The organism is Arthrobacter sp. ok909, from assembly GCF_900104405.1.
GTDB lineage: Bacteria > Actinomycetota > Actinomycetes > Actinomycetales > Micrococcaceae > Arthrobacter > Arthrobacter humicola.
In genome coordinates this window covers 1-113,720 of the sequence record NZ_FNJS01000001.1, presented here as the reverse complement: position 1 = coordinate 113,720, position 113,720 = coordinate 1, and the positions used below count along the sequence as shown (strand labels likewise).

The following is a 113,720-nucleotide window of genomic DNA, read 5'->3' as shown; positions in this document are numbered from 1 at the left end:
CCACGACGACGGGTGCGCCAGCACCGTCATCGTTAAAGGAGGCAACATGTCCGGTTGTGAAACGACCCCGGACGCGGCGCGCCGGGGGTGTGGCCCGCGATGAGTTCTCCCAACGACGCCGTGGCCCAGCCGGTGCAGTTCAACCAGCGGCTCGCCTTGCTGCTGGCGATGGCCATGTTCGTGCTGGTCGTCGACACGTCGATCATGAACGTCTCGATCTCCGCAGTGGTCAAGGACATCAACAGCACGGTCAGCGACCTGCAGGCGGCCATCGCCCTCGAAGCGCTGGTGTCCGCGGCCTTCATCCTGATCGGCGGCAAAGTGGGCGACCTCATCGGACGCAAACGAGCCTACGTCTTGGGTCTGTGCGGTTACGCGGTTGGCGCGGTGGCGATGACGCTGGCCCAGAGCATCACCGCGATCATCATTTTCTGGGCGTTGGTCGGCGGCCTTGGCGCTTCGCTCCTGCTCCCCGCCATGCAGTCGCTCATCCACGGCAACTTCGACGGCGAGGCCCGGAAGCGGGTCTACGCTCTCGTGGGCGCCTCGGCGGCGATCGCTGCCGCCGTCGGACCACTGCTCGGCGGTTTTATCACGACATTTCTCTCCTGGCGAGTCGCCTTCCTGTTGGAAGCGGTGATCATTGCTGTCGTCTTGTCCGGAATTAGGCTCGTCAAAGATGTGCCGTATACGGGACCCCGGGAGGTCGACGTCGTTGGATCGCTCCTTTCCGTCGTCGGTATGGGTGGCGTTGTCCTTGGCATCCTGGTCTGGCAGGAGGGCGGCGAAGCTGTTGGCGCGCTCCTGATCGTCGGTGCGGCCGGACTGGCCGGGCTGTTCTATTGGCTCCTGCGGCGCGAACGGCGCAACAAACCGATGCTGCTGGACCCGGGACTCTTCCGGTCGAAAGCCTTCCGGCTCGGCGCCACGCAGCAAATGCTCCAGCAGATCGCCCTCGGCGGCACCATGATCGTGTTGCCGATCTACCTGCAGATGGTGCTCGAATACAACGCGATGCAGGCCGGTTTGTCCATTGCGCCGCTCTCGCTCAGCATGTTCGGCATAGCAATACTCGCCGGAAAGAAGGCAGGGACGCGGCGCCCGGCAGGCATTATCCGGTGGGGCTTCATTCTCCTCCTGGCAGGGCTGCTCGCAATCCTGCCAGTCGTGCCACGTGCGGACTCCGGCTGGTGGCTCCTGATCCCCCTCATCATTGCCGGTTGCGGACTCGGCCTGCTGGTGTCGCAGCTGAATAATTACACCCTGTCTCCAATCTCGGACGAACGCGTCAGCGAGGCCGCGGGCGTGAATTCAGCGGCCGGATCGTTTGGGCTGTCGTTCGGACTCGCGTTTGCCGGCGCCATCATGCTGGCATCGCTCGCGTCCGTCTTCACGGGCCTGGCGACCTCGAGCACGGTACTCCCGCCCGCGGAGCAGCAACAGGTTGCACAGGCGCTGGAAGAGGACGCTCAGGTCCTCAGCAACACCCAGCTCGCGGGGCTCCTCGTCGGCCAGCCGGCCGAGATCCAGGCCGAAATCATCCGCATCAACACGGAGGCGAGGCCCATCGCCTTGCAGATCGGGCTGCTCATTCCGATCTTCGCCAGTGTCGCGGGCTTCGTCATTTCCTTCCGCATGATGCGGCTTCCCGATCCCAAGCCCTCCGGCACCGGCGAAGGCGCGATCCTGGATTGAGGGTCCCGGCGGCAGCAGAGTTCAGAGCAGTGTGAGGCTGTAGCCGACGATGAGCAGCCCAATAACCAGCGTTGCGATCGCTGCAATCCTGCGGCCGTTGCGCTGCAGCCAATCGTAGAGGGCGGTGAGAGGTACTTGCGCACGCTCCGGGGACTGCAGCCATACCACGACTGGAACGACGACGGCTGACTGGGTCACAACGGCGTAGGCGAGGACGAGCACGCTTCCCTGCAGGGTAGGCAGCTCGCGCACGCCGATCAGGGCGCCGGCCGCGACGGCCAGCAGGAGTGCCTTGGGCCGCAGGTTCATGCCCAGGCCCAGGACGACGAATTCCCAGGCCCGGGCGGAGTGGAACCTCGACTTCATTTTGCCCAGCATGGCGTTGTCCCGATTGCTCTTGCTCGCGAAGAGATATACGGAGTAGCCCAGCAGAATGGCACCGATCACAAAGCCAACCTGGGCCAGCCATTCGTCCTGATTCAGGCGGGGCCTGCCGGGCCATAGTTGTAGCCCGACAGCTGAAAGTCCCACTACCACGACTGATCCTGAGAGGCTGCCGATCAGGAACGGCAGGGCTCCGCGGCGGGGATTTGGGGATAACAGAATCATGATCGTGACGCTTATGGGCACTGTGCTCATCGCTCCCGCGATGGCGAAGAGCACCAGACTGGTGAGGGTGCTCAACATGAGGCTGTCACCTGCCCCGGGGGACACCCTGACGGCACGTCATGCCTTCGGTGCGTTGCCGGCGTCGGTGTCCGGACGGCCTGGACGCGGTCGTCCGCGGCGGGCGCGGATCGCGTCGTCTTCTTGCTTAAGGAGCAGTTCCACGTCTTTCTTGTCGCCCGTCAATGGCCGCCACCATGAGATGGACGGGTCCGAATCGAGCAGGATGGCGCGGGCAAAGAGGGTCAGTGGGACAGCGAGGATGGCGCCGACAGGACCCAGGACCACGGCCCAGAAAAGGACTGAGACAAAGGTCAGGGTCTCGCTGAGCGACACTGCGTTGCCCACGTACTTGGGCTGGACAATGGACTGGATAACGCTGTTGATCCCGCCGTAGATGATGATGATGGCCCAAACGGTCGGCCAGCCACCGGTGAGGAATCCAAAGAACAGTGGCGGGACGATCGCGATGAAGTAGCCAATGTTGGGGATGAAGCTGCAGATGAAAGACAGCAAGCCCCAGAGCAGGGCTCCGGGGACCTGCAGGATGACCAGGACCAGCCAGTTGAACAGGCCCTGGGCGATCCCGAGGACCGTGGTGGCGACCATATAGCGGCGCACGCCGGTTCCGAAACCGATAAAGGAGGAGACCACTGCCGGTCGATGGTAGGTCAAATGGGTCAGGATCGCGGGTACGCGCGAGCCGTCGACCGCCATGAGAATGAGCATCGTCAGGATGATCACGAGGCTGCCCATCAGGCTTGCTATGTTCCCCAGCAGGCCGCCGAGGAACCCGATGATGCGGCCCGGAGTGAACCCGTTCATCACTTCTTGGGCTTGTTCCGGTCCGAAACCTACAGATTCCAGCGTCGCGGCGATGGAAGCGCCCAGCTGGGACACCTGGGGAGCGTATTGCGGCAGCAGCGCCGAGAACTGGGCGAGGGAGGCAATGAGGATTGTGGCGAAAGCGATCAGCAACCCGAAGACGGCGGCAATCGTGGTTCCCGTGGCTATGCCCCGGGAAATTCCCCGAGCCTGCATCCAGCGGCGAATGGGATGAACACACAAAGTGAGCACGAACGCAAAAAATACCGGGGTGACGATTCCCCTCATCGCGCCAAGGCCGAACGCCACCACGGTCGCGCCAGCCAGGAAGAGCAATATCGTGACGGTGCGGGGGAGGGCTGGACGTGGACTGGATTCCGATGGTTCCGGCTCCATGGAGCCCTCCTTGGTTCAGCCTGGGCCTAGTGTAGGCGAGGGGGCGTGATGAGTAGTGAGTTCATTGTGGCTTGCTCCCCGTCAGATAGGGATCCTCCAACTCCGTCAGGCGACGACTTTGCTCTTGATCCGCTCGAACTCCGCTGCGCTGATGGTTCCCGCGTCCATGAGTGCCTTGGCTTTGGCGATCTCCTCACTCGGGCTCGCGGCGGCAGCTTGACGGATATAGGCGTCAGTTTCCGCTTGGCTCTTGCGGGCCTGTGCCATTGACCGCTCCGTCATTCCCTTGCCGCGCGCAACCATGTACACCAGCAGGGCCAGGAAAGGTACAAACGCCAGGAAGAGGATCCAGACGGCCTTCCACCAGCCACTCAATTCGTGGTCACGGAAGAGGTCGCCGATCACCATAAACAGCGCCCACAGGAAAGCAAAGATGGCATAGACGCAGAACAACCACCAGAAGATACTCCAAAAGTTCTCGAAGAAGTTCATTTGGCTTCCCTGCTTTCAATTGGTGCGGCGTTGTCGGGAACGCGGCCGTGGGTGGGGGATATAGACGTGAGCGCAGATAGCACTGCCGGCCGGGCCTAGCATTTGACCTCATTCGTGAGGTCGCTGACGGCGGCCTGCACGTTGGCAGCTTCATCCCGGAGCGAGTTCACGGCCTGATTCAGGGTGGCGCTGTCCGGAACGGCCTTCACTGCGGAGGTAAATTTGTCTTCAGCAGCTTTTACGGCATCCACCCGGTCTTTGGCGACGTCCCCGGCGGCCGTGACCAGATCGTCGAAGGTTTTCACGACCTCGTCCCGCGCCGACCGGATTTGGTCCAGCGTGGCGCCTCGCTTGAGCGTGTCCTTGAAATTCGTCAGGGCTGTGGAGTAGGCCGTGGAGGCAGCGCACACCGGTGAAACGGTTGGCGTCGGGCTAGAGCTGGGGCTGGTGGTGCTGCAGCCGGCGAGCAAGCCGAGGGCTGCCGCGAGGGCGATGATTCGCGCGGCGACTGATTGTGGTCTCGACATTGGAGGCCCCTCTCTCCGTAGGTTCCACTCTCCATAGGCTCGCGCCTGGCAGCGCAAGCACTGGCAGGTATCACCAGTGTTGGCTCCGGGCCACTCGGGCGCCTCACCCGCCGGGGGTGATCCTGGGGCCGCCTGCGCCGTCGGAACTTCCCCACCTACGGAGGTCCCGGCTGGCGTGTTGCAAAGAGCCCTCCGCTTGTGGCGGCAGAGCCTGCGACGCTGAATCACCCCAGGGTGATGATGTGCCGGCCGTGGTCCCGTGATGGACTGCTGTCCACACCAGAGGGAGGATGCCATGTGCCGTTGGCTAGCGTATTCGGGGTCACCAGTGAGGCTTGAGGAGCTTTTGTACAAACCCGCCAACTCGCTCGTGATGCAGAGCAAACACGCACGCATGGGCGTTGAAACCACCAACGGGGACGGCTTCGGCGTCGGCTGGTACGGCTCGGAACCGTATCCCGGATTGTTCCACAGCACAGAGCCGGCCTGGCACGACCGCAATCTCCGCGAACTGTCCGCCCAGGCATCAGCAGGCCGCGTCTTCGCGCACATCCGCGCCTCCACCGGCTCGGCAGTCCAGCAGACGAACTGCCACCCATTCCGCCACGGCCGCTGGCTGTGGATGCACAACGGGCTTCTCACCAACTTCCCGGCCGTGAAGCGAGACCTCGCCATGGCCGTCGAGCCCCCGCTCTTTCCGCAGATCGAAGGAGCCACGGACTCCGAGCTGTTCTTCTTCCTGGCGCTCACCTTCGGCCTCGAGAAGGACCCGCCTTCGGCCGTCGCTGCCGCGGTGGGGCTCATTGAAGACGTCGGCCGGCGCCACGGCATAGAGCACCCGATTCAGATGACGGTGGCAACCACCGACGGCGACACCACGTGGGCGTTCCGCTACTCGAGCGAAGGCCGGTCCCGGTCGCTGTTCCACAGCACCGACGTCTCGATGCTCCGCTCCCAGTACCCGGACAACCCCATGCTCCACGCCCTCTCCGACGACACGCGCTTGGTGGTCTCCGAGCCCTTGGGGGACCTGGTCGGAGCGTGGCGGGAAGTCCCGGAGTCAACGTGCGTCGTGGTCTACGGCGGCGGGGAAGACCTGCTCCCGTTCTCGCCCGCCGCCGTCTGAGTCGGCTCCCTGCCTCCGCCCGGATCAGCAAGCGGTTGGCCCGGCAGACCGGGCACCTTGTGACCGAAATCTACTCACGCGCACCTTCTGGCCGCGCACCCTCCCCAGACGTCAGTCCTCGGGGGAGTCAGTCTTCCTGGGGATGGGTAGGGTGGGATTCAACTTTTCCGGGGGACCGCCCGCAGTCACCGTTTCACCGGCGGGTCCGGGTCCGGGTGCGGGCTCGGCACCGGAGCTAATGGGTCCGGCGCCTGATTCGCTGACGGGCTTGGGGGCGGGCGCGGCTCCGGCACCGAAGCTGATGGAGCCGGCACCCGTTCCGACAACGGCTTCGGCGGCCGGAGCAACTGCGGGGCGGCACAGCAGCTCAACCAGGAGAACGGCCAGGACGGCAAATACCGCGGTCCAGATGGCGACAGCCGCCGTCGGGTCCTGCCAGAAGATCAGCACCAGCACCGCTATTCCGATGATGACCGAGTCCAGGATCCGCCGGTAATGAGCCAGCCAGAGCTGCCAAGGCCTGACCTGACCGGCTCCGACTTTCCCGTTGATGTAGTCTCCCGCGGTTGCCAGACCGTGCCGGACAAACTCCGCGGGCCGCGAGTGGCCGGTCAGGAAGGCTGCCAATGCAATCAGGAGCCCCACGGCGAAGACCAAACGAACACTGGTCCGCAGAGGCACCAGGAGTGTCTCAACCAGGCTTTGAGCCGCCGCCGGGGAGACGGTGTCCGGCGGGATTGAGTTCAGCAGGATGGTCCGCCCGATAACAAGTCCCAGCGCCAGCAATGCCATGGCCACTGCAACGGCCAAACCGACGCCGCTGGTAGTGCTGCGCCTCCGGCCGCGCGGGGCCACCGCTATTGCACCTACGGCGCTGATGACCGTCAGCCACGCCAGTATGGGGGCCGTCTGATCCAGCGTCCTGATCGCCGTGGTGGCCCGGACCAGTTCAGGCGACTGGAACAGTGCGATCTGCGCGTCAACCTCCGGTATCCGCTCGGCGATGCCGACCCCCTGCTGGACCAGGAGTGTCTTGACGCGGGCAATGATCTCCTTGGTGGAAATCGTCACCGTCCCGCTCTGGTCAATGCTGACGGTGCCGCCTGTGTTCCCCGTGGCCAGGTTCACCAGACTCTGATGCGCCACCCGGTTCACCTGGATCCAAAGATCCTGAAACTGCGGAGTGGCCACGAACTTGGAGACGGCGGTATGGATGAGGTTCTTGGTCTGCTCCGCAATCACCGGGGCCAGCCCGGTGACCACCGCAGCCACACGCGGCGCCGTCTTGCTGAGTTCGTTCAGGGCGTCCCGGGTGATGGCCTCGATGTCCACCGCGTCGGTGATCTGTTGGGTCACCTTGTCGGCGATCTCTGCCTGGATCGCGGGGTCCGAGGCTAACGGTGCCACGGTGGCCACATAGTGATCGGTGTCAAGGACTTCGCTGCGCAGGTAGAGAGCCGGCACCGCGCCGATGGCGAACACGGCAGTCAGGACCACCAGTACTATAGCCACGATCCGTCGGGCCAGCCCAGGATGCGTTCGGGAAGGCCTGGGGGGAGCAGCCCTGGCGTCGTCCCGCTCGCGCTGCAACCGGGCGACCTCCGCCCGGAGCCGCAGTATTTCTTCCTGTTCCGGGCTGCTGGGGCTCGGGGACTGATCGTGGAGGGACATGACGGGCTCCGCCTCTGTATCAACTCGTCGCGCCGGCCCGTTGTCACAGCCGGCCACGGTTGGGCACTCGTGACAATTTTGATTGTCCACTCCGCGCGCTGGCCCAACCCCACCCACACGGGGTGATCTGTCACTGCGCACGAAGGTTGGCCGCCTTTGGTTGCCGGGCTGTCGGTACATCGTCATGGTGACCGGCGAACCGGAACCAGGCGTAGCCACAACGCGACGGCGCCGGCTGCATCAGATCCCGCGCGTTTGTCCCGCAGAATGTCAGCCCAACGACCCGGCATCATCCCTTCCGGGTGATGACGCCGGCGAAACTAAGTCAGCGGCCCAGGCGCCGGCCGGCCGCGAAGAAGGCGACTTTCGCGATTAATAGCAGAGCGCCCAGATCAGCAATCATTTGCACCGACACCACCGCCCGCGCCAGTTCAGTCTTCGGAGTAATGTCGCCGAACCCGACGGTGGCAAACGTGGAAGTGGTGAAGTACAGGGCGTCAGTTCTGTTGAGGGGTTCGCTAAAGGACAAAGGGTCAGTTGTCGACATGGACGTGTAAAGCAAGGCGAAGAGGCACAAGAACATCAGAACGGATTCGACCACTGCCACGGCCGCCCGGACCTGGGGGATATGCGCCGTGAGGATCATCCGCAATTGGAGGATCAGCGTCGCCAAAAAGACCACCACGATGGCAGCCAGCCGAATCCACGCGGCCGCGGGATTATCGTCGTTGAAGCCGCTGATAGGAAAAACGAAGTAGAGCGCGAGGACCACTACCGTAAATGCGACCAGACGCGCTACCGCGAAAATAATGACCTTCCTCCGACTGGCCTTATCGAGGTCGTGGAGGAAAACCGGGTCCGTCTGGCCGCCGTGCTTCGACGCCATGACTGATGATACCCCCGCCCGCACAATACGTGCCGGGCCGCATTTGGGCGGTGTTGATCGGTCTAAAGCCGCGCCCCGGGGAAACCCACAAGGGGTCTTTGCGCCCTGTTGGGGCCCATTTGGGCGCGCCTAGCATGTGAAACGTGGGAGACATGCAAAATGCGGGATGGGTGCCTGGCCCGCAGTTCAAGATCCGGCCGCCTCTGCGCGGTCTCGGAGCGTTGGAGCGTCCACGTCTGGAAAACGCGTTGTCCGCGGCCGCCGATTCTCACCGCCTGACTCTCGTCGCAGCCCCAGCCGGCTATGGCAAGTCGACGTTCCTGGGCGACTGGGTCCGCAAATGCGGTCTGCCGTGCGCCTGGCTGTCGCTCGACCGGTTCGATACCCAGCCCGCACGCCTGTTTCACGGCGTCGTCGGAGCGATTCAATCGGCGGCCGGCAAGATGCCGTTGCCTGGCAACGATGCCCTGCTGGCTCTTGACCTGGGCCAGGCCCATGACCGGACCGCCTCCTACGATCTTCTCCTCGGAGCTCTCGAGCACCTCACTGAGCCGATCGTCCTGGTGATCGACGACGTCCACTTGGCCGGCCCGGGGCTGGCGAACGGAATTGTCGGGGTTCTTGCCGCGTCGGCACCGCCCTCATTGCGGCTGGTCCTCTCAGGGCGGGGCCATACCGCCATCCAGCTGGAAAGGTTCCGTTATGGAGAGGGCCTCGGTGAGCTGCGCGCCGCCGAACTCGCCTTCACACGGGAGGAAGTTGCCCAGTTTGCGTGTTCCCTCGGACAAGATGCGCCGTTTGACGCCGGATCGCTCTGGAAAGCGACTGCCGGCTGGCCGGTCGCCGTCCACGCCAGCCTTGTCTCTTTGGCGCAGTCCCGCAATGTGGCGCTCAGCCCGCCGGCCGCCACGCCCACGCACATACCCCTCGCCGATTATGTCGCGGAAGAGATCCTCGACCAGCTTGAAGCGCCCCTGGCTGAATTCATCCTGAGGGCCACCACGTGCGACTGGTTGGACCGACGCCTCGCCGTCGAACTCTACGGCCGTCCCCATGGCGGCGTTCTGCTTGAAGAATGCCTCCGCAACGGTCTCTTCATCGAGGAGCATGATTACCCCGGCGGCGAATCGGCGTACCGCTGGCACGCCCTCTTCGCGGCGCAGTGCCGCCGACTACTGGAGCGGCGGGACCCCCTCCTTGCCGAGCGCCTGCACCGCGTGGCGGCGCGGCACTACCAGGATGCCGACGTCGTCGAGTGCGTGGCCCAGGCGCTGCAAGGGCGAGCACCCCGGCAGGCGGTCATGTCGCTCGGCGCGCATTGGCTCGACTTCGTGCTGGGAAATGACGCCCAAACCCTCGAACGGCTATGCCGTGACCTCCCGACTCCGTGGAGCGAGGATCCCGAAATCCTGATGATCAGATCGGTCTGCCGTGCCCTATCCGGCGACGCCACCGCCGCCTCTGAGCTCGCCGAACGGGCACTGTCCAGGACCTACGTCCTGGATGCAATTCGCCGACGGCGGCTGGACAGTTGCCGTGCCCTTTTCGAGCCGTTGCCCGACGGCGGACGACCGGATTTGCGCGCCACGCTGGCGGATGGTGGCCGGCCGGCCAAAGACATTTCGGACGGTGGACGTTCGGCCGCCGGCCCGACGGGACTCTTCTTACTGGCCCAGGCCGAGTTCCGGCTGCACCGCAGCGGCGAATTCGCTATCGCATTGCTCCAATCGGCCGGAGGCGCCGGCAGCGCGGAGCAGCTCGACGCGATAGAAATCGGGGCCCAGACGGACCTCGCGTTGGCGTTCGCAGCAGCCGGCGACCTGATGAGCGCCGAGAAACTAGCGACGACGGCACTAGGGCGGGCAGACGCTCTGGGCTGGAGTTCGCACGAACGGATAGCGCCGGCGTGGCTGGCACGCGGCATCGCGTGCTATTGGAATGATGAGCTGAAAGCTGCGCGGACTTGTCTTGTGAAAGCCCAGCGACTGGGCAGCGAGCTCCACCCGTCCGGACGGCTCGGTGCCATCTATCGGGTTCTGGTTGAGTGTGCCACCGGCGATCTGACGCGACTTGCCGACTCCAGCGCGGCGCTGGAGTCCTTTCACAGCCGTGGACTATACGCCGTGTCGTGGAACGCCCTGTACTCCGTCGCCGTGGCGAAGGTTGCCGAATCCAAGGGCGACCTCGCCGGTGCATTGGAAATGGTTCAACCCCTGGGCGCCGGAGGGCACGGGGCATTGGCTGACACGTTGCTGGCGGAATTGCTGCGTCGCGGAACGGAATTCACCGCAGCCCAAAACTGTGCAGAGTCATTGTCGAATCGCCGTGGGAACGCATACATCGACACGCGCCTGAGCTTGACCGAGGCGCTCCTGGCCCACAGGACGGGTGATACCGCGGCCGCACACGAGCGGCTTGAACATGCAGTCCGCCGGGCAGAGCCCGAATCAGTCCTGCGGCCCTTCGCTGAGCGGCGGGAGGAACTCGCCGATCTGCTCGTGCAACACGCTGTCTGGGGTACGGCCCATGAGTCCTTCATTGCAGCGCTGATGGCACGCGACGCACAGGGCGAGACGCGCCTTCGGACACAGTCGTACTGGAACCTGACCGAGCGCGAACGCGAAGTTCTTGCCTATATGCGTTCCATCATGACCGCCGCTGAAATTGCCGAGGCGCTGTACATTTCGGTCAACACGGTCAAGACCCACGAACGGTCCATCTACCGCAAACTCGGGGCCGGAAGCCGGCGTGATGCGTTGAAGACGGCCGCCAAGCGCGGCATCGTCTGAATCCCAGGGCCGGCGGTCCGGTCGTCAGGAATTTCACCCGGGCTGGATGAGGCTGCGGGTTGGGTGAGGGTTTGACACTTGTTGTAGCTGTCAGAAAATGTCGGGCCGAAGCTGGAGCGCAGTTCGCGTATCGGGCTGACGTCACTGAATAGTCCGCCGTCACTGGAAGCCATCCATAGGGAAGGTAGGGAAGCCGCATGAGTTTCTGGGAACACTTTTGGGACATTTTCTGGTGGTTCTTCACTGCTTTGGTCTTTTTTGCCTACCTGTTCGCGCTATTTGCGGTGATCGGCGATATTTTCCGGGACCAGAAGTTGAGCGGCTGGTGGAAAGCGGTCTGGATTTTCTTTTTGATCTTCTTCCCGTTCCTGTCCCTGCTGGTGTATTTGGCGGCGCGCGGTGAGGGGATGGCCCTGCGGTCCTTGGAACGGGCCCGCAAAGACCAGGCGGAGGCCAATGAGTACATCCGGCAGGCGGCTGCGGCGAGTCCGTCCGACGAAATCGCCAAGGCGAAAGTTCTCCTTGATGCCGGAACCATCACTGCCGCCGAATTCGAGCAGATCAAGAGGAAAGTAGTTCTCTGACGAGACGGGTCAGAGGGCTCTAGGCGCCGTTAACCGGCGGTGAAAGTCTGGAATCATGACAAATGTGGACCCCTTTGTGATTGTGGTCGGGTTTGACGGCTCGAAACAATCGCACGCCGCCCTGGAATGGGCCATTGAAGAGTGCCGGTTCCGTGATGCGGAACTGCGCGTAGTGACGGTCTGGAATAAAGCACCGATGTCTTGGTACCCGGCACTGCTGGAAACAGCGGCAGGGGAAATCGTGGCCGAGGAATCTCCGCAGCAGCAGGCTGAGGCGATCAGCGCGGCGGCCGCGCAGGCCGCGGACGCCGTAAACGTGGTGACGCGGACCGTCCAGAACGACTCCGCCGCGTCGGCGATACTGGCGGCGGCGCAGGAAGCCGATCTTGTGGTGATTGGCGCCCGCGGCCACGGTGGTTTCGCGGGCCTGCACATCGGTTCGGTCTCCTCCCAGGTGGCGAACCACTGCCCGTGCACGGTCCTGGTCGTTCGTCCGAAAGCCGCTGCACAGGCCCGTTGACCGGCGAGGAAAGGCCGCGCCGGGGGTGCCCCGCGCTGCTTGATGCTAGGGCATGACCTTGTAGAGGTCGACGACAGTCTCTTCGGGCGGCGAGGCGAAGCCGCCCTCAATGCCCGCCTGCATCCGGGGCATGAGGATCGTGTCCCTGAATTTCTCCCAGCTCTCCTTCGATTCATGGACTGCCATGATTGTCCAGCCGCCCGCGGACGAGCCGCCGGCGTGGAAGATCTGACCGTCCGGCAGGAGCCCCGCCCCGGGGTGGACGGCGGCAATCGACGCCTCGTACTGCTCCTTGGTGCCTCCCGGGAAAAAGTGCACGACTCCGTAGGGTGAGGTTTCCATAGCTACTCCTAGGCTGGTGGGTGGGACTCGATAAGGCCAGTCGTAGACTTCGCCACCAGGCATGTCAAGGGATCCTTCAAAGCATCGGACGTCTCGCGGTGTAGTCGAACCGTTTGAAGACGGCACTGCCTCCAGTGACCGATATTCCGATCACACGCCCGGTGAAACCTCCGGCGACCTCGCTGGACAAGTACCGGCCATCCAGCCGGGCAAGTGTGCTCGACTGTCCACCCTGCCGGAAGCCGAGGGAGACTTCATCGGGACCGGTGTTCTTTCCCGGTTGCCCGGCACCAGGCGCGTCGGTGCAGGAAATCTCCAGCTGCAGGGAACCCGCGGACGGATCCCATGCCGCGATTCCCATCTCATGATGCACTGGTCCGATCCGCGCCACCGCGCGTATATGGCGCTGACCGGCCTCGACGGCATACCAGTGGGAATCGTCCACTCTGAGCACGAGTCTCACCATCGCCTCCGCAGAGGCCCGGCAGCACATTGGCCGCCGGCTGCTGTTTGTTCATTTCCTCAACACTGAGGGACATCGCTTCCTTCTTTCCTGTCAGTGGACCGCGGTCTGTCCACAACAGTGCCTCGGATTCCCTGATGGAACGACATCCAATTCCAATGGATGAAACACTTCCGATGTCGTCCGCCGCACGGTGGACCTCCGGGGAGTGATTTGGGATGGTTCGACGCCGGATTTAAGGCGGTTTTGTGTCCGGCTGAGGCTGTCCGGTCCTGTGGCCTAAGCGTCGGCGGGGTTCCCGGATACGGTCATAAGTCCCTGTTTCAGGGTCTGTCCCCGCCGATAGGGTGGCGTGAGGCGCATGGCGGTCCGTAATGCGAGCCGGTGCGCCTCCAGCCAAGAAACCGGGGGGTACGTTGTCCAACGATCTAGCCATGGCCGGGTTTTCCGGCGACGCGGGCCGCGCAGCGCTGACGGAGCCGTCAGGAGGGAATGACGCCGTCGTCCCGTCCCGGGACCGGGTGATCCCGCCAGCATCGCAGGTGGCCACCTGTGTGGCCTACTGCCGTGACCAATGGCCGCCACTCTAGGGGCATTCTGCCGGCCCTGCGCCGGAGGCCGCGCGGCGCGGTTGGCTCCTGTTTACCTAGGATTTACGTACCCGACCTTGTGAGCGTTCCAAGGCTGCAGCGAGACTTTTAACACGGGCTGACGGTACCTGTTCAGCCAGAAAGACCAAACCAGCGGGCAGCAGCGAAGCTTTCCCATCCGCCCTGTGGCAACGATGTCCGGAAGGGGAGCCCGCCAATCGGGAGGATCATCATGGCAGGCACATTTGAACTATTTGTTGACGTCGATGCCTGCTTTAGGTTCCGGCTCAGAGGCCCGGACGGGGCAGTGCTCGCCGTCTCCACGGCCTTTGTGGACAAGCCCGCCGCCGTCGCCGGCATCACCGCCGTGCGGGAATACGCCGGCATGGGGCTGATCAGTGACTTGTGCCCGTCCGGGGCGCCCGACGTTCCGGCAGCACCGCGGCCCAGGCCGGCCTCCACCACGGTGCCGGGTGTGGACCGGCGGGTGCACGACAACGACCTCCGTATCCGGGCCAGAGCCCTCCGACGTCCGGCTCACGGGGGCGCGATCGGCGTCGTCTGACGCGGACGCCCGGAACAGCCGGGGGCCCCGGCGGACTGCGTGAGCGCAGGAGTCTGCCGCTACGGGGCCATTCCGGCGTGGACCGGAACAAACTCGATCTTGTTCGCGGGGCGCACTGTCCTCTTCGGTGCGCGCGAGTATCCCTTGGCGTCCAAGTGGTTCTGGGCGCGGTAGACGGCCAGGGCTTCGTCATAGATGCCGTTGAGCCGGCGCCCGGAGTAGGCCTGCTCGGAGCCGTCATTGAACGTGATGCTGATGAGCGCCGTTTCGGGGAAATGCCGGTTCATGCGGATGAAGCCCTCAGCGTCCTGCTTGAGATTGATCATGTGGTGCCCACTTTCGCGTTCGAGATGTTCCAGTCTCGCGTGTTCGCGCTGCCTAATCCAACCAGGTGCCGCCCATCGTCCCTTGAGGGCGCCTGTCCGTTGCAAGGGGGCGCACCCAGGCGGATACGTGCCTACTCGATGACATAGGCGTTCACAGCTTGCTCCAGCACGGGGCTGTAGAGGTCCCAGGAAGCAGCGGGTGCAGCAGCCACCACAACACTGCTTCCCCGGGATCCTGCAACGAGGCATGCTATTTCCCGGTACCTGTGCCCGCCAACACGTGTGACATACGTGTCCTCCACGCATGACCCGATGCCGCCCCGGAACGGCATTCCGGGACGGTACGAGACCCGGTCCGCGGAAGCGGCGTTCTCGCCTGTGAGATGGGCAAGGCGAAACTCGGGCCAGTTGGACTGTGACTCTTCGCCCTGTTGTGGCGTGGCGTTGAGATAGATCCTGAGCTCACCGCTAGGCCCGGTGACCGTCGCCGATACGCTGCCGGGGTCGCCCGGCGTCGGTGTTGCATCGGGTGGGATGGACAGGACTGCGGTTGTGTCCGGGAGTTCCAGGGACTGCCACCCTGCCGGTGCCGGTCCGGCGCGGAACCAGGCGAACGGCGTTGTGCCGGACGGAGATGCAGCCGGCATCCCGTTGCCAGGCGGGGAACTGCAACCGCTGGCGGCCATCACCGCCGTCGCCCCCAGCAGCCCGGCAAGGAACCGCATCCATGGGCGGCGGGGGCGAAGCGGATCCTTGGTGCTACCTATTGCCGTCACCGTCGTCCGGTCCTCCGTTGTTATCGGCATCATGGTCGTTCCCGCCGGGTGTCCGGGCGGGCGGCGGAACCATGGGCCGCGGGGCCGGGACCGCTGGCGGAACGACGCGTCGCGGCACGGTTGCGGGCGGCCGGACCGCCGGGGCCGGGAGTACTGGGGCTGGCGGCGGGACCACTGGCGGGGGGACCACCGGGGCCGGGGCGGCCGGTGCAACGGCCTGAGGTGGAGCGGGATCAACGCTTGCAGGGTCCCTGGGCAGTGGTGGTGCACTCCCCGTCGCAGGCACTGGCGTGACCGTGGCGGGAGCGGGGGCGGGTGCCGGCGATGCCGTGTGTCCGGCGAAGCAGGCGCCGAGCAACAGGGTCATGCCCAGCGCAGCGGCGGCATACGCCGGGCGGGAAAAGTTCATGGTGCACTCCTGGGGGAAGGCCGGCCGTGTTCAGCCGGGCTGTCCCTAGAACGGGCCCGACGGCCCGGGGGTTCAACGCGGCCCGGGTATTCAGGCAAAAACGGGACCGGGTGAACCGTAAGCGCTCCGGCGTCGTAGTACATGCCAGGAGGCCGAAATGTCCGATCAGGAGGCCGAGCTGCTGCGTTCGCTGCACGAGGCGTACGGCCCGGCGCTGTGGCGATTCGTCATGCGAATGACCAGCGACAGCACGCTGGCCGACGACGTCGTGCAGGAGACGCTGATCCGCGCCTGGCAACACCCGGCGATCCTGCAACGCCCGGAGGCGGCGGTGCGGGCGTGGCTCTACACGGTTGCCCGCAATCTAGTCATCGATGACCGGCGCAGCGCCCGCAGACGCCACGAAACCCGAACCGATCAACTTCCGGACGTTCCAGAAGCGGACAGGGTCGACAGGATCCTGGATGGATGGCTCGTGGCGGATGCCCTGGCCGGGCTGTCCGCCGAGCACCGGGCCGTCATCATCCACTCCTACTACCGACGCGAGACAACAGCCGAAATCGCGCAAAGCCTCCAACTGGCGGAGGGAACCGTGAAATCGCGGTTGCATTATGCCTTAAAGGCGTTGCGGCTGGCGCTGCAGGAGGGAGGCGTGACTCAATGAACCACAGTGGCACTGATGAGTACCGTAGCTGGGATGCCGCGTATGTGCTGGGATCCTTGGTGCCCTCGGAGCGTCATGAGTTCGAGGAACACCTGTCCGGTTGCGCCGGATGCCGGGCCGCCGTGGCCGAACTCGCCGGACTGCCCTCGCTTCTGGCCGCTCTGTCACCCGAAGAGGCACAAGCCCTCGGGCAGACCGACAGCGAAAAGCCGGCTCAGGGGTTCCTCCCCGCGCTGGCGAAAAGGACGCAGCAAGGGCGCCGGCGCGCGCGACTTGCCGTTGCCGGACTGGTGCTGGGCGCGGCTGCCGCGTCGGGGGTGGTCACCGTGGCGGTTACCACCCCGGCGCCGCCGGCAGTGCAAACGCAGGCGGCATCGGCAACAGCCCTCAACTTCACCCCCGTAGCCGAGAGCACGCTCGTTGCGAAGGGAACCCTCACGGGACAGCCGTGGGGAACGCGGATCGACTGGGAGTGCACGTACACGCCTTCCCCGGCGGACGTCGCCTCGCAGGCGGGACCCGTCGGTCCCCGCGCCCGGGAAGAGTATGGCTTGGTGGTTGTCGACGCCAGGGGCGTCATCACGCAGGTGGCCACCTGGACGGCAACGCCAGGGATGCCGGCCACGCCGACGGCTACCACCGCTGTCCGGGTCGCCGACATCCGCCGCGTCGAAATCCGCGCCGTCCCCAGCGGGCTGCCACTCCTCAGCGCGAGCTTGTGACTCCGGGGCAGGACGGGCCGGATGACGGAAAGGACTCCCGCACGCGGATGCAGGTGGCGGGAGGATCAGCCGGCGCGGGCGGGGCTGAATAGCGGAGACAATGGAGGCGTGACTTCCGCGACCCCGCCACTGGACCCGGCCCGCTCCACCGGCCTCTTTGACCTCGGCGTCATCGGGGCGGGCCTGACCTTTGCCGAATCGCTGGCGGATCTCGCCACGGCGCTCCACGGCGGGCGTGGAGGGGCCTCCGCCGTGGTGCAGGCCCCTCCAGGCACGGGCAAGACGACGCTGGTCCCGCCGCTGCTCGCCAACATCGCGGCCGACGGGAAAAGCGGCCGGGGCGGGCGTCCTAGGATTGTCGTCACCCAGCCGCGCCGCGTCGCCGTCCGTTCGGCCGCACGGCGCCTGGCCTCCCTCGACGGCACACGGCTCGGTGACCGTGTGGGCTACACCGTCCGCGGCGAACGCCAGACCGGTCCCGGAACGGTCATCGAGTTCGTCACCCCGGGCATTCTGCTGCGCCGCCTCCTCGCTGACGCCGGGCTTGAGGGCATCGATGCCGTGATCCTCGACGAGGTCCACGAACGCGGGCTGGAGACGGACCTCCTCGTCGGCATGCTCGCTGAAGTCCGCCAATTGCGCGGCGACCTCACGCTCGTCGCCATGTCGGCGACCCTTGACGCGCCCCGTTTCGCGGCACTGATCGGTGACGCGGAGACGGGAAACGACGACGGCGGTCCGGCCCCGGTGGTGGACTGCCCCTCCGCGTTGTTCCCTCTCGACGTCCAATGGGCCCCCGCGGCGGCGCCGCGGCTGGACGAACGGGGCGTGACCCGGGCTTTCCTGGACCACGTGGCCGACGCGGCAGCGGCGGGGCACGCCGCCGCGCTGGCTGCCGGACGGGACATTGATGCCTTGGTGTTCGTCCCGGGCGCGTGGGAGGTCTCCTACATTGCTGCCCGGCTGAGGGGCCGGGGCCGTACCGAGGTCCTGGAACTCCACGGCCAGGCCGCCCCGGCGGAGCAGGACCGGGCCGTCTCCGGCCGCGAGCCCGGCGGGACCGCCCGGATCATCGTTTCCACGGCACTCGCCGAGTCCTCTCTCACGGTCCCGGGCGTCCGGCTGGTCATCGACTCCGGGCTGTCGCGCGAGCCCCGGCGTGATTCCAGCCGCGGGATGTCCGGCCTCGTGACGGTGTCCTGCTCCCGGGCGTCCGCGGAACAGCGCGCCGGCCGTGCCGCACGTCAGGGACCGGGCACCGTGATCCGTTGTTACGACCAGAAAGCCTTTGGCGCCGCACCGTCCCACCAGACTCCGGAGATTGCGGCAGCAGACCTGACCGGTGCCGCCCTGCTCCTGGCATGTTGGGGAGCCCCGGGCGGCCTTGGACTGGCCCTGCCGGACGCGCCGCCCCGGGCGGCGATGGACGAGGCCGTTGAAGTACTGTGGGAACTCGGCGCCGTGACGCCGGACGGCCACGCAACCGAGCTGGGCAAGCTCCTGGCCCGGGTCCCCACGGACCCCCGGCTGGCCCGTGCCCTGCTGGACGGCGCCGCGACGGTGGGCCACCGTACCGCGGCCGAGGCCGTGGCCCTGGTCTCGGGGGACCAGCGCGCCCCGGGCGCAGACCTCACGCGGCTTGTGGCCGCGCTGCGGTCCGGAAGGGACCCCGGCTCCCGGCGCTGGGCGGAGGACGTCCGGCGGATGGAGGGGATCGCGCACCAGGAGGCATCCGGCGTCGGGCCTGCCGTGACGGTGGGCGCCGCGGAGGCGATCGGCTTCGTCGTCGCGCTGGCTTTCCCGGACCGTGTGGCGCGCCGCGTTCCGGGCGACGGGCCGGAGCGCTACCTGCTCACGTCCGGAACCCGGGCCGGGTTGCCGGCCGGCAGCCCACTGTCCGGGCATGAGTGGCTGGGCGTGGCCGAAGTATCGCGCGCACAGGGGCGGGATGCCGCCGGCACCGGCGCCGTCATCCGCTCTGCGGCGCCGCTGACGGCGGACACCGCGGAGGCCGCCGCCCGCCACCTCGTGAGCGAAACGGTGGAGGCGCGCTTTAGCCAGGGCAGGGTCTCGGCCCGCCGGGAACGCCGTCTGGGCGCGATCATGCTCTCATCCACGCCGATCCGGGCTTCTGCGGCGGAAGGCCGCGCGGCCGTGGCCCGTGCCCTGGCAAGCGAGGGGCTGGCGACCATCGGATGGTCGACGGCGGCAGAGGCGCTGCGCCGCCGTCTTGCCCTCCTCCACCGGGAGCTGGGCGGGCGCTGGCCGGACGTTTCCGAACCGGCGCTGCTGGCCCGGCTGGACGAGTGGCTGGCCCCGGAACTCCAGGCTTTGGCCGGCGGGGCATCCACCGGCGGGATCGACCTCGCCGGACCGCTGAGCAGGCTGCTGCCGTGGCCCGAGGCGGCCCGGCTGGGTGAACTGGTGCCGGAGTCCCTGGCGGTCCCCAGCGGATCCCGGATCCGGATCGACTACCCGGACGCGGGCGACACCACGGGCCGGCCTGTCGTCGCCGTCAAGCTGCAGGAGTGCTTTGGCTGGGCTGAGACGCCACGGCTGGCATACGGGCGCGTGCCGGTGCTGTTCCATTTGCTCTCCCCGGCCCGGCGGCCACTGGCCGTGACGGACGACCTCGCATCGTTCTGGAACGGACCCTACGCCCAGGTCCGGGCGGAAATGCGCGGCCGCTATCCCAAGCATCCCTGGCCCGAAGACCCGTGGACGGCGCCCGCGACAGCGCGGACCAAGCCCCGAAACTGACGCCTGGGCTGACACAGGAGCCGGGACCCGGCGGCGCGCCGCGGCCCCTCACCCCGCGGCCCCTGGCCCCGCCCGGCACTCGCGCGGCAGGGGGCAACAGGGGCATGATGAAGGAGGACGACGCCGGCGGACTGCCAGGCACGCGGGACGCCGCTCAAGTGGTCAATAAAGTGATCCCGGCAAGCGATGAAGAGTGATGGCCATGCATTTCGCGTTCGTCTCCATTCCCGCCCACGGACACGTGAACCCGACCCTGCCGCTGGTGGCGGAGCTTGTCCGCCGAGGGCACCGGGTCACGTACTTCACGTCGCCCGACTTCGAACAGCGGATCCGCAACGCCGGCGCGGACTTCCACGCTTCCGGCGGCAGCTGGCTGGCATCCTTTCCTGCACTGGGGCCCGGGCAGCGCGCGCAGGCACACCTGATGCTGCCCATCATGAACCGTGTGTTCGAGGACCTCCGGTCCAGCTTCCCCGCCCTGGTGGACCGCCTCAGGCAGGACCCGCCGGACGCCGTCTGCTTCGACGCGATGACGCTCAGCGGCAGCATGGCGGCAGAAAAGATCGGGGCCCCGGCCATTGCCCTCATGCCCACTTACGCCACGAACGAGCACTTCTCGCTGCGATCGCTGATGCCGGCGCCGCCCCCGGGAGGCGCCGATGAGATGGCGAAAGTGGCGATGGCCATGGGCCGGCTGGTGGCGGAGTTCGCGGCCGAGCAGGGCGTGCGGACGCCGCGGATGTTCGACGGTCCGCCAGCGCCGTTCAACATCGTGTTCCTGCCCCGCGAGTTCCAGCCCATGGGCGAGACCTTCGATGATCGATTCCGGTTTGTCGGACCCAGCATCGGCGACCGGGACAATGACGGCGACTGGGTCCGCGAGGGAACCGGTCCGTTGCTGTTCATTTCGCTGGGGACCACCCCGCTGAACCGCCGGCCCGACTTCTTCCGGATGTGCGTGGACGCCTTCGGCGGCACCGACTGGGACGTCGCCATGGCCATCGGGGAACAGACCAGCCCGGCCGAGCTCGGGACCGTTCCGCCCAACGTCCGGATCCGGCCGTTCTTCCCGCAAGTGCAGGTGCTCCGCGAGGCTGAGGTCTTCATCACCCACGCCGGCATGAATTCGACCATGGAGGCGCTGTACTTTGCCGTCCCCATGCTGGCCGTGCCGCAGCAACCGGAACAGGCAGCCACCGCCCGCCGGCTTGAAGAACTGGGTCTGGGCCGGCGACTGGCGGCGGAGGACGTCACGCGGGAGGCGCTCCGCGACGGGGTCGACGCGCTCCATGCCGATGCGCAGATCCGGCGGAACCTGGCCGCCATGAGCGAAATCGTCCGCAGCGCGGGAGGTGCCGCGGCCGCCGCCGACGCCATCGAAGCGCACGTGCGGCACGGAGCGGGCCGGTTCGGGACCGTCGGTTAGGGCAGCGGGAGCACGGGATTACCGCCGTGCACCGTGCCGTGCGTCTTGAGGAACCCAGCCACCGCAGCCGCCAGCGACGCCCCCGCCTCGTCGGCGCTGCGCTTCGCCCCGGCAACGGCAAACGAGTGATCGCCACCCTCGCACCACTGCACGGTGGCGGACGGGCCGAGCCTCGCTGCCACGGCCTCCAGCAGTTCCGGGGTGGCGAACGTGTCGCGCGTCCCCTGCAGGAAAAGCATAGGCAGAGTCAGCCCGTACAGGTGCTCGTCGCGGATTTTCTCCGGCTTCCCGGGCGGGTGCAGCGGATAGCCCAAATACACCAAACCCGCCGCGGGCATGCCTTCCGCCACCGCCATGGAGGCCATCCGGCCGCCGAACGACTTTCCGGCGGCCCACAGCGGCCTGTCGCCGGAGCGGGACGCGGCGGCGTCCATGGCCGCCCGCCAGGCCGCGATTGCCGTCGGCGGCCGGTCCGGGAACTTCTTGCCGGCCTCGCGGTAGGGGAAGTTGAACCGCAGGGTGGCGACGCCCAGTGGGTTCAAGGCACGGGTGAAGCCCACCAGGAAAGGGTGGTCCATTCCCGCCCCGGCACCGTGGGCAACAACGAGGGTTGCGAAAGCGCCGTCGGGGTCTGCGAAGACGCCCGAGACGGCGGCATCGCCGACGTCGATGGTAATCGGGGACTCTGGGGTGCTCATGCGTCCATCATGCCGGGTTCGCTCTTCAATTGCCCACGTCACGGGGGTACGTTGTCCCCATGGCCAGGGAAGAAGCCCACCTTACTGTCAGCGGTCCGCACGGCGACCGGGAGATGAGGGTGTCGAGCCCGGGCAGGGTGCTCTGGCCCGGGCCGGGACTCACCAAACTGGACCTGGCCCGCTACCTGGTCGACGTCGGGGATGCGTTCCTGGCGGCTAACGGCGGCCGGCCGGTGACGCTCCAACGGTTCAAGGACACGGTGGACGGCGAACAGTTCTTCTCCAAGAACCCGCCCAAAGGCGCCCCGGACTTTGTCCGTTCGGTCGACGTCGTCTATCCCAGCGGGCGTTCGCATCCCCAACTGGTCATCGACGAAGTCGCCGCCGCTGTATGGGCGGTGCAGATGAATACGGTCGTGTTCCACCCCTGGGCCTCCCGGGCGGACAATCCGGACAATCCGGACGAGCTCCGGATCGATCTCGACCCGCAGCCCGGTACCGGGTTCGCCGAGGCTGTGCCGGTCGCACAGGAGCTGCGGCGCGTGCTGGCCGAGGCCGGACTTGACGCGTTTATCAAGACCTCGGGAAGCCGGGGGATCCACGTCTTTGCCCCGATCGAACCCACCCGGGAGTTCCTGGACGTGCGCCATGCTGTTATCGGGGCAGCGCGCGAACTTGAGCGGCGCATGCCGGAGCAGGTCACCACCGCGTGGTGGAAGGAAGAACGCGGCGCCCGCATCTTCGTGGACTTCAACCAGGCCAACCGCGACCGCACCATGGCTGGAGCTTATAGTCCGCGGGCCCTCCCGCAGGCGACGGTGTCATGTCCGATCCGCTGGGAGGAGCTCGACGGCGTTGACCCGAAAACCCTCACCATCGCTACCGTGCCGGAACGGCTCAAGATTGCCGGTGATCCGTGGGCCGACATGCATTCGAGCGCGGGCGCCGTCGACCTCCTCCTGGAGTGGTGGGAGCGTGACCTCGCGGCAGGGCTGGGCGAACTGCCGTTCCCGCCGGACTTTCCGAAGATGCCCGGGGAGCCGCCACGGGTGCAGCCCAGCCGGGCGCGTACTAAGGGCTGACGTGGGGGCGGTTCTATGGATTGGTTTCTCTCAGCGCGACCGCGTTGACTCCGGAATCGGGGCCGCCGCCGCCGCCATCCCATCCGGTCCGGCCGCCGTAGCGAATTACCGGCATGAGCAAGTCGGAGAAGAAGAACCTGCGGTATTGCGACTACTACTGCTTCATGTCGCTGAAGGATTTCGCGGCATGGGTCGAGTCCGACGACGACCAGGACCCCGCCATGTCCTACTCCATGCCGCCTACCACGTGAGGTCCTGCGCCTTGATCTCGTAGTGACCGTCATGCTCGGTAAATGTGGCCCGGTACCCGCGCTTGACCCCGTTGACCACCATCTGGCAGTCCGTATGCGTGTTCACCTTGATGTCCGGGAAGTTCCTGCATTCCACCGCAGAGATCGTCACCCCGGGATCCTTGGGCTTGGCGCGGGCCTTGATCCTCTCCGCCAGGATCTTGCCGCTGGTCTGGGGATCGAAGATCACCACCGTCGGCGGGGGAGTAGCCGTGACTGTGGTCGTTGGTCCCGGTGCGGCCGCAGGGGCGGCGCAGCCTGCCAGTAGAAGCACCCCGCCCATGGATGCCGCACACGCCGTTCTGAGATGCTTCATCGCCGACCATTTCCATCCGACGCACGTACACAGGCACGTTCATGGAGCTACCCGAGACCCGGGCCGCCACAAAGCACACGATGCCTTGCCCTGCTTGGGGAATCCTTGGGCTGGCCGCCGGGAGAAGCGCCCGTCAGGCCACGGCGCTAACCGCGGGAGCGGACAGTCCGAAGAATGCCACGGATCGAAACGCCGACGGCGCACACCAGCGGAGCCAGCGCTACGAGCGCCACCACGGTGTTGGGCCGGAACATCATGCGGCCGGAGGGACCCTTGGCATAAACGCCCAGCGGGAGCACAAAACCCCCACCGCCTCCGCCACTGCCGCCGCTCCCGGGTTGGCCGTCTTCCGGGGCGCTGCCACCGCCGAAGCCGAACGACACCACTGCGACGGGGATGAGCTCTTCCCCGGCGACAGTCACGGCGGGGCCGTACGCCCTGGACACTCCCACATTCTTGAACGCGTCCACGAGGGACGAAAAAGACTCAGACATAGGACACACGATAGGCAACGACCGGTTGGAGCGCCAGAGCCGCGGCCCCGCCACCTGAGGCGGGACGCAATGCGGCGGGAAGTAATGGTTCCCTAACTCTGGTTCCGGGCCGTGGCTTGCCCTTAGATTGGAGCAGGCGGGGGCACTGCCCAACCGTGGACAACGAGGCACCGGAATCGAGGCACTGGACATGACAAAATCCACCACTGCGGCATCACGGCTGGCCGACGCACTGGCAATCGTCCTTGGCACCGACGGGATTCCCCTAAGGCTGCGGGCCTGGGACGGCACGGAGGCGGGCCCGGAGGACGCTCCGCTCGTTGTCTTCCGCTCCCGGCGGGCACTGCGCCGGATGCTCTGGTCACCCGGGCAGCTCGGACTCAGCCGCGCCTACGTGGCCGGCGAAATCGACGCACCCGGTGATATCTTCGCAGCCTTCGCGGCCCTCAGTTCGGCCGGGAAATTTGCCGAGCCAGGACCGTTCCGGCCGCCGACTCCCCGCGAAGTTTACGCGCTGCTCAGGACTGCCGTCCGGCTCGGCGCACTGGGACCGAACCCGGCGCCGCCCCCGGAGGAAGCCCGCGTGGGCCGGCACGGCCGGCGTCATTCCAAGGGCCGTGACGCCGCGGCCATCTCCCACCATTACGACGTCGGGAACGACTTCTACGCCCTCGTCCTGGGCCCGTCCATGGCCTACTCCTGTGCGGTCTGGGAATCGGAGGAGACCGGGCTCGACGCAGCCCAGGCCGCCAAACTCGACCTGGTCTGCCGCAAGTTGGGTCTCAAGCCCGGCATGCGAGTGCTGGATGTGGGGTGCGGCTGGGGCAGCTTCGCGCTGCACGCGGCGCAACGCTATGGAGTCGACGTCGTCGGGGTGACGCTCTCGGTCGAACAGGCAGCCCTGGCCCGCAAACGGGCGGCGGACGCCGGCCTGACTGACCGGGTGGACATCCGTGTCCAGGACTACCGCGACGTCGACGACGGTCCGTACGACGCGATCAGCTCCATCGGCATGTCGGAGCACGTAGGACGCGAGCAGATCGGGCACTACGCTTCCCGGCTGCAGGATCTGCTCCGTCCGGGAGGCAGACTGCTCAACCACGCGATCTCCTGGAACGCCGGAGCGACCGCGCCGGACCCCGACTCCTTCATTCCCCGCTATGTCTTCCCGGACGGCGAGATGCTCAGCCTCACCGACATGGTCGCGGCACTTGAAACCGCGGGCCTGGAAGTCCTGGACGTCGAGGCCCTGCGGCGGCACTACGCCCTGACGCTCCGGGCCTGGGTGCGGAACCTCGAGGAGCACTGGGATGAGGCAGTCCGTCTCGCAGGCGTGGGACGCGCGCGGGTGTGGCGGCTGTACATGGCCGCGAGTGCCCTCGGCTTCGAGGCGGGCATCACGGGCGTGAACCAGGTCCTGGTCCAGCGCCCGGGCGGCGAGGAACCGCCGTTGCGCCGCACGGCGTGGATCTGAGGCCACGTCGCGGCGAACTCACGAGGCGGCGCAGCGACGACGCCTGGCCACAGCCCGGCCACGGCCGGGACGCGGCGGCGTCCCGCTGGCTGACCCGCAGCCCATGCGAGGCTAGGCTGACATCATGAGCAATACCGAAGTGGCGCCCCAGGAAATTCTCTGCGCAACGGACGCGAACTGCGCCGGCGTCGAACTGCTGGTTCCGCGGCAGGTCCCGCTGGGCGGCCCGCGTGCCATGGACGTCCGGCGCACTCTTCCACAGCGCCAGCGGAGCCTCATCGGTGCCTGGTGCTTCCTGGACCACTACGGTCCGGACCGGGTAGGTGACTCCGGCGGCATGAAAGTCCCGCGCCACCCGCACACCGGGCTGCAGACCGTCAGCTGGTTGTTTACCGGGGAGATTGAACACCGGGACTCTGCCGGCTTCCACGCAGCCGTGCGGCCGGGTGAAGTGAACCTCATGACCGCCGGCCGCGGCATCAGCCACTCTGAATTTTCCACCCCGGCCACAACCGTCCTGCACGGCGCGCAGCTGTGGGTGGCGCTCCCGGACTCGGCCCGCCACATGGCCCCCACGTTCGAGCACTATCGCCCTGAACCCGTCAGCGGAACTGGCTGGACCCTTCGTGTCTTTTTGGGGGTGCTCGGCGGGTCTGTCTCGCCCGTCACCACTCACACGCCCCTCCTCGGTGCGGAGCTCGTCCTCGAAGCGGGTGCGGAACTGACCCTCGACACGGATGCCAGCTTTGAACACGGCCTGCTGCTGGACGCGGGCAGCCTCAGCTTGGACGGACACCCCGTCCCTAAAGACAACCTCGCATACCTGCCGGTCGGTCACGGGTCCCTGACGCTGACAGCGGGCAGCGACGGAGCCCGCGTCCTCCTGATCGGCGGGGCGCCGCTGGGCGAAAAGATTGTCATGTGGTGGAACTTCGTCGGGCGGAGCCACGAAGAGATTGTCGCCTACAGGGCCCAGTGGCAGGCCGAGATCGGTGCCGAGACCGCTGCGGAGGACAACGCTCAAACCGACACCGGAGACGGGGCCGGTAGGGACGGCGGCCCGGCCGGTGCCGGGTCCGCCGAGGGAGGCGCGGAGTTGCGGTTCGGTTCATTCCCGCCGGGAGAGCCGGCGCCGCTCCCGGCCCCGGCCCTGCCGAATGCCCGCATCCGGCCGCGAGGCTGACTCGTGCTCGCCGGCAAGACCAACAGCAGGCCCAACGAAGGAGACCATAGTGACCGCGATCATCGTGAGGAACAACGCCGAGCGCAGCCGCTTCGAAATACTCGACGCCGGCGCCGTGATCGGCCAGGCGGCGTATGTGGACGACGTCGGAGCGGATCAGCGCATTTTCTATCACACGGTGATCAGCGAAGAATACGGTGGCCGGGGACTGGCCGGGACGCTGGCCGCGCAGGCACTCGACGAGACCGTCGCCGCGGGCCTCCTGATCGTTCCGGTGTGTCCGTTCATCAAGAAGTACCTTGGAAAGCACCCCGGCTATTCGGCCAACGTGCTGGCCCCCACTCCGTCGCATCTGGAATTCCTGAGCGCCGCGCTCGCCCAGCGCGTCCGGCAGTGACCCCGGCGAACGTCACGGTGCCCGGCGCTCACGTATGCGCGAGGAACCGCTCCACCCGCCGGTCGGGGATGAGCCAGAGTGCGGCGACCGCCGCGTAGGTGGCGATCCCCAGGATCGGGTTCACAAAGGTCAGGGCCATCCCCGCGATGTACAGGGCCGGGGAACCCTTGCCCTTCCAGTCCCGCCCCATGGCCTCCTCCAGCGCGCCGCCCCGGCCCTGCTGACGGATCAGGGCCAGCTTCAGGATGTAGTACGCAATCGCCGCGAGCAGCAGGTTCAGCCCGTAAACCAGGACGGGCACCTGGGCCAGGCCCGCGTCATTGATCCAGCGCGTGGTGAAAGGGAAGAGGGACAGCCAGAACAGCAGGTGCAGGTTGGCCCAGAGAACTCCACCGTTGATCCTGCCGGCCAGATGCAGCATGTGGTGGTGGTTGTTCCAGTAGATTCCGACATACACGAAGCTCAGCACATAGCTAAGAAACGTAGGAAGCTCGTGGAGCAGGGCCGGCCACGTAGGTTCGGCGGGGACGTGCAGCTCCAGGACCATGATGGTGATCACGATGGCAAGCACGCCGTCGCTGAAGGCCTCCAGTCGGTTCTTGTTCACGGGGCCGCCTTCGATCGGGGCATCGTGGCCGATGCAGCGAGGGACTGCCGACGTCGTGACCTCTGTTTCGCAGGCACCGGGACCGCGCGTCCGCATTTCTGGCAGGAGTCTACCGGGAACCGGCCGGCGTCGGCCACGCTCCGCGACCAGGCCACCCAGCGCTGAGCCACGGCGCCTGCGGCGTGTCCCTAGCCCTCGGGTTCTTCCGCGAGTTCGGCTTCGAGCTCGGCCTCGGCCATTTCAAGGGCGAAGCCCAGCGCACTGGCGAGGTTGCCGGAGGCCGCCACAATGCGGGGCGTCCCGACGATGGGGGCGACGGCAATCAGGACGCCCTGGACGTCTTCCAGGGTGATGCCGACTTCCATAGCGGTACCGGCATTGAGCAGATACGAGGCAGCCGGAGCGTCGACTGCCGCGAGGGCCGCGATCCGGGCCAGCATCAACTCCCGTGGATCGAGTGTGGAGCGTTCGAGCGATACGGCGGTGATATCGGCGAGGGTGCTGAGGACGGGGGTTTCTTCTTCGGCCATGGTGATGCCTCCATCTGGTTGCAGTGGTTGAGTGCCGATTGGCGCGACCAGTGCGGGTCGCTGCGACTCGATATCAACCTAACGCGCGACATTGGGGGAGGACATCACCCGCAGGGCATGAGGCGGTCAGCAGCCCTCGGCACCGGAACAGATGCGGCTGCGCGTGCTCCGCGTGATCGTTCAGCAGCGCGTTGACGAGGGACCGAATCGGGGCCAGAATCGCATTAGCTTGAGCCAAGGCGCGTTTGCGCGCTCAGGAGGGACTTACCCCGGCAACCAGTGCCGGTGGCGGTTCCTGACGTTAAAGGGAGGTCGCCGATCATGGCCGAGACCAAAGTCAAGCACCGGAGCGTCGAGGAACGTGCTGCCAAGGGCAACGGATACCGAAAGGACACCCCGGTCTCCAGCCACACTGGCTGGGTTCCCGTGCCAGACCGTCCGGATCCGGTCGCGCTTCTCGAGGAACAGAACCTCACCCGCGAACAGGACCTCGTGCCGGTGCGACACGGCCGGATGCTGACCTCACCGTTCACGTTTTACCGGGGCGCGGCCAAGATCATGGCCGCCGACCTGAAGGACACGCCGCGGGCAGGCCTGATCACCCAGCTGTGCGGGGACGCCCACCTGTCCAACTTTGGCGTGTTCGCCTCGCCGGAGCGGACCCTGCTATTTGACCTCAACGACTTCGACGAGACCCTTCCGGGGCCGTTTGAGTACGACGTCAAGCGGATGTCCGCAAGTTTCACGATCGCGGCGCGGAACAACGCCTTCACCAAGGAACAAACCCGCGATGTGACTCTCACCGCCGTTCGGGCCTACCGCGAAGCGATGGCCCAGTTTGCGCAAATGGGTACTCTGGACATCTGGTACGCCCGTTTGTCCGAGGAACAGCTGCTGGAAACCATCCAGATGGCCGCGGCGACCCAAAAGGGTAAGGCCCTCAAGAAGGCCGCCCAAGGTATGGAAAAGACGGCTCGTGCGAACGTCGCAAAGGCACACACCCGGGATAGCCTGCAGGCACTCTCCAAGCTCGGCGAGCTCGTCGATGGGAGGTACCGGATCGTCAGTCAGCCACCGATCGTCATTCCCGCCCGGGAACTGGGCGGTTCATTCGATCTGTCGGCCGATGAGCTCCAGCAGGTGATCCGTGACCAGCTGCGGTCCTACCGGGCCTCGTTGCAGGACGACCGGCGACACCTGCTGGAGCGCTTTGAGATCATCGACGTCGCCCGCAAGGTGGTGGGCGTCGGCAGCGTTGGCACCCGGGCGTTCATAGCCTTGCTCCAAGGCCGCGACCAACAGGATCCGCTGTTCCTGCAGGTCAAAGAAGCCACACGATCAGTGCTCGAGGACCATTTGCCCAAGAGCAAGTTCAAGCAGCCCGGCGAGCGCGTGGTGCAGGGGCAGCGGATGATGCAGGCCGCGAGCGACATCTTCCTGGGATGGACCAAGGGCGCACAGGAAAACCGGTACCTGTACTGGCGCCAGCTGCGCGACATGAAGGGCTCAGCCGTCGTGGAGGGGATGAAGCCGCTCGGCATGACGCTCTATGCCAACGTGTGCGGCTGGACGCTGGCACGGGCACACGCCCGCTCAGGTGATCCGATCGCCATCGCCGCTTATCTGGGCAACAGCGACAAGTTCGACGTCTCAATCACCGACTTCTCCGAGCGTTACGCCGACCAGAACGACCAGGACTACCAGGCCTTCGCTGATGCTGTGCGTTCCGGCCGTTTGGAATCAATCGAGGGCCTCTGAGCCAACGGGAGAAATCGCGGGACGGCAAGTAAATGCTCCCCGGAAGGCGGCGCCGTGAGTGAACGACTCGCAGGACAACAGATGTCTCTCTGGGTCGCCACAGCCGGTGCCACCAGCTATCCGTCCCTGAACACGGATCTGGATGCCGACGTGGCGGTGGTCGGGGCAGGGATTGCCGGCCTGACCGCGGCGCTGGTCCTCAAACGGGCCGGGTACACCGTCGCCGTCCTCGAGGCCGCGCGCATCGGCACGGGAGTCACAGGGCACACCACCGGCAAGGTCACCTCACTGCACCGCCTGGCCTACACCGAGCTCACAGACCGGCACGGCCCGGATGTCGCGCGCGCCTATGGGCAGGCCAACCAGGCCGCGATCGAGTACATCGCGCGGGTCGTGGCGGAGGAAGGCATCGACTGCGATTTCCGCAGGGTGTCCAACTACACCTACGCGGAGTCCGACGACGCCCTCACCCGCGTCCGCGACGAAGCCGAACTGGCAGCCCGGCTGGGCCTTCCTTCGGTCTTCACCCCCGAGGTGCCGCTGCCGTTCGCTGTCCGGGGCGGGGTCCGGTTCGATCACCAGGCGCAGCTTCACGCGGTGAAGTACCTTCAAGGCCTCGCCCGCGCCGTCGAGGGAGGCGGGAGCCACGTCTTCGAGGACTCGCGCGTCACGTCGCTGCGCGATGGTGCGCCGGGCGTCGTCGAGACCGCGCGGGGCACAGTCCGGGCGCGGGAGGTCATCGTTGCCACCAACGTTCCGATCGGCGACGCCGGACTGTTTGCCGGTCGCTGCTACCTGCACCGGTCCTACGTCGTTGCCGCCGCGGCGGCGCCGGAGCGTCTGGATGGGACCTTCATCAGCGTCGACGAGCCGATGCGCTCTATCCTGGCGATCGACGTCGGCGGCGCGTCTTTCGTCCTTACCGGCGGCGAGGGGCACCGTGCCGCCGAGCCTGGCGACACCCCCACCCGGTACCGCCGCCTGGAAGCATTCTCCCGTGATCGCCTCGGCACCGGAGACGTCAGTTTTCGATGGTCCACGCAGGACTCCATGCCGGTCGACGGATTGCCCTACGTAGGGCGCATGTACCCGGCGGCCGGACACCTTCATGTGATCACGGGGCTGCGCAAATGGGGCCTGACCAACGGCACCGCCGGCGCACTGATCCTGGCAGACACACTCTCCCGCCGTCACAACCCCTGGGCGGCGGTGTTCGATAGCAACCGGAGGGCTCCGGCCAGTACCCCAAGGGGCGCCGGACCGGCTGGCGGGGCAGGAGTTCCGCCGGCGGGCCCCGCGAAACCGGAACCCAGGGAACAGGCCGGCGTCGCCGGTCTGCGCCCGGGCGAAGGCATCGTTGTCGACGTCGACGGCGCGGCGACTGCTGTCTATGCCGCCGAATCCGGAAAGCTCCACGCCGTCTCAGCCATCTGCACGCACCTGGGCTGCACCGTGGAGTTCAACGCGGAGGACACGACGTGGGACTGTCCTTGCCACGGCTCCCGGTTTGCGACCGACGGCACCGTCATCCAGGGGCCGGCGACCGAGAACCTCGCGGCGCGGCCTTCACCATCCCGTCCGGCTGGACCCGTTCCCGGCTGATTCTGCGGCTGTCCGGCCCGGCAGCCGTTCAGCGGCCGCGGCAGGGTTTGCGCGGGCAGTATCCGCGCGGCGGAGCCGTTCAAGCCCGACGACGTCCCTACCGAACGAATACACCAGCAGCCCGAGTGCCGCGCCCAGCGCCACGCTGCCCAGCCACGCAGGGACGCCGGGCAGCAGGGCGAACAGCAGCGCCGCGGGCTGGGTGGCCCCGATCACCTTGCGAAGGGTGCTGGACGGCAGCGGGATCTTCAGGGACGGCCGGAACCATCCTGCGGCAAGGAATACGTAGTACATCAGGCCGATGCCCAACGGCCACGGGCCAAACGATCCCGCCGCCGCGCACGACAACACCAGAACCAGCGTGGCGTCGGTATCCGAATCCAGCCGCGCGCCCTCGGCAGTCGCGGACCCTGTCAGGCGGGCCACCCGTCCGTCCGCGGCATCAAGCAGGAACGCTGCCGTTCCCAGCACGACGATCAGTCCGTGCGCCCCGGGTCCTCTGAACAGGTCCCATGCCGTCACCGCGGCACAGCAGGCCACGACGGCGGCCCGGCCGAGGGTGACCCGGTCCGCGGGGGTCGAAAACCGCGGCACGCGGCGCAGGACGGAGCCGGCGGCCCGTAGGATCACCGCGGCACCGGCCATCAGCGCCAGCCACCAGAAAGCAGGCTCAGTCGCGAGCACGGTGCCAAGCCAGATCCCCGCGGCCAGATAGGCTGCGACGGCAGCTCCGGCATCGGCCACGGCCCGGCGGGCGCTGGTGCCTGCTGACTCCCGCGCGTGGCGAGATGTTGTTCCCTCGCGCGTCGTGCCCTTGTGTGCCGCGTCGTGTTCACATGTTTTCAGCCTGAACCACCCCGCTCACATGCTAGCAATTGTGGGGGCGGCTCTCTGGCTGCCCCGCTCGGGCGGCATCCGGTGCCCGCGCCCGGCGCCGCTGTGTCGACCCCTGAACGTCCGGCTGCCTACTCCCGCGCTGCTCAGGCAGAGGACCGGGCAGGCCGCCGGGGCGTCCGGCGCCCGGCCCGGGCGAAGCCGACGGCAGCCAGGACGGCTCCGGCGCCTTCGGCCACCGCACTCACCGTCTTCTCAAAGAACCAGACGGGATCGTACATTGCCGGGAAGGGACCAAAGGCGGGAATGTCCACGTAGCGGTACAGGACCACGGCGATGAAGGCACTGAGCGAAACGACGAACGCGACGGCGTAGGCGGCCCGGCTGCCGCGCAGCAGCACGAACAGCCCGGCCAGCACGGCCGCGGCCGATTCGAGGAGGAAGAGGTTGCCCTGACCGATCCCCGCGGGGTTTCCCGCCTGGTAGCCCGGTGCCAGATGGATGTGGACACCGGCGTCGATGAACAGGGCGACGGCCGTGAGGATGCGCAGCGTCATGCCGGTTCGGTGCACGCCGACAGACTGCCCGGGATGGCTTTGGGCGCTCATTTGACGATCAACACCCCGTGCATGCCTGGATGGAAGGTGCAGTGATAGGGGTACGATCCGGGCTTCGTCGGCGCGGTGAACGTAGCCGTGCCGCCGCCGCCTTTGACCTCCGTATCGAACGCTGCGCCCTCGTCGGCCGTGACAGTGTGCGCAGCGGTATCCATATTGGTTACTGCGACCGTCGCGCCGGGCGCCACGGTGAGCGGGTCGCCGAAGGCGAAGTCTTTGATCGTGATGGTGCCCGCGGCGGTGGCCGCCGTCGGACTGGCCCCAGGGCTGGAGCCGGATGCCGGCGCCGAGGTCGGTGCCGGCATGCCACCTCCGCCCGCGCACCCGCCGGTTCCGATCAGGATCAGAACCACCCACAGTGACGACAGCTTCCGGCCAGCCTTCATGGCGCACCACCCCGAACGGATTATGGGAAATGAGCGAATCTACGTACTCACTCATTGTGCGCCTACCGGTTAGGAATGGAACCTGCCCTCATGGAACGTGCCCGGAGAGAAGCTGTCCAATCGCCGCCGGAACACTGGCGCCGCCGCCCGGGGCATGCTGCCCAGGGCCCGGCCGCCGGGATAGCGTAGGGACTGCATGCATTCCAACCGCCGCAGGAGGCACGATCGCGTGAAGCGTAAGAAGTCCGGGCCGGTATCGCTGACGGTGCTCATTGCCTTTGCCACGAACATACTTGTTGCGGCAGCGAAGACCGCGGCCGCGCTCATCTCGGGTTCAGCGTCCATGACCGCCGAGGCCGCCCACTCCTGGGCCGACACAGGCAACCAGGTCTTCCTCCTCATCGCGGAACGGAAGGCCGCGAGGACGAGGGACAAATCACACCCCATGGGCTACGGCCGCGAGGCCTACGTGTGGTCCATGATTGCCGCTTTCGGCCTGTTTACGGCCGGGGCCGTCGTGTCGGTGATGCACGGCATCCAGCAGCTCCTCACGCCGGAGCCGGCCGGCGACTACGCGATCGCCTATTTTGTCCTCGCGATCGCCTTTGTCTTCGAGGGCGTGTCCTTCACTCAGGCGTTCCGGCAGAGCCGGAAGGCGGCGCGCGAGCTGGACCGGAGCACCTTGGAACAGGTCCTGAAGAGTTCCGATCCCACCTTGCGTGCCGTCTTTGCCGAGGACTCGGCCGCGCTGGTTGGCCTCATCATCGCCTTCGCCGGGATGTTCCTGCATCAGGTTACCGGGTCCTCCGTGCCCGATGCCGTGGGGTCCATTCTGGTGGGGATCCTGCTGGCGGCAGTCGCCGTCGTGCTCATCGACCGCAACCGGCGCTTCCTCGTGGGCCAGGCAGTGACCAGCGATATTGAGGACAGCATGGCCCGGCGGCTCCTCGAACACCCTGAGATCGAGCGCATCACCTACCTGCACCTCGAGTTCGTTGGCCCGCGCAAGCTCTACGTTGTGGCGGCAGTGGACATGCAGGGGGACCAGCGGGAACACGATGTAGCCGTGGCCCTGCGCCGGGTTGAACGCGAACTCGAGGACCACGAAACAGTTGAGGAAGCGGTTCTGACACTCGCAACCGCGGACGAACCCTCGCTGGTTTTTCCTGCCGGTTAAGACCGGTTAAGGACAAGGCTGCGCTAGAAATCTTCCGCAGACGCTGCCGTACCGGCCGGTGGCTGCAGACGCGACCCCGAGCTCAGCAGCGCCTCAAGCACAGGCGACGGGCTGGGACTGGCCAGGAGGAAGCCTTGTCCCATGTCGCAGCCGAGCGAGCGCAGGAGACCGAGCTGCCCGGTGTCTTCGATTCCTTCGGCGATGACGGCCAGGTTCAGCTTCCGGGCCACTTCCAGGATGCCCTCAAGCATCGCCGCAGCCGGAGCGTCCCCGGGCAGCCTGGAGAGGAATGAACGGTCGATCTTGAGGATGTCCGCCGGCAGCACCGCCAGAGTGCTCAGCGACGAGAACCCGGTTCCAAAGTCGTCGATGGCGATGCGCACGCCGAAGCTCTTGAGCCGGTTGAGGGCGCCCACCCCGCCATCGGCGCTCGTGGCCAGGGCGGATTCGGTGACCTCGAGGATGACCTTGTCCGCCTGGGCCGCGGGCTGGGACAGGATCCGCTCGAGGGCCGCGAGATTCCTGTCGCTGGACAACTGAAGCGTGGAGAGGTTCACCGAGACCCAGATGTCTGCGGGAGTGCCCGGGGAGCGGCGCCAGCCGGCGACATGCCGGGTGGCTGTGTCGAGCACCCAGCAGCCGATGGGGCCGATCTCGCCGGTTTCCTCCGCCAGGGGGATAAAGTCCGCAGGGGACAACCGGCCGAGGGTCGGGTGTTCCCAGCGGACCAGGGCCTCCACACCGACAATCCCGCCGGTCCGGAGATCAACCACCGGCTGGTAGTCGAGGCGCAACTGCCCGGCCAGCACGGCCGTGGCGAGATCGGACCGGAGGGCGGCGCGGTACGTCATTTCGTCGTAGCCCCGGGCATCGAAGAGCTGGTAGCGGCCCTTGCCGCCATGCTTGGCCATGTACATGGCGAAGTCTGCCTGCCGCATCAGCTCGGCCGGATCCGCTGTTGCGGCGGTACGCTGCGCGGCTCCCATGCTGACCGTTACCTTGAGCCTGACCTCATCGATCGAGAACGGCTCCCGCAGCGCATCCTGGATCCGTCCGGCGACGTCGTCCGTGGCCGTGCCGGCGTCGTCCAGGACGACGATCGCGAATTCATCGCCGCCCAGCCGGGCGACGAGGTCATGACCGCGGACACAGCCGCGCAGCCGTTGGGCCAGCTGAATGAGCAGCGCGTCGCCGCCTTCGTGCCCGAGTGAGTCGTTGACATCTTTGAAGTCATCGACGTCGATGATCAACAGGCCCTCGTGCCGGCCCCCATGCCCGGTGCGTGCATTGTCGGTGTGAACGTTCCGGGCGTCCGCATTTTTGGAGTCCGCATTCTTCACGTCCGGGCTAAACGCGGCAGCGAGGCGTTCGGCGACGACCGCCCGGTTGGCCAGCCCCGTGAGGGGATCATGCGTGGCCCGGAAAGTCAGTTCCAGGTGGCTGTCGTGCACCGTGGCGGCCATGGAATTGAAGGCCTCGGCCAACTGGCCCAGCTCGTCATTGCGGACAACGCTGATCCTGTGGCTGTAGTCGCCGGCCTGCAGCTTCAGGACCCCCCGGTACAGCCCCTCGATGGGGCGCATCAGGTATTTGGTCATCCGGCGGCGGAAGTAGAACACGCCGACGGCGGCCAGTGCGAAGAGAGCCGTGCGGCCGGCCACCACCATCTGCTGGAGCTGGGCGCCGTAGGCGACGCCGTCGTCGAGCGCGTCCAGGGAGGCGCGACGGATGTCGGCCAGCAGCGCGCGCGCCGTGGCCCCGGAGGCGGCGAATGCCGGGACCTCAGCTACGTGGTTGCCGTGCAGGACGGCTACCTGGCTGCCCCAGAGACCGTGCGCCGACAGTCCCTCTTGCCACGAAGCGCGGGCCTCGCGGACTGTGGACCGCATGCCGTGTTCGTCCGGCAGCATCACCGAGGCCGCATCGAACCGGGCGGAGATGTCCTCTTGCTGCTGCAGGAAAGCCGAGGTTTCGACGGGCGCCGAGGACAACAGCTGCAGGCCGGCTTGTTCGTGGGCGTCAAGATCGGCCCGCAACTCGGCGATCGCTTCGGACTCGACGCGGTGCTGGGCGGCGGCCCGCTGGATCTGATCCGTGACAACATGCACACCCACCACGGTTGCCGCGGCCCCGGCGAGCAGGGCCAGCAACATCAGCATGAACGCCCGGGACCACTCGCGCTTCAGGCTCCCGGGGCGGGCAGGCCTACGGCGGCGCGTTCGACGGCCGGCGCCTCCCGTGGCGGGCTCGGCAGCGCCGCCGGAAGGCCCCGGCGTGGTGGCGGCGGCGCTCGACGGCGACGCAAGAGCCGGGTCCGCCAACTTGCTGTTGGAGTAACTCATGGGGGTCAGCCTCCGGCCACGTGCCGGCACTCGCCGCATCGTCAATCAGGAGCGTAGCCGAACGCGCCCCGAATGGTCATGTCCGGCAGCTTCCTGACACTAATGTGAAGCGTGTGACAGAAGTGCAGTCGGAGGGGACCGCCACGGTCATCCGCAGTCCTGCGGGGGTTAGCTGAGGCAGTCCGCGCAGTACGCGTGCCCGTCCTTCTCCTTGGCGAGCTGGGACCGGTGCCGGACGAGGAAACAGGAATAGCAGGTGAACTCATCCTCTTTCTGCGGGATGACCGTGACGGTCAGCTCCTCGCCGGACAAATCCGCACCTGGGAGCTCTACGCCCTCGGAGGTATCGGCCTCGTCGAGCTCGCGGACGACGCTCCGTGCATCGGGCGCGTTCGCCGAACGGAGGGCCTCGAGGGAAGCGTTACGAGATTCCGCAACGTCGGAGCGTACTTCGTCATAATCGGTTGCCACCTGGTGGTACTCATTTCCGTTGCTGGGTGTTTGATCCGGAGCCTCTGACGGATCTCCGGGATTGAACGGTACAGCATTACACCGGGTGAATGCTGGGGACAGGGGGAGTCGCGGCAGTGACGCTCGTGACACCCGGCGGAAGCAGCCTGCCCCGCCACCCTCCCACTTCGTTCGCTACTGGTCACACTGGCGTCATGTGCCGTTCATTTGCGTCGCCTAGCCTGAACCCTTAGGGACCATTCAGCATGGGCACTATCCGCTTCATCCGCCGGGAGGGATTCACCATGGCCGACATCGCTGCAGTGCTGGGACGGCTCACGCCGGACGAACTCGACGAATTGCGGTCCCTCGGTCCCAACGGGCACCTGACCCGACGCCTTACCGATGCCCTCGATCGCGCGGCAGGCGGTCCCGGGGCCGGGCGCGGCTACTACGTCCCCAACGGGAGCGTCAGTACCACCGGAGGCCCGCACGTGATTCTGCGCAGCGACGTGTCAGGTTGGCTGTTCGGGCCGGCCCAGCCGGCTTAGCCGGCTTAGCCGGCATCGGCTCGTATCGCGCGCTGCCCGGGCCGCGCACCGGGACACGCAGGATTGTCCACCCGGACCTGCCCGCGAAGGTCCATACTTCTCTCAAAGAGAGGGGTCCTGGATTGCGGATTCTGATGGTTGAGGATGAGCGCGCACTTGCGGAAACGGTCCGCCGCGGGCTGAAGAACGAAGGGTTCGTCGTCGATGTCGCCCATGACGGCGTCTCCGGACTCCTGGCAGCGCTCGAGAATCCGTACGATGCGATCCTCCTGGACCTCATGTTGCCGCGGATGAACGGCTATGACGTCCTCAAAGAACTCCGGCAGCGCAAAGTCTGGGCTCCCGTCCTGATGCTCACGGCCAAGGATGGCGAATACGACCAGACCGATGCCTTTGACCTGGGAGCGGACGACTATCTCACGAAGCCATTCAGCTTCCTGGTGCTCGTGGCCCGGATCAGGGCGCTGATCCGGCGCGGAGCACCCGCCCGGCCCGTCGTCATGACGGTCGGCACGCTGACGCTGGATCCCGTTAACCGCAGCGTCCGCCGAGGGGAAACCGTCATCAGCCTCACGGCCAGGGAGTACGGGCTTCTCCAGTACCTGATGCGCCGGCACGGCCAGATCGTCTCCAAGGTGGAGATCCTGCAAAACGTCTGGGACCCGGCGTTCGAGGGCGCGGACAACGTTGTAGAGGTCTACGTCAGCTACCTCCGGCGCAAGATCGATGCCCCCTTCGGTCTCCACACACTGGCCACCGTGCGCGGCATGGGCTACCTGCTCAAAGCCGACCCGATCCCTGAATCGTCTCCTGCCGTCCGGAGTCGCGGAGACTGAGGTCTGACTCCCCGGCAGGGTCCGCGCTGGGAAGGGCAATCTCAAAACGGCAGAGCCCCGGCGGTGCGTCGGCGGGACGGATGGTCCCGTGATGGGCGGCCACAATTTCCGCCGCGATGGCCAACCCCAGTCCGCTGCCGCCGCCGTCCCGGGATCGGCTGCCGTCGAGCCGGACAAAGCGTTCGAAGATCCGGTCCCGGTCAGCCTCCGGAATGGGGTCGCCGTCGTTCTCTACCGTGATGACGGCCCGGTCTCCGTTGGTGTGCAGGTCCACGGCGATCCGGGACAGGGCATGGCGATCGGCGTTGTCCAGGACGTTCCGCAGCACCTGGGCCAGCCGGCGGCCGTCGCCGCGGATCCGTGCCGGGACGAGGTCCACTGAAACCTGGTGGCGGCTGGTCGATCGCAGCCGGCGGATCTCCTGGTCCACGACGTCGTCAAGGTCCACGTCCTTTTGTTCCACTTTCAGGCCGCCGTCATTTGCCTTGGCCAGCGTCAGCAGGTCCTCCACGAGGAAGCTCATGCGGTTCGTCTCCTCAGCGAGGACATCCTTCATGTGCAGCCACATCGCCCCGGTGGGGTCCGCCGCCGCGATCTCGATTCCCGCTTGGAGTGTTGCCAACGGGCTGCGCAGTTCGTGGCTGGCGTCCGAGACAAACCGGCGCTGTTCAGTGTCCGAAGCTTCCAGCCGGTCCAGCATCGTGTTCATGGTCATTGCCAGGGCCCGGACTTCATCGTTGGTCGGCGGCACATCGACGCGCCCGTCCAGCCGCCCTGCATTGATGCGCGCCACCTGGCCCCGGATCCGTTCCACCTGGCGAAGGGAGCGCCCCACCAGCAGCCACACGGACGCTGCCACGGTGAGTAGCAGGACCGGCGTGGCTCCCAGCATGAACCACGCCACCGTCGAGATCGTGTCCGCCTGAATCTGCGACGCCTGGGCCACGACCACCGCGTACTTCTCGGAACCGGAGCCCGCACCGACGGTGACGATATGGTAGTTGTCGTTGTCGTCAACGCGGGGCAGGCCCGAGACGTCCTGGATCATGATCTGGCCCGGGCCGGGCCGCTGGGCAGACAGCGGGATGCTGGCGACCACGGGATCCGAGGCGGCCACGACAAACCCTGCAGCGTCAAGCAACTGGACGAACTGGCCGGCATGCGAGGTGCCCGCGATGTAGGCCCTGGCGTCCTCGATGTCTTGATCCGCCATTTCGGCGATCACGTCCTGCGCCTTCTGCCGTGCTGTAGCTTCGGTGGCCCGGCTCAGGGATGTATGTAGCAGCACCAGCAGGACCAGGCCGCCGAGCAACAGTGCCAAGGCCACAACGCCGACGGCGGCCGCCGTCGAACGCTTCCGCACGCCCCAGCGCGTCGCGCCCCAACGGCTCGCGCCCGGTCCCGGGGTGCCGCGCGCGGCCTGCTTGCTTGGTGCCATGGTCCAAGAATGCGGCACCGTGCGGCTCCGGACAACCAGGGGGACCAGCAATCGGGCCACATTGCCGCGCAGGGCGCCGCTCTCAGTCTCTTCTCAGCGTGATAGGGGACAGTGAGATTAGGACCCGGGACGCCGCCCCCGCCACAGATTGACGCGGGTCGCCGGCCACCTCCATAGATTCCGGCCGCATGCTCTCCTCAACCAGCGTGCGGCCGGCCAAGTTCCTTTTTTCCAAGAGCCGCCACCGGCGGCCGGCCGGACCGGTCGCACCCCCGAAGCGATGTGTGGCGGGCGCGGACCTCACGGCCTGGGAGCCACGCGGAGCCAGACGAATTGCCGGGGGTCCAGGACGATTCCGGTGCCGAGGCGCACCCTGGCGCCGGTCAGAACGTCGACGGCGTCCCCGGTGAAGCCGGACAGCGTCACCGCTGACACCTCCTGCGGGCCGTCGCTGAAGTTGGCCAGTACCAGAATCAGTGTGCCGGCTCCGGGGCGCTGGTACCCCAGGACGCCCGGATTGTTCGTGGCGAACCCGATCAGCCGGGTGCCGGCGAGTTCCGGCGTCGCGGACCGCACGGAAACCATCCGGCGCAGCCCCGCGTAGACCGCCCCGGCCGGAGTCTCCGGGTCCGCGCGCTGCGCGTAGTCCGCAGCCGGGTAGTGCGGCCGGTGCACCCACCGGCTGTCCGTTCCATGTCCTGCCTCAAGGTCATACTGGTAGTCATTGAGCTGCCCGACCTCGTCGCCGAGATAGAGCAGCGGGATGCCGCCGGTGCTGAAGGCTACCGAATGGGCCAGCAGGATGCGGTCTACCGCAGCTACTGTTCCGTCCTCCAGTCCGCACAGGGACGCCGTCGTGCCGGAAATCCGGCAGTCGCCGGTGCGCGGGTTGTCCTGGAACGGCACACCGCGGGCGAAGCTTCCGGGAAAGCGGTTGACGTAGAAGGCATTGAGGAAGCGCCGGTGGTCGAAGCCGTTGATGCCGAGTTCGGCTGCGTCTTCATCTGCGAACGTCCAGCCGATGTCGTCGTGGCTGCGGACGTAATTCACCCAGGACGTGCCGGCCGGCAGGTTGTGCCGCCGGTCCAGGGCCTGCGAAAGCAGCGACACGTCGCGGGTGGCCAAGGACTCCCAGATCAGCGCCATCTGGAGGGGATTGTAGGAGAGTTGGCACTCGGCGGGGTCGATGTACCGTGCCACCTCATCGGGGTGGACGATCGCCTCGGATTTGAACAGCAATGACGGTGCGGCCAGCCGGCACACGGCATTAAACGCCTGAAGCAGCGTGTGGGCTTCCGGCAGGTTCTCGCAGGGCGTGCCGAGCTGTTTCCAAATGAACGCGACGGCGTCCATCCGGAGAATGTCCACGCCCTGGTTTGCCAGGAAGAGCATCTCGCCGGCCATGGCCCGGAAGACGGCCGGGTTGGCGTAGTTCAGATCCCATTGGAACGTGTGGAAAGTGGCCCAGACCCAGCGCCCGTCCGGCATTTCAATGAAGGATCCAGGGTGGTCGTCCGGGAAGATTTCGCGCACGTTCTGCTCAAAGGCGTCCGGCATTGTCCGGTCCGGGTAGATCCAGTAGAAGTCGCTGTACCCCGCCTCGCCCTCGGCCGCTTTCCGTGCCCATTCGTGTTCGTCGGAGGTGTGGTTGAAGATGAAATCGACCACCACGCTGATGCCGTTGGCCCGCAGCTCGGCGGCGAGGTCGCGCAGCTGCTGCATGGTGCCCAGCCTGGGGTTGACCTCCCGGTAACTGGAGACGGCGTAGCCGCCGTCGGAATGCGGTTCGGGGGCCAGAAAAAGCGGCATGAGGTGCAGATAGGTGAGGCCGAGTTCCTTGAAGTACGGGATCCGGGCGCGAACGCCCTCCAGGTCCTCGGCGTACCGGTCGACGTAGCAGACGCCGCCGAGCATGGTGTTGGCCTGGAACCAGCCGCTGTTGTGCTCCCGTTCAGCGTCGAGGGCTTTGAGATCGGCCGGCCTTCCGGCCCACGACCGGGCGGACTGCAGCACGAGCTCCGTGAGCTGGTCCAGCCAATCGGGCCGTGCGCCGTAGAGATCCTGGAAGATCCGGAGCAGTACCGGGAAATGGCGGTCGAAGCGTTCTTCGAAGACGGCCCGGTCCGGGTCCTCCCAGGCGACTCCCGGGTCCGAGGCCAGGACGCCGAGCACATGCTGGCGCGCCTCGTGATCCACAACGGCCGGTTCAACCATGGAGGGTCTCCTTCGACGAACTGCGGCCCTCGGCGGCGCCACGACATCTCACATCCTTGCAGACAGACGGACCGGTGCCCAAGCACAAGGGCCGTGTTTCGGCACGCTCGTACGACCCCTCCGGAGGTGGCCGCCGCCGGAGGGGTCGATAGGCTGGCCAGATGACCGAGCCCGCCGCACTCCTGCCGACATTGCTGTGCGTCGGGCTCCTGATGGTGGTCACTGTCGGGCTGCTGGCGGCCGTCCGGATCCCGCACAGCGCGGCGCCGGCGCTGGCCATCGTCCGTGGAGCCGCGCAGCTGGCCGTCATCAGCCTGATACTCGGTGGAATCATCACCAGTCCCGTGTGGGTCGGCGCTGCGCTTCTCGTGATGTTTACGGTGGCAGCGGTGACCGCCGCACGACGCCTCGGCTGGTCCTGGAGCCGGCTGGGGGTGGTTGGCGGGGCGATGGCCGCGGGCATCCTGGTGACCCTGGCAATCGATTTCGGCACGGGCGCGATCGCCTTCACGCCCCGGTATGCCCTGGCCATCGGAGGGATCGTGATCGGCAACGCGATGACGATTGCCACACTGGCGGGCCGGCATTTCGCCGACGCGGTGAACGAGCGCTGGGATGAAGTCGAAGCCTGGCTGGCGTTGGGCGCGACGCGGCGCCAATCGACGCTGGAACTGGCCCGGCGTGCGGTCTATTCGGCACTCATCCCATCGACCGACCAGACGAAGACGACCGGCCTGGTCACCCTCCCGGGGGCTTTCGTCGGCGCGATCTTCGGGGGACTGTCACCCTTGGAAGCGGGCCGCTTCCAGATCGTCGTGCTCGCCTCGATCATGGCCGCAGGATCCATTACCGCCGTCGCCCTTATCCATGTCCTTGCGCCGGTGAGGGTGCGCCCCGCCCGGCCCCGCTAAAGCATGTCCCGCTAAAGCCCGCGCAGGGGCGTCGTGGTTAGGCCGGCACCCGGATGACCAGCGGATCCATGGCCTGGCCGTCGGCGTACTGGCCGTCGAACAGTTCCGAACCCGACTGGGATATGGCGACGTCGACGCGCTCCCAGACCAGAAATCCGTCCATGTTCCGGGGCGCAGCGGTGCGCAGGGTACCGACATCGGTGCGCTCGTGCCCACCGCCGTCGCCGGTGCTGATGGACAGGATTCCGTGCCCGGCGGCGAACTCGACCCAGGGATCCAGCAGGCGGACAAACATCATTCCGTGGTGGCCGGCGACGCGGACGTCGCCGCGGAACCGCAGCACACCCGTGCCGCTGGCGGGATCGTACTCGGCGCCGTCCGGGGCGAAACAGAACTCCCCGGACGCGGTCACGGTGGCGCCGTCCGCCGCGGAAACGGCTCCATCCGGGAGCCCCGAAATGTAATCCATAAAGCTGCGCTTGATGCCCCAGGTCAGACCCGGCAAGGGCAGCGGAGCGGGGGAAGCGGACGCTGGTATCACGTAGGTTCTCCTGGGCTGTCGGGCGGATCTACGTCCGAGCCTAGCCGTGGATCCGCGCCCGGCTGAACTGTTGCACCGCTGTCGGGCCCGGATTCGTCGCATTTCTCTGACGGCGTAGCCACCTCAGGACTACTCCCCGGGCCGCGGTGGTTGACTTGGATGAGTACCGGCGAGCAGGAGGTGCACAATGGCCGCAGCCGTGAGCAGGGTGCCCGGACCTGAAGCGTCCGGACCTGAAGCGTCCGGGGACCCGCTGGATTCTTACTCCGCAACGGTCATCCGCGTCGCCGCGACCGTCACGCCCCTTGTCGCAGCGCTCGAAATGACCGGCGCCGGGCGCGCCGGCAGGCGCACGGGCGGCGCCGGTTCTGCCGTCCTGTTCACCGCGGACGGGTACCTTCTCACCAACGCCCATGTGGTGGGCGGCGCCGCGTCCGGACACGCGGTTTTTGCCGACGGCACGAGCACCGCCGTCGAGGTGGTGGGTGCCGACCCGCTGTCCGATCTCGCCGTGGTCCACGGCCGGGCGCCCACGGCGGCGCCGGCCGACATGGGCGACGCCGAATCGCTCCGGGTCGGGCAGCTCGTGATCGCCGTGGGCAATCCGCTCGGGCTTTCGGGGTCGGTCACGGCCGGGGTGGTCAGCGGGCTTGGTCGGTCCATCCCCGTCTGGTCCGGACGGAACCGGCGCGTCATCGAGGACGTCATCCAGACCGATGCGGCCCTCAACCCCGGCAGCTCCGGAGGGGCGCTGGCGGACGCCTGCGGGCGGATCGTCGGAATCAACACAGCCGTCGCCGGAGTAGGCCTGGGCCTGGCTGTTCCCATCAACGCCACGTCCCGCCGGATCATCGCGTCGCTGCTCAAGGACGGCCGAGTCCGCCGGGCCTATCTTGGCCTGGTGAACACGCCGGTCCAGCTGCAGCCAAGCGCCGTCGTCCGGACAGGCCGCAGGCAGGGTTTGCTCGTGGTGGAAGTCCTTCCAGGCTCGCCCGCCGAACGCGCCGGACTCCGGGCCGGCGACATCCTCCTGAAGGTCGGGAGCGTGCCTGTGTCCAACGCTGAGAGCCTCCAGAAACTGCTCTTTTCCGAGGCAATCGGCGAGCCGCTGGATCTTGCGGTACTTCGCGACGGCACGGAGCTGCGTGTGGTCGCCGTACCCGCCGAGATGACCGAGAACCAATAGGAAAAAATCCGGCCCTGACCGGGTGGCATTTCACGACGGAATGACCCGGCTCGAGCCGAAATTCTGCCGCCCTGAGGCGTCCCGCGAACTACTTATATGCGTTCGATGGTGGCCCGCGGAATTACTTGTTTTGCGCCGGAAACACCTGCCTGCCGTTGCGAGGCCTTACTTGGCGGTACTGATGCCTGTACGCGTCTTTCTTTGGCCGAAAGATCGGGTAGCGGCATGCCTTGTTGCGCCCAGTCAGGCGTGTCACGGTGACATTGGAAAGCCGGAGGGAACAGAGTCTCAGTACGGCCTGGTCTCGATGTTGATCCGGCTCTTCGCAGACGATTGAGTTCGTTTTATCTGGGGAAATCGGAGAGCATCGTGGAAAGCCTAACGGGACCAACACCCTCCATTTCGGTCCGATTGTTCGGATCATTCGAAGTACACCGTGACGGCGTAGCCCTCACGGCCGCCGACATGGGGGGCTGCAAACCCCGCCACATACTGGAAATCCTCCTGCTGAACCTCGGAACGCCCGTGTCTAAGACCCGCCTGATCGATCTTCTCTGGGGTGCGGCAGCAAGCGACGGTTCCGTGGCCACACTCGAGAGCTACATCAGCGGCATACGGCGTGCCATCCAGCCCGGCCAGACCAAGACCGGTCCGCTCCGCACCGCCAACAGCGGCTACGTCCTGGATCCCACCCTGGTGGATCTGGACCTGTTCCGGTTCCGTGGACTGGTCCGCGACGCCGGCGAGCTGCCTCCTGACGAGGCGTATCCGCTGCTGCTCGAGGCCCTCGACATTTGTGCCGAGCCGCTGCTGGGGTTCGAACTCGCCTCCGATTGGGCAGAGGAGGCGCGCAGCCGCCATGCGGCAGAAAAAGTCGCCCTGCAGATCTTTGCCGCAGAAACGGCCGCCTCGCTGGGCAAGCCGGACGACGCCGTCAACCTGGTCCAGGCTGCCATCCGTGCCGAGCCGCTCAACGAACGGGCCTGGACGGTGCTGGTGACGGCCTATGAACAGGCCGGCCTGCCTGCCGAAGGACTCGCGGCGTACGACCGCTGCCGCCGCCTCTTCGACCGCGACCTCGGCTGCGCGCCGGGCCCTGCGTTGCAGGAGGCTCACCTGAGGCTGCTGCGGCAGCGCGCCGAAAGCAACTCCGAACTCTCCGAGGTACTGGCGGCCCTGCTTTTTCTGGGGGAGCGGCTGAACGGGCCCAAGGGCCGGCAACTGCCGCCGGCGGAGTCGCGGCGCATGCATGAGAACGCCGGGCGGGTGCTCGATTCCTTTCTCCAGCGCGTCCGGGCAGCTGTCTAACTCCTTGACGTGGGACGCCCCGGGCGGCCCTGACGCGCCATATTTTGGGCACCCGCGGCCGCCGCAACCGGGGCCGGACGTTAGCTTGGTCACGTGGCCGTGATTCTCGAGAAATCCGGCCATGCCGGGCGTCATACTGGGAAGGTCCCTGGCGGGCAGTCCGACCGCCGGGTGTGAGGAGGGCCCATGGAAACCTTGAAGAACGTCGTCACGAACGAGTACTTCCCCGCTGCCGCCGTGCTGTCCGGGGTCATCCTGTTTTGGGTCCTTGGCCTTTTCGGCGGACTGTCCCTCCTGAGTACCCGCCAGTCGCCGGTGACCACCCTGACGTGGCTGCTGTTCGTCTACGCCGCAGCGGTGCTGTCGCCCCTCGCGGGACTCGTCGCCGCCGTCGATCTCGTCCGCCGTTGGCTGCGGAACCGGCAGGCGCGCGAGGCTGAATCCGCCTAGCCGGCACTGCCCGGCAACACAGCCCCGACCGTACAGCGTTAGACCTGCGCCGCTCCCTACTCGAAGCGGGAAGCGTCGCCCATTCCGTGGCGGACGACTTCGGCGACACCACTTGAGAAGTCGATCACCGTGGTCGGCTCGGCACCACAGTCGCCGGAATCGATCACGGCGTCTACTACGTGCTCCAGCCGCTCCTTGATTTCCCACCCCTGCGTCAGCGGCTCGTCCTCATCCGGAAGCAGCAGCGTGCTGGACAGCAGCGGCTCGCCGAGCTCGGCCAGCAGTGCCTGGACCACGGGATGGTCGGGGATACGCACGCCGACTGTCTTCTTCTTCGGATGCAACAGGCGTTTGGGGACCTCCCGGGTGGCGGGGAGGATGAACGTGTAGCTGCCGGGCGTGACGGCCTTGATGCTGCGGAAGACGTCGTTGTCGATCTGGACAAACTGGCCCAACTGCGCGAAGTCCTTGCAGACCAAGGTGAAGTGGTGTTTGTTATCGAGGTGGCGGATGTTCCTGATCCGGTCCAGGGCTTCCCGGTTACCCAGTTGGGCCCCCAGTGCATAGCAGGAGTCGGTGGGGTAGGCGATCAGGCCGCCGGAGCGGAGGATTTCCACCGCCTGGCTGATGGAGCGCGCCTGGGGGTTGTCGGGGTGCACATCGAAGTATCTCGCCATGGGACGAGCTTACGCCCGACCGGCGTCCAGCCGTCCACGGAACGGTCCGATACGCGCGCCCCGGCAGCCCCCCCGCCGCCGTGAAGTTTCGGTTTCCGCATCGATTTCGGGCGCCCGCTGCGTGGATCCGCGTAGCGGCTGCCCCTTGTCGTAGCGGAAACCGGCACGCTCGTCCTTGTTGCACACCCTGACCTGGAAAGCTCGCGCATCACCGCGCACCTCACCAGAGCCATCATGGACATGGAGCACGTGACGGCCATGATCTTTCCGCCGCATACCCGGACCGCCGGATCGATGCTGCCCGCGAGCAGGACCTGCTGCGCGGGCACGACACCATCGTCTGGCAATTCCCCTAGCACTGGTACTCCGTGCCCGGGGTTCTGAAGGAGTGGATGGACCAGGTGCTCACGTACGGCTTCGCCTACGGTGCAGGAGGCGACGCCCTCCACGGAAAGCGGCTCCAACTGGTGCTTTCGACCGGCGGCCCGGAAGCGTCCTACGCTCCGGCAGGGCACAACCGCTTCACGATGGATGGGCTCCTGCGCCCCCTTGACGCCACTGCGCACCTGTGCGGACTGGACATGGCCCAGCCGCTTATCCTGCACTCAGCGCCCCGCGTGGATGCCGATGAGCTTCAGCGGCACGCTGACCGGTGCCGCGAACTGCTGGCTCCGGCGGCGGCAGCCATCGGCCGCTGACCAGCCACAGGGCCCAAGCCAGGCAGCGGCCCGGTGCGGGGCGCCCCTCAGGCGGCCAGGGCGACGAACATGAGAGCAAGCGCGGCGGCCCCCACGACCTCGACGGCCGTGTCGGCGAGGTCCCGAAATCCGGCGGAACGAGCACCCCGCAAACTATGGCCGAAGAAGGCCGCTGGCCCGGTATCGTCGCTGGAGCCGGGCCAGAGCTGGAGGAGGAGCCGGAGGGTCCACATCGCAGTGGCCAGCCCAAAAACGATGGCGGGCCCAAAAGCCACAGCCGGCACCGGGGAAGGCTGCATGCTCCAACCGTCGAGCGGTGCCGTCAGCGGCCCGACCGCCACAGCACCGTGGTGTGCCGGGGCCACGGGAACCGGTACCGGCGGACGCGGTCCGGACTGACGGACGGTCCCGAGGCCGCCGGCGGCCAGCATGAAGGCCATCGCGGCCATGGCCGCAGCATCGTAGAGGGACTTCGCCCGGCCTCGGACCGGCGGGCCGTCCCGGGGGTGCGTCCGGTATGAGACGGCCTGCACAACGAACCACCAGGAGCCCAGAACAAACAGGAGAACCTGCGGCAGGAGGGGCCACTGCGCGCGCGGCAGCAACATCAGCGCCATCGCCGCCATCATGAGGGAATGCAGCGCCAGCCCGACGCGCCCTGCCGCTCCGGAAGCGACCACGGCCCGGCAGGCCGAGTACAGCGTTGCCGCCAGCAGCAGCGCCGCTATTGTCCAGCGCACGGCGTCGTCCGCAATCACGGCGGCACGGTCACAACTGCTCGTCGTGATGAATCCGTTCGCCGAGATGCCGCAATGGCTCCCCGCTGCCGTTCCACTGCAGGGCGATGAACTCCGCGGCAATGGACACAGCCGTTTCCTCGGGCGTGCGGGCGCCCAGATCAAGGCCCACCGGGCTGTGGAGCCTGGATAGCTCGTCGTCGCCCAGTCCCGCCTCCCACAGCCGTGCCATCCTGTCCTCATGAGTGCGGCGGGAGCCCATGGCGCCGATAAAGGCCACGGGGCTGCCGCGCAGGGCCACCTCAAGGACGGGGATGTCGAACTTCGGGTCGTGGGTGAGGACGCAGAGCACGGTCCTGGCATCCAGCAGGCCTTGGGCGAACTGGTCGCTCAGATACCGGTGCGGCCACGCATTGACCACCTCGGCGGCGTCGGGGAATCTCGCGGGCGTGGCAAAGACCGGCCGGGCATCACACACCGTCACCCGGTAGCCCAGGAAGGCGCCCAGGCGGGCCAGCGCGGCGGCGAAGTCGATCGCGCCAAAGACGATCATGCGGGGCGGTGGAGCATAGCTGGCGAAGAACACACGCATACCGGTGTCCAGCCGTTCGCCGTCGACGCCGTAGTTTAGGATGCCTGTCCGCCCGGCGGCGAGGAGGCCCTGGGTGTCGTCGCCCACGGCGTGGTTGGTCCGTTCCGAGCCCAGATCACCTTCACACCCTTCCGGCCGGACGATCAGGTGCCGTCCCACCCGCGTGGCATCGGGGTGTTCGATGACCGTGGCGACCCCTACCCGTCGCCCGGCGGCGATGTCCTGCGCGACGTCGTTAAGTTCGGGGAATCGTTGCCGGGAAACAGGTTCGACGAAGATGTCGATGATCCCGCCGCAGGTCAGGCCCACCGCGTAGGCATCGTCGTCGCTGATCCCGTAGCGCACCAGGGCAGGCTCGCCGTCGTCCTTGACCTGGCCGGCCAGTTCGTAGACGGCCCTCTCGACGCAGCCGCCAGAGACGGAGCCCACGGCGTCGCCGCCGGCCGTCACCAGCATCGCCGCCCCCGGGAGCCTGGGTGCTGACTTGAAAGTGCTTACGACGGTGGCCAGGCCTGAGGTGGCGCCGCTCTGCCAGTCAGGCAACATGGCCGCCAGGACATCGCGCATCGGCGCTCCTCAGAGCCTGCCGCACAGGCGGAGCATGCGGAACGCAGACCGCCGGCCGGCCCAGTACGCAATGCACGCCACCACGGCGACGACGCCGAGGACCGTCGCCGGGTTGGACAGCTGATCTGCCGCGATGCCTTTAGCGAGGCTCAGGGCGTCCAGGCTGCCGGCCGGCGCGGCACCGGCGGGGGCGCCTGCCATGGCTGGCGCCGTCGCCGTTGGAGCAGCCGTCGTTGGAGTGGCCGCCGTCGTGCCTGCATCGGGAGCAGAAACCGCAGCCGACGCCGGGACCGGCTCGGGGACGGCCTGCGCGGCGGGCGACGGGGCCGCGGCAGATGACGCCTCCGGGCCTTGTTCCAGGACAGGGGGCGCCCCCTCGGCCAGCATCGCCTGCAGGTTGTTCGCGAAGAGGGCCATCATCTGCTCCGTGACGCTGCCGATCACGCCCTTGCCCATGGCGGCGGCCTTGCCGGACAGCGCCAGGTCCGCGCTGACGGACCCCCGTGTGGCGTCGCCTTCTTCGGTCAGGCTCAGGGTCACGGTCGCCTCGGCGGTGCCCTGTCCGCGGGTCTCCTGAGCCTTGCCGCCGAGCACGGCGCGGTGTTCGGCCGCGTTGCGTTCGATGACGTTCAGCAGGCCCTTGTATTGCATTGAGACCGGGCCGAGCTTCACGCTCATGCCCACCTGGTAGGCGTCGTCGGAGAGCTTGTTCAGGATTCTGGCCCCGGGAAGGCACCCGGCCACCCGTTCAAAGTCCATCAGCGTGTCCCACACCGTGTCGATCGGGGCGACCACCGAGAATGTGCTGTCTATCTGCATGAGTTCCCTCTTCCCTTGAGTGATGCCTGGCCGTCGCCGCGGATTGCGGCCGCCACCTCTGCCAACGCCGTGTAGCTGTGTCCGCTGACGAATTCGTCGCAATACGGCAGGGCCGCCGCCATTCCGCCCACCAGCGGCTGGTATTGCGGCGCGGCCTTGCGTGGATTGACCCAGATGATCCGGTACGCCAGGCGCCGCAGTCGCGCCATCTGGGCTGCGACCTGTTCGGGGTCCTCCTGCGCCCAGCCGTCCGAGAAGATCACCACCACCGCGCCACGGGCCAGGCCGCGGCGGCCGTGCTCGTCGACGAAGTGCCGGATGCTGTCGGCGATCCGGGTTCCGCCGGCCCAGTCCGGGGCGGCCGTGGCGGCCCGGGCCAAGGCCTCGTCCGGATCGCGGAGCGCCAGTTGCCGGGTCAAGCGTGTCAGCCGGGTGGAAAACACGAAGGCCTCGGCGCCGGCACCTGCCACGGCTCCCTGCAGCAGCGAGACGAAGATCCGCGCATACGGTTCCATGGAACCGGAGACATCGCACAGCATCACCAGCTTGCGGCGCTGCGGCCGGCGCCGGGCATACAACAGGCGGGTGGTGTCAGTGCCCGAGCGCCGGGCCGCACGGACCGTGGCGCGGACATCCAGCCGGGCGCTGCTGTGAGCGGACTTCCGGGCGCGGCGGCTCAGGCGCGTCGGGGTGGCGAGCAGCAGCCGGGACGCCAGCCGCCTGATCTCCACGACTTCCTCCTCGGTCAGCTGAGCGAAGGACGCTTTGTGCAGCCGCTCCTCGGGGGAGGCCATAGCCAGCACGGCCTCCCGCTCCGGGGCATTGCCGTCTTCGCTGGCGTCCGGTCCCGCGGAGGCAATTGCCGGCGCCGGGCGCGGGGGAGCAGGCGCGTAGCCGGGCGCACGGTCCTCGGCCGGAGACGGGCGGGTGCGGGTCTCCTCAGGGGCCCCGGCTGGGGCTGCAGCCGGAGCCACGGCGCGGGCGGGATGCTCGGAGGGGTCAAAGCCGCCGCGGAACACCGCGGAAAAGACGGCGTCGAAGACCGGCAGCTGCTCGCGGGCTGACACCAGCACCACCCGGGACGCCCAATACAGCTTTTCTGCGTCGCCGGGAGGGATCAGGCGGAGTGCCTCGGCCAGCCGGACTGCCCGGTCCGGTGAGCACGAGAGCCCGGCCCGGCGCAGGGCTGTGACGAAGGCCGCCGACAGGGCCGCCGCTTCTACCGTGGGGGGCACAGCGCGCATGTCCTGCGGGGTCCCGGCCGTCAAGGCGCTCACCCGCCCGTGCCGGCCACGAGCCAGTCGGACCCCCGGGCACCGACCAGTTCGAGGTCATCACGGTTCTTGACGATCGAGCCGAGGGTCTGTTCCGCCGTCGTGGCGTCGATGCGATCAATGCCGAGCACTGCCAGGGCCGAGACCCAGTCGATCGCCTCGGAAATGCCGGGCGGCTTGGCCAGGTCCAGGGTGCGGAGCCGGGTAATGACGGCGGCAGCCTGGAGGGCCAGGGGGCCGCTGCTGGCCGGCACCCTGCGGCGGACGATCTCCGCGATCCGCTCCGGACCGGGGTAGTCGATCCAGTGGTAGAGGCAGCGCCGGGTCAGGGCGTCGTGAAGGTCCCGCGTCCGGTTGGAGGTGAGGATCACGATCGGCGGATGGGTGGCCCGGATGGTGCCCAGCTCCGGGATGGTGACGGCGGCCTCGGCGAGCAGTTCGAACGTGAAGGCTTCGAACTCGGCGTCGGCGCGGTCGATTTCGTCCAGTAACAGCACAGCGGGGCGCGGACCGGGGTGCTCGATCGCCTGCAGGAGCGGGCGCCGCAGCAGGTACTCCGGGGCGAAGAGGTCTGTTTCGGTGACGGAGGCGTCCCGGACCTCGGCCAGGCGGATGCCCAGCAGTTGGCGCTGGTGGTTCCATTCATAGAGGGCCTCACCGGCGTCGATTCCCTCGTAGCACTGCAGCCGGTACAGCGGGGTGTCGAGGAGCTCGGCGAGCGCTTTTGCCGCCTCCGTCTTCCCGACCCCGGCCTCCCCTTCGAGGAGGATGGGCTGTGGCAGGCGGACCGCCAGGAACAGGGCGGTCGCCAGCCCGACGTCGGCCAGGTAGTTGTTGCGGTCCAGGGCTGCCATCAGGGATGGGACGTCCGGGACCCGGCGCTGCACGTCTTCCTCCGCGCCGGCCCGCGCCGCCGCCGTCATACAGTCTCCCGCAGCCGGCCAAGGAGGCGCCCGTAGTCTTCCTCGGTGTCCACGTCCGAAGGGGCGGGGCCGGGCGTGCGGACCTCGACGACGTCGGCCGCCCGCTGTTCGAGGAGCTTCCAGACCGCTTTGTCCCCGTGGAGGGCGGCCAGGTCCGGAAGCAGGCGACGGGCAAATGCCATCGGGTGGCCCACGCCGTCGTCGTAGCGGCAGACCGCGATCCCGGCAGGAGCGGCAGGGATGGCAGCGGCGGCGGGGCCGGCAGGGCCGGAACCCGCCTGCCGGAGGGCGCCGAGTACGGCCCGGACACTGGCGGCCCGGACGCCGGGCTGGTCACCGAGCAGCAGGACCACGGCATCGATCTCCGGGTGCACGGCGGCGAGGGCGGTGGCGACCGAGGACGCGCACCCTTCGCCGAAGTCCGGGTTGAGCACCACCTCGCAGCCGCTCGTGTCCACGGTGCGCTGCACATCTTCCGCCGCGCCGCCCAGGGCCAGGACCGTCTGGCTGAAGGCGCAGGCCCGGGCGGTCGCCAGGACGGCATCGAGCAGGACGCCCGTGCCGTAGGGAAGGAGCTGCTTGGGCCTGCCGAGGCGCCGCGAGGCTCCCGCGGCCAGGATGATGCCGGCGGTCCTGGGCTCGAGGCTTGCCGCGGCCCGCGGCTCAGGTTGCGGGGGCAAGTCAGGTTGCGAGGGCATAGCGCTCCGGATCTTTGCGGAAGGCCGCCCGGCAGCCGGGGGAGCAGAAGTACACGGTGACCCCGTTGTAGTCCAGGTGCAGGGACGATTCGACGGCCTGGACGGTCATACCGCAGACCGGATCAACGGCGCTCGCAGGCGCCGACCCGGTGGGCGCCGGTTCCGTGGGCATCGCCGGGACCCCGGTCTGCCTCGCGGCGTCAGCCATGGACACCGCGGCGTGCCGGGCCTTGGACCGCTCCCCGAGCAGCTGGGCAAGAATGGACAGCCCGATCTCCCCGGGCGTCCGGGCGCCGAGCTGCAGCCCGGCGGGTGTGAACACCCGGGCACGTTGGGCGTCGTCGACGTCGAGGGATTCCAGCACCGCGGCCCCACGGGTCCCGCTGGCCACCAGGGCTACATAGGGGACGCCGGCGCGCAGGGCGGCCTCCAGGGCCCCTTCCTCCGCCTTTCCGTGCGAGGCGACAATCAATGCCGCGTCATCCCCGCGGGGGTCTGCGGAATCGCCGTCCGTGAGTTCGACGTCGAGGCCGACGCCGGAGCCGAGCGTCGCGAGGGCCTGCGCCACCGGCCCCGTGCCCACCACCAGGACCCGGGGCGCCGGAATGCGCGGCTGGAGGAAGATCTCGATCGCGCCGCCGCTGAGGCACGGATTGGAGACCTCGACGGCGCCCTCCTCCGCCGTGCGCGACGGCTCACCGGGCAGCACCCGCAGCAGGAGCGGTTCCTGGGAGGCCAGAACCTGCAGGCTGTACTCGCGCACCGACGCCTCGACGCAGTTCCCGCCCACGAAGCCCTGGATTTCGCCCGTGGGCAGCACGAGGGCCGTGTCCCCGGCATGGGCACTCGTGGGGTGCTGGGCGCGGACCACCAGGGCGTGGACGAACGGCTCGCGGCGGCCGGCGAGTTCTTCCGCCCTGGCGGCCAGGGACTCTGCGGTGGCGGGCATCAGATCGGCGGCCTTGCCCGGCCCTGCATGGCAGCCCAGACTCGGGCCGGCGTGCAGGGCATGTCCATGTGCGTGACGCCGTAGGGCGCGAGCGCGTCCACGACGGCGTTGACGATCGCCGGCGGCGAGCCGACGGTGGCAGACTCGCCGATGCCCTTCGCGCCGATCGGGTGATGCGGTGAGGGGGTGACGGTGAAACCGGTCTCCCAGTCCGGCACTTCCATCGCCGTGGGGATCAGGTAGTCCATGAACGACCCGCCCAGGCAGTTGCCGTCGGCGTCGAACTCGATGATCTCCATCAGGGCCATGCCCACGCCGTCGGTCAGTCCGCCGTGGACCTGGCCTTCGATGATCATCGGGTTGATCCGGGTGCCGCAGTCATCAACCGCGATGAAGCGCCGCACCTTAACGTGCCCGGTGCCGGAGTCGACGTCGACGACGCAGATGTAGGCCCCGAATGGGAAGGTCAGGTTGGGCGGGTCGTAGGTGACTTCGGCGTCGAGGTTGCCGTCCACGCCCTCGGGCAGGGCCACGGTGCCGTGGGCGCCCATGGCGATCTCGGCGATCGTCTTGCCAACGCTGGGGTCGCCCTTGACGAACCACCGGCCCTTCTCCCATTCGAGGTCCTCGGGGCGGGTCTCCAGCATGGCCCCGGCGATCAGCTTTGCCTTCTCGCGCACCTTCCGGGCCACAAGGGCGACGGCGGCGCCGCTGACCGGCGTCGAACGGCTGCCGTAGGTGCCGAGGCCGAACGGGGTCTGGTCGGTGTCCCCGTGCACGACGTCGATGTCCTCCGGGGGGATCCCGAGTTCCTCGGCCACGATCTGGGCGAAGGTGGTCTCGTGGCCCTGGCCCTGGCTTTGCACCGAGAGCCTGACCACGGCCTTGCCGGTGGGGTGGACGCGGAGCTCGGCGCCGTCGGCCATGCCGAGTCCCACAATGTCGAAGTGCTTGCGGGGGCCCGCTCCCACGACTTCGGTGAAGAAGGAGACGCCGATGCCCATGAGTTCCCCGCGCTCGCGCTTTGTGGCCTGCTCGCGCCGGAGGTCCTCGTACCCGGCGAGTTGCATCGAGAGCCGCATGGCGGCCTCGTAGTTGCCCGAGTCGTACACCCAGCCGGTCTTGTTGGCGTAGGGGAACTGCTCCGGCTTGATGAAGTTCTTCAGCCGCAGCTCCGCCGGATCCATGTCCAGTTTGCGGGCCAGGATGTCCACCATCCGCTCCACCAGGTACACGGCCTCGGTGACGCGGAACGAGCAGGCGTAGGCGACTCCGCCGGGCGCCTTGTTGGTGTAGACGCCGGTGACGGAGCAGTGGGCGGCCTTGAGGTCGTAACTGCCGGTGAAGATGGAGAAAAAGCCGGCCGGGGTCTTGGTGGGCTGGGCGGTGGCGTTGAACGCGCCGTGGTCTGCCAGCACGTGGGTGCGCAGGCCGAGGATCTTGCCGTCCTTGGTCGCCGCGATCTCGCCCTGCATGATGTAGTCCCGGGCAAACGAGGTCGACATCAGGTTCTCGGAGCGGTCCTCCACCCATTTGACCGGGCGGCCGGAGACGATCGAGCCGACGACGGCGAGGATGTAGCCGGGATAGATCCCGACCTTGTTGCCGAAGCCGCCGCCGATATCGGGGGAGACGATCCGGATCTTGTGCTCGGGGATGCCGGCGACGATCGCGAACAGGGTGCGGTGCGCGTGCGGGGCCTGGGTGGTCTCGTAGAGCGTCAGCTTGCCGCTGACGGCGTCGAAATCGGCGACGGCGCCGCATGTCTCCATCGGTGCGGGGTGAACCCGCGGGTAGACCATCTCCTGGCTCACCACGACGTCGGCGCTGGCGAACACCGCGTCGGTTTCGGCTTTGTCGCCCATCTCCCAGTCGAAGATCCGGTTGTCCGTCCGGCCCTCGATCTCGTCGCGGATCACCGGCGCGTCCGGGTCCAGCGCCCTGCGGGCGTCCACCAGCGGGGGAAGGACGTCGTATTCGACCTCGATCAGTTCGAGCGCATCCCGGGCTGCGTACCGGTCCTCGGCCACGACGAACGCGACCTCCTGCCCCTGGAACCGGACTTTGTCGGTGACCAGGACAGCCTGGACATCCGCGGAGAGCGTCGGCGCCCACGCGAGGTTCAGGCCCAGGAGGTCTTTGCCCGTGATGACGGCCACCACCTTCGGATGCGCCAGGGCATTGGTGGTGTCGATGGACACGAGCCGGGCGTGCGCCACCGGAGCCCGCAGGATGGCGCCGTGCAGCATTCCCGGCAGCACAATGTCGTCCACGTAGTGGCCCTTGCCGCGCACAAAGCGCGGGTCTTCTTTGCGCTGGATGCGCCCGTAGCCGATCGGACGGTCCTGGTCGCCGGCGGCCGGATTTGACGGCCGGTTATGGATGACGGTCATGCCTTCACCTCTGTGGCTGTGTTTGCTGTCTCTGCCGCGACATCCGGGACGGCGGTGTCGGTGCCGTCGAGGACATCGCCGGCGGCCGGTGCGTTCTCCGGGGCTGTGCCGGCCGGATGGGCGGCTGCCCACTGGACCGAGCGCACGATCGTCGCGTAGCCCGTACACCGGCAGATCTGCCCGGAAATGGCCTGCCGGATCTCGGTGTCGTCGGGGTGCGGATTCTTATCAAGGAGTGCCCGGGCCGTCAGCATCATCCCCGGGGTGCAGAAGCCGCACTGCAGCCCGTGCTCCTCCATGAAGCCTTGCTGCACGGGGTCCAGGGTGCCGCCGGCGGCCAGCCCCTCGACGGTGCGGATGTCGTGGCCCGCGGCCATGGCGGCGAGGACGGTGCAGGACTTCACGGGCTGCCCGTCCATCAGGACCACGCAGGTCCCGCAGTTGCTGGTGTCGCAGCCCCAATGTGTACCCGTGAGGCCCAGCACCTCGCGGATGTAGTGGACCAGCAGCACGCGGGGCTCAATCTCGCTCGTGACGTCGCTGCCGTTAACGGTCATGCTGATCTGCATCGGTTTCAGCCTTCCTGCATCTGGGCGGCGCGGGCACAGGCCAGCCGCAGTACCCGCCGGGTGAGCTCATCGGCGAGATGCCGTTTGTAATCGACCGGGCCGCGCTGGTCCGCTACGGGATCGCACGCTGCGGCGGCCAGCCGGCCGGCCTCGGCGAACAAGTCCTCGTCGGGACGCTTGCCGCGGAGCACGGCCGCGGCCTCGTCCACCGTATGGTCAAGGCCCAGCGCAGTGAGTCCGACGGCGGCATCATCGACGGTCCCGTCCGCGGCGAGGACGACGGCCGCGCCGGCGGCACCGACGGCCCAGTCGCCCACCCGGCGCTCGACCTTCTCGTAAGCGCTGCCCGAGCGGGGGCGGATGGGGAACCTGAGTTCGCAGAGCAGTTCATCCTGCCCGACCGCTGTCTGGTACGGCCCGCGGTGGAAGTCCGGCATGGACAGGATGCGCTCGCCGCCCGGCCCGCGGATCACTGCCTCGGCGCCCAGGACGTCACACACGGTGGAGAGGTCCTCGGCAGGGTCGGCCTGGCAAAGCGAACCGCCGATGGTGCCACGGTTGCGCACCACGGGGTCGGCAATCACCAACTCGGCGTCCAGGACAATGGGGAACAGTGCCGCGACCTCGTCCGATTCCAGCAAGGTGGTGTGTCGGGTCATGGCCCCGACCCTCAGGGTGTTGCCGTCACGGAGGATGAAGTCCAGCTCGTAGAGGTCATTGATGTCGATCAGCCATTCGGGCCGGGAGAGGCGAAGCTTCATCATCGGCAAGAGGCTATGGCCGCCGGCCACTACCCGGGATTCGGGACCATAGCGGGCGAGAAGTTCCAGGGCGTTGTCCACGGTGGTGGCGCGCACGTAGTCAAATGGAGCCGGAATCTGCATAGTCCCTACCTCACTCCGAACCGCCGGCGGCGTGGGGCAGTGATTGCCTTGCGCCGGATTGAGGTCAGTCTTGCCCCGGCCTAAGTGGGATGTCAATATCGTCATAAGCGAAAGGTTATGAAGCCGTGGCGATGACATTGGGACAGTTGCGCACGTTCGCCCTCGTGGCCAAGCTGGGCTCTCTGCACGCGGCCGCGGCCCGCCTCGGAGTCAGCGAACCGGCCGTGTCGGCGGCGCTCGCCGCGCTCAGGCAGGACCTTGACGACCCTCTGTTCGTACGCGCCCACGGCGGCATTGCGCTGACGCCCGGCGGCCGCGCGCTCGCTGAATACGCCCAGGACATCGTCGGGCTGGCTGACAAGGCCCGATGGGAAGTTGCGCATGCCCAGACCGAGACCGGACGCCTGAAGATCGTGGCCACGGCGCCGTTCGCGGAGCACGCTGCCGGGCGCCTCCTGGACCTGTTCACCCGGCGGGTCCCGGGAGCCTCCGTCGATGTGGTCGTGGAGCAGGCGGAAGATGTGACATCGCTGATGCTGGAACGCGTCTACGACATCGCCCTGGGAATCAAGCCCCCTGTCCGCAACGGGGCTGCCCACAACAGCGCTGAGTCCAAGGATGCTGCCGACGTCGGGCTCGATTCCGTGCCGTTCTTGCGGTACCAGCGGGTCTTCGTGGTGGCCGCAGGGCATCCCCTCGCATCGCTGCACGGACCCGTACGGCTGAGCGAACTCCTGGGCCGGCCGTGGTTTGCCGGCCCCGCCGGCATCCAAGAGACGAGCGAAGAAGGCCGCTGGCTGGCCGCCCAGGGAGTGGTGCCGGAGATCGTCTGCCTCAGCAGCGAAACGGAGGCCCTTGCCGCCGTGCGGGCGGGTGAGGGAACGATGCTGGCGCTCGGCCATATTGTCCGGGCCGAAATCCGAAGCGGCTCCCTGGTTCGTGTGCCGGTCGCCGGAACGCCGATCTCCGGCCTCTGGTGGGCCAGCACCCTGGACCGGGGCCGGGCCACCACCATGGCACGGACCCTGCAGCGGTTTGCCGGCACTGCCGATGCCACGGCGGCCATGGTGGCTCCCGGCGGCTCGCGCGGGCTGGAACGCCGGGGCCCCAAGTTCCACGTCGCGCTGTGGAGCTGAGGCAGCCGGCGCGGGCGCCGGGCTGTGGTGCCACGCGCTGTGTCGCGTTGCGCAACGCCGGGGCGGGTGCTAACCCTTGAGGGTCAGACGATCCGTTCACCCGCGAGAAGGAGTAGCAATGACGTTGTCCCGAGACGAAGACAGCTCGCTGCGGCATTGGAGCAGCCGGCTCATCCAGGCCCTGCAGATCCTCGACCTTGAAGTCGACCACGAGAAGATCGTTGAGGTCGCGGAAGAATCCCTCAAAGCCGTCGGTCCGCACGCGGATGCCATCAGCGCATTCATGGTGGGCTACGCGGCCGGCACCGCGTCCACCAAGGGCCGGAAGGGCACGCAGGAAGCTGTGCACGCCGCGTCGAACAAAGTCATTGAGCTCTGCGAGCACGGCGAATCCGGCGGTCCGGACGAGGAAGGCTGGGTCAAGCGGGCACAGTAGCAGCGGTCCTGCGCTCGCCCCGGCGCTGGCAGGCGGCAGGCCGCAGGAAGTAGGCAGCTCGCCGGCTGAGGCTGCATCAGGGGACAGGCCGCGTTCCCTCAGGGGGACGCGGCCTGTGCCGTGTTCGGATCCGGCGTGGTGCTGCGTGGGACATGCTCATCGCTCCGGAGGACATGCTCATTGCTGGGGCGCTCGGCTGGGCATGGTGGTGTTATGTCCAGTGGCGCAGGCCGGGGCCGAGCATGTCCGGTGGCGGCGGGGTGGTGCTGCGTGGGACATGCTCATCGCTCCGTGGGACATGCTCATTGCTGGGGCGCACGGGTGGGCATGGTGGTGTTATGTCCAGTGGCGCAGGCCGGGGCTGAGCATGTCCCGCGCCCTGAGCCCCGGCCTGTGGAAGCGTGCGCCTACGGCCGGGCTGCCCCGGCGGAGAGGGGTGGCGCACTGTCCGGCGTCTGGTCCAGGCTTGGTTCGAGCCGGACAATGACCGCCTTCGAGATCGGCGTGTTGCTGCCCTCGGCCGTGTGGTTCAGCGGCACGAGCACGTTGGCCTCGGGGTAGTACGCGGCCGCGCAGCCGCGGGCCGTCGGGTAGGACACAACGCGGAACTTGCGGACCACGCGCTCTTCGCCGTCCTCGTACACGCCGCGGATGTCCACGTACTGTCCGTCCGCCAGGCCGAGCTCGGCGAGGTCGTCCGGGTTCACGAACACGACATGGCGGCCCTTCTTGATGCCCCGGTAGCGGTCGTTGTGCGAGTAGATGGTGGTGTTGAACTGGTCGTGGGAGCGCATGCTCTGCAGGATCAGGGTGCCCGCCGGCCGCTGGACATGCTCGAGGTCGTTGACGGTCAGCACGGCTTTGCCGGTGGGCGTGGGGAACGTGCGCGAGTCGCGGGGGCCGTTGGCGAGAACAAACCCGCCGTCCTGCCGGATCCGCTGGTTGTAGTCCTCGCAGCCGCCCACTACCCGCGAAATGTGATCGCGGATGAGGTCGTAGTTCTTTTCAAAGCCGTCCCAGTCGGCCTTGATCTTGGTGCCGACGAGGAGCTTGCCCAGCCGGCTCAGGATGGCCGGCTCGGACAGCAGCTGATGGGAGACCGGCTCGACGCTTCCCCAAGACGGGTGGACGGCGCAGACGGTGTCCTCCACAGACACGAACTGGGGCCCGGATTCCTGGATGTCAATCTCGGTCCGGCCCATCGTGGGGAGGATCAGCGCCTCGCGGCCGGTCACTGCGTGGGACCGGTTCAACTTGGTCGAGATCTGGACCGTCATCTCCGTGTTTTCCATCGCGGCCTCGGCCGCATTCGTGTCCGAGATCGCCGCCACCAGGTTGCCGCCCAAGGCGACGAAGACCTTGACCTCCCCGGCGCGCATCTGGTTGATGGTCTCGACGGCGTCCGTGCCGTGCTCGCGCGGCGGCTCGAAGTCGAATTCCTTGCCGAGGGCTTCCATGAAGGACTGCGGCATCTGTTCCCAGATCCCCATCGTGCGGTCTCCCTGGACATTGCTGTGTCCACGGATGGGGGACGCACCGGCGCCGGGCTTGCCGATATTGCCGCGGAGCAGCAGGAGGTTAATGATCTCCTTGATGGTGGCAACGCCCTTTTTCTGCTGCGTGATGCCCATGGCCCAGGTGATGATGACTTTCTCGGCCTTGAGGTAGCGGGCGGCCAGCTCATCGATGTCCTCGCTCCGCAGGCCGGTAGCCTCCAGCACAGCGCGCTCATCCAGCCGGCCCAGGTGCTCCTTGAGCTCCTCGAGCCCCTCGCAATGTTCGGCCAGGAAGGCGTGGTCCAGGACAGTCCCGGGTTTCCTGGCCTCGGCGGCGAGCACGCGCTTGGACACGGCTTGCAGCAGCGCCATGTCCCCGCCGATCCGGACCTGCAGGAACTGGTCCGCGATCTGGACGCCGTGGCCGATCACCCCGTTGACCTGCTGCGGGTTCTTGTACCGGCGCAGCCCGGCCTCTGGCAGGGGATTGACGGCCACGATCTCGCCGCCGTTGTGCTTGCAGTTCTCCAGCTCAGTCATCATCCGGGGGTGGTTGGTCCCCGGGTTCTGGCCCATGATGATGATCAGGTCCGCGTTGGCGTAGTCGTCGAAGCTGACGGTCGCCTTGCCGATGCCGATGGTCTGGCCCATGGCCCAGCCCGAGGATTCGTGGCACATATTGGAGCAGTCCGGCAGGTTGTTGGTGCCGTAGCCGCGGACCAGCAGCTGGTAGAGGAAGGCCGCCTCATTCGAGGTGCGGCCGCTCGTGTAGAACGCCGCGCGGTCGGGGGAGTCCAGCCCCTTGAGCTTGTCGGCGACAATCCGGAGCGCTTCGTCCCAGCTGACCGGCTTGTAGTGGTCTTCCCCTGCGGGCTTGTAGACCGGCTCCGTGAGCCGGCCCTGCATGCCGAGCCAGTACTCGGACCGGCTGCGCAGCTCGCTGACCGGGTGCTCCGCCCAGAAACTGGAGGGAATCGTGATTGGGGTCGCCTCCCACGTGACGGCCTTGGCGCCGTTCTCACAGAACTCGAACGCCTTGCGGTGGTGCGGGTCCGGCCACGCGCAGCTCGGACAGTCGAAGCCGTCCTTCTGGTTCATGGCCATAACGGTCTTCCGCGTCCGGTTGAGCCCCATCTGCTCGATGGCCGGCTTCATGGAGTGATACACGCCCGGGACGCCGGCGGCCCAGCTTTTCGGGCCGTTTTCGACAACGAGCTCTGTCTCCGACGGTTCCTCCACCTGAGGAGTCTTGCGAGTCACGTGAACTTCCCTTCTGCAACCGCCGCCCGGATGGGGCGGCGAGCCGATGTGCCTCTATGCACCCTACCGTCAGGCCTATCAGCTTGCCCGGAGGGCCGCAAGCGATCCGCCGTCGACGGCGGTGCCTCAGTTCCGTAGCATGTGCGGTAGGCGCATCCGGCACCGACGGGAACAAAGGAGCAGCCGTGAAACTGATGACAGTGGTGTGGACGGCGGCAGCGACCGCCGCAACGGCGGCGGCCGGCGGGGCCGCGACAGATCCGGCCAGCCCCTGGTACCGGCAGCTGCGCAAACCGGACTGGCAGCCGCCCGCCGTCGCCTTTCCCGTGGTGTGGACCGCACTCTACGCTGACCTCGCCGTGAGTTCCGCCGTCGCCCTGGACAGCCACGACACCACGGACGCCCCCGGCGTTAAGACCAGGCGGCAGGAGATCGCCGCCTACCGGGGCGCCTTGGCCGCCAACCTCGTCCTGAATGCGACGTGGAGCTGGCTCTTCTGGCGTGCCCGCCGGCCGTGGCTCGCGGCGGCGGAGTGCGCCGTCCTCACGGTAAGCAGTGCCGATCTCGTCCGCCGGACCTACCACGTGAACCGCGGCGCCGGAGTGTCCCTGGCCCCCTACGCCCTCTGGTGCGGATTCGCCACCGTCTTGTCGACGGCAATCGCACGGCTCAATCCCGGCGGGGGCAGCCGGGAGCAGTAGTCCGCTGGTTCAGCGGCCGGCCACGAGCGCGCCCCGGATTTCGCGGCGCAGGACCTTGCCGATCAGCGAGCGCGGCAGTTCATCCACCACGACAACCCGGCGCGGCACCTTGTAGGCGGCCAGATTCTCGCGTGCGAAAGCCAGGAGCGCCTCCGGATCGATGCCGGATCCTGCAGCGGGGACGACGGCGGCGACCACGTCTTCGCCGCCGCCGGGGCGGGGCAGGCCCACGACGCACACGTCCAGGACTCCCGGGTATTCGGCGAGGACGTCCTCCACTTCCGTGGGGGAGACATTGAAGCCTCCCGTGATGATCAGCTCCTTGATCCGGTCCCGGACCGTCACGAACCCGTCCTTGTCCACCGAGACAATGTCCCCCGTGCGGAACCAGCCGCCTTCCAGGAGTGATTCCTCGGTCTCCTGCGGACGGTTCCAGTAGCCGGCAAAAACCTGCGGACCCCGGACCAGGAGCTCGCCTTCCTCACCGGGAGCGCGGTCCAGCAGGACGTTCCGCGGGTCCGCCACCCGGATGTCGGTCAGGGGAAACGGGACCCCCACCGTTCCCGGTTTCCGGCTGGGACCGAAGGGGTTGCCCAGCGCGATGGGCGAGGTTTCCGTCAACCCGTAGCCCTCGATCAGGTAGCCGCCGGTTGCCTTCTCCCACGTCTCCACTGTTGCCGCCGGCAGGTTCATCGCCCCCGAGATGGAAAACCGGACGCTGTCCAGCGCAATGCCGCGCTCGGCCGCGGCGGCGGCGATGCGGTCGTAGATCGGCGGCACGGCCGGCAGGAAAGTGGCCGGTGATTTCTTGTAGGCCTTCAGCACAAGGTCAACGTCGAACTTGGGGAACAGCACCAGCTTCGCACCGATGCTCAGGGCAAACGTCATGCATAGCGTGAGCCCATAGGCGTGGAACATCGGCAGCACCGCGTAGATGGTCTCCCGGCCGTCCTTGAGCCCGGGCACCCACGCGCGGCCCTGCGCGGCATTGGCCTGCAGATTGGCATGCGTGAGCATGGCGCCCTTGGGCTGGCCTGTGGTGCCGCTCGTGTACTGGATGACGGCGAGGTCGCCGGCGGCCGGGCGCGGATGCTTCTCCGGCGGCCAGGAGCTCCTTCCACGGCAGCACCGTCCGGTGTGCCGGCGCCGCCGCTTGCCAGGGCGTGCGCTTGCCGGCGGCCAGTGAGGCCCGGGCCGTGCGGGCAGCGGGTACCGGGAGCCGCAGCGCCATCCGCTGGAGCAGCGGCATCGCCGGAATCAGCTCAACGGAGACGATGGTCTGCAGCGCGACGTCGGCGGGCAGCTGCCGTACCTTCTCCACGGCCTTGTCCCAGACCACGGCGACGGTGGCGCCGTGGTCCTCGAACTGATGGCGGAGCTCGCGGTCGGTATACAGGGGATTGTGTTCGACGACGACGGCGCCCAGCCGCAGCGCCGCATGGAACGCGATGATGTGCTGCGGGCAGTTCGGCAGGACCAGCGCCACCCGGTCGCCGGCCCTGACGCCGAGTTTCTTCACGCCCGCGGCCACCCTGCTGATGGCGGCCCCGAGTTCGCGGTAGCTGGTGCGTGCCCCGAAGAACTCCAGCGCCGTTTTCCGTCCGTAACGCCCGACGGAGGAGTCCATGAGGTCGGCCAGGGACCCGGCGGGGAGTTTGAGGTCGACGGGAACACCGGGGCCGTAGTGGCGGGTCCAGGGCGGTCGGGATGCTCGGGCCCCGCGGATCGTCTGCTCATGGTGTGTCCTCGCCACTGGGCTGCGCCGGGTTGCCGGCCGTCGGGCCCGGCAGGACCCGACACGAAATCCTACCGGGCAGTACCGGTCCGGGAGTACCGGACCGGGCGTATCGGACCGCACTGGGCGACAGCCGCGGCGCCCCGGGCCGTGAGGTGACTTTCGGCCCTTGGCACCCGGCAGGCCCGGGCGGAAGCTGGGGCGTACACCGCGAGCGGCAGGTCCGCGCATTTTTGTAGGTCTGTGCAGAGGACAGGTCTGCACAGTGCACAGGTCTGCGCGGTCCACAGATCCACGGGTAGAGGTCCACGGGAGCACCATGAAACACCAGCAGCCGAGCCTGAAGTTCCTTGGTGCCACCGACACCGTCACCGGGTCCCGCTACCTGATCGACGCCGGCGGCCGGCGCGTACTGGTGGACTGCGGGCTCTTCCAGGGCTACAAGCGCAGCCGCGAGCGCAACCGGACGCCCTTCCCGGTGCCGCCGCAGTCCATCGACGCCGTGGTGCTGACCCACGCGCACCTGGACCACACCGGTTACGTCCCGGCCCTGGTCCGGGACGGATTCGGCGGCCCGGTCTACGCCACGGACGGCACCACCGATCTCTGCAAACTCATCCTCCCGGACAGCGGCCACCTGCAGGAGGAAGAGGCCAGGTATGCCTCGCAGCGGGGATCGTCCGCGCACGATCCCGCGATCCCGCTCTACACGGCCGCCGACGCCGTAGCGTCCCTCAACAGCTTCAAAATCCGGGACTTTGACGATCCCCTTGACCTCGGCGGCGGCATGGAGCTCACATTCCTGCCGGCCGGACACATCCTCGGCGCCGCCCAGGTCCGCGTCCGGCTCGGCTCCCAATCCGTGCACTTCACCGGAGACCTGGGCCGCGCCGATGACCCCTTCATGTACCCGCCGCGGCCGCTCGGAGAAACGGGGATCCTGGTGACCGAATCAACCTACGGCAACCGGAAACACTCAACGGAGGATCCGGAGAAGCAACTGGGGGAGATCATCAACCGCGTCGCGAAGCGCGGCGGCGTCATCATGTTCGCCGCGTTCGCCGTCGGCCGGGCCGAAACGCTCATGCTGTACCTGTCCCGGCTCCTGCGCAAGGGCGCGATACCGCGCATCCCGGTGTACCTGAACAGCCCCATGGCCATCGACGCCTCCGAAATGTACCAGCGCCACCCCGAGGAACACCGGCTCAAGCGCGAGGAATACGTGGACATGTACAAGCTGGCCAAGGTCACCCGCACCGTGGACGAGTCCAAGCTCCTGAACCTGCGCGGCGGCCCCATGATCATCATCTCGGCCAGCGGCATGCTGACCGGGGGCCGGATCCTGCACCACGTCGCGGCGTACGGCCCGGACCCGAAAAACGCCGTCATCCTCAGCGGCTACCAGGCCGGCGGCACGCGGGGAGCCACCCTGGCCGCCGGCGAACGGGAGCTGCGCATCTACGGGGAGGACGTCAAGATCCGGGCCGAAGTGATCCAAATGGAAAGCCTGTCCGCGCACGCCGACGCCGACGGCATCATCGCGTGGATGAAAGCGGCAGCGAAGGAGCCCCGCATGACCTACATCACGCACGGCGACCCCGATGCGTCCGATGCCCTGCGCATCAGGATCAAGCGCGAACTTGGCTGGAGGGCCCGGGTACCCGAGCATCTGGAGTCGATCGACATTGAGGATCCGCGATGAATCCGGTTGCCGTCACCCGCACCTCCGTGCTGAAGGAGATCCACGATCTCGCCCGGCCGCTGAAAAGCGATCACGACCTCAATGGCCTCGTGCGGCGGGCCGCCGACTGCCGTTTTGTCGCCATCGGCGAGGCGTCCCACGGCACCCACGAGTTCTACACCTGGCGCGACACCCTCAGCAGGCGTCTCATCGCCGAGGAGGGGTACAACTGGATCGGGGTGGAAGGAGACTGGCCGGACTGCTGGCGCATCAACCGGTGGGTCCGCGGCCAGGACGGCAAGGACCAGGGAGTGCACGCCCTGCTGGCCGGTTTCGAACGTTGGCCCACCTGGATGTGGGCCAACGAGGAAATCGCGGCGTTCCTGGACTGGCTGCGCACCTGGAATTCCGGCCGGCCCCTGGACAAGCGCGTGGGCTTCTACGGCCTGGACGTCTACTCGCTCTGGGATTCGCTGCGCGAAATCATCGGCTGGCTGCAGGAAAACGTCCCGGACGCCGTGCCCGCGGCCATGCGCGCCTGGCAATGCTTCTCGCCGCACCACGAGGACCCGCACCAGTACGCGTGGAGCACGCGGCTGGTTCCGCAGTCCTGCGAGGCCGACGTCGTGGCCCTCCTGACCGAGGTCAGGAACCGGGTCTTCAGCCCCGGTCCCCACGACGAGGACGCCTTCGACGCAGTCCAGAACGCCGAGGTCGCGGCCAACGCCGAGCACTACTACCGCATCATGGTCCGCGGCGACCGGCAGTCCTGGAATGTCCGCGACCACCATATGGCGGACACCATCGACCGTGTCAGCCGGCACCTCGGGCCGGCGTCGAAGGGCCTGATCTGGGAGCACAACACGCATGTCGGGGATGCGCGGGCCACCGACATGGCGCAGGACGGCCTGGTCAACGTCGGGCAGCTGCTGCGGGAACGCCATGCGGGCGAAGGGGTGCTCCTGGTCGGTTTTGCCGGGCACCGGGGTTCCGTGATCGCCGCCGACGCGTGGGGCCGGCCGGAGCGCGTCCTCACGGTGCCGGAAGCACGTCCGGGCAGCCACGAAGACTTCCTGCATCAGGCCCTCGGCGTGCCGTCCGTGCTGGAGTTCGGTGACGACAGGACCGGGCCGTGGCTTTCGACGTGGCTCGGACACCGGGCGATCGGCGTCGTGTACCACCCCGAACGGGAGGCCGGGAACTACGTTCCGACCCGGATGGGGGAGCGCTACGACGCCCTCATCTGGCTCGAACACACCGCGGCACTGCGTCCCGTGCACCATGAGGGGCCGCCCCGCGAACCGGAATTGGAAACGGAGCCCACAGGTTTCTAGTCCGTGTAATCAGGCCCGCTGGCGGGTCCACGTGCAGGTCCGCAGCGCGGCGCGGGGCCTTAAGGCCCTAACCCGGCCCATGACGGGCGCGGGACACTGAAGGTGCCAGCCGGCCGTCGGCACTGCCGCCCGATCATGCACTACAGGCACCACCCAACGCAGATGTTTGGCGGTGCAGCTATCAGGCAGTGCAGGGATCATGCGGTGTACAGGCAATGCGGTGTGTAGCTGCCGGTTCAGATCACGCGATGGAGAAGAGCAGGATTCAGAATGAGCAAAGCAATCGTCGTCGGTATCAACGGGTCTGCGGGCAGCGATGCCGCCTTGACGTGGGCCCTTCAGCGGGCGGCCCGGGACAAGCTTCCGGTCATCGCCCTCCACGCGGTGGATGACCGCTGGTTGTCCCCTGATTTCCAGTACCACGAGCTCATCCGCGAATCGGGGATGGAACTGCTTGAGAAAGCGAAGGCGAGCGCCAGCGAGCAGTCCCCTGGCGTCGAGGTGGACATCCAGCTCCGCCACGGCAGCGGGGGATCGGTGCTGCGGGATATCTCCAAGGAAGCAGCCATGATCGTGGTGGGCGGCCATGAAAAACATCACCTCGACGGCGGCCCGGTGACGGACCGCGCCCTGCAGGTCGTCGCCGCCTCGGACTGTCCGGTGGCCGTCATCCCCGCAAAACCTGGCGCCGGGGCCAAGGGCGTCGTGGTCGGCGTGGACGGTTCCGAGGAGTCGCTGCAAGCCGTGGCAGTCGCTGCCGCGGAAGCTGACCTTGGCGGAGACGAGCTCACCGTGGTCCTCGCGTTCAAGACCCCTGCCCGGTGGGTCGAGAAACAGCTGCCGTCCAGCGGCCTCGCCGAGAGCATGGTCGAAGAGAACCGGATCGTGCTCGCCGAGTCAGTGGCCGGGCTCGGCGATAAATACCCCGACCTTGTGGTCCATCAGCGACTCGAGACGGACACCCAGCCGGCGAAGGCCCTCGTGGACACGGCCGCGGACGCCAGGGTGCTGGTGATCGGAAGCCGCGGCCGCGGCGGGCTCTCCCGCACGGTGCTCGGTTCCACGGCGCACGCTGTCCTGCTGAACGTGCCGTGCCCCACCATCGTCACGCGGGTGCACAAGGTCAAGCACGGGGACTGACGCCCGGCAAGTCCCTGCAACTCGATGAGTACCGGACGGAAAGCCCCCTCTGCGGAGGGGGCTTTCCGCCGCCGCCGACGGATGGGAGGATGTTGCCGTGGACCCCTTCTACAATTTCGTCTCGCACTTTTGGTGGCTCGTCTTTCCCATGAGCGGACTGATGGGCGGGTGGGCCCGGTCCTGGTCCAAAGCCACTGAACGCCGGCATCGGCGCCGGATGGAGCTCTACACCATCAAGAACCAGGCCGCGCAGGCGGAACAGGCCAGCCAGGCCCAGGTTCTGGCCCTCATGAACGCGCACGACGCCGTTAACAGGCGCTGGCTCGATTACGAACTCGACGTCGGGAAGCTGATCGACTACCCGGTCATGACCGATGTCCGGGAGCCGCTCACGGTGGCTTTCCTGCGGGCCAAGCGTGAGGCCGACGGTCTGCGGCCCGCCGCCCCCGGTGACCTGAGGACTGCGGCCCGTTTGGCGGAGTACCGGGCCGCCGTCACCAGTTTCGAGGTCGCCTTCGAGGTCGCGGAACGCGAAGCCAAACGGATCAGGGACAGCAAATTCACCGGTCCGGAACGCCAGCGTCTGGAGACTGCCCGGAAGCTCCTGAGGATCGCCTCGGACGCCGCGGCGACTCCCGCCGAACGGCAGACGGCCTACAGGCGCGCACGCCGCGAACTCGACGGGCTCATCGTGCTGCCGGAGGCCACGCTCGCCGCGCTCGAGGACAAGATTGCTTCAATGCTCGACGCCGGTCCGGCGCCTGAGGCGCGCCGGTCCGCCTGAGCAGCACCGCTGACGGGGCAGTGCTCCCGGTCCACCTCTCTGTGACCAGGATCGCCTCGCTGCCGTGAGGGCCGGCTTCCTGCGGGAAGACCGGAATTTAGGGTCTTCTGGCATGTTTTGCGCTGCCGTCTTTCCCACGTACCATCGATAAGGTTTCAAGCTGCGTTCGTGGCCACTGAGCATTCATCCGGATAGGAATGAGATGATTGTTGGTGGCCATGCGGCACCGGGGAAGTGGAACTGCTGACCGTGGACACTGCAGATTGGGCAACAGGTGGAAATCACCGTAATGGTGGCGCTAGTAATATCGCTGGCGCTGTTCTTCGACTTCACCAACGGATTTCATGACACCGCGAACGCCATGGCTACCCCCATCGCGACCGGTGCCATCAAACCCAAGACAGCAGTCGCCGTGGCGGCGGTGTTGAACCTCGTTGGTGCGTTCCTCTCCACGGAAGTAGCCAAGACCGTTTCCGGCGGCATCATCAAAGAGGGCTCCGACGGGGTCCAGATCACGCCCGACATCATCTTCGCCGGGCTGATGGGCGCCATTCTCTGGAACATGATCACGTGGCTGAAGGGCCTGCCGTCCAGTTCCTCGCACGCCCTCTTCGGCGGCCTGATCGGTGCCGCGATCGCCGGCATCGGCATCCACTCGATCAACTTCGAATCGATCCTGCAGAAGGTCATCCTTCCCGCGGTCTTCGCCCCGATCATCGCAGGCGGTGTGGCCTATCTGTGCACGCGGCTGGCCTACGCGCTGACGTCACGCCATGACCCGGAAACCGGGGACAAGCTGACCCAGAAGCGCGGCGGATTCCGGACCGGCCAGATCTTTACGTCCAGCCTCGTGGCACTGGCCCACGGCACCAATGACGCCCAGAAGACCATGGGCATCATCACCCTCGTCCTGATCTCTGCGGGCGCGCAGCCTGCCGGCTCCGGACCGCAGTGGTGGGTTATCACTGCCTGCGCCCTCGCCATCGCGATCGGCACCTACGCCGGCGGGTGGCGGATCATCCGCACCATGGGCTCGGGCCTCACCGAAGTGAAGCCGGCCCAGGGTTTCTCCGCGGAGACCAGCACCGCATCAGCCATCCTGGCCTCGTCGCACCTGGGCTTTGCCTTGTCCACCACCCAGGTGGCCTCCGGCTCGGTCATCGGCTCGGGGATGGGACGCCGCGGCACCACCGTCCGGTGGGGAACCGCCGGCCGGATTGCCCTCGGCTGGCTCTTCACGCTCCCGGCGGCCGGTATCGTGGGCGCCCTCACGGCTATGCTCGTGCAGACCGGTGTCGTCGGAGTCATCATCGCGGCCGCCGCCGGCACCGCCGCCGTGGCGTATATGTTCGTGCATTCGCGGAAGTCCCATGTGGGCCACCACAACGCCGTCGAGATCGAAGAAATGGGCCAGGCCGTGCAGTTCCGCAAGAAGAAATCTGCCGCCAAGGCGATCAAGAACGGGGATGCCCAGCGATGAAGTGGTTGGAACTGTTCAGCGTGGCAGGTGCCACACTTGTGGCCGCGGTCACAGTCGTGGTCCTCTATTCCCTCGGCGTCCGGCTCACGGCCATCGCGGGGGACGTCCGGAACGCGCCGGCGTCGTGGACCCGCCCGCTCGCTTACACGTGCTTCGTCCTGTGCGGCGCCGCCATCCTCTTTGGGCTGTATCTAATCATTCCCTACTTCCACAAGTAGGACTTCCACAAGTAGGCCGCCGTCCTCACGGGGGCCGCTGCAGCACCCTCTCCGGGCGGCGCGACCCGGGGATGGGAACCCGGCGCCGCATTGGCTAGGCTGGGGCCATGGTGAGCTTCCAGTACTTCGTGGCCTCCTCACTCGACGGCTTCATCGCCACGGATGACGACAACCTGGCGTGGCTGCTGCAGTTTGACGGCTTTGAGGGCGGACAGGACAGCTACGACGCGTTCCTGGCCGACGTCGGCTGCATCGTCATGGGCGGTGAGACCTACGCCTGGCTCCTGGAGCACGAACCGGGCATCTGGCCCTATCCGGACACGCCCTGCTGGGTCTTCACCCACCACGAGCACTCCGCCCCGAAGGGCGCCAACGTGACGTTCGTGCGCGGGGCCGTCCGCGAGTTTGTGGACGACCTCAAGGACGAGGCCGCCGGCCGGAACATCTGGGTGGTCGGCGGGGGAGTCCTCGCCGCGCAATTCGCGGACGCCGGGCTGCTCGACGAACTGATTCTCTCGGTCATTCCCGTGGTGCTGGGAGGCGGCAAGCAGCTGCTGCCCATGACCGGCCCGACGCCGCCGCTGGAGCTCGTCGCGTCCCGCACCATGGGCCGCGGCATCGTGGAACTGCGCTACCGTTTCCCGGGCAGGAGCTAGCAGGGCCCACCCGGCGCGATGGCCGGCCCACCGGCGTGTGCCACCGGCCCGCCTGCCCGGCCCGCCGGCGTCCGGGTGAACTCCTACCCGGCGATATCGCGGATGAGGTTCGTGATCCGGGCCGTGGAGAGCCGGCGGCCGTGCTCGTCCGTCATGACGATCTCGTGGGTCGTGAGGGTCCGGCCGAGGTGGATGGCCGTGCACGTCCCGGTGACGGTGCCCGCGGAGATCGCCCGGTGGTGCGTGGCCCCGACCTCGATCCCGAGCGCCTGCCGGTTCGGTCCCGCGTGCAGGCCGGCCGCGAAAGACCCCAGGGTCTCGGCCAGGACCACGTGGGCCCCGCCGTGCAGGATCCCGGCGACCTGGGTGTTGCCCTCCACCGGCATGGTGGCGACGGTCCGCTCCGGACTCATTTCAAGGAAGTGGATCCCCATCTTCACCACGAGGGCGCCGACGCCATACTGGCCCAGCCAATCGTGCATGTCCTCGGGAACTCCGGCCGCCGCAAGCTCGGCCGCGTAGGGGGCCGGCGTGAAATTGTCCATCATGGGAACTAGGCTGGCACCTGTGAGTGAAACTACCAAACCGGCCCCTTCCCCCGCGACCGCGCCTTCCGCAGACGCCGCCGCAGATGCTGTCACTGCCACGGACGCAGCCGCAGCCGCTGTCCTGGTGGCCGAACCGCCCGTCACCGAAGCCGCAACGCCCGCCAGGAAGGCGCGGCGCGCCGGGACCGAGGTCTCCGCGACCCAGGCACCGGTGGTGCCCCTCACGGACCAGCCCCGGCTTCTGGTCCTCGACGGCCACTCGATGGCCTTCCGCGCTTTCTACGCCCTGCCGGCCGAAAATTTCGCCACCTCCAGCGGCCAGCACACCAACGCCGTCCACGGCTTCACGTCGATGCTGATCAACCTCATCAAGGAACAGAACCCCACGCACGTCGCGGTGGCCTTTGACGTCTCCGACGACACCACGTTCCGCAAGGCCGAGTACGACGGCTACAAGGCCGGGCGCAACGAGACCCCCCGCGAGTTCAGCGGCCAGATCGACCTCATTGAAAAAGTCATGACCGCCTGGGGCATCAAGACCATCAAGATGCCCGGCTTCGAGGCCGACGACATCCTCGCCACTCTCGCCGCCCAGGGCGATGAGGCCGGCTTCGAGGTCCTGCTCGTCTCCGGCGACCGGGACACCTTCCAGCTCATCACCGAGAACGTCTTCGTCCTCTACCCGAAGCAGGGCGTTACCAACATCCCCCGGATGGACGCCGAAGCAATCGAGGCCAAGTACTTCGTCTCGCCGCCGCGCTATTCGGACCTTGCCGCGCTCGTCGGGGAGACCGCGGACAACCTTCCGGGCGTCCCCGGCGTCGGGCCCAAGACCGCCGCGAAGTGGATTAACCAGTACGGCGGCCTCGAGGGCATCCTGGAAAACCTCGACACGATCGGCGGGAAGGTCGGCGACGCCCTCCGCGAGCACGTCGAATCGGTCAAGCGGAACCGCCGGCTCAACCGCCTCCTGACCGACCTCGAGCTCCCTGTGTCCCTCCACGACCTGGAGGAACCGCGCCCGGACCATGACGCGATCGAGGAAATTTTCGACCGCCTCGAATTCAAGACGCTCCGCACCCGGCTCTTCGCCCTCTATGGCAACGAGCCCGTCGAAGGCGAGCCGGACAGCATCGAGGTTCCCGAGTTCTCGACCCTCACCTCCGCGGCGGAGCTGCGGACCTTCTTTGACGCCGGCACGGGGCTCCGGTCCGCCCTCGCCGTCGAATTCGCGCCCGGCAGGATCGTGGACGACGCTGCAGCCCTTGCCGTGGTCCGCAAGGACGCGGCCGCGTACATCGAGCTCACCGGCCTCGACGCCGAGGCCGACGCCGTGCTGACCGGTTGGCTCCGGGATCCCGGCGCCCCGAAAGTCATCCACGGGTTCAAGCCGGCGCTCAAGGCCTTCACCTCCCGCGGGCTCGGCCTCGACGGCGTGGTGGACGACACCGCGATCTCCGGCTACCTCATCCAGCCGGACCGGCGCAGTTACGAACTCGCCGAACTCGCCCAGCACCACCTCAAGATGACGGTATCCACCGAGGCTGCCAAGACCGGTCAGCTGGAACTCGCCTTCGGCGGCGAGGACGACGGCGCCGCGGCCGGCGCGCTGGTCCAGCAGGCCGCCGTCGTGCACGCCCTGAGCCACCACTTCGAAACGGAACTGAAGACGCGCAAGGCCCAGGAGCTGCTGACGAGCCTTGAACTGCCCGTCAGCCGGGTCCTGGCGCAGATGGAGCTCACCGGGATCGCGGTCTCCATGGAGCGCATGGACGAACAGCTCGCCGACCTCGCCAAGGTGATCGACAATGCCCAGGAACAGGCTTTCGCCGCCATTGGCCACGAGGTCAACCTCGGTTCGCCCAAGCAGCTGCAGACGGTGCTGTTTGAGGAGCTCGGCCTGCCCAAGACGAAGAAGATCAAGTCCGGGTACACCACCGATGCCGCGTCGCTCAAGTCGCTGCTGGAGAAGACCGGCCATGAATTCCTCGTGCAGCTGATGGCCCACCGCGAGTCCTCGAAGCTGCGTCAAATGGTGGAAAGCCTCAAGAAGTCCGTGGCCGACGACGGCCGGATCCACACCACGTATGCGCAGAATGTGGCCGCCACCGGCCGTATCTCCTCCAACAACCCGAACCTGCAGAACATCCCGGTCCGGAGCGAGGAGGGCCGGCGCGTCCGCAGCATTTTCGTGGTGACCGAGGGCTATGACTGCCTCCTGTCCGCGGACTACTCGCAGATCGAGATGCGGATCATGGCGCACCTTTCCGGCGATCCCGGCCTCATCCAGGCGTACAAGGAGGGTGAGGACCTGCACCGGTACGTCGGTTCGCACATCTTCCACGTGCCGCCGTCCGAGGTCACCAGCGCCATGCGCTCCAAGGTCAAGGCCATGTCCTACGGCCTGGCCTACGGGCTGACGTCCTTCGGGCTTTCCAAGCAGCTGGAAATCTCCGTGGACGAGGCCCGGACGCTGATGAAGGAATACTTCGAACGCTTCGGCGCCGTCCGGGACTACCTCCGCGGCGTGGTGGACCAGGCCCGGATCGACGGCTACACGGCCACGATCGAGGGCCGCCGCCGCTACCTGCCGGACCTGACCAGCACGGACCGGCAGCTGCGGGAAATCGCCGAGCGGGTGGCATTGAACTCGCCCATCCAGGGGTCCGCGGCGGACATCATCAAGCGAGCCATGCTGGGCGTCTCCGGCGCGCTGGCGGACCAGGGCCTGAAATCGCGGATGCTGCTCCAGGTCCATGATGAACTGGTCCTCGAAGTCGCCAAGGGTGAACGCGAGGCCGTTGAGAAGCTCGTGACCGAGCAAATGGGCTCGGCCGCGGATCTCAACGTTCCGTTGGACGTCCAGATTGGCATCGGGTCCAGCTGGCACGAGGCGGGGCACTAACAGTTCACCGGTTCCGGTAGGGTGACGTTCCGGCCCTGCCGGGACTGCCGGATTTTCAGGATATTCAGGATTCTCAGGGGGAGAAACACGTGGCAGAGAAATACGAGCTCAGGCGGTTCCGCGCGGTCGGGAAGGACTCGGCAGCCTACGCCCAGGGGACTGCATGGTTGCGCGGAGTCGGGATCGGCTTCTACGACGAACCGCGCAAAGACGAGTTTGTGGACAAGATCATGGCCATGTACCAAGTGGATAACCGTGAGATGACCGGCGTGTACCAGCCCGACGGCGTCGCGGCGCACTCGCTGTCGGCCGACGTTCCGGTGGCCACGTTCGCCACCCTGCGCAAGGACCTGAACATCGGCTACGGCCGCCAGCTCGAAGCCCAGCTCGTCACCGCCGTCACGGTGCGCGGGACCCATCGCCGGCAGGGGCTGCTCCGGCGGATGATGACCGAGGACCTCGCCGCGGCCAAGGCGGACGGCGTCGCGCTGGCGGCGCTCACCGCCTCGGAGGCGTCCATCTATGGACGGTTCGGCTACGGGGTGGCCACCTTTGAGCGCAGCATCAAGGTGGACACCGGGCCCCGTTTCCGCCTCCGCCACGAGCCGGTGGGGTCGGTGGAGATCGCCGACCGGAAGGTCCTGCTTGACCTGGCCCCAGAGGTCTTCGCACGGGTCCAACGCGCCATGCCCGGATCCATCTCGCGGCAGGAGGCCTACCGGCTGAGGTCCTCGGGCACGCTCGGCCGCGACGGCAGCGAAGACGAGGCCATCCGCTGTGCCCTGCACTATGACGCCGCGGGCTGCGTGGACGGGTATGTCTCCTATAAGTTCGCCGGGTGGGACGCCAAACCGTACACCATGGAGATTGTGGATCTCGTGGCGGCGACCGACGCCGCTTATCTGGAACTCTGGCAGTTCCTAGGCAGCATCGACCTCGTGGAACGGATCAGCTGGCAGGACGCGCCGGTGGACGACCCGCTGACCTGGGCCCTGGAGGACCCCCGCTGCGTCGAGTCCTCGGACCAGCGCGACATGCTGTGGCTGCGCATCCTGGACCCGCTGCGGGTCCTGGGCGCCCGGCGCTACTCTGCCGACGGGACCCTGGTCCTCGCCGTCCGGGACAGCCTCGGCTTTGCCGCCGGAACCTTCGCCCTGGCAGTCAGCGGCGGGGACGCCACGGTGACGCCCGCTCCGGATGCTGAGCCGGAGTTGTCGCTGGATGTCGCGGACCTCGGGTCCGTCTACCTGGGCGCCGTCTGTCCCGTGACGCTGACGGCCGCCGGCCGGATTACCGAGCACGCGCCCGGGGCAGCCCTGACCGCGAGGATCATGTTCGCCGTCGAACGCACACCTCACTGCCTCACGCACTTCTAGCCTCACTGCCCAAGGCACTTCTTCGCGCGTTCCCGCCGTCGGCGTCGTTCGTGCAGAGGACCCCGCGCGCTTTGACCGGCGTTGACGTAAACGACTAGACTAAACGGGCGTGTACTACGTGCGCGCATCTACAATCCACAAAATCAGGATGACCCGGCATATCACCTGCTGAAATGCCGTGTTCTTCGTCTGCATTCCATAATGCGGGCGCAGCGGTTTGCCTGACCGACTAACTATCCACAACGGAGCCCCTACTACATGACCATCACCTCCACCGAGAAGCCCGGTACCCCCGTAGTCGCGATTAACGACATCGGTACCGCTGAGGACTTCCTCGCAGCTGTCGACGCCACCATCAAGTACTTCAACGACGGAGACCTCGTCGAAGGTACCGTCGTCAAGGTCGACCGCGACGAAGTTCTGCTCGACATCGGTTACAAGACCGAAGGTGTCATTCCCTCCCGCGAGCTTTCCATCAAGCACGACGTTGACCCCGGAGACGTCGTCTCCGTTGGCGATCAGGTCGAAGCCCTGGTGCTCACCAAGGAAGACAAAGAAGGCCGCCTGATCCTCTCCAAGAAGCGTGCTCAGTACGAGCGTGCCTGGGGCGACATCGAGAAGGTCAAGGAAGAAGACGGTGTTGTCACCGGTACCGTCATCGAGGTTGTCAAGGGTGGTCTTATCCTCGACATCGGTCTGCGCGGCTTCCTGCCCGCATCCCTCGTCGAGATGCGCCGCGTGCGCGACCTCGCTCCGTACATCGGTCAGCAGATCGAAGCCAAGATCATCGAGCTGGACAAGAACCGCAACAACGTTGTGCTGTCCCGCCGTGCATGGCTCGAGCAGACCCAGTCCGAGGTCCGCTCCACGTTCCTCAACAAGCTGGAAAAGGGCCAGGTCCGTCCCGGCGTCGTTTCCTCCATCGTCAACTTCGGTGCCTTCGTGGACCTGGGCGGCGTAGACGGCCTGGTTCACGTTTCCGAGCTGTCCTGGAAGCACATCGACCACCCGTCCGAGGTTGTCGAAGTTGGCCAGGAAGTCACCGTCGAGGTTCTCGAGGTCGACCTGGACCGCGAGCGCGTCTCCCTGTCGCTCAAGGCTACGCAGGAAGATCCGTGGCAGACCTTCGCCCGCACCCACGCCCTCGGCCAGGTTGTTCCGGGTAAGGTCACCAAGCTGGTTCCGTTCGGCGCGTTCGTTCGCGTTGAAGACGGCATCGAAGGCCTGGTCCACATCTCCGAGCTCGCCGTGCGTCACGTTGAGCTGGCCGAGCAGGTTGTCTCCGTTGGCGACGAGCTGTTCGTCAAGGTCATCGACATCGACCTCGAGCGCCGCCGCATCTCCCTCTCCCTCAAGCAGGCCAACGAGGGCGTCGACGCCGACAGCACCGAATTCGACCCGGCACTCTACGGCATGGCCGCCGAGTACGACGAAGAAGGCAACTACAAGTACCCGGAGGGCTTCGACCCGGAGTCCAACGAGTGGCTTGAAGGGTACGAGACGCAGCGCGCCGCCTGGGAGCAGCAGTACGCTGACGCCCAGACCCGCTGGGAAGCCCACAAGAAGCAGGTTGCCCAGCACGCTGCCGACGACGCTGCAGCTGCAACGTCCGGCGAGAGCGACTCCGGCACCACCAGCTACTCCTCCGAGCCGGCTGCAACCGAAGCCGGTGCAGGCACGCTTGCCTCGGACGAGGCTCTTGCCGCTCTGCGCGAGAAGCTGACCGGCAACTAATTGTCCCCGGTCCTCAAGGAGTCCGCTCCGTGAGTGCAGGCAGTTTGTAGCTGGACGCCGCACCGTCACGGTGCAGTAGTTATGATGCACAGCAAAGGTGGCCGTCCCCTTGGGGGCGGCCACCTTTGCGTTTCCCGTGGACATGCTCCGCCCCTGCCCGCTCCACGGGACATGCTCATTTTTGGGGCCCGCACTTGGGGACATGCTCATTCTTGGGCGTCACTAGTGGACATATGGGCATTGTGCCCAGCCTTGGCACCGAACGCTGGACATGTCTGGTGGCCAGGACGTGGTGCATTGCCTTGTCGACAGGCAAGTTGCTTCCTAGACAGCTCTACCAAGGGACATGCTCATTCTTGGAGCTCACCTCTCGGGACATGCTCATACTTGGGCGTCACCAGGGGACATATTGGCATTGTGCCCAGTTCTGGCCCCGAACGAGGGACATGTCCAGCGGCGGGGTGCAACATGTTCTGCCCTGCTGGCGAGGAACCGGCGTGTGCCCGAGGTGCGGCAGGCCGTGGAATCCTTGACGGCGCCTCGCCCCTAAGTCCAGACTTTGCAGGTTGAGATTTATGCAGCCAACGACGAGGGGGAGTTCCATGGCTGAGCCATCGGAGGCAGCTGAAGCGCAGGGCTCAGGCGGAAGAGTTGGTCCGTGGCCACGGGGCATCCATGCCATCACGTTGTTTGTCGAAAACCTGGCGACGACTAGGAGTTTCTACGAAGAAGTCTTTCGTCTGCCGCTCATCTTTGAAGACGACGTCTCCGCGGTCTTCAAGTTCGAGAACACTTTGATCAATCTGCTCAACATCTCCGAAGCCCCCGAACTCATACAACCGGCAACCGTCGCAAGCGCAGAGGCCGGCGTCCGCCTGCAGTTCACCATCGAAGTGGACGACGTCGACGCCATGTGCGCCGAGCTGTCCCGCCGCGGCGTGGAACTGCTCAACGGCCCCATGGATCGTCCCTGGGGTATCCGTACCGCCAGCTTCCGCTGCCCCGCCGGACACATCTGGGAAATCGCCCACTAGCCCGGTTCAGGCCGACGAAAATCATCTGTCCGGCGCGGCGCAAGTCCACTCTTGGCTTCGTGGGGCGGGCATGGGGATATTGCGCGCATTGCTCGCGGCCAGCGTGGGACATGTCCAGTGGTGGCCCGGTTGGCCGCGGGAGGGCATGTCCAGTCTCGGGCACGTGGCGCGGGCACGAGGGGATTCCGCGCATTGCTCGCCGCCAGCGTGGGGCATGTCCAGTGGAGGCCGGGTTGGCCGCGGGAGGGCATGTCCAGCCTTGGGCTCGTGGCTTGGGCACGAGGGGATTCCGCGCATTGCTCGCCGCCAGCGTGGGGCATGTCCAGTGGAGGGCAGTGAAGGGTCCTCGTGCGACGGGCCGCAGGGTCAGCGGAGCGCGATCGCGCCCCTGACCGGCACGGTGGCAGTCGCCGAGGCTGCACCAGTGACGAGTTGGGCACCCGCGGACTTCAGTAACGCAATGGCACCCACGTTGCCGGCCGTGGTCTCGGCCACCAGATGACTCGCTCCAGCAGCGGCGGCCCGGTCTTTCACGAGCCGCAGCGCCTCGCGGCCGACACCCCGGCCGCGGAAGCTCCGGCCAAGCCAGATTCCGGTTTCCAGCGCGCCGCCGCCAACAGGAGTGTCTGTCTCAGTGGCATCGCCACCAACAAGACTTCCTGTCTGAGGGGCATCGCCCAGCGAAGCGGCGGGCTGAATGCCGGTTTCACTTGCCCCGCGAGCACCGCCCCCGACAGCGCCACTCCCGCGAGCACCAGCCCCGCCAGCCCCATCCTCCAGCGGCTCCATCGTTCCCACCCCCGGCCCCGGTCCTATACGCGTCAGCCGGACGGAACCGGCGAGTTGCCCGTCGCAGGTGATGGCCCAGCTCTTTTGCTGCGCGGGGCCGTCCAGGCCTGCTGCGGCGGCGTGGTGGAATTCGCGGAACCAGCTGATCCGGTCGGTGTTCCAGGCGGCGGTCTCCCCCAGCGGCGGGGTGACCTCGTCGGCGTCGGCGTCCCGGAGCGCGAGCTCCAGGAGCTGTTCGAGCACGGCCTCGCTGACGTCAAGCAGCTCGACCGCGGGTACCGGCTCAGCTGATGGGGACATCGATCCACTCCGTTTCTCCGGGCAGCAACGCCGCACTGCCGGCTGACATGGCGGCCACCCGGTCCGCGGCGCGGGCCAGCTCCTCCGGATTATCCGGCAGCGCAAGCCTCAGGACAGTAGTCTGCGCCTCGTAACGGGTTTCGGCCATGACAAAGCCCGCGGCGCGCAGGTCGTTCTCGAGCCGACCGGCCCCGGCGTGCCCCACCCGCACCGAGCAGATCCGCAGCCGGCGGCGCCGCACAAGGGTCGCGAGCTCCAGCGACCCGGCCACCGATTCCGAGTACGCGCGCACCAGGCCGCCGGCGCCGAGGAGGATGCCGCCGAAATAGCGCACCACGACGGCGGCGACGTCGCTGAGGTCGGCGACGCCGGGCGCGGTCTCGCGCTTGAGCAGCGCCTCCAGCATCGGGATGCCGGCAGTTCCGGACGGTTCGCCGTCATCGTTGGAACGCTGGACGTCCCGGTCGGGGCCGAGCACGAAGGCGAAGCAGTGGTGCCGCGCGTCGTGGAATTCCTTGCGCAGGCCGGCCAGGACGGAGCGGGCTGCGTCTTCGTCCGCCGTGCGGGCAAGGACGGTGATGAACCGGGACCGCTTGACCTCGATTTCGTGCCGGAACTGGGACCCTGCGGCGAGGGTGGTGTAAATGGAAGTCCTGCTCTCGGGGTAATCCGCCTCATCTTCCACCGGTTCAGTTTAGTCTTGTGGGGTGTTGAAGATCGGGTTGACCGGCGGGATCGCGTCGGGTAAGTCACTGGTTGCGGCGCACCTGCGGGAGCTCGGCGCGGTGCTTGTCGACGCCGATGCGCTGGCCCGCGACGTCGTGGAGCCCGGCACGCCGGGGCTGGCACGGGTGGTCGAGGCGTTCAGCGCCGCCATCCTGACCACCGATGGCCGGCTGGACCGGGCCCGGCTGGGTGCCTTGGTCTTCGGCAATCCGGAACGCCTGGCCGTGCTGAACGGAATCGTCCATCCGCTGGTCCGGGAGCGCGCCGCGGCGATGGTTGCGGCCGCCCCGGCCGGCGCCGTCGTCGTCCAGGACATCCCTCTGCTGGTGGAAACCGGGCAGGGGAAGAACTTCCACCTCGTGGTGGTCGTCGACGCCCCGGACGACGTCCGGGTCCGGCGCATGGCCGAACACCGCAATATGGGCGTCGACGAGGCGCACGCCCGGATGGCCGCGCAGGCAAGCCGTGAGGACCGGTTGGGAGCCGCGGACGTCGTGCTGGACAACTCGGGCACCCCCGAGGAACTGAGGCTCGAGGTTGATGCGCTGTGGGAGGGGCGGCTGGCGCCGTTCGCGCTGAACCTCAAGGAGCAAAAGATTGCGCCGCGGACCGGCGGCCCGGTCCTTGCACCGGCGGATCCGTCCTGGGCGGCGCAGGCAGGCCGGCTCATCAACCGGCTCCGCGCCGCCGTGCCGGAGGACGTGCTGTCCCTGGACCACATCGGCTCCACTGCCGTCCCGGGCCTGGACGCCAAGAACGTGATCGACCTGCAGTTGGGCGTCCGCGACCTCGAGGCCGCAGACAGGATCGCGCCGCTGCTGGCCGAGGCCGGATTCCCGCGCTGGCCCGGCATCATTTCCGACAACCCCAAACCCTCGCACCCCGACCCGGCCGACTGGGGCAAACGACTGCACGGCAACGCCGATCCCGGCCGCGCCGTGAACCTGCACATCCGCGCCGCCGGATCGCCCGGCTGGCGGTACGCCCTGTGCTTCCGTGACTGGCTCCGCGCCGACTCCCGGGCCGGTGCGGACTATGTCGCCGAGAAGATCCGGGTGGCCGGCCTGCACGACGTCGACAAATCCACCGCCGGCTACGCGGCGGACAAGGAAGGCTGGTTCACGGACTACGCCGCGCCCCGGATGGAAGCATGGGTGTCGCGCACCGGCTGGCAGCCGCCGTCGTACGGTGACGACGCCGGTGACGGTACTGCCCAAAGCTGAATCAGGACATCGTGTCGGAGGCCGGCGGTAGATTAGATACATGAGCCTTGCCCAGGAAATCAACCGTGTCGTGGCGCCCTTTGAGGTCATCAGCGACTTCCAGCCCGCGGGCGACCAGCCGGCGGCGATCGCGGAACTCACCGAGCGGATCCGCAACGGCGAGAAGGATGTGGTGCTGCTTGGCGCCACGGGTACCGGTAAGAGCGCGACGACGGCGTGGCTGATTGAGCAGGTCCAGCGCCCCACCCTGGTGATGGTCCAGAACAAGACCCTTGCCGCGCAGCTGGCCAACGAATTCCGCGAACTGCTGCCCAACAACGCGGTCGAATACTTCGTCTCCTACTACGACTACTACCAGCCCGAGGCCTATGTGCCGCAGACGGACACCTTTATCGAGAAGGACTCCTCCGTCAACGAGGAAGTCGAACGTCTGCGCCACTCCGCCACGAACGCCCTGCTGACCCGGCGCGACGTCGTGGTGGTCGCCACGGTGTCCTGCATCTACGGCCTCGGCACCCCGGAAGAGTACATCGCCGGCATGGTGACGCTCCGCAAGGGTGCGGAGATGAACCGCGACGACCTGCTGCGGAAGTTCGTCGCCATGCAGTACACCCGCAATGACATGGACTTCCACCGCGGCACGTTCCGGGTCCGCGGCGACACCGTGGAAATCATCCCCATGTACGAGGAACTGGCGATCCGGATCGAGTTCTTCGGCGACGAGATCGAGAACGTCTACACGCTGCACCCGCTGACCGGCGAGGTGATCCGGGACGAGACCGAGATGTACGTCTTCCCTGCCTCGCACTACGTCGCCGGGCCGGAACGCATGAGCCGGGCCATCACGAAAATCGAGGACGAGCTCGCCGAACGCCTCAAGGTCCTGGAAAGCCAGAACAAGCTCGTCGAGGCCCAGCGGCTGCGGATGCGCACCACCTACGACCTCGAAATGATGCAGCAGATGGGCTTCTGCAACGGCATCGAGAACTACTCCCGGCACATCGACGGCCGCGACGGCGGGACCGCGCCGCACTGCCTCATCGACTACTTCCCGGACGACTTCCTGCTGGTGATCGACGAATCGCACGTCACCGTCCCGCAGATCGGCGCCATGTACGAGGGCGACATGTCCCGCAAGCGGACGCTGGTGGACCACGGCTTCCGGCTGCCGTCGGCGATGGACAACCGGCCGCTGAAATGGGACGAGTTCCTTGAGCGCGTGGGCCAGACCGTCTACCTCTCCGCCACTCCGGGCAAGTACGAGCTCGGCAAGTCCGACGGCTTTGTGCAGCAGATCATCCGGCCCACCGGCCTGATCGATCCCGAGGTGATCGTCAAGCCGACCAAGGGCCAGATCGATGACCTGCTGGGCGAGATCCGCACCCGCACGGCCAAGAACGAACGCGTCCTGGTGACCACGCTGACCAAGCGGATGGCCGAGGACCTCACCGACTACCTCCTGGGCCACGGCGTGAAGGTGGAGTACCTGCACTCCGACGTCGACACCCTGCGCCGCGTCGAGCTTCTGCGGGAACTGCGGATGGGCGTCTTCGACGTCCTCGTGGGCATCAACCTGCTCCGTGAAGGCCTCGACCTCCCGGAGGTCTCGCTGGTCAGCATCCTGGACGCGGACAAGGAAGGCTTCCTCCGCTCGTCCACCTCCCTGATCCAGACCATCGGCCGCGCCGCACGTAACGTGTCCGGCCAGGTGCACATGTACGCGGACCGGATCACGGACTCGATGGCCCATGCGATCGACGAGACCAACCGCCGGCGTGCCATCCAGGTCGCCTACAACACCGAGAAGGGGATCGACCCCCAGCCGCTCCGGAAGAAGATCGCGGACATCACCGACCAGCTGGCCAAGGAAGACGCGGACACCCGCGAACTGCTGGCGGCGGCAGGCAAGAACCGCGGCAAGGGCAAGGGCGCCGCGGTCATCCGGGAGGACGGGCTCGCGGCGGCCCCGGCCGAGGACCTTGTCGGGCTGATCGAACAGCTCACCGAGCAGATGCACGCCGCGGCCGGGGAGCTGCAGTTCGAGCTCGCGGCGCGGCTCCGCGACGAGGTCGGGGACCTGAAGAAGGAACTGCGGCAAATGCAGTCGGCGGGGCACGCCTAGGGTAAACTCGGACGAACGTAGGGGAGTATCCCAAGCGCTACGATCGTCAACACGCACGGCTACGATGCCGTGCCGGGCGTAGCGGGCAGCAAGGCGGCATCACGCGCCGGCGGTCGGAGAGACTTACACCGCTGAGCTGTACCCTACGAAAGGTATTTCCCCGTGCCCGACCTTCCCCTGTGGTTCGAGATCGGCTCGTTTGTCGTCCTGGGCATCATCCTGGCCATTGACCTGCTGATGGTGCTTAAACGCCCGCACGAGCCCTCCATGAAAGAAGCCGGACTGTGGGTCACGTTCTACGTGGCCCTGGCCCTGGTGTTCGCCGGCGCCATGTTCGCCTTCACCGGACCGGAGTTCGGTGGCCAGTTCATCGCCGGCTGGGTGACGGAATACAGCCTCAGCATCGACAACCTGTTCGTGTTCATCATCATCATGGCCCGCTTCTCGGTACCGCGTAAGTACCAGCAGGAAGTGCTCATGGTGGGCATCATCATCGCCCTGATCCTGCGCGGCATTTTCATCATGCTCGGCGCGATCGTGATCGAGCAGTTCAGCTGGGTCTTCTACATCTTCGGCGCCTTCCTGCTCTGGACCGCGTGGAAGCAGGCCCAGGATGAGGGCGAGGACGAGGAAGATAAGGAAAACCCGCTGATCGCCCGGATCCGCCGGGTCCTGCCGATGTCCGAGAAGTTCGACGGCGGCAAGCTCCGCACGGTGGTGGACGGCAAGAAGGTCTTCACCCCCATGCTGATCGTCTTTGTCACCATCGGCATGACGGACCTGCTCTTCGCGGTCGACTCCATCCCGGCGATCTTCGGCCTCACCCAGAGCGCCTTCATCGTCTTCACGGCGAACATCTTCGCCCTCATGGGCCTGCGCCAGCTGTACTTCCTGCTCGGCGGCCTCATGAACCGGCTCATCTACCTCAAGCACGCCTTGTCCGTTATCCTGGCGTTCATCGGCGTCAAGCTGGTCCTGCACGCCATGCACGTCAATGAACTGCCCTTCATCAACGGCGGCCAGCACATCGAATGGGCGCCGGAGATCCCCACCTACGTCTCCCTCGCGGTGATCATCGGCACCATTGTCGTCGCGGTGATCGCGAGCCTGATCAGCTCCAAGGCGTCCAAATCCAAGCTGGACGCCCGGCTCGAAGAGGACGCCCGCAAGAGCCTGAGCGACGTCGAATAGCTCCGGCGCGACCGGTCCGCGGCGCGGGCCTTCGGCTGGCGCCGGCACGTGCCCGACGCGTTATGCTCGGACCGTGAAGACCTTCTACCCTGCGGCACGTGACTCTGCGGCGCTGGACCTGCACCGGGTCCAGCGCCGCACCGTTTCCGTCCTGAGCGTTGCCCAGCTCCTGAGCAGCGTGGGCAGCGGTGCCAGTCTCTCCGTCGGCTCCCTGCTGGCCGTCCAGCTGTCCGGCTCCAACGCCTGGGCCGGCTCCGTCACCACCGCCGTGACGCTGGCCGCCGCCGTCGCGGCCCTGCCCCTCGCCGGCCTGGCCGGCCGCCGGGGCCGCCGGGCGGCACTCGTGACCGGCCAGCTGTCCGCCATGGCCGGCTCCTTGCTCATCATCGCGTCCACGGTGTCCGGAGTGTTCCCGGTGCTGCTGCTGGGAGCCGCGCTGCTGGGCCTGGGGACCGCCGCCAACCTCCAGGCCCGCTTCGCCGCCGTCGACCTCGCCGACGCCGAACACCGCGGACGCTCCCTCGCGATCGTTGTCTGGGCGGTGACGATCGGCGCCGTCGCCGGACCCAACCTCATCCGCCCGGGAGCAGCCGTGGGGGAGGCCCTGGGCCTGCCGGCACTGGCCGGGCCGTTCCTGTTCTCCGCCGCCGGGCTGGCCTTGGCCGCCGTGCTGCTGGTCATCGGCCTGCGCCCGGATCCGCTGCTGCTCGCGGCCCGGCTCAGGGCCGCCGGCGAGCCCCCGGCGGCGAAGGGCACCACGGGGGCCCGACGCCGGCACGGCCTTCGCGCCGGCCTCCGGGCCGTCGGGAAGTCACCGCGGGCACGCCTGGCGCTGTTCGCGATTGTGGCCGCGCACGGCTGCATGGTGGCCGTGATGTCGATGACGCCGCTGCATCTGCAGCTCCTCGCCGAAGGCCCCATGGCCGACATGCCGGCCGGACATGTCCATGCCGCCAGCACGGACGTCCTGGTCCTGATCGGTTTCACGATCTCGCTGCACATCGCGGGCATGTACGCGCTCTCGCCGGTGATGGGCTGGCTCACCGATAAGACCGGCCGCCTCCCCGTGATCATTCTGGGGCACGGGCTCATTCTGCTCGCCGTCTGCGTCGCCGGATTCGGACAGCAGCAACCCGTCCTGGTCACGGCGGGACTGGTGCTGCTCGGCCTGGGCTGGTCGGCGGCCACCATCGCGGCCTCCACGCTCCTCGCCGAAAGCGTCTCCGCCGAGGACCGCGTCCTTGTCCAGGGCGTCTCAGACACCCTCATGGGAGCCGCCGGGGCGCTCGGCGCAGGCTTCTCCGGCCTGGTGATGGCCGGGGTCGGCTACCAGGGACTGAACCTCGCCGCAGCTGCCCTCGCCGCGGGGGTGCTGGCCGTCGCCGTCCCGGCTGCAGCGAGGGGCCGGGCGGCCGCCGCAGCGGCTTAGCGGCCCGGCCCCTTCCCGCACAGCGGCTGATCACACGGCGGATGTCCGCACGGCGGATGCCGGGTCAGTGTGCCCGCTCAGCGGCGGGCGGAGCGGGCCATCCCCAGCAGGCGCCCGAAGATCGCCTCGCCGTCGTCCGCGATGCCGTCGTGGTGGAATTCGTCGGACTCCCACACCTGCAGGCCGCGGACGGCGGCCGCGGTTTCTCGGGAGAACTCGCGGTCCACGTAGATGTCGTCCGTGTACACGGCTGCGGCGACGGGCACGGTGTTGAGGGCCAGCCGCTCCGGATCGTAGAGCGGGCCCCAGTCGTCCTTCTCGGCGAGCAGCCGTGCCACGCCCCGCAGCGGGCGCAGGGCCGGGTCCTGCTCGAAATACCACGGGTAGACCATTTCACCGGTCAGGAGCGGCTCCGCGGCGTCGGGGCGGAACTCGGGGAATTCCGCCAGGACCCGCCAGGCGGCCCAATCGGTGGCCGCGGACTGGCCGTAGATGGATTCGTGCATCAGCGCGTACAGGGGGTTAGAGGCCCGGGACACGAGGCCCCGGACCTGTTCCAGGAACGCGTCCGAGAGGCGGTCGCCGTCGGGTGTGGCCACGAAGGCGTCCTCGAGCAGGTGGTGGAGCGCATCCACCCGGGTGTTGCCTCCCAGGAAGGAACCCACCATCTGGAAGCGCTCCACGGTGAGGCGGCCGCCGTCGGGCAGGAATTCCTCCGTCTCCCGCAGATGCCGGGCGATCCGGGTGACGGCGGCACGGTCCTCGGGGTACCAGCTGAAGTACTCGGCGTTCCGGGCCGCGACGCGCTGAAACGTTGCGCGGTACACGCGGTCCGCGGAGCCGACCAGCGGGGCAAGGCCGCCGGTCACGAGGACCTCGCGCAGCCCCTCGGGCGCGAAGGAGAGGTAGCTGAGGGCGCAGAATCCGCCGTAGCTCTGGCCGTAGACGGTCCAGGGCGGGGCGCCCAGGGCTGACCTGATGGCCTCGGCGTCGGCGACGATGGAGTCGGCGCGGAAGTGCGTCAGGTAGCGGGCCTGCGCCGCGTCGCTGCCGCGCAGGGGCAGCGTGTTGCGGTCGATTGCCGAGGACAGGCCGGTGCCGCGCTGGTCCAGCATGAGGATCCGGAAGTCCCGTGCGGCGGCCTTGCTCCAGCCGCCCAGGGACGGCAGCCGGTTACCGCGCCCGCCGGGGCCGCCCTGCAGGTAGAGCAGCCAGGGAAGGTCGGCCGCCGCTTCCTCGCTGTGCTCGGTGGACACGTATTCGCGGGCGAACACCGTGATGGTCTCGCCGCGTCGTCCGTCCTCGCTGAAGTGGTCCAGGGGTACCTGGAAGTAGTGTTCCGCGGTGCGCATGCCGCGGTAGGTGTGGCGTGCCCGGACGTGGCGCCGGACGCTGGATCCGGACTCGAGGAGTGCGGCTCCCATGAGCCCCGTTACCGGAAGATCAACCACGGGAGGCCTCCTCGCGGACGCCGGCACGGAAATCGTCCAGGTCGGCGCCGTAGCCGCCGAAGGCTTCCAAGGCCGCGCCGGTGAGGCGGAAGGTGGACCATTCGTCCATCGGGGCCGCGCCGAGCTTCTTGTAGAAGTTGATCGAGGGCTCGTTCCAGTCCAGGACGCTCCATTCGACCCGCGCGTACCCGCGGTCGACGGCGGTGGCGGCCAGGTGCTGGAGCAGTGCCTTGCCGTGGCCCTCGCCCCGGGCCTCGGGCCGGACGTAGAGGTCCTCCAGGTAGATCCCGTGGACGCCTTCCCACGTGGAGTAGTTCAGGAACCAGAGGGCGAAACCGCGGACCTCGCCGTCGGCGTTTTCCGCCATGGTGGCGAAGACCCGGGGGTCATCGCCGAACAGGACCCCGGTGAGCATCTCGGGGGTGTTCCGGACGGCGTCCGGTTCCTTCTCGTAGATGGCGAGGTCGTGGATCATCTGCAGGATGGCAGGGACGTCATGCGGGGCGGCAGGCCGGATTACACTCATTGTTCGAGTTTACTCGGGGCATATGCCGGGCGGGTGACGGCCTTCGCGGGTGCCCGTGCCGCATGCCAGACACTGGGCGCAGTCCCGCTAGAGGCGGTTGACGTCCGTGACGCGGACGACGGCGGTCCCGGACTCGTCCGAGGCCGCCAGGTCCACCTCGGCGGAGATGCCCCAGTCGTGGTGGCGGGCCGGGTCATCGAAGATCTGCCGGACCTTCCACACCCGGGGTTCCTCGGTGATGATCAGGAGCCCCGGGCCGCGGGCGTCCGGGCCGGTGCCGATGTCGTTGTGTTCGTCGAAGTAGTCATCGAGCGCATCCTCCCACCGTTCCGCGTCCCAGCCGGAACCGGCGTCGAGCTCGCCCAGGGCCGTGGCGGCTTCATCGGCGAAGAGCTCCACGCGGCGGAACATCTCGTTGCGCACCATCACCCGGAAGGCCCGGACGTTGGAGGTCAGCGACGGCGGCGGGGGCGGTGGAGCGTCATGTGGGGTGGGCGCGGCGCCGGAGGTCAGCTCTTCCCACTCGTCGAGCAGGCTGGAATCAACCTGCCGGACCAGTTCGCCCAGCCAGGCGATGAGATCCTCCAGGTCCTCCCGGAGGGCGTCCTGCGGGACGGTCTGCCGGAGTGCCTTGAAACCGTCGGCGAGGTAGCGCAGCACGATCCCCTCCGAGCGGGCCAGGCCGTAGAACTGTACGAATTCGCCGAAGTTCATGGCGCGCTCGTACATGTCCCGGACCACGGACTTGGGGGCAAGTTCAAAGTCGCCCACCCACGGGGCGGCCTTGCGGTAGACCTCAAACGCCTCGCCGAGGATCTCGGCAAGCGGCTGCGGGTACGTGACTTCCTCGAGCATCGCCATGCGCTGGTCATACTCGATGCCGTCGGCCTTCATCGCCGCAATGGCTTCGCCGCGCGCCTTCTTCTGCTGGGCCGACAGGATCTGGCGCGGCTTCTCCAGGGTCGCCTCGATCACGGACACGACGTCCAGCGCGTACGACGGCGACTCCGGGTCCAGGAGCTCCAGCGCTGCGAGGGCGAAGGGGGACAGCGGCTGGTTGAGGGCGAAGTTGGCCTGCAGGTGGACCGTGAGCCGGACCGCGCGGCCGTCCGGCCCCTGCTCCTGAAGCGGGATGCGCTCCACGACGCCGGCCGCGAGCAGTTCGCGGTAGATGCCCAGGGCCTTCTTCATGAGCCGCAGCTGCGAGGACCGGGTCTCGTGGTTCTCGGTGAGCAGGCGCCGGGCGGCCTGGAACGGGTCGCCGGGACGTTCCATGAGGTTCATCAGCATCGCGTGCGTCACGGTGAAACTGGACGTCAGCGGGTCCGGCACCGACTCCACGAGCCGCTTGTAGGTCGGTTCGCCCCAGGACACAAAGCCTTCGGGGGGCTTCTTCTTGACCACCTGGCGCAGCTTCTTCTGGTCGTCACCGAACTTGGCCGTGGCCTTGGCCATCGCCTTAACGTTTTCGGTCACGTGCTCCGGGGCCTGGACCACCACGGTGCCGGCGGTGTCATAGCCGGCGCGTCCGGCCCGCCCGGCGATCTGGTGGAACTCGCGGGAGTTCAGCAGCCGGGTGCGCACGCCGTCGTACTTGCTCAGCGCCGTGAGCAGCACGGTGCGGATCGGCACGTTGATGCCCACCCCGAGGGTGTCGGTGCCGCAGATGACCTTCAGCAGGCCGGCCTGCGCGAGCTGCTCCACAAGCCGGCGGTATTTGGGCAGCATGCCAGCGTGGTGGACGCCGATCCCGTGCCGGACCAGCCGGTTGAGGGTCTTGCCGAAGCCCGCGGCGAAGCGGAACCCGGCGATGAGCTCGGCGATCTTGTCCTTCTCCTCGCGGGTGCAGACGTTGATGCTCATCAGATTCTGTGCCCGGTCGATCGCCTCGACCTGGCTGAAGTGCACCACGTAGACCGGGACCTGCTTGGTGGCGAGCAGCTCTTCGAGGGTCTCGTGGACCGGAGTCTGTTCGTAGTAGTAGTGCAGCGGAATCGGGCGTTCGGCGGAACTGACGGTCGTCGTCGGGCGGCCGGTCAGTGCGCTGATCCCTTCCTCGAAGCGGCTGACATCGCCGAGCGTCGCCGACATCAGCAGGAACTGCGCCTGGGGCAGCTCCAGCAGCGGCACTTGCCACGCCCAGCCGCGCTGCGGGTCGGAGTAGAAGTGGAACTCGTCCATGATGACGGCGCCGAGTTCGGCCGCCGAACCCTCGCGCAGGGCAATGTTGGCCAGGATTTCGGCGGTGCAGCAGATGATGGGAGCGTCCTGGTTGACGCCGGAGTCACCGGTGATCATGCCGACGTTCTCGGCCCCGAAGATCTCGCAGAGGGCGAAGAACTTCTCGGAGACGAGGGCCTTGATCGGGGCGGTGTAGTAGCTGCGCTGGCCACGGGCCATGGCCTGGAAGTGCGCGGCGATGGCCACGAGGGACTTGCCGGACCCGGTGGGCGTGGCCAGGATGACGTTGGACCCGGCGGCCAGCTCCATGATGGCCTCGTCCTGAGCGGTGTAGAGGGCGAGGCCGCGGGTCTCGGTCCACTCGACAAACCGGGTGTAGAGCTCGTCCGGGTCCAGGGCCGTCCTGCCGGGAACTCGGGCGGCCGGGGCGGGGAGCTGATCAACGAGTTTCATTGCTGTCCAGCTTAGTGCCCGCATGCTGCCGGCGGCACCGGCGGGTTGGTGCGCCCCGCCCGCCGGATGCGTGGCTCCTTGGCTGGCCAACATTGCCGGGGCTACGCTTCGGGTAGGACAACAGCGCCCGGGACTGGAGGTAGCCGTGAAATGGGATCCCGAAAAGTATGTGCAGTTCGGTGATTACAGGGACAGACCATACTTTGACCTCACGGGGCGGATCCACGCCGAAGCCCCGCGGCACGTCGTCGACCTCGGCTGCGGTCCGGGCAACCTGACCGCGACTCTCGCGGACCGGTGGCCGGGGGCCCAGGTGGTGGGCCTGGATTCCTCGCCGGAGATGCTGGCCAAGTCGAGGGACCATGCGGCCGCGGCCGCCAACCTCTCCTATGAACTGGCCGACATCGGGCACTGGCTGCCCTCCGGCGAGACCGACGTGGTGGTCACCAACGCCGCCCTGCAGTGGGTGCCCGGACACCGTGAGTTGTTGCCCGCGTGGCTTGATGCCCTCAAACCGGGGGCCTGGTTCGCGCTACAGGTGCCGGGAAACTTCAATGCCCCCTCCCACACCCTGATGCGGGAACTGGCCGAGTCTCCGGCGTGGGCCGGGCGGCTCGCCGGGGTCCTGCGCCACGACGACGTGGTGGGGGAGGCGGCGGAATACCTCGACATCATGCTCGACGCCGGTTGCGCCGCCGATGCGTGGGAAACCACCTACCTGCAACTGCTCCCGGGCGCCCACCCTGTCCTGGAGTGGGTCCGCGGAACGGGGCTCAGGCCGGTCCTGGCCGCCCTCCCGGCAGACGAGGCCAGGGAGTTTGAGGCCGAGTACTCGGCGCGACTGGACGAGGCGTATCCGGCGGGCCGGCACGGGACCGTCTTCCCGTTCCGGCGCACCTTTGCGGTGGCGCAAAAACGCGGATGAGAGGCTTGTCTGCCGGTTGACACGAGGCACTCCGGAATGGGGCTTAGAATGACGTGGCGGCGTGGGGCGGCGTGGGGGCGGCCGTTAGGCGGATTCCTATTCCGAGCCCTGGGCATGTGATGGAGGTTCGGTGCTAGTAAGCCTGATGGTGCGGCTACTGTCCGCGCATAAGGGGAGCGTGCTGGCCATCGTTGTGCTCCAGCTCGTGCAAACCACCGCCAACCTGCTCCTGCCCACGCTGAACGCCGCGATTATCGACGACGGCATCATCGGCGGGGACACGGGGGAAATCGTCCATCTGGGCGGCTGGATGGCCGGAATCGCCGCCGTGCAGGTGGCCACGGCTATCGCGGCCGGTTACCTGGGCGCCGTCGTCGCCATGGAGCTTGGCGGGCAGCTGCGCGAGGAACTCTTCGCGAAGGTGCAGTCCTTTTCCTCCCAGGAGGTCGGGGTCTTCGGTGCGCCCAGCCTCGTTACCCGGGCCACGAACGACGTCGCCCAGATCCAGAACCTCGCAGTCCTGGTCTTCACCATGCTGATCGCGGCCCCTGCCATCTTCATCGGCGGCATCGCGCTGGCCGTGCACCAGGACGTGGTGCTGTCCTGGATCGTGGTCGCCGTGATCCCGATCCTCACGGTGATCATGACGGTGATCGTGCGCCGCCTGATTCCGCTGTACCGCGAGGGTCAGGGGCTCCTCGACAGGATTGGCCGCGTGCTGCGCGAGCAGATCATCGGTGCCAACGTCATCCGCGGCTTCGTCCGGCAGGACCACGAAATCCGCCGCTTCGACGAAGCCAACAAGGACCTCACCCGGAACAACCTGCGCTCGGCCCTGCTGGTGGCCGGGATGATGCCCATGATCATGCTGGTGGTCAATCTGTCCTCCGTGTGCGTGGTGTGGTTCGGCGGCCACCGGATCGACGCCGGCGAAATGCGGCTCGGTGCCCTCACCGCGTTCATCGCCTACATCCTGCAAATCCTGATCGCCATCATGATGGCGATGTACGTGTTCATGACCGCCCCGCGGGCCGCGGCGTGCGCGGAACGGATCCGCGAGGTGCTGGACACGAAACCGTCCATCGCGGACCCGGCTGCCCCCGCCGGGGCGCATGCCGGCCCTGCCCGGCCCGAAGACGCGGCACAGCCCGAAGACGCGGCACGGCCCGGACATGCCGCACGCCCGGTGAGCTCGTCGCATGCCCGTCATACTGCCCGCCCCGTACACGCCGTCGAGTTCCGCAACGTGTCCTTCGCCTATCCCGGCGCCGAGGAGCCCGTGCTGGACGGCATCACATTCACCGCCGCCCCCGGGACCACGACGGCGATCATCGGCGCGACCGGCAGCGGCAAGACGACCCTCCTGAACCTGATTCCCCGCTTCCTCGACGCGACCGGCGGCGAGATCAGCATCGGGGGACGCAATGTGAGGGCCATGCCGCTGGAGGCCCTGCGCGGCCTCATCGCCATCGTCCCGCAGCACTCCTACCTTTTCTCAGGCACGCTCGCTGAAAACCTTCGCCTCGGTTCGCCGGCCGCCGCCGACCCGGACTTGTGGCAGGCACTCGAGTCCGCCCAGGCAGCCGACTTTGTCCGCGCCCTGCCCCTCGGGCTCGACGCGCCCGTCAGCCAGGGCGGCACCAACTTCTCCGGCGGCGAACGCCAGCGCCTGTGCATCGCCCGGGCACTGCTCAAAGATTCGCCGGTCTACCTGTTCGATGACAGTTTCTCCGCCTTGGACTACGGGACCGATGTCCGGCTCCGCGCGGCGATTGAGCCTCTGCTGGAGCAGGCCACCGTGCTGATCGTGGCCGAACGGGTGGCAACGATCGTGGACGCCGGGCTGATCCTCGTGCTCGAGGACGGCCGTCTCGTCGCGCAGGGCACGCACGCCGAACTCATGGAGTCCTCGCCAAGCTACCGGGAGATCGCCGCGTCCCAGCTCGTGCTGGAGGAAACCCTGTGAGCCGCGGCAGGGCATCAGGCACGGAGTCCGCCGCGCTGTCCGGGGCCAAGGAGCGCTCCAAGTGGCGGGCCGCAGCCCGGCTGCTGGGCCTGTTGCGGCCGCTCAAATGGCGGATGGCCGGTGTCATCGCGGCCACCTGTGCGTTCGTGACGCTCAACGTCGCCGCTCCCAAAGTCCTGGGTGACGCCACCGACGTCGTGGTCGCAGGTTTCCTCGGCGGTGCCCTCGACGAACAGGCGCTGGCCGGGCGGCTCCTGACGGTGTCCGCCCTGTACGTCGGGGCGTCCCTCTTCAGCTGGATCCAGGGCGCCCTGACCGCCACGGCCGTGCAGCGGCTCAGCTACGGACTCCGCGGCTCCGTGGAGCAAAAACTCCATGTGCTGCCGTCGAGCCATTTCGAGGAGCAGCGCCGCGGCGAGGTGCTCAGCAGGGCCACGAACGACGTCGACAACATCTCCCAGGCCCTCAACCAGCTCCTCAACCAGCTGATCATGTCCGTCCTGATGCTCTCCGCCGCACTCGCCATGATGCTCTGGCTCTCGCCGCTGCTGGCGCTGATCGCTGTCCTCTCGGTGCCGGTGTCGACCGTCATCACCGTGTTCGTGGCCAAGCATTCCCAGGCGCACTTCACGGAACAATGGGGCAGTACCGGGGCGCTGCACGCCCAACTCGAAGAATTCTTCACGGGCCATGAAGTGGTCAAAGCCTTCGGCCGGCAGGAGGCGTCGGCGGCGAGCTTCCGGGACTGCAACGACAAACTCACGCGGTCCAGCGCCCGCGCCCAATATCTGTCCGGCATAGTGCAGCCGCTCATGGTGTTCGTCGCCAATCTCAACTACATTGCCGTGGCCGTTGTGGGGGCGCTCCAGGTCACCACCGGGGCCATGACGATCGGCGGCATCCAGGCCTTCATCCAGTTCTCCCGCCTTTTCAGCCAGCCGATGGGCCAGATCGGCGGCATGCTGACCCTCCTGCAGTCCTGCCTCGCTTCCGCGGAGCGTGTTTTTGAGCTGCTTGATGCTCCCGAGATCCCGCCGGACAGCGCCGTGCCGGCCGCTGCGGCCAACGGCGCCGGAACCCCGCTCACGGTACATACCCCGCTCAAGATCCATACCCCGCGCAAGACCAACGGCCGGCACAAGTTCAACGGCCGGCGCAAACCCCGCGACCTGCGGGAAGCCAACGCGCCGCTGACGCCGGGCACGGCCGCGGGCAGCGTCACGTTCGAGCACGTCAGCTTCAGCTACAGCCCCGGCACTCCCGTGGTGAAGGACCTGTCCTTCACGGTGGAACCGGGACAGACCGTGGCAATCGTGGGACACACCGGCGCCGGCAAGACCACTGTGGTGAACCTCCTGATGCGCTTCTACGAACTCGACTCGGGGCGGATCCTGGTGGACTCGACCGACATCGCCACCATCCCGCGGGACGAGCTCCGGTCCGTCTTCGGCACGGTCCTGCAGGATGCGTGGCTGTTCACTGGCAGCATCCGGGAGAACATCGAGTACGGCCGGCCCGGGGCCACCGACGCCGAGATCGTCGCGGCGGCCCGGGCCAGCCATGTGGACCAGTTCGTCAGGGCCCTGCCGGCCGGGTACGCCACCATGCTCGGCAACGACGGCGACTCCCTGAGCCGGGGCCAGCGCCAGCTCGTCTCGATCGCACGGGCGCAGCTCGCCGGCCGCAGCATCCTGGTACTGGATGAGGCGACGAGTTCCGTTGACAGCCGTACCGAGGTGCAGATCCGGCATGCCATGGAGCGGCTTCGCCAAGGTCACACGAGCTTCGTGATCGCGCACCGTTTGTCCACGGTCCGGGACGCTGATCTAATTCTCGTCATGGACCACGGACGGATCGTTGAACACGGCACCCATCAGCAGCTGATGGCGGGGAGCGGGCTCTACAAGGATTTGTACGACGCACAGTTCGCCGGTCGCGAACACGTGCAGGCTGTCGGGGAGCCGGAACAGTGAGCCCCGCGGACACCGCGGGGGAGCGTTTCCCCGGTGCCTGGCGGACCAATCCGGCCAGCTCCGTCCCCCTCTTCGAACAGCTCCGGCTGTACGTCATTGAACGCGCCGATAACGGCACGCTCGCGCCGGGTACCCGGCTGCCGGCCGTGCGGAGCCTCGCCACCGAACTGGGCGTTGCACCCCACACTGTGGCCCGTGCCTACAAGGAACTCGAGGCCGCCGGCGTCGTCGTGACGCGCGGCCGGAACGGCACGGTGGTCTGCGCCCGCGATGCCGCCTGGAGCTCGCTGTCCACCGCCGCGGCGGAGTTCGCGGCGGCCGCCAAAGCGCAGGGCGCGAGCTTCGCCGAGGCCGTGCAGTTGCTGGCCGCCGCCTACGACCGCCGCTAGCACATCCCGGCGGACCCCCCGGGCGAGCAGAATAGTTTTTCGAAGAAGTTTTCGATTAGCATTAGATTCGTGCCTAAAGCTGTAGCTGAAGATCCAGCCGTTGAAGTCCAGTCCGCCGTCGAACCGCTGGCAGCCCCGGAGGCCGTCCCGCCCCGTCCCGAGCTGAAACGCCCGGACATGACGCGCCTCGTCGTCAAGGGCGCACGCGAACACAACCTGCGCAACGTGGACCTGGACCTGCCCCGCGATGCCATGATCGTGTTTACCGGCCTGTCCGGTTCCGGCAAGTCCTCCCTGGCGTTCGACACCATCTTCGCCGAGGGCCAGCGCCGCTACGTCGAGTCGCTCTCCGCCTATGCCCGGCAATTCCTGGGCCAAGTGGACAAGCCCGACGTCGACTTCATCGAGGGCCTCTCGCCGGCCGTGTCGATCGACCAGAAGTCCACGAGCAAGAACCCGCGCTCCACAGTCGGCACCATCACCGAAATCTACGACTACATGCGCCTGCTGTGGGCCCGCGTGGGCCGGCCGCACTGCCCCATCTGCGGCGAACCCGTGGCCAAGCAGACCCCCCAGCAGATCGTTGACCAGCTGCTCGAACTCCCGGACGGCACGCGCTTCCAGGTGCTGGCACCCGTGGTCCGCGGCCGCAAGGGCGAATTCGTCGACCTCTTCAAGGAACTGACCGCCAAGGGCTACTCGCGGGCACGCGTGGACGGCGAGCTCGTCCAGCTGAGCGACCCGCCCAAGCTGGGAAAGCAGTTCAAGCACACCATCGAAGTGGTCGTGGACCGCCTCGTGGTCAAGGAAGGCATCAGCCAGCGCCTCACCGACTCCGTCGAAACCGCGCTCGGCCTGGCGGAGGGCCGCGTCCTGGCCGAATTCGTCGACCTCGACGCCGACGACCCCGAGCGGATCAGGGCGTTCTCCGAACACCTCGCCTGCCCCAACGAACACCCCTTGGCGATCGACGAGATCGAGCCGCGCTCCTTCTCCTTCAACAACCCGTTCGGCGCCTGCAGCGCCTGCAGCGGCATCGGCACCAAGCTGGAAGTCGATGAGGATCTCATCATCCCCAACCCGGAGCTATCGCTTTCGGAGGGCGCCATTGCGCCGTGGTCGCTGGGCACCGCCACCACGGAGTACTGGAACCGGCTGCTGGGCGGCCTCGCCAAGGAGCTCGGCTTCTCCATGACGACGGCGTGGGAAAAGCTCGACGCCGACGTCCGGCAGACCGTGCTGCACGGCAAGGACCACAAGGTCGTGGTGCAGTACCGCAACCGCTTCGGCCGGGAACGCAAGTACAGCACCGGCTTTGAGGGCGTCGTGCAGTACGTCCACCGCAAGCATGGCGAGACCGATTCCGACTCGGCGCGCGACCGCTACGAGGAGTACATGCGCCAGGTCCCGTGCCCGGCCTGTAACGGTGCACGCCTGAACCCCGCATCCCTTTCGGTGCTGATCAACGGCAAGTCCATCGCCGAGGTCGCCGCGCTGCCCATGCGCGACTGCGCGCACTTCCTCGACAACCTCGTCCTCACGGGCCGCGAAGCGCAGATCGCCCACCAGGTCCTCAAGGAAATCCAGGCCCGGCTGACCTTCCTCCTCGACGTCGGACTCGAATACCTGAACCTGGAGCGGCCCTCCGGAACCCTGTCCGGCGGTGAAGCCCAGCGCATCCGGCTGGCCACCCAGATCGGCTCAGGGCTCGTGGGCGTGCTCTACGTCCTCGACGAGCCCTCCATCGGCCTGCACCAGCGGGACAACCGCCGCCTGATCGAAACCCTCACCCGGCTCCGGGACCTGGGCAACACCCTGATCGTGGTGGAGCATGACGAGGACACCATCCACGAAGCCGACTGGGTCGTGGACATCGGACCCGGTGCCGGCGAGCACGGCGGCATGGTGGTCCACTCCGGTTCCTACCAGGACCTGCTGAAGAACACGGAGTCCCTGACCGGCGACTACCTCTCCGGCCGGAAGTCCATCGAGGTGCCGAAGAAGCGGCGCAAATACGACAAGAAGCGCGAGCTCAAGGTCGTTGGCGCCAAGGAAAACAACCTGCTCAACGTGGACGCAGCCTTCCCGCTGGGCCTGTTCACCGCCGTCACCGGCGTCAGCGGCTCCGGCAAGTCCACCCTCGTCAACGAGATCCTCTACAAGGTGCTCGCCAACAAGCTCAACGGTGCCAAGCAAGTGGCCGGCCGGCACAAGGCCGTCCAGGGCCTCGAACACCTGGACAAGGTGGTGCACGTCGACCAGAGCCCCATCGGACGCACCCCGCGCTCGAATCCGGCCACCTACACCGGCGTGTTCGACCACATCCGGAAGCTTTTCGCCGAGACCACCGAGGCGAAGGTCCGCGGCTACCAGCCGGGCCGGTTCTCCTTCAACGTCAAAGGCGGCCGCTGCGAGGCCTGCTCCGGCGACGGCACCCTGAAGATCGAGATGAACTTCCTGCCGGACGTCTACGTCCCGTGCGAGGTCTGCCACGGCGCCCGGTACAACCGCGAAACCCTCGAGGTCCATTACAAGGGCAAGACGATCGCGGACGTGCTGAACATGCCCATCGAGGAAGGCGCCGAGTTCTTCGCAGCGTTCTCCCCGATCGCGCGGCACCTCAACACGCTCGTCGACGTCGGCCTCGGCTACGTCCGGCTGGGCCAGCCCGCCACCACGCTCTCCGGCGGCGAGGCCCAGCGCGTGAAGCTCGCGGCTGAGCTCCAGAAGCGCTCCAACGGCCGCAGCGTCTATGTCCTGGACGAGCCCACCACGGGCCTGCACTTCGAGGACATCCGCAAGCTCCTCATGGTGCTGCAGGGCCTCGTGGAAAAGGGCAACACCGTGATCACGATCGAGCACAACCTCGACGTCATCAAGAGCGCCGACTGGATCGTGGACCTTGGCCCTGACGGCGGCTCGGGCGGCGGCCGGGTAGTGGCCTCCGGCACCCCGGAGCAGGTCGCAAAGTCGAGCGAAAGCCACACGGCGGCGTTCCTCGCCGATCTCCTCGCCTGAGAACGGACCCCGTGCCGTGCGTGCGGACCGGGAGCACCACTGCTGAGCGCTCCCGGTCCGCGGCACGGCCAAGTATTCCCCTGACGTATTCCTGAAGGAGTATGCGAATTTCTGGCATCCGTGCACTCGTGAGAAACTAAGCCGGTGACGCATACAACAGTGCCTGTGATCTTCGACCTCGACGGCACTCTTGTCGATCCGGCCGGGGGAATCACGGGCGGAATCGCCGCGGCCCTCACCGAACTCGGACTGCCCGTTCCAGGACCTGACCGGATGGACGAGATGGTCGGACCCAAACTGAGCCATTCCCTCACGGAAATCGCCGGCGTACCGGCAGCGCTCCTCGCGGACGTCATCCGGATCTATCGCCGGCACTATGCGTCCACCGGCATCGCGCAGAGCCGGCTGTACCCCGGAATCCGCGACCTCCTCGAAGGCTTCGTCGCCGCCGGGCGGCCCATCGCCGTCGCCACCCAGAAGCCGGAGGGTCTGGCCCGCACCGTGCTGGAACACCACGGCATCGCCAGGCTCTTCCACAGCATTCGCGGCTCGGCCGCCGACGAGGCAGGCGCGGCAACGGACTCCGTCCCCGAAGGCAAGGCCGGCATCGTCGCCGCCGCGCTCTCGGACCTGGCTGCCGCCGTCCCGTCGACGGCCGGCCATGCCGTGATGGTGGGCGACCGTGCGCAGGACGTCGCCGGGGCCGCTGCGAACGGACTGGACTGCATCGGCGTAGGCTGGGGTTTTGCGCCCGACGGCGAACTGCACGCGGCCGGCGCCGTCGAGATCGTGCACACCACCACGGCGCTTCACGCAACGATCACCAGACTCTCCGAACGCCCGGGGACCGCAGCCCTGAACGAGGTGCACACCGATGGAAATGTTTGACGTAATCCGCTGGACCACGCGCGGGCTCATATCGTCCACGTGCCGTCCCACGGTCATCGGCCTGGAGAACGTGCCCAAGCAAGGCCCGTTCATCGTGGCCCCCAACCACCTCTCCTTCCTGGACAGCGTGATCGTCCAGGCCCTCATGCCGCGGCCCGTGGCGTTCTTCGCGAAGGCCGAGTACTTCACCACCGGCGGCGTCAAGGGCAAAGCCATGAAGTCCTTCTTCGAGGCTGTGGGCTCCATCCCCGTCGAGCGCGGCGAGCAGGCCGCCAGCGTCCAGGCGCTGAAGACGCTGCTGGACATTCTCGACGCCGGCCGCGGCGTGGGCATCTACCCCGAAGGCACCCGCTCCCGCGACGGCATCCTGTACCGAGGCCGCACCGGCGTCGGCTGGCTCGCCCTCACGACGGGCGCGCCGGTGATCCCGGTAGGCCTGATCGGCACGGAACACCTGCAGCCGGCGGACAGCAAAGCGGTCAAACCGCAGCACTTCACCATGAAGGTGGGCGAGCCGCTGTACTTCGAGAAGACGGGACCGGACCACTCGCTGCCGGCCCGCCGCCAGGCCACCGACCGCATCATGGACGCCATCGCGGAACTGAGCGGCCAGGAACGCTCCACCAGCTACAACCAGAGCAAGTCGGTCGAATAGCGGGAGCAGCCGCGGTTCCCGGACGGGCCGGTGCCGCGGCACCCCCGGAGGCTCAGTAGACTGGAACCGTGGCAGATCCAGCGAGTTACCGACCCCAGACAGGTGAAATTCCGACCAATCCGGGCGTGTACCGCTTCCGCGATCCGCACGGCCGGGTCATCTATGTGGGCAAGGCCAAGAACCTCCGTTCCCGGCTGAATTCCTACTTCGCCAACCCGGCAGGGCTGATGCCCAAGACCTACGCCATGGTGCACACGGCCAGCAGTGTCGAATGGACCGTGGTGGGCAGCGAGCTCGAGTCGCTGCAGCTGGAATACACCTGGATCAAGGAATTCACACCGCGCTTCAACGTGATGTTTCGGGACGACAAAAGCTACCCGTACCTGGCCGTCACGATGGGGGAGAAGTACCCGCGCGTCCAGGTGCTCCGCGGCGACCGGCGCAAGGGCACCCGGTATTTCGGCCCCTACACCGCCGGTGCGATCCGGGACACCATGGACACCCTGCTGCGGGTCTTCCCCGTACGCAGCTGCAGCGCCGGCGTGCTCAAACGCGCCGAAGCCAGCGGCCGGCCGTGCCTGTTGGGCTACATCGACAAATGCTCCGCGCCCTGCGTGGGGCGCATCTCCGCCGAGGACCACCGTGCCCTGGCCGAGGACTTCTGCAGCTTCATGGGCGGGGAAGCCAAGCCCTTCGTGAACCGGCTGGAACGCGAGATGGCCGCGGCGGTCGCCGAGCTCGACTACGAGCGGGCGGCGCGCCTCCGGGACGACATCGTGGCGATGAAGAAAGTCTTCGAACGCAACGCCGTCGTTCTCGCCGAGGGCACGGACGCGGACGTCTTCGCCCTCCACGAAGACGAACTCGAAGCCGCGGTCCAGGTCTTCCACGTCCGCGGCGGCCGGATCCGCGGCCAACGCGGCTGGGTGGTGGAAAAGGTCGAGGACTCCACCACCCCGGAGTTGGTCGAACACCTGCTCCAGCAGGTCTACGGCGAGGAAGCCGGCGTCCAGGGCAGGCTGCCCCGGGAGGTCCTGGTGCCCGCCGAGCCCAGCAACGCCGCCGAACTCGCGCAATGGCTTAGCGGCCTGCGCGGGGCCCGCGTGGACATCCGGGTGCCCCAGCGCGGCGACAAGGCCGCGCTCATGTCCACCGTGCGGGACAACGCCGAGCACGCACTGAAACTGCACAAGTCCCGGCGCGCCGGCGACCTCACCATGCGCTCCCAGGCCCTCCAGGAACTCCAGGAGGCACTCGACCTCCCCGTGGCGCTGCTGCGGATCGAATGCTTCGACATATCCCACGTCCAAGGCACCAACGTTGTCGGCTCCATGGTGGTGGTGGAGGACGGGCTCCCGAAGAAGTCCGACTACCGCAAGTTCGCCGTCACCGGGGCAGCCGCCACGGACGACACCGCCGCCATGCACGACGTCCTGACCCGACGGTTCCGGCACTACCTCGACGAGAAACGCGAGCAGGCAGCCGCCGCGGCGAAACCGGCACACCAGGCCGCGCTGGAAGCGGCAACCGCGGCGGCGGTTGCGGACTCCACGACGCCGGCCCCGCGGAGCAAGTTTGCCTACCCGCCCAACCTCGTCGTCGTCGACGGCGGCAAACCGCAGGTCAACGCCGCCGCCCGGGCGCTGGCCGAACTGGGCATCGAGGACGTGTACGTTGTCGGCCTGGCCAAACGGCTCGAGGAGGTGTGGCTGCCGGACAGCGACTTCCCGGTGATCCTGCCGCGCGCCTCCGCCGGCCTATACCTGCTGCAGCGGATCCGCGACGAGGCCCACCGCTTCGCCATCTCCTTCCACCGGCAAAAGCGCGGCAAGGCCATGACGGTCTCTGCGCTGGACGGCGTACCCGGGCTGGGCGAGTCCAAACGCAAGGCCCTCCTGGCCGAATTCGGTTCCGTCAAGGGGATCAAAGCGGCGACGCAGGAAGAACTCACCGGCGCCAAGGGGATCGGTCCGTCCCTGGCCGCCGCGATCGTCCGGCACTTCACTGCCGACGGCGAGGAAGCCGCCACCGTTCCGGCCATCAACATGACCACCGGCGAAATCCTCGAAACTTAGCTAGCTCCGCCAAACTTAGCTAGGGTAAAGACTTGGGAAACGGCACGGGCGCGGCATCACCGCGGCCGCGCCGCTACCTGACCGCAAACAGCAGACGCACAGGCAGAGATGGGGCTTCACTGATGGCAGACTCGACGGCAGAATCCGGGACGGATGAGGACGGCATGACACCCGTCAAACCCGTCGAGGCGGAACTGCTCGTGGTGACCGGCATGTCCGGAGCCGGCCGGAGCACCGCTTCGGACGCCCTCGAGGACCACGGCTGGTACGTCGTGGAAAACCTCCCGCCGCAGATGCTCGGCACGCTCGCGGAACTGGTGTCGCGCACACCGCACTCGATGTCCAAGCTCGCCGTCGTGATGGATGTCCGGAGCAAGGACCTGTTCGCGGACATGCGCGCTGCGCTCCGCGCCCTCGAGGCCTCCGGGGTGACCTTCCGCGTGCTGTTCCTCGATGCTAACGACGACGTCCTGGTCCGCCGCTTCGAGCAGGGCCGCCGGCCGCACCCGCTTCAGGGCGGCGGCCGGATCCTCGACGGCATCGCCGCCGAGCGGGAGCTTGTCCGTGAGCTGAGGGAGACCGCCGACATCGTCCTGGATACGTCCTCCCTCAACGTGCACGGCCTGGCGACGGCCATCACCGAGCTCTTCAGCGAGACCGGGCCGGTGGCCCTGCGGCTGAACGTCATGAGCTTCGGGTTCAAGTACGGGCTGCCCGTGGACGCCAACTTCGTGGCCGATGCCCGCTTCATCCCCAACCCGCACTGGGTCCCGCAGCTGCGGCCCCACACCGGGCTGGACAAGGACGTCAGCGACTACGTGCTCGAAGCGCAGGGCGTCAGCGACTTCGTGGAGCGCTACGTCCTGGCCCTGGAACCGGTCCTGGACGGATACCGGCGTGAGAACAAGCACTACGCCACGATCGCCGTGGGCTGCACCGGCGGCAAGCACCGCTCCGTCGCGGTGGCCGTCGAGCTCTCACGGAGGCTGGCGCAGTATCCGCGAGTCACCGTGACCACGACGCACCGGGACCTGGGCCGCGAATAATGGCGCTGCTGACCGGCCCGCTGCCCCTCGTCCCGCCCGCCAGCGCGGCATTCGCTGGCCAGCAGGACAAGGGCCCCTCCGTAGTTGCGCTCGGCGGCGGCCACGGACTCTCCGCGTCGCTGTCCGCCCTGCGGCTGCTCACCTCCGAACTCACCGCGATCGTCACCGTCGCGGACGACGGCGGATCCTCCGGCCGGCTCCGTGAAGAGTACGGCGTCCTTCCGCCGGGGGACCTCCGCATGGCCCTGTCCGCGCTGTGCGACGACACCGACTGGGGCCGCACCTGGCGCGACGTCATGCAGCACCGCTTTGCCCCCGGCAAGGGCCGCGGCGGGTCCCTCGACGAGCACGCCATGGGCAACCTCCTGATCGTCACCCTCTGGGAACTCCTGGGCGACACGGTCGCCGGCCTGAAGTGGGCCGGGGCCCTCCTCGGCGCACGCGGCGAAGTCCTGCCGATGTCCAGCATCCCGCTGACCATCGAAGGCCAGGTCCGGGTCACGGCCCCGGACGGCAGCACGGCGCTGCAGACCCTGACCGGCCAGGCCAAGTGTGCCGTCGCGGGGTCCCTCGAGCGCGTCCGGTTGTTGCCGGAGGACGCTCCCGCCTGCATGGAAGCCCTGACCGCGATCGAACTGGCCGACTGGGTGATCCTGGGCCCGGGATCCTGGTACACCTCCGTCCTGCCGCACCTGCTGCTCCCGGAAATGCGCGAGGCCCTCTGCAATACGGCGGCCCGGCGCTGCCTGACAATGAACCTCGCCACCGACACCAAGGAGACCGCCGGCATGACCGCCGCGGACCACCTCCGGGTGCTGCGCGAGTACGCCCCGGAGTTCACGGTCGACGTCGTCCTGGCCGATCCGGCGTCGGTCCAGGACCTGCCCGACTTCGAACAGGCGGCCGGAATGCTCGGTGCCGAGGTGGTCTTGGGTAAAGTGGGGGCGTCTGGTCGCCGTCCGGTCCACGATCCGTTGCGGCTGGCGACGGCGTACCACGATATTTTCGGGAATAGTTAGGAAAGGTGCCATGGCACTGACAGCATCAGTCAAGGAAGAACTTTCCCGTCTGGATATCAAGAAGTCCTCGGTCCGCAAAGCCGAGGTATCGGCCATGCTCCGCTTCGCGGGCGGGCTGCACATCATCTCGGGCCGGATTGTGATCGAGGCCGAGGTCGACCTCGCATCGACCGCCCGGCGGCTGCGTGCCGCCATCGCCGAAGTGTACGGCCACCAGAGCGAGATCATCGTCGTCTCCGGTGGCGGCCTGCGCCGCGGCAGCCGGTACGTGGTGCGCGTGGTCCGCGACGGCGAGGCCCTGGCCCGCCAGACCGGCCTCCTGGACACCCGCGGGCGGCCCGTCAGGGGCCTGCCGTCCGTGGTGGTCAACGGATCGGCCGCGGACGCCGAGGCCGTCTGGCGCGGCGCCTTCCTGGCCCACGGCTCACTCACCGAGCCCGGCCGCTCCTCCTCCATGGAAGTCACCTGCCCCGGCCCCGAGTCGGCCCTGGCCCTCGTCGGCGCCGCCCGCCGCCTCGGCATCCAGGCCAAGGCCCGCGAGGTCAGGGGAGTGGACCGTGTGGTGATCCGCGACGGCGACACGATCGCCGCGCTGCTGACCCGCATGGGAGCCCACGACGCGCTCATGGTCTGGGAGGAACGCCGCATGCGCAAGGAAGTGCGTGCCACCGCCAACCGGCTCGCGAATTTCGATGACGCGAACCTGCGCCGCTCCGCCCAGGCCGCCGTCGCCGCCGGCGCCCGGGTGGACCGCGCCCTGGAAATCCTGGGCGACGACGTTCCGGACCACCTCAAGTACGCCGGGGAGCTGCGGGTCGCGCACAAGCAGGCCAGCCTGGACGAGCTTGGCCGCCTCGCCGATCCTGTCATGACCAAGGACGCCATTGCCGGCCGGATCCGTCGGCTCCTGGCGATGGCCGACAAGCGGGCCCAGGACCTCGGCATCCCGGGCACGGAAGCCAATGTGACGCCGGAAATGCTCGACGACTAGCGTCACTTAGAATCAAGAACAGATTTCCGGATGCCCGGCATCCGGATGCACAATCCGAGAGTTACCGAACCGGACAACCCGTCCACGACATTGGAGGATTTTGTGACCGAGTACGTATTGCCTCAGCTCGACTATGACTACGCAGCGCTGGAGCCGCACATCTCCGCGAAGATCATGGAGCTGCACCACAGCAAGCACCACGCGGCCTACGTGGCCGGCGCCAACAACGCCCTCGCCCAGCTGGCCGAGGCGCGCGAGAAGGGCGACTTCGCCAACATCAACCGCCTCTCCAAGGACCTCGCGTTCCACACCGGCGGCCACATTAACCACTCCGTCTTCTGGAAGAACCTCTCCCCGGACGGCGGCGACAAGCCCGAGGGCGAGCTCGCGGCAGCCATCGACGACGCCTTCGGCTCGTTCGACGCCTTCCGTGCCCAGTTCAGCGCCGCGGCGCTGGGCCTGCAGGGCTCCGGCTGGGGCTTCCTGGCCTACGAGCCGATCGGCGGCAACCTGGTCATCGAGCAGCTCTACGACCAGCAGGGCAACGTCGCACTCGGCACCACTCCGCTGCTGATGCTGGACATGTGGGAGCACGCCTTCTACCTGGACTACGTCAACGTCAAGGCCGACTACGTCAAGGCGTTCTGGAACATCGTGAACTGGGCCGACGTCGCCAAGCGCTTCGACGCCGCCCGCAAGAACGCGACGGGCCTCATCACGCTGTAAGCGTGACAGGACCGACTCCTGCTTGTAACAAAGCTCACATTACGGCCGGTTCGGCCCGAAATGTGGACGGACTGCCCCCGCACTTGCGGGGGCAGTCCCAGTTAAACGTAAGATGGATCACGGAAGGCGGTTAGCCTTCAGCAACGTGGCTGGTCGTCCTCCGATCTGGTAATTATCTCTGCCCAATGGCGTGCGGGATCTGTTAGTTGGCTTGAACGCCTTCTCAACTAGTCGTGCTCGCAAGAGCACCAAGGAGACTGAAAACGTGACGACCCGTATTGGCATCAACGGCTTTGGCCGTATCGGCCGCAACTACTTCCGCGCCGCCCTCGCACAGGGCGCCGACCTTGAGATCGTTGCAGTCAACGACCTCACGAGCCCGGAAGCTCTCGCTCACCTCTTCAAGTACGACTCCGTCGGCGGCCGCCTGGCGGAATCCATCGAGGTCAAGGACGGCAACATCGTCGTCGACGGCAAGACCGTGAAGGTCCTCGCCGAGCGCGATCCCGCCAAGCTGCCCTGGGGCGAGCTCGGCGTTGACATCGTCATCGAGTCCACCGGCTTCTTCACGAAGGCCGCCGACGCGCAGAAGCACATCGACGCCGGCGCCAAGAAGGTCCTGATCTCCGCCCCCGCCTCCGGCGAGGACATCACGATCGTGATGGGCGTCAACGACGGACTGTACGACGACGCTGCGCACCACATCATCTCCAACGCTTCCTGCACCACCAACTGCCTCGGCCCGCTGGCCAAGGTTGTCAACGACGCCTTCGGCATCGAGCGCGGCCTGATGACCACCATCCACGCGTACACCGCCGACCAGAACCTGCAGGACGGCCCGCACAACGACCTCCGCCGCGCCCGCGCCGCCGCCATCAACATGGTCCCCACCTCCACGGGTGCGGCCAAGGCAATCGGCCTCGTCCTGCCGGAGCTCAAGGGCAAGCTGGACGGTTACGCCATCCGCGTCCCGGTCCCCACCGGCTCGGCCACCGACCTGACCGTCACGGTTTCCCGCGAAACCACCGTCGAGGAAGTCAACGCCGCCCTCAAGGCAGCCTCCGAGAGCGAAGAGCTCAAGGGCCTGCTGACCTACACCGACGAGCCCATCGTCTCCTCGGACATCGTCGGCGACCCGGCATCGTCCATCTTCGACTCCGGCCTGACCAAGGTGATCGGCAACCAGGTCAAGGTTGTGTCCTGGTATGACAACGAATGGGGCTACTCCAACCGCCTCGTGGACCTCACGGAGCTCGTCGCGTCCAAGCTGGGCTAGGGTAAGACTCATGACATTCCACACCCTCAACGAACTGATCGCTGATGGTGTCCGCGGGCGGTACGTTCTGGTCAGAAGTGACCTGAACGTACCGCTCGACGGCTCTACAGTGACTGACGACGGCCGCATCAAGGCCTCCCTGCCAGTGCTGGCGAAGCTCACGGACGCCGGTGCCCGCGTGCTGGTCACAGCACACCTGGGCCGCCCCAAGGGCGCCCCCGAAGACAAGTACTCGCTCAAGCCGGCCGCCCTGCGGCTGGCCGAGCTTGCCGGGTTCAAGGTCACCCTTGCCGGCGACACGGTCGGCGAGTCGGCCAAGGAGCTGTCCTCCGCACTCCAGGACGGCGAAGTGCTCGTCCTGGAAAACGTGCGTTTCGACGCCCGGGAGACCTCCAAGGACGACGCCGAACGCGGCGCCTTCGCGGACGAGCTCGTCGCCCTCACCGGCGACAACGGCGCGTTCGTCGATGATGCCTTCGGCGCCGTGCACCGCAAGCACGCCAGCGTGTACGACGTCGCCACCCGGCTGCCGTCCTACCAGGGCGACCTCGTCCGCACGGAGGTCGAGGTGCTGCGCAAGCTCACCACCGACACCCAGCGGCCCTACGTCGTCGTCCTTGGCGGCTCCAAGGTCTCGGACAAGCTCGCCGTGATCGATAACCTCATCGGCAAGGCGGACACGATCCTGGTGGGCGGCGGCATGCTGTTCACCTTCCTCGCGGCCGCGGGCCACAAGGTCGCGGGCAGCCTGCTGGAAGAAGACCAGATCCCGGTCGTGCAGGAATACCTCAAGCGCGCCGCGGACGCCGGGACCGAATTCGTGGTGCCGACCGATGTTGTGGTGGCCAGCAAGTTCGCCGCCGACGCCGAGCACGAGACCGTTGCTGCCGACGCCATCGAGTCCAGCAGCTTCGGCGTGCAGGGCATCGGCCTGGACATCGGACCGGACTCGGCATCGGCCTTCGCGGAACGGATCAAGGGCGCCAGGACGGTGTTCTGGAACGGTCCCATGGGCGTGTTCGAATTCGCGGCCTTCGCCGGCGGTACCCGGGCCATCGCCCAGGCTCTGACCGAGACGGACGCATTCACGGTGGTCGGCGGCGGAGATTCCGCGGCCGCGGTCCGGACCCTCGGCTTCGCTGATGACCAGTTCGGCCACATTTCCACCGGCGGCGGCGCAAGCCTGGAGTACCTTGAAGGCAAGGAACTCCCCGGCCTGAGCGTCCTCGACCGCTAGAAGCACTGACCGCTAAAAGCACCGGCCGCTAAAGCAGCAGCCGCCAGGCAATCCAGCCGGCAGGGTGCCCGTCCGCAAGGGACCGGGCACCCTGCCGGCTGCTCATACCACAAGCACTCTTGGAGATCACGTGACCACGTCAACCAACGGTAAATTCGACCGCAAGCCCTTCATCGCCGGCAACTGGAAGATGAACATGGACCACGTCCAGGGCATCACCCTCCTGCAGAAGCTCGCGTGGACCCTGTCCGACGCCAAGCATGACTACAGCCGCGTGGAGGTTGCCGTCTTCCCGCCGTTCACAGATCTCCGCGGTGTCCAAACCCTCGTCCAGGGCGACGAACTCGACGTCGTCTACGGCGGTCAGGACCTCTCCCAGTTCGACTCCGGCGCCTACACCGGTGACATCTCCGGACAGTTCCTCGCCAAGCTGGGCTGCAGCTACGTCCTGGTCGGCCACAGCGAACGCCGCACCATCCACAACGAGTCCGACGACGTCCTGAACGCCAAGACCAAGGCCGCCTTCCGGCACGGCATCACCCCCGTCCTGTGCGTCGGTGAAGGTCTCGAGATCCGCCAGGCCGGCACCCACGTGGACCACACGCTCGCCCAGCTGCGCGCCGGCGTCGAAGGCCTCACCCCGGAACAGGCCGCCGAACTCGTCGTCGCCTACGAGCCCGTCTGGGCCATCGGCACCGGGGAGGTCGCCGGCCCGGAGGACGCGCAGGAAATGTGCGCCGCCATCCGTGCCGAGTTGGCCACCTTGTTCGGCGGCGACGTCGCCGCCAAGACGCGTCTGCTCTACGGGGGGTCGGTCAAGGCGAACAACGCGGCGTCGATCCTGAAGGAGCGCGACGTCGACGGCTTGCTGGTCGGCGGTGCCAGCCTGGACGCCGCGGAGTTTGCTAATATTGTCAGGTTCGAGAGTCACCTGCTGACGGATTAGTCCGGACACAGGTTTGGCCCCCGCAATCCAATTCTTCTGAAAGGCCGTCGTGGACGTTCTTCATGTCATTCTGCAGGTCCTCCTGGGCATCACCAGCCTCCTGCTGACGTTGCTCATCCTGCTCCACAAGGGACGCGGAGGCGGCCTGTCGGACATGTTCGGCGGCGGCATGAGCTCGGGGCTGAGTTCCTCGGGTGTCGCGGAGCGGAACCTCAACCGGTTCACGATCATCCTCGGTGTCACATGGGGCGTCGTGATCATCGCCCTCGGCCTGATCATGCGGTTCAGCACAGGCACCGATTCGTAGCACGTCTTTTTCGAGAACTTCATAAGGGGCTTGAGGCCCTCCCCGCATCGGGAACTTCGAACTACACTGTCGCTGGCAAGCACCAATCCACCAGCTGAGTAGCCAGGAGTTCCCGATGCTGCATTCCGCTTCCGGATTCAAGGGAATCCGTGTGGGCGCCACCGAAGGGGCATCGCCCCGCCACGAGCCAATGAACGGGGCCGGTGCACGCCAGCCCCGTATTCGTGTCTCCTACCGGTGCGCCAAAGGCCATGAAACCGCGCTCGTATTCGCCCAACTCCCCGAGGAGCAGATCCCGGGAGTCTGGGACTGCCGGCGCTGCGGCGGCACGGCAACCCGCGACGAAACAAAGTTCGCCCTGGACGACGTGCCAACGGAGGGGTTCAAGACCCACCTGGAATACGTTAAAGAACGGCGCTCCAGCCAGGACGCCGAAGACGTACTGGCCGGAGCGCTGGAACGGCTACGCGCCGGACGGGCCCTTCCGGACGAGCTGCTCGGGGACCCGTGAGGCAGCGTTCTCGTCAATGAGCCACAAGGTCTCCCGGCGGCCCCGCGGCCCGGCCGCGGGAACCTGCACGGGATTGGCGCCGGCCAGGGCCAGTCCCACGGCGCCGGCCTTGTCCTCGCCGGCCACCACCATCCACACCTCTAAGGCCGTATTGATGGCCGGCAGGGTCAGGGAAACCCGGGCCGGCGGCGGCTTGGGGGAGTTCTGGACCCCCACGACGGTCAGTTCCTTCTCCCGGATGCCGGCCTGCTCCGGAAAGAGCGACGCGACGTGCGCGTCCGGTCCGACGCCGAGGAGGACAATGTCCAGGCGCGGAAGCCGGCCCGGGTGTTCCGGCCGGTCATCGGACATGTCCGCAGCGTGCTCTGCTGCCGCCGCGTCAGCGAGCCGGCGCGCATAATCCGCCGCAGCCTCCTCCGGGCTCCCGAAGTCATCGGTGGAACCGGGCACGTGGACCCGCGCCGGATCCACCGGGATGCGGGACAAGAGAGCCTCATGGGCCTGGCGGGCGTTGCGTTCGGCGTCATCCGCCGGCACAAAGCGCTCGTCACCCCACCAGAAGTTCACCTTGGACCAGTCGACGGCCTTCGCGGCCGGGGATTCGGCCACGGCCCTGAGCGAACCGACGCCCATTGTGCCCCCGGTAAGCACCACCGTGGCCTCGCCGTGCCGGTCCTGGATGTCCACGAGCTTGGTGATCAGGCGGGCGGCGATCGCAGCCATCAGGACGGTCGAGTCAGGATGGATGCTTACTCTCGGGTCAGCGCTCACTGGGACGGACACTCCTTAGATTGGTACGTGGCAGTCCCATAGTAATCACTTCGCCGAAGACTTCGTCGGGGTCCAGGCGGCGGAGTTCTTCTGCCAGGCAGTCCTTGAGGCTGCGGCGCGGCAGGGAGATCCGCTGCGCCGGCTGGCCGGGCTGGGTCAGTTCCGCGATGGTCAGGCCGGGACGGAAGAGCTGGACGTCGCCGCCGGTCCGGGTCAGCCGGACGCGCCGGATGCCGGTGCCGGCGGGGTCCGCGACGATCGTGACGGGAGCGTCCAGGGCCAGG

Annotated in this window: 103 protein-coding genes and 1 pseudogene; 60 read left to right on the top strand and 44 right to left on the bottom strand. The window is 67.4% G+C overall.

Going from position 1 to position 113,720, the window contains the following annotated elements; translation table 11 throughout:
* Positions 1–99: 99 nt before the first annotated feature.
* A complete protein-coding gene (locus BLR03_RS00520) occupies positions 100–1,695 on the top strand; it encodes an MFS transporter (RefSeq protein WP_091248098.1) in 1,596 nt (531 codons plus the stop codon).
* Positions 1,696–1,716: 21 nt separating this feature from the next.
* Here the strand turns inward: BLR03_RS00520 and BLR03_RS00515 are convergent, their stop codons facing one another.
* The 4 genes from BLR03_RS00515 to BLR03_RS00500 all read right to left on the bottom strand — a co-directional run bounded on the left by BLR03_RS00515 (position 1,717) and on the right by BLR03_RS00500 (position 4,601).
* On the bottom strand, positions 1,717–2,382 hold the full coding sequence (locus tag BLR03_RS00515; RefSeq protein ID WP_091248095.1) for a GAP family protein: 666 nt from the start codon (positions 2,380–2,382) through the stop codon (positions 1,717–1,719).
* Positions 2,383–2,421: 39 nt separating this feature from the next.
* The gene (locus tag BLR03_RS00510; RefSeq protein ID WP_091248093.1) at positions 2,422–3,582 is read right to left on the bottom strand and encodes an AI-2E family transporter; all 1,161 of its coding nucleotides are present in this window, start codon (positions 3,580–3,582) and stop codon (positions 2,422–2,424) included.
* A 105-nt stretch (positions 3,583–3,687) separates the two neighbouring features.
* Entirely contained in the window at positions 3,688–4,074 is a 387-nt protein-coding gene (locus tag BLR03_RS00505) for an SHOCT domain-containing protein (RefSeq protein WP_091248091.1), read from the bottom strand.
* 95 nt (positions 4,075–4,169) lie between these two features.
* Positions 4,170–4,601, bottom strand: a complete 432-nt coding sequence (locus BLR03_RS00500) for a hypothetical protein (RefSeq protein ID WP_175460354.1) — start codon at positions 4,599–4,601, stop codon at positions 4,170–4,172.
* A 295-nt stretch (positions 4,602–4,896) separates the two neighbouring features.
* Here BLR03_RS00500 and BLR03_RS00495 point away from each other — a divergent pair, with 295 nt between their 5' ends.
* The gene (locus BLR03_RS00495; RefSeq protein WP_091248089.1) at positions 4,897–5,727 is read left to right on the top strand and encodes a class II glutamine amidotransferase; all 831 of its coding nucleotides are present in this window, start codon (positions 4,897–4,899) and stop codon (positions 5,725–5,727) included.
* A 111-nt stretch (positions 5,728–5,838) separates the two neighbouring features.
* Here the strand turns inward: BLR03_RS00495 and BLR03_RS00490 are convergent, their stop codons facing one another.
* A complete protein-coding gene (locus tag BLR03_RS00490) occupies positions 5,839–7,398 on the bottom strand; it encodes a hypothetical protein (protein ID WP_175460353.1) in 1,560 nt (519 codons plus the stop codon).
* Positions 7,399–7,723: 325 nt separating this feature from the next.
* Positions 7,724–8,284 (bottom strand): potassium channel family protein, encoded by a 561-nt coding sequence (locus tag BLR03_RS00485; RefSeq protein WP_091248087.1) that lies wholly within the window; start codon positions 8,282–8,284, stop codon positions 7,724–7,726.
* A gap of 152 nt (positions 8,285–8,436) precedes the next feature.
* Between BLR03_RS00485 and BLR03_RS00480 the strand changes: the two genes are divergently transcribed.
* The 3 genes from BLR03_RS00480 (at position 8,437) to BLR03_RS00470 (ending at position 12,177) form a co-directional block, all read left to right on the top strand.
* Positions 8,437–11,073 (top strand): helix-turn-helix transcriptional regulator, encoded by a 2,637-nt coding sequence (locus BLR03_RS00480; protein ID WP_091248085.1) that lies wholly within the window; start codon positions 8,437–8,439, stop codon positions 11,071–11,073.
* A gap of 197 nt (positions 11,074–11,270) precedes the next feature.
* Complete coding sequence (locus BLR03_RS00475) at positions 11,271–11,657, top strand: SHOCT domain-containing protein (RefSeq protein WP_091248082.1); 387 nt, start codon at positions 11,271–11,273, stop codon at positions 11,655–11,657.
* A gap of 55 nt (positions 11,658–11,712) precedes the next feature.
* Positions 11,713–12,177, top strand: coding sequence for a universal stress protein (locus tag BLR03_RS00470; protein ID WP_091248079.1), 465 nt, complete (start codon positions 11,713–11,715; stop codon positions 12,175–12,177).
* Between the two features lie 45 nt (positions 12,178–12,222).
* On the opposite strand, the gene BLR03_RS00465 is transcribed toward BLR03_RS00470, so the two are convergent.
* Together BLR03_RS00465 and BLR03_RS00460 are read right to left on the bottom strand one after the other, a co-directional pair.
* Positions 12,223–12,519: a hypothetical protein gene (locus BLR03_RS00465; RefSeq protein ID WP_091248077.1), complete on the bottom strand. Its 297-nt coding sequence runs from the start codon at positions 12,517–12,519 to the stop codon at positions 12,223–12,225.
* A 76-nt stretch (positions 12,520–12,595) separates the two neighbouring features.
* Positions 12,596–12,964 (bottom strand): beta-xylosidase family glycoside hydrolase, encoded by a 369-nt coding sequence (locus BLR03_RS00460; RefSeq protein WP_139184447.1) that lies wholly within the window; start codon positions 12,962–12,964, stop codon positions 12,596–12,598.
* Between the two features lie 840 nt (positions 12,965–13,804).
* Here BLR03_RS00460 and BLR03_RS00455 point away from each other — a divergent pair.
* Positions 13,805–14,137 carry a YegP family protein gene (locus BLR03_RS00455; protein ID WP_091248071.1) on the top strand — a complete coding sequence of 111 codons (333 nt, stop codon included), beginning with the start codon at positions 13,805–13,807 and terminating at the stop codon, positions 14,135–14,137.
* A gap of 59 nt (positions 14,138–14,196) precedes the next feature.
* Here the strand turns inward: BLR03_RS00455 and BLR03_RS00450 are convergent, their stop codons facing one another.
* On the bottom strand, positions 14,197–14,463 hold the full coding sequence (locus BLR03_RS00450; RefSeq protein WP_091248069.1) for a hypothetical protein: 267 nt from the start codon (positions 14,461–14,463) through the stop codon (positions 14,197–14,199).
* A 131-nt stretch (positions 14,464–14,594) separates the two neighbouring features.
* Complete coding sequence (locus tag BLR03_RS00445) at positions 14,595–15,272, bottom strand: hypothetical protein (RefSeq protein ID WP_139184446.1); 678 nt, start codon at positions 15,270–15,272, stop codon at positions 14,595–14,597.
* 533 nt (positions 15,273–15,805) lie between these two features.
* On the opposite strand from BLR03_RS00445, the gene BLR03_RS00435 reads away from it, so the two are divergent.
* The 4 genes from BLR03_RS00435 to BLR03_RS00420 all read left to right on the top strand — a co-directional run bounded on the left by BLR03_RS00435 (position 15,806) and on the right by BLR03_RS00420 (position 21,220).
* Complete coding sequence (locus BLR03_RS00435; RefSeq protein ID WP_091248065.1) at positions 15,806–16,312, top strand: sigma-70 family RNA polymerase sigma factor; 507 nt, start codon at positions 15,806–15,808, stop codon at positions 16,310–16,312.
* Complete coding sequence (locus tag BLR03_RS00430) at positions 16,309–17,034, top strand: anti-sigma factor family protein (protein WP_091248059.1); 726 nt, start codon at positions 16,309–16,311, stop codon at positions 17,032–17,034. The genes BLR03_RS00435 and BLR03_RS00430 overlap by 4 nt, the downstream gene beginning before the upstream one ends.
* A gap of 108 nt (positions 17,035–17,142) precedes the next feature.
* Positions 17,143–19,794: an ATP-dependent helicase HrpB gene (gene hrpB, locus BLR03_RS00425; RefSeq protein ID WP_091248057.1), complete on the top strand. Its 2,652-nt coding sequence runs from the start codon at positions 17,143–17,145 to the stop codon at positions 19,792–19,794.
* A 202-nt stretch (positions 19,795–19,996) separates the two neighbouring features.
* A complete protein-coding gene (locus BLR03_RS00420; RefSeq protein ID WP_217639724.1) occupies positions 19,997–21,220 on the top strand; it encodes a macrolide family glycosyltransferase in 1,224 nt (407 codons plus the stop codon).
* On the opposite strand, the gene BLR03_RS00415 is transcribed toward BLR03_RS00420, so the two are convergent.
* Positions 21,217–21,918 carry an alpha/beta hydrolase family protein gene (locus tag BLR03_RS00415; RefSeq protein WP_091248051.1) on the bottom strand — a complete coding sequence of 234 codons (702 nt, stop codon included), beginning with the start codon at positions 21,916–21,918 and terminating at the stop codon, positions 21,217–21,219. The two genes, BLR03_RS00420 and BLR03_RS00415, sit on opposite strands and share 4 nt — an antisense overlap.
* Before the next feature lie 59 nt (positions 21,919–21,977).
* On the opposite strand from BLR03_RS00415, the gene ligD reads away from it, so the two are divergent.
* A complete protein-coding gene (ligD, locus tag BLR03_RS00410) occupies positions 21,978–23,000 on the top strand; it encodes a non-homologous end-joining DNA ligase (RefSeq protein WP_091248050.1) in 1,023 nt (340 codons plus the stop codon).
* A gap of 113 nt (positions 23,001–23,113) precedes the next feature.
* Positions 23,114–23,251, top strand: a complete 138-nt coding sequence (locus tag BLR03_RS24275; RefSeq protein ID WP_175460352.1) for a hypothetical protein — start codon at positions 23,114–23,116, stop codon at positions 23,249–23,251.
* Here BLR03_RS24275 and BLR03_RS00405 read toward each other — a convergent pair.
* Positions 23,241–23,606: a hypothetical protein gene (locus BLR03_RS00405; protein ID WP_139184444.1), complete on the bottom strand. Its 366-nt coding sequence runs from the start codon at positions 23,604–23,606 to the stop codon at positions 23,241–23,243. The two genes, BLR03_RS24275 and BLR03_RS00405, sit on opposite strands and share 11 nt — an antisense overlap.
* A gap of 146 nt (positions 23,607–23,752) precedes the next feature.
* On the bottom strand, positions 23,753–24,100 hold the full coding sequence (locus BLR03_RS00400; RefSeq protein ID WP_091248046.1) for a hypothetical protein: 348 nt from the start codon (positions 24,098–24,100) through the stop codon (positions 23,753–23,755).
* 190 nt (positions 24,101–24,290) lie between these two features.
* On the opposite strand from BLR03_RS00400, the gene BLR03_RS00395 reads away from it, so the two are divergent.
* The 3 genes from BLR03_RS00395 (at position 24,291) to BLR03_RS00385 (ending at position 27,154) form a co-directional block, all read left to right on the top strand.
* A complete protein-coding gene (locus tag BLR03_RS00395) occupies positions 24,291–25,574 on the top strand; it encodes an SAM-dependent methyltransferase (RefSeq protein ID WP_091248043.1) in 1,284 nt (427 codons plus the stop codon).
* 124 nt (positions 25,575–25,698) lie between these two features.
* Positions 25,699–26,757: a pirin family protein gene (locus BLR03_RS00390; RefSeq protein WP_091248041.1), complete on the top strand. Its 1,059-nt coding sequence runs from the start codon at positions 25,699–25,701 to the stop codon at positions 26,755–26,757.
* Between the two features lie 49 nt (positions 26,758–26,806).
* Positions 26,807–27,154 carry a GNAT family N-acetyltransferase gene (locus BLR03_RS00385; RefSeq protein WP_091248039.1) on the top strand — a complete coding sequence of 116 codons (348 nt, stop codon included), beginning with the start codon at positions 26,807–26,809 and terminating at the stop codon, positions 27,152–27,154.
* A 28-nt stretch (positions 27,155–27,182) separates the two neighbouring features.
* On the opposite strand, the gene BLR03_RS00380 is transcribed toward BLR03_RS00385, so the two are convergent.
* Together BLR03_RS00380 and BLR03_RS00375 are read right to left on the bottom strand one after the other, a co-directional pair.
* A complete protein-coding gene (locus BLR03_RS00380; RefSeq protein ID WP_091248036.1) occupies positions 27,183–27,761 on the bottom strand; it encodes a TMEM175 family protein in 579 nt (192 codons plus the stop codon).
* 188 nt (positions 27,762–27,949) lie between these two features.
* The gene (locus tag BLR03_RS00375; protein ID WP_091248033.1) at positions 27,950–28,291 is read right to left on the bottom strand and encodes a carboxymuconolactone decarboxylase family protein; all 342 of its coding nucleotides are present in this window, start codon (positions 28,289–28,291) and stop codon (positions 27,950–27,952) included.
* A gap of 321 nt (positions 28,292–28,612) precedes the next feature.
* On the opposite strand from BLR03_RS00375, the gene BLR03_RS00370 reads away from it, so the two are divergent.
* The gene (locus BLR03_RS00370; RefSeq protein ID WP_091248031.1) at positions 28,613–30,049 is read left to right on the top strand and encodes a DUF2252 domain-containing protein; all 1,437 of its coding nucleotides are present in this window, start codon (positions 28,613–28,615) and stop codon (positions 30,047–30,049) included.
* A gap of 54 nt (positions 30,050–30,103) precedes the next feature.
* Positions 30,104–31,651, top strand: a complete 1,548-nt coding sequence (locus tag BLR03_RS00365) for an FAD-dependent oxidoreductase (RefSeq protein WP_254788083.1) — start codon at positions 30,104–30,106, stop codon at positions 31,649–31,651.
* Here the strand turns inward: BLR03_RS00365 and BLR03_RS00360 are convergent.
* From BLR03_RS00360 to BLR03_RS00350, 3 genes are all read right to left on the bottom strand, one after another.
* Entirely contained in the window at positions 31,616–32,395 is a 780-nt protein-coding gene (locus BLR03_RS00360) for a CDP-alcohol phosphatidyltransferase family protein (RefSeq protein ID WP_175460351.1), read from the bottom strand. The two genes, BLR03_RS00365 and BLR03_RS00360, sit on opposite strands and share 36 nt — an antisense overlap.
* 236 nt (positions 32,396–32,631) lie before the next feature.
* Positions 32,632–33,057 (bottom strand): hypothetical protein, encoded by a 426-nt coding sequence (locus tag BLR03_RS00355; protein WP_254788082.1) that lies wholly within the window; start codon positions 33,055–33,057, stop codon positions 32,632–32,634.
* A 32-nt stretch (positions 33,058–33,089) separates the two neighbouring features.
* Positions 33,090–33,407, bottom strand: a complete 318-nt coding sequence (locus BLR03_RS00350; RefSeq protein WP_175460350.1) for a cupredoxin domain-containing protein — start codon at positions 33,405–33,407, stop codon at positions 33,090–33,092.
* Between the two features lie 310 nt (positions 33,408–33,717).
* Between BLR03_RS00350 and BLR03_RS00345 the strand changes: the two genes are divergently transcribed.
* Positions 33,718–34,665, top strand: a complete 948-nt coding sequence (locus tag BLR03_RS00345) for a cation diffusion facilitator family transporter (protein ID WP_254788081.1) — start codon at positions 33,718–33,720, stop codon at positions 34,663–34,665.
* A gap of 23 nt (positions 34,666–34,688) precedes the next feature.
* Here BLR03_RS00345 and BLR03_RS00340 read toward each other — a convergent pair whose 3' ends face one another.
* Together BLR03_RS00340 and BLR03_RS00335 are read right to left on the bottom strand one after the other, a co-directional pair.
* The gene (locus tag BLR03_RS00340; RefSeq protein WP_254788080.1) at positions 34,689–37,007 is read right to left on the bottom strand and encodes a putative bifunctional diguanylate cyclase/phosphodiesterase; all 2,319 of its coding nucleotides are present in this window, start codon (positions 37,005–37,007) and stop codon (positions 34,689–34,691) included.
* Positions 37,008–37,175: 168 nt separating this feature from the next.
* Positions 37,176–37,478, bottom strand: coding sequence for a DUF4193 domain-containing protein (locus BLR03_RS00335; protein ID WP_091248015.1), 303 nt, complete (start codon positions 37,476–37,478; stop codon positions 37,176–37,178).
* Between the two features lie 245 nt (positions 37,479–37,723).
* Here BLR03_RS00335 and BLR03_RS00330 point away from each other — a divergent pair, with 245 nt between their 5' ends.
* On the top strand, positions 37,724–38,008 hold the full coding sequence (locus BLR03_RS00330; protein ID WP_254788079.1) for a hypothetical protein: 285 nt from the start codon (positions 37,724–37,726) through the stop codon (positions 38,006–38,008).
* Positions 38,009–38,130: 122 nt separating this feature from the next.
* Entirely contained in the window at positions 38,131–38,844 is a 714-nt protein-coding gene (locus BLR03_RS00325) for a response regulator transcription factor (protein ID WP_091248013.1), read from the top strand.
* On the opposite strand, the gene BLR03_RS00320 is transcribed toward BLR03_RS00325, so the two are convergent.
* Together BLR03_RS00320 and BLR03_RS00315 are read right to left on the bottom strand one after the other, a co-directional pair.
* A complete protein-coding gene (locus BLR03_RS00320) occupies positions 38,789–40,282 on the bottom strand; it encodes a sensor histidine kinase (protein ID WP_254788078.1) in 1,494 nt (497 codons plus the stop codon). The genes BLR03_RS00325 and BLR03_RS00320 overlap by 56 nt on opposite strands.
* Positions 40,283–40,582: 300 nt before the next feature.
* Positions 40,583–42,496, bottom strand: a complete 1,914-nt coding sequence (locus BLR03_RS00315) for an amylosucrase (RefSeq protein ID WP_091248009.1) — start codon at positions 42,494–42,496, stop codon at positions 40,583–40,585.
* A gap of 161 nt (positions 42,497–42,657) precedes the next feature.
* On the opposite strand from BLR03_RS00315, the gene BLR03_RS00310 reads away from it, so the two are divergent.
* Entirely contained in the window at positions 42,658–43,407 is a 750-nt protein-coding gene (locus tag BLR03_RS00310; protein ID WP_091248007.1) for an ABC transporter permease, read from the top strand.
* A gap of 37 nt (positions 43,408–43,444) precedes the next feature.
* Here BLR03_RS00310 and BLR03_RS00305 read toward each other — a convergent pair whose 3' ends face one another.
* Positions 43,445–44,050 carry an HtaA domain-containing protein gene (locus BLR03_RS00305; protein WP_091248005.1) on the bottom strand — a complete coding sequence of 202 codons (606 nt, stop codon included), beginning with the start codon at positions 44,048–44,050 and terminating at the stop codon, positions 43,445–43,447.
* Between the two features lie 85 nt (positions 44,051–44,135).
* Between BLR03_RS00305 and BLR03_RS00300 the strand changes: the two genes are divergently transcribed.
* From BLR03_RS00300 to BLR03_RS00290, 3 genes are all read left to right on the top strand, one after another.
* Entirely contained in the window at positions 44,136–45,134 is a 999-nt protein-coding gene (locus tag BLR03_RS00300) for a S1C family serine protease (RefSeq protein WP_091248004.1), read from the top strand.
* A gap of 465 nt (positions 45,135–45,599) precedes the next feature.
* The gene (locus BLR03_RS00295; protein ID WP_091248775.1) at positions 45,600–46,442 is read left to right on the top strand and encodes an AfsR/SARP family transcriptional regulator; all 843 of its coding nucleotides are present in this window, start codon (positions 45,600–45,602) and stop codon (positions 46,440–46,442) included.
* A gap of 186 nt (positions 46,443–46,628) precedes the next feature.
* On the top strand, positions 46,629–46,892 hold the full coding sequence (locus BLR03_RS00290; RefSeq protein ID WP_091248003.1) for a hypothetical protein: 264 nt from the start codon (positions 46,629–46,631) through the stop codon (positions 46,890–46,892).
* Between the two features lie 56 nt (positions 46,893–46,948).
* On the opposite strand, the gene BLR03_RS00285 is transcribed toward BLR03_RS00290, so the two are convergent.
* Positions 46,949–47,569: an L-threonylcarbamoyladenylate synthase gene (locus BLR03_RS00285; protein ID WP_091248002.1), complete on the bottom strand. Its 621-nt coding sequence runs from the start codon at positions 47,567–47,569 to the stop codon at positions 46,949–46,951.
* A 392-nt stretch (positions 47,570–47,961) separates the two neighbouring features.
* Between BLR03_RS00285 and BLR03_RS24795 the strand changes: the two genes are divergently transcribed.
* Positions 47,962–48,267 (top strand): NAD(P)H-dependent oxidoreductase, encoded by a 306-nt coding sequence (locus tag BLR03_RS24795; protein ID WP_254788076.1) that lies wholly within the window; start codon positions 47,962–47,964, stop codon positions 48,265–48,267.
* Positions 48,268–48,314: 47 nt separating this feature from the next.
* Here the strand turns inward: BLR03_RS24795 and BLR03_RS00275 are convergent, their stop codons facing one another.
* From BLR03_RS00275 to BLR03_RS00230, 10 genes are read right to left on the bottom strand one after another with little or no spacing between them, the layout of a single operon-like run.
* Positions 48,315–49,025 carry a DUF5134 domain-containing protein gene (locus tag BLR03_RS00275; protein WP_091247999.1) on the bottom strand — a complete coding sequence of 237 codons (711 nt, stop codon included), beginning with the start codon at positions 49,023–49,025 and terminating at the stop codon, positions 48,315–48,317.
* A gap of 10 nt (positions 49,026–49,035) precedes the next feature.
* Entirely contained in the window at positions 49,036–50,163 is a 1,128-nt protein-coding gene (locus BLR03_RS00270) for an XdhC family protein (RefSeq protein ID WP_091247996.1), read from the bottom strand.
* A 9-nt stretch (positions 50,164–50,172) separates the two neighbouring features.
* Positions 50,173–50,982: an SRPBCC family protein gene (locus BLR03_RS00265; protein ID WP_091247993.1), complete on the bottom strand. Its 810-nt coding sequence runs from the start codon at positions 50,980–50,982 to the stop codon at positions 50,173–50,175.
* Complete coding sequence (locus tag BLR03_RS00260) at positions 50,973–52,226, bottom strand: vWA domain-containing protein (RefSeq protein ID WP_091248773.1); 1,254 nt, start codon at positions 52,224–52,226, stop codon at positions 50,973–50,975. The genes BLR03_RS00265 and BLR03_RS00260 overlap by 10 nt, the downstream gene beginning before the upstream one ends.
* Positions 52,227–52,255: 29 nt before the next feature.
* The gene (locus tag BLR03_RS00255) at positions 52,256–53,179 is read right to left on the bottom strand and encodes an AAA family ATPase (protein ID WP_175460348.1); all 924 of its coding nucleotides are present in this window, start codon (positions 53,177–53,179) and stop codon (positions 52,256–52,258) included.
* A complete protein-coding gene (locus BLR03_RS00250; RefSeq protein WP_254788075.1) occupies positions 53,176–53,859 on the bottom strand; it encodes a nucleotidyltransferase family protein in 684 nt (227 codons plus the stop codon). Before BLR03_RS00250 ends, BLR03_RS00255 begins: the two co-directional genes overlap by 4 nt.
* A gap of 1 nt (position 53,860) precedes the next feature.
* Entirely contained in the window at positions 53,861–54,826 is a 966-nt protein-coding gene (locus BLR03_RS00245; protein WP_091247987.1) for an XdhC family protein, read from the bottom strand.
* Complete coding sequence (locus BLR03_RS00240; RefSeq protein WP_091247984.1) at positions 54,826–57,219, bottom strand: aerobic carbon-monoxide dehydrogenase large subunit; 2,394 nt, start codon at positions 57,217–57,219, stop codon at positions 54,826–54,828. The genes BLR03_RS00245 and BLR03_RS00240 overlap by 1 nt, the downstream gene beginning before the upstream one ends.
* Positions 57,216–57,788, bottom strand: a complete 573-nt coding sequence (locus BLR03_RS00235) for a (2Fe-2S)-binding protein (protein ID WP_091247982.1) — start codon at positions 57,786–57,788, stop codon at positions 57,216–57,218. The genes BLR03_RS00240 and BLR03_RS00235 overlap by 4 nt, the downstream gene beginning before the upstream one ends.
* Positions 57,789–57,793: 5 nt before the next feature.
* Positions 57,794–58,672, bottom strand: a complete 879-nt coding sequence (locus tag BLR03_RS00230) for an FAD binding domain-containing protein (RefSeq protein ID WP_091247979.1) — start codon at positions 58,670–58,672, stop codon at positions 57,794–57,796.
* 131 nt (positions 58,673–58,803) lie between these two features.
* On the opposite strand from BLR03_RS00230, the gene BLR03_RS00225 reads away from it, so the two are divergent.
* Together BLR03_RS00225 and BLR03_RS00220 are read left to right on the top strand one after the other, a co-directional pair.
* Entirely contained in the window at positions 58,804–59,808 is a 1,005-nt protein-coding gene (locus BLR03_RS00225; RefSeq protein ID WP_091247976.1) for a LysR family transcriptional regulator, read from the top strand.
* A gap of 118 nt (positions 59,809–59,926) precedes the next feature.
* Positions 59,927–60,244 (top strand): DUF6457 domain-containing protein, encoded by a 318-nt coding sequence (locus tag BLR03_RS00220; RefSeq protein WP_091247975.1) that lies wholly within the window; start codon positions 59,927–59,929, stop codon positions 60,242–60,244.
* Positions 60,245–60,651: 407 nt separating this feature from the next.
* Here the strand turns inward: BLR03_RS00220 and BLR03_RS00215 are convergent, their stop codons facing one another.
* Positions 60,652–63,000 (bottom strand): FdhF/YdeP family oxidoreductase, encoded by a 2,349-nt coding sequence (locus BLR03_RS00215; protein ID WP_091247973.1) that lies wholly within the window; start codon positions 62,998–63,000, stop codon positions 60,652–60,654.
* A gap of 194 nt (positions 63,001–63,194) precedes the next feature.
* Here BLR03_RS00215 and BLR03_RS00210 point away from each other — a divergent pair, with 194 nt between their 5' ends.
* Positions 63,195–63,701, top strand: a complete 507-nt coding sequence (locus tag BLR03_RS00210) for a TspO/MBR family protein (protein WP_254788114.1) — start codon at positions 63,195–63,197, stop codon at positions 63,699–63,701.
* A 9-nt stretch (positions 63,702–63,710) separates the two neighbouring features.
* Here the strand turns inward: BLR03_RS00210 and BLR03_RS00205 are convergent.
* Positions 63,711–65,427 (bottom strand): annotated as a pseudogene (locus BLR03_RS00205) (long-chain-fatty-acid--CoA ligase).
* Positions 65,428–65,755: 328 nt separating this feature from the next.
* Here BLR03_RS00205 and BLR03_RS00200 point away from each other — a divergent pair.
* The 7 genes from BLR03_RS00200 to BLR03_RS00170 all read left to right on the top strand — a co-directional run bounded on the left by BLR03_RS00200 (position 65,756) and on the right by BLR03_RS00170 (position 72,729).
* Complete coding sequence (locus tag BLR03_RS00200; protein ID WP_091247970.1) at positions 65,756–67,138, top strand: MBL fold metallo-hydrolase RNA specificity domain-containing protein; 1,383 nt, start codon at positions 65,756–65,758, stop codon at positions 67,136–67,138.
* Positions 67,135–68,451, top strand: coding sequence for an erythromycin esterase family protein (locus tag BLR03_RS00195; RefSeq protein ID WP_091247967.1), 1,317 nt, complete (start codon positions 67,135–67,137; stop codon positions 68,449–68,451). Before BLR03_RS00200 ends, BLR03_RS00195 begins: the two co-directional genes overlap by 4 nt.
* A gap of 270 nt (positions 68,452–68,721) precedes the next feature.
* Positions 68,722–69,591: a universal stress protein gene (locus BLR03_RS00190; RefSeq protein WP_091247965.1), complete on the top strand. Its 870-nt coding sequence runs from the start codon at positions 68,722–68,724 to the stop codon at positions 69,589–69,591.
* 97 nt (positions 69,592–69,688) lie between these two features.
* Positions 69,689–70,375, top strand: a complete 687-nt coding sequence (locus tag BLR03_RS00185; protein WP_091247962.1) for a hypothetical protein — start codon at positions 69,689–69,691, stop codon at positions 70,373–70,375.
* Positions 70,376–70,649: 274 nt separating this feature from the next.
* Entirely contained in the window at positions 70,650–71,855 is a 1,206-nt protein-coding gene (locus tag BLR03_RS00180; RefSeq protein WP_091247960.1) for an inorganic phosphate transporter, read from the top strand.
* On the top strand, positions 71,852–72,073 hold the full coding sequence (locus BLR03_RS00175) for a hypothetical protein (protein WP_091247957.1): 222 nt from the start codon (positions 71,852–71,854) through the stop codon (positions 72,071–72,073). Before BLR03_RS00180 ends, BLR03_RS00175 begins: the two co-directional genes overlap by 4 nt.
* Positions 72,074–72,180: 107 nt before the next feature.
* The gene (locus BLR03_RS00170) at positions 72,181–72,729 is read left to right on the top strand and encodes a dihydrofolate reductase family protein (RefSeq protein WP_091247954.1); all 549 of its coding nucleotides are present in this window, start codon (positions 72,181–72,183) and stop codon (positions 72,727–72,729) included.
* Positions 72,730–72,812: 83 nt separating this feature from the next.
* Here the strand turns inward: BLR03_RS00170 and BLR03_RS00165 are convergent, their stop codons facing one another.
* On the bottom strand, positions 72,813–73,277 hold the full coding sequence (locus BLR03_RS00165) for a hotdog fold thioesterase (RefSeq protein ID WP_091247952.1): 465 nt from the start codon (positions 73,275–73,277) through the stop codon (positions 72,813–72,815).
* Here BLR03_RS00165 and polA point away from each other — a divergent pair.
* The 4 genes from polA to BLR03_RS00145 all read left to right on the top strand — a co-directional run bounded on the left by polA (position 73,276) and on the right by BLR03_RS00145 (position 80,326).
* The gene (gene polA, locus BLR03_RS00160; RefSeq protein WP_302846558.1) at positions 73,276–76,182 is read left to right on the top strand and encodes a DNA polymerase I; all 2,907 of its coding nucleotides are present in this window, start codon (positions 73,276–73,278) and stop codon (positions 76,180–76,182) included. The genes BLR03_RS00165 and polA overlap by 2 nt on opposite strands.
* Positions 76,183–76,271: 89 nt before the next feature.
* Positions 76,272–77,558, top strand: coding sequence for a GNAT family N-acetyltransferase (locus BLR03_RS00155; RefSeq protein ID WP_091247949.1), 1,287 nt, complete (start codon positions 76,272–76,274; stop codon positions 77,556–77,558).
* 258 nt (positions 77,559–77,816) lie between these two features.
* Positions 77,817–79,292 (top strand): 30S ribosomal protein S1, encoded by a 1,476-nt coding sequence (gene rpsA, locus BLR03_RS00150; RefSeq protein ID WP_091247946.1) that lies wholly within the window; start codon positions 77,817–77,819, stop codon positions 79,290–79,292.
* 602 nt (positions 79,293–79,894) lie between these two features.
* Positions 79,895–80,326 carry a VOC family protein gene (locus tag BLR03_RS00145; RefSeq protein ID WP_091247943.1) on the top strand — a complete coding sequence of 144 codons (432 nt, stop codon included), beginning with the start codon at positions 79,895–79,897 and terminating at the stop codon, positions 80,324–80,326.
* Positions 80,327–80,692: 366 nt separating this feature from the next.
* Here BLR03_RS00145 and BLR03_RS00140 read toward each other — a convergent pair whose 3' ends face one another.
* On the bottom strand, positions 80,693–81,415 hold the full coding sequence (locus tag BLR03_RS00140) for a GNAT family N-acetyltransferase (RefSeq protein ID WP_091247942.1): 723 nt from the start codon (positions 81,413–81,415) through the stop codon (positions 80,693–80,695).
* Positions 81,399–82,100, bottom strand: a complete 702-nt coding sequence (locus BLR03_RS00135; protein ID WP_091247939.1) for an IMPACT family protein — start codon at positions 82,098–82,100, stop codon at positions 81,399–81,401. The genes BLR03_RS00140 and BLR03_RS00135 overlap by 17 nt, the downstream gene beginning before the upstream one ends.
* A gap of 22 nt (positions 82,101–82,122) precedes the next feature.
* On the opposite strand from BLR03_RS00135, the gene coaE reads away from it, so the two are divergent.
* From coaE to BLR03_RS00115, 4 genes are all read left to right on the top strand, one after another.
* Positions 82,123–83,364 (top strand): dephospho-CoA kinase, encoded by a 1,242-nt coding sequence (coaE, locus tag BLR03_RS00130; protein ID WP_091247937.1) that lies wholly within the window; start codon positions 82,123–82,125, stop codon positions 83,362–83,364.
* Between the two features lie 40 nt (positions 83,365–83,404).
* Positions 83,405–85,486: an excinuclease ABC subunit UvrB gene (gene uvrB, locus BLR03_RS00125; RefSeq protein ID WP_091247924.1), complete on the top strand. Its 2,082-nt coding sequence runs from the start codon at positions 83,405–83,407 to the stop codon at positions 85,484–85,486.
* Positions 85,487–85,648: 162 nt separating this feature from the next.
* Positions 85,649–86,677: a TerC family protein gene (locus BLR03_RS00120; RefSeq protein WP_091247921.1), complete on the top strand. Its 1,029-nt coding sequence runs from the start codon at positions 85,649–85,651 to the stop codon at positions 86,675–86,677.
* Positions 86,678–86,750: 73 nt separating this feature from the next.
* Positions 86,751–88,106 carry an MFS transporter gene (locus tag BLR03_RS00115; protein WP_091247918.1) on the top strand — a complete coding sequence of 452 codons (1,356 nt, stop codon included), beginning with the start codon at positions 86,751–86,753 and terminating at the stop codon, positions 88,104–88,106.
* 77 nt (positions 88,107–88,183) lie between these two features.
* Here the strand turns inward: BLR03_RS00115 and BLR03_RS00110 are convergent, their stop codons facing one another.
* The 3 genes from BLR03_RS00110 to BLR03_RS00100 form a co-directional block, all read right to left on the bottom strand.
* Positions 88,184–89,530 (bottom strand): alpha/beta fold hydrolase, encoded by a 1,347-nt coding sequence (locus BLR03_RS00110; RefSeq protein ID WP_091247915.1) that lies wholly within the window; start codon positions 89,528–89,530, stop codon positions 88,184–88,186.
* A 19-nt stretch (positions 89,531–89,549) separates the two neighbouring features.
* Complete coding sequence (locus BLR03_RS00105) at positions 89,550–90,083, bottom strand: GNAT family N-acetyltransferase (protein ID WP_091247911.1); 534 nt, start codon at positions 90,081–90,083, stop codon at positions 89,550–89,552.
* An 87-nt stretch (positions 90,084–90,170) separates the two neighbouring features.
* Positions 90,171–92,717, bottom strand: a complete 2,547-nt coding sequence (locus BLR03_RS00100) for a DEAD/DEAH box helicase (protein ID WP_091247908.1) — start codon at positions 92,715–92,717, stop codon at positions 90,171–90,173.
* Positions 92,718–92,862: 145 nt separating this feature from the next.
* Between BLR03_RS00100 and BLR03_RS00095 the strand changes: the two genes are divergently transcribed.
* The 17 genes from BLR03_RS00095 (at position 92,863) to BLR03_RS00015 (ending at position 112,665) form a co-directional block, all read left to right on the top strand.
* On the top strand, positions 92,863–93,642 hold the full coding sequence (locus BLR03_RS00095; protein WP_091247905.1) for a trans-aconitate 2-methyltransferase: 780 nt from the start codon (positions 92,863–92,865) through the stop codon (positions 93,640–93,642).
* 145 nt (positions 93,643–93,787) lie between these two features.
* Entirely contained in the window at positions 93,788–95,608 is a 1,821-nt protein-coding gene (locus BLR03_RS00090; RefSeq protein ID WP_091247903.1) for an ABC transporter ATP-binding protein, read from the top strand.
* A gap of 113 nt (positions 95,609–95,721) precedes the next feature.
* Complete coding sequence (locus BLR03_RS00085) at positions 95,722–97,581, top strand: ABC transporter ATP-binding protein (RefSeq protein ID WP_175460375.1); 1,860 nt, start codon at positions 95,722–95,724, stop codon at positions 97,579–97,581.
* Positions 97,578–97,970: a GntR family transcriptional regulator gene (locus BLR03_RS00080; protein ID WP_091247895.1), complete on the top strand. Its 393-nt coding sequence runs from the start codon at positions 97,578–97,580 to the stop codon at positions 97,968–97,970. The genes BLR03_RS00085 and BLR03_RS00080 overlap by 4 nt, the downstream gene beginning before the upstream one ends.
* 177 nt (positions 97,971–98,147) lie before the next feature.
* Positions 98,148–100,988, top strand: coding sequence for an excinuclease ABC subunit UvrA (gene uvrA, locus BLR03_RS00075; RefSeq protein WP_175460374.1), 2,841 nt, complete (start codon positions 98,148–98,150; stop codon positions 100,986–100,988).
* Positions 100,989–101,132: 144 nt separating this feature from the next.
* A complete protein-coding gene (locus tag BLR03_RS00070; protein WP_175460347.1) occupies positions 101,133–101,876 on the top strand; it encodes an HAD hydrolase-like protein in 744 nt (247 codons plus the stop codon).
* Entirely contained in the window at positions 101,863–102,531 is a 669-nt protein-coding gene (locus BLR03_RS00065) for a lysophospholipid acyltransferase family protein (protein WP_091247889.1), read from the top strand. Before BLR03_RS00070 ends, BLR03_RS00065 begins: the two co-directional genes overlap by 14 nt.
* A 68-nt stretch (positions 102,532–102,599) precedes the next feature.
* On the top strand, positions 102,600–104,606 hold the full coding sequence (uvrC, locus tag BLR03_RS00060; RefSeq protein ID WP_091247886.1) for an excinuclease ABC subunit UvrC: 2,007 nt from the start codon (positions 102,600–102,602) through the stop codon (positions 104,604–104,606).
* Positions 104,607–104,728: 122 nt separating this feature from the next.
* Positions 104,729–105,652, top strand: a complete 924-nt coding sequence (gene rapZ / locus BLR03_RS00055) for an RNase adapter RapZ (RefSeq protein ID WP_091247884.1) — start codon at positions 104,729–104,731, stop codon at positions 105,650–105,652.
* Entirely contained in the window at positions 105,652–106,671 is a 1,020-nt protein-coding gene (gene yvcK / locus BLR03_RS00050; RefSeq protein WP_091247882.1) for a gluconeogenesis factor YvcK family protein, read from the top strand. Before rapZ ends, yvcK begins: the two co-directional genes overlap by 1 nt.
* Before the next feature lie 10 nt (positions 106,672–106,681).
* Positions 106,682–107,662: a DNA-binding protein WhiA gene (whiA, locus tag BLR03_RS00045; RefSeq protein ID WP_091247880.1), complete on the top strand. Its 981-nt coding sequence runs from the start codon at positions 106,682–106,684 to the stop codon at positions 107,660–107,662.
* Between the two features lie 102 nt (positions 107,663–107,764).
* The gene (locus tag BLR03_RS00040; protein WP_018772998.1) at positions 107,765–108,388 is read left to right on the top strand and encodes a superoxide dismutase; all 624 of its coding nucleotides are present in this window, start codon (positions 107,765–107,767) and stop codon (positions 108,386–108,388) included.
* Positions 108,389–108,653: 265 nt separating this feature from the next.
* Entirely contained in the window at positions 108,654–109,664 is a 1,011-nt protein-coding gene (gene gap / locus BLR03_RS00035) for a type I glyceraldehyde-3-phosphate dehydrogenase (RefSeq protein WP_091247878.1), read from the top strand.
* A 10-nt stretch (positions 109,665–109,674) separates the two neighbouring features.
* Positions 109,675–110,901, top strand: coding sequence for a phosphoglycerate kinase (pgk, locus tag BLR03_RS00030; RefSeq protein ID WP_091247875.1), 1,227 nt, complete (start codon positions 109,675–109,677; stop codon positions 110,899–110,901).
* Positions 110,902–111,031: 130 nt separating this feature from the next.
* Positions 111,032–111,847 (top strand): triose-phosphate isomerase, encoded by an 816-nt coding sequence (gene tpiA / locus BLR03_RS00025; protein ID WP_091247873.1) that lies wholly within the window; start codon positions 111,032–111,034, stop codon positions 111,845–111,847.
* Between the two features lie 49 nt (positions 111,848–111,896).
* Positions 111,897–112,154: a preprotein translocase subunit SecG gene (gene secG / locus BLR03_RS00020; protein ID WP_091247870.1), complete on the top strand. Its 258-nt coding sequence runs from the start codon at positions 111,897–111,899 to the stop codon at positions 112,152–112,154.
* 115 nt (positions 112,155–112,269) lie between these two features.
* Positions 112,270–112,665 (top strand): RNA polymerase-binding protein RbpA, encoded by a 396-nt coding sequence (locus BLR03_RS00015; RefSeq protein ID WP_091247868.1) that lies wholly within the window; start codon positions 112,270–112,272, stop codon positions 112,663–112,665.
* Here the strand turns inward: BLR03_RS00015 and pgl are convergent.
* Together pgl and BLR03_RS00005 are read right to left on the bottom strand one after the other, a co-directional pair.
* Positions 112,618–113,436 carry a 6-phosphogluconolactonase gene (pgl, locus tag BLR03_RS00010; RefSeq protein WP_091247866.1) on the bottom strand — a complete coding sequence of 273 codons (819 nt, stop codon included), beginning with the start codon at positions 113,434–113,436 and terminating at the stop codon, positions 112,618–112,620. The genes BLR03_RS00015 and pgl overlap by 48 nt on opposite strands.
* Positions 113,426–113,720: OpcA/G6PD domain-containing protein (locus BLR03_RS00005; protein ID WP_175460346.1), on the bottom strand; the 295-nt coding region annotated here is incomplete at its 5' end. The genes BLR03_RS00005 and pgl, both read right to left, overlap by 11 nt.

Excerpts from the sequence above, each read along its gene's own strand:
- BLR03_RS00520 (WP_091248098.1), top strand. The coding sequence starts at position 100 with ATGAGTTCTCCCAACGACGCCGTGGCCCAGCCGGTGCAGTTCAACCAG.
- BLR03_RS00515 (WP_091248095.1), bottom strand. The coding sequence starts at position 2,382 with ATGTTGAGCACCCTCACCAGTCTGGTGCTCTTCGCCATCGCGGGAGCG.
- BLR03_RS00510 (WP_091248093.1), bottom strand. The coding sequence starts at position 3,582 with ATGGAGCCGGAACCATCGGAATCCAGTCCACGTCCAGCCCTCCCCCGC.
- BLR03_RS00505 (WP_091248091.1), bottom strand. The coding sequence starts at position 4,074 with ATGAACTTCTTCGAGAACTTTTGGAGTATCTTCTGGTGGTTGTTCTGC.
- BLR03_RS00500 (WP_175460354.1), bottom strand. The coding sequence starts at position 4,601 with ATGTCGAGACCACAATCAGTCGCCGCGCGAATCATCGCCCTCGCGGCA.
- BLR03_RS00495 (WP_091248089.1), top strand. The coding sequence starts at position 4,897 with ATGTGCCGTTGGCTAGCGTATTCGGGGTCACCAGTGAGGCTTGAGGAG.
- BLR03_RS00490 (WP_175460353.1), bottom strand. The coding sequence starts at position 7,398 with ATGTCCCTCCACGATCAGTCCCCGAGCCCCAGCAGCCCGGAACAGGAA.
- BLR03_RS00485 (WP_091248087.1), bottom strand. The coding sequence starts at position 8,284 with ATGGCGTCGAAGCACGGCGGCCAGACGGACCCGGTTTTCCTCCACGAC.
- BLR03_RS00480 (WP_091248085.1), top strand. The coding sequence starts at position 8,437 with ATGCAAAATGCGGGATGGGTGCCTGGCCCGCAGTTCAAGATCCGGCCG.
- BLR03_RS00475 (WP_091248082.1), top strand. The coding sequence starts at position 11,271 with ATGAGTTTCTGGGAACACTTTTGGGACATTTTCTGGTGGTTCTTCACT.
- BLR03_RS00470 (WP_091248079.1), top strand. The coding sequence starts at position 11,713 with ATGACAAATGTGGACCCCTTTGTGATTGTGGTCGGGTTTGACGGCTCG.
- BLR03_RS00465 (WP_091248077.1), bottom strand. The coding sequence starts at position 12,519 with ATGGAAACCTCACCCTACGGAGTCGTGCACTTTTTCCCGGGAGGCACC.
- BLR03_RS00455 (WP_091248071.1), top strand. The coding sequence starts at position 13,805 with ATGGCAGGCACATTTGAACTATTTGTTGACGTCGATGCCTGCTTTAGG.
- BLR03_RS00450 (WP_091248069.1), bottom strand. The coding sequence starts at position 14,463 with ATGATCAATCTCAAGCAGGACGCTGAGGGCTTCATCCGCATGAACCGG.
- BLR03_RS00445 (WP_139184446.1), bottom strand. The coding sequence starts at position 15,272 with ATGATGCCGATAACAACGGAGGACCGGACGACGGTGACGGCAATAGGT.
- BLR03_RS00435 (WP_091248065.1), top strand. The coding sequence starts at position 15,806 with ATGTCCGATCAGGAGGCCGAGCTGCTGCGTTCGCTGCACGAGGCGTAC.
- BLR03_RS00430 (WP_091248059.1), top strand. The coding sequence starts at position 16,309 with ATGAACCACAGTGGCACTGATGAGTACCGTAGCTGGGATGCCGCGTAT.
- BLR03_RS00420 (WP_217639724.1), top strand. The coding sequence starts at position 19,997 with ATGCATTTCGCGTTCGTCTCCATTCCCGCCCACGGACACGTGAACCCG.
- BLR03_RS00415 (WP_091248051.1), bottom strand. The coding sequence starts at position 21,918 with ATGAGCACCCCAGAGTCCCCGATTACCATCGACGTCGGCGATGCCGCC.
- ligD (WP_091248050.1), top strand. The coding sequence starts at position 21,978 with ATGGCCAGGGAAGAAGCCCACCTTACTGTCAGCGGTCCGCACGGCGAC.
- BLR03_RS24275 (WP_175460352.1), top strand. The coding sequence starts at position 23,114 with ATGAGCAAGTCGGAGAAGAAGAACCTGCGGTATTGCGACTACTACTGC.
- BLR03_RS00405 (WP_139184444.1), bottom strand. The coding sequence starts at position 23,606 with ATGAAGCATCTCAGAACGGCGTGTGCGGCATCCATGGGCGGGGTGCTT.
- BLR03_RS00400 (WP_091248046.1), bottom strand. The coding sequence starts at position 24,100 with ATGTCTGAGTCTTTTTCGTCCCTCGTGGACGCGTTCAAGAATGTGGGA.
- BLR03_RS00395 (WP_091248043.1), top strand. The coding sequence starts at position 24,291 with ATGACAAAATCCACCACTGCGGCATCACGGCTGGCCGACGCACTGGCA.
- BLR03_RS00390 (WP_091248041.1), top strand. The coding sequence starts at position 25,699 with ATGAGCAATACCGAAGTGGCGCCCCAGGAAATTCTCTGCGCAACGGAC.
- BLR03_RS00375 (WP_091248033.1), bottom strand. The coding sequence starts at position 28,291 with ATGGCCGAAGAAGAAACCCCCGTCCTCAGCACCCTCGCCGATATCACC.
- BLR03_RS00370 (WP_091248031.1), top strand. The coding sequence starts at position 28,613 with ATGGCCGAGACCAAAGTCAAGCACCGGAGCGTCGAGGAACGTGCTGCC.
- BLR03_RS00350 (WP_175460350.1), bottom strand. The coding sequence starts at position 33,407 with ATGCCGGCACCGACCTCGGCGCCGGCATCCGGCTCCAGCCCTGGGGCC.
- BLR03_RS00340 (WP_254788080.1), bottom strand. The coding sequence starts at position 37,007 with ATGAGTTACTCCAACAGCAAGTTGGCGGACCCGGCTCTTGCGTCGCCG.
- BLR03_RS00330 (WP_254788079.1), top strand. The coding sequence starts at position 37,724 with ATGGGCACTATCCGCTTCATCCGCCGGGAGGGATTCACCATGGCCGAC.
- BLR03_RS00320 (WP_254788078.1), bottom strand. The coding sequence starts at position 40,282 with ATGGCACCAAGCAAGCAGGCCGCGCGCGGCACCCCGGGACCGGGCGCG.
- BLR03_RS00315 (WP_091248009.1), bottom strand. The coding sequence starts at position 42,496 with ATGGTTGAACCGGCCGTTGTGGATCACGAGGCGCGCCAGCATGTGCTC.
- BLR03_RS00310 (WP_091248007.1), top strand. The coding sequence starts at position 42,658 with ATGACCGAGCCCGCCGCACTCCTGCCGACATTGCTGTGCGTCGGGCTC.
- BLR03_RS00305 (WP_091248005.1), bottom strand. The coding sequence starts at position 44,050 with ATGCGACGAATCCGGGCCCGACAGCGGTGCAACAGTTCAGCCGGGCGC.
- BLR03_RS00300 (WP_091248004.1), top strand. The coding sequence starts at position 44,136 with ATGGCCGCAGCCGTGAGCAGGGTGCCCGGACCTGAAGCGTCCGGACCT.
- BLR03_RS00295 (WP_091248775.1), top strand. The coding sequence starts at position 45,600 with ATGGGGGGCTGCAAACCCCGCCACATACTGGAAATCCTCCTGCTGAAC.
- BLR03_RS00290 (WP_091248003.1), top strand. The coding sequence starts at position 46,629 with ATGGAAACCTTGAAGAACGTCGTCACGAACGAGTACTTCCCCGCTGCC.
- BLR03_RS00285 (WP_091248002.1), bottom strand. The coding sequence starts at position 47,569 with ATGGCGAGATACTTCGATGTGCACCCCGACAACCCCCAGGCGCGCTCC.
- BLR03_RS24795 (WP_254788076.1), top strand. The coding sequence starts at position 47,962 with ATGGACCAGGTGCTCACGTACGGCTTCGCCTACGGTGCAGGAGGCGAC.
- BLR03_RS00270 (WP_091247996.1), bottom strand. The coding sequence starts at position 50,163 with ATGCGCGATGTCCTGGCGGCCATGTTGCCTGACTGGCAGAGCGGCGCC.
- BLR03_RS00265 (WP_091247993.1), bottom strand. The coding sequence starts at position 50,982 with ATGCAGATAGACAGCACATTCTCGGTGGTCGCCCCGATCGACACGGTG.
- BLR03_RS00260 (WP_091248773.1), bottom strand. The coding sequence starts at position 52,226 with ATGCGCGCTGTGCCCCCCACGGTAGAAGCGGCGGCCCTGTCGGCGGCC.
- BLR03_RS00255 (WP_175460348.1), bottom strand. The coding sequence starts at position 53,179 with ATGACGGCGGCGGCGCGGGCCGGCGCGGAGGAAGACGTGCAGCGCCGG.
- BLR03_RS00245 (WP_091247987.1), bottom strand. The coding sequence starts at position 54,826 with ATGCCCGCCACCGCAGAGTCCCTGGCCGCCAGGGCGGAAGAACTCGCC.
- BLR03_RS00240 (WP_091247984.1), bottom strand. The coding sequence starts at position 57,219 with ATGACCGTCATCCATAACCGGCCGTCAAATCCGGCCGCCGGCGACCAG.
- BLR03_RS00235 (WP_091247982.1), bottom strand. The coding sequence starts at position 57,788 with ATGCAGATCAGCATGACCGTTAACGGCAGCGACGTCACGAGCGAGATT.
- BLR03_RS00230 (WP_091247979.1), bottom strand. The coding sequence starts at position 58,672 with ATGCAGATTCCGGCTCCATTTGACTACGTGCGCGCCACCACCGTGGAC.
- BLR03_RS00225 (WP_091247976.1), top strand. The coding sequence starts at position 58,804 with ATGACATTGGGACAGTTGCGCACGTTCGCCCTCGTGGCCAAGCTGGGC.
- BLR03_RS00220 (WP_091247975.1), top strand. The coding sequence starts at position 59,927 with ATGACGTTGTCCCGAGACGAAGACAGCTCGCTGCGGCATTGGAGCAGC.
- BLR03_RS00210 (WP_254788114.1), top strand. The coding sequence starts at position 63,195 with ATGACAGTGGTGTGGACGGCGGCAGCGACCGCCGCAACGGCGGCGGCC.
- BLR03_RS00200 (WP_091247970.1), top strand. The coding sequence starts at position 65,756 with ATGAAACACCAGCAGCCGAGCCTGAAGTTCCTTGGTGCCACCGACACC.
- BLR03_RS00195 (WP_091247967.1), top strand. The coding sequence starts at position 67,135 with ATGAATCCGGTTGCCGTCACCCGCACCTCCGTGCTGAAGGAGATCCAC.
- BLR03_RS00190 (WP_091247965.1), top strand. The coding sequence starts at position 68,722 with ATGAGCAAAGCAATCGTCGTCGGTATCAACGGGTCTGCGGGCAGCGAT.
- BLR03_RS00175 (WP_091247957.1), top strand. The coding sequence starts at position 71,852 with ATGAAGTGGTTGGAACTGTTCAGCGTGGCAGGTGCCACACTTGTGGCC.
- BLR03_RS00170 (WP_091247954.1), top strand. The coding sequence starts at position 72,181 with ATGGTGAGCTTCCAGTACTTCGTGGCCTCCTCACTCGACGGCTTCATC.
- polA (WP_302846558.1), top strand. The coding sequence starts at position 73,276 with ATGGGAACTAGGCTGGCACCTGTGAGTGAAACTACCAAACCGGCCCCT.
- BLR03_RS00165 (WP_091247952.1), bottom strand. The coding sequence starts at position 73,277 with ATGATGGACAATTTCACGCCGGCCCCCTACGCGGCCGAGCTTGCGGCG.
- rpsA (WP_091247946.1), top strand. The coding sequence starts at position 77,817 with ATGACCATCACCTCCACCGAGAAGCCCGGTACCCCCGTAGTCGCGATT.
- BLR03_RS00145 (WP_091247943.1), top strand. The coding sequence starts at position 79,895 with ATGGCTGAGCCATCGGAGGCAGCTGAAGCGCAGGGCTCAGGCGGAAGA.
- BLR03_RS00140 (WP_091247942.1), bottom strand. The coding sequence starts at position 81,415 with ATGTCCCCATCAGCTGAGCCGGTACCCGCGGTCGAGCTGCTTGACGTC.
- uvrB (WP_091247924.1), top strand. The coding sequence starts at position 83,405 with ATGAGCCTTGCCCAGGAAATCAACCGTGTCGTGGCGCCCTTTGAGGTC.
- BLR03_RS00110 (WP_091247915.1), bottom strand. The coding sequence starts at position 89,530 with ATGGGAGCCGCACTCCTCGAGTCCGGATCCAGCGTCCGGCGCCACGTC.
- BLR03_RS00105 (WP_091247911.1), bottom strand. The coding sequence starts at position 90,083 with ATGAGTGTAATCCGGCCTGCCGCCCCGCATGACGTCCCTGCCATCCTG.
- BLR03_RS00100 (WP_091247908.1), bottom strand. The coding sequence starts at position 92,717 with ATGAAACTCGTTGATCAGCTCCCCGCCCCGGCCGCCCGAGTTCCCGGC.
- BLR03_RS00090 (WP_091247903.1), top strand. The coding sequence starts at position 93,788 with ATGGTGCGGCTACTGTCCGCGCATAAGGGGAGCGTGCTGGCCATCGTT.
- BLR03_RS00085 (WP_175460375.1), top strand. The coding sequence starts at position 95,722 with ATGGCCGGTGTCATCGCGGCCACCTGTGCGTTCGTGACGCTCAACGTC.
- uvrA (WP_175460374.1), top strand. The coding sequence starts at position 98,148 with ATGACGCGCCTCGTCGTCAAGGGCGCACGCGAACACAACCTGCGCAAC.
- BLR03_RS00065 (WP_091247889.1), top strand. The coding sequence starts at position 101,863 with ATGGAAATGTTTGACGTAATCCGCTGGACCACGCGCGGGCTCATATCG.
- rapZ (WP_091247884.1), top strand. The coding sequence starts at position 104,729 with ATGGCAGACTCGACGGCAGAATCCGGGACGGATGAGGACGGCATGACA.
- yvcK (WP_091247882.1), top strand. The coding sequence starts at position 105,652 with ATGGCGCTGCTGACCGGCCCGCTGCCCCTCGTCCCGCCCGCCAGCGCG.
- whiA (WP_091247880.1), top strand. The coding sequence starts at position 106,682 with ATGGCACTGACAGCATCAGTCAAGGAAGAACTTTCCCGTCTGGATATC.
- pgk (WP_091247875.1), top strand. The coding sequence starts at position 109,675 with ATGACATTCCACACCCTCAACGAACTGATCGCTGATGGTGTCCGCGGG.
- BLR03_RS00015 (WP_091247868.1), top strand. The coding sequence starts at position 112,270 with ATGCTGCATTCCGCTTCCGGATTCAAGGGAATCCGTGTGGGCGCCACC.